Source organism: uncultured Roseovarius sp., from assembly GCF_947259555.1.
Taxonomy (GTDB): Bacteria; Pseudomonadota; Alphaproteobacteria; order Rhodobacterales; family Rhodobacteraceae; genus Roseovarius.
In genome coordinates, this window is sequence record NZ_CAMYMD010000012.1 from 1 (window position 1) to 95159 (window position 95159).

The 95159-nt window shown below is 62.6% G+C and carries 97 protein-coding genes and 2 tRNA genes; 57 read left to right on the plus strand and 42 right to left on the minus strand.

The genetic code is table 11. The features are described 5' to 3' along the window. Positions 1–1098: 1-acyl-sn-glycerol-3-phosphate acyltransferase (locus Q0X85_RS01610; protein WP_297768092.1), on the minus strand; the 1098-nt coding region annotated here is incomplete at its 3' end. A gap of 155 nt (positions 1099–1253) precedes the next feature. Here Q0X85_RS01610 and Q0X85_RS01615 point away from each other — a divergent pair. Continuing rightward, entirely contained in the window at positions 1254–3308 is a 2055-nt protein-coding gene (locus Q0X85_RS01615) for a protein meaA (RefSeq protein ID WP_297768094.1), read from the plus strand. Between the two features lie 51 nt (positions 3309–3359). Continuing rightward, positions 3360–3806: a GNAT family N-acetyltransferase gene (locus tag Q0X85_RS01620; protein ID WP_297768097.1), complete on the plus strand. Its 447-nt coding sequence runs from the start codon at positions 3360–3362 to the stop codon at positions 3804–3806. A gap of 55 nt (positions 3807–3861) precedes the next feature. Here Q0X85_RS01620 and Q0X85_RS01625 read toward each other — a convergent pair whose 3' ends face one another. Together Q0X85_RS01625 and Q0X85_RS01630 are read right to left on the minus strand one after the other, a co-directional pair. Then, positions 3862–5496, minus strand: coding sequence for a hypothetical protein (locus tag Q0X85_RS01625; RefSeq protein ID WP_297768100.1), 1635 nt, complete (start codon positions 5494–5496; stop codon positions 3862–3864). After that, positions 5487–6191: a thiamine diphosphokinase gene (locus tag Q0X85_RS01630; RefSeq protein WP_366129063.1), complete on the minus strand. Its 705-nt coding sequence runs from the start codon at positions 6189–6191 to the stop codon at positions 5487–5489. The genes Q0X85_RS01625 and Q0X85_RS01630 overlap by 10 nt, the downstream gene beginning before the upstream one ends. Before the next feature lie 229 nt (positions 6192–6420). Here Q0X85_RS01630 and Q0X85_RS01635 point away from each other — a divergent pair, with 229 nt between their 5' ends. From Q0X85_RS01635 to Q0X85_RS01670, 8 genes are all read left to right on the plus strand, one after another. Then, entirely contained in the window at positions 6421–8595 is a 2175-nt protein-coding gene (locus tag Q0X85_RS01635; protein ID WP_297768103.1) for a hypothetical protein, read from the plus strand. A 154-nt stretch (positions 8596–8749) separates the two neighbouring features. Then, on the plus strand, positions 8750–10117 hold the full coding sequence (locus Q0X85_RS01640; protein ID WP_297768105.1) for a hypothetical protein: 1368 nt from the start codon (positions 8750–8752) through the stop codon (positions 10115–10117). Positions 10118–10219: 102 nt separating this feature from the next. After that, the gene (locus tag Q0X85_RS01645) at positions 10220–11536 is read left to right on the plus strand and encodes an ABC transporter substrate-binding protein (RefSeq protein WP_297768106.1); all 1317 of its coding nucleotides are present in this window, start codon (positions 10220–10222) and stop codon (positions 11534–11536) included. A gap of 38 nt (positions 11537–11574) precedes the next feature. Then, positions 11575–12177 (plus strand): hypothetical protein, encoded by a 603-nt coding sequence (locus Q0X85_RS01650; RefSeq protein ID WP_297768108.1) that lies wholly within the window; start codon positions 11575–11577, stop codon positions 12175–12177. A 13-nt stretch (positions 12178–12190) separates the two neighbouring features. Next, positions 12191–13117 (plus strand): branched-chain amino acid ABC transporter permease, encoded by a 927-nt coding sequence (locus Q0X85_RS01655; protein ID WP_297768110.1) that lies wholly within the window; start codon positions 12191–12193, stop codon positions 13115–13117. Beyond that, entirely contained in the window at positions 13114–14046 is a 933-nt protein-coding gene (locus Q0X85_RS01660; protein ID WP_297768111.1) for a branched-chain amino acid ABC transporter permease, read from the plus strand. The genes Q0X85_RS01655 and Q0X85_RS01660 overlap by 4 nt, the downstream gene beginning before the upstream one ends. Then, the gene (locus Q0X85_RS01665) at positions 14046–14768 is read left to right on the plus strand and encodes an ABC transporter ATP-binding protein (RefSeq protein ID WP_297768114.1); all 723 of its coding nucleotides are present in this window, start codon (positions 14046–14048) and stop codon (positions 14766–14768) included. The genes Q0X85_RS01660 and Q0X85_RS01665 overlap by 1 nt, the downstream gene beginning before the upstream one ends. Continuing rightward, entirely contained in the window at positions 14752–15447 is a 696-nt protein-coding gene (locus tag Q0X85_RS01670) for an ABC transporter ATP-binding protein (RefSeq protein WP_297768117.1), read from the plus strand. The genes Q0X85_RS01665 and Q0X85_RS01670 overlap by 17 nt, the downstream gene beginning before the upstream one ends. 372 nt (positions 15448–15819) lie before the next feature. On the opposite strand, the gene mepA is transcribed toward Q0X85_RS01670, so the two are convergent. From mepA to Q0X85_RS01685, 3 genes are read right to left on the minus strand one after another with little or no spacing between them, the layout of a single operon-like run. Next, entirely contained in the window at positions 15820–16755 is a 936-nt protein-coding gene (mepA, locus tag Q0X85_RS01675) for a penicillin-insensitive murein endopeptidase (RefSeq protein ID WP_297768119.1), read from the minus strand. Further along, a complete protein-coding gene (locus tag Q0X85_RS01680) occupies positions 16737–18119 on the minus strand; it encodes an MFS transporter (protein ID WP_297768122.1) in 1383 nt (460 codons plus the stop codon). Before Q0X85_RS01680 ends, mepA begins: the two co-directional genes overlap by 19 nt. A gap of 54 nt (positions 18120–18173) precedes the next feature. Continuing rightward, a complete protein-coding gene (locus tag Q0X85_RS01685) occupies positions 18174–18719 on the minus strand; it encodes an acyl-CoA thioesterase (protein ID WP_297768125.1) in 546 nt (181 codons plus the stop codon). 129 nt (positions 18720–18848) lie between these two features. On the opposite strand from Q0X85_RS01685, the gene Q0X85_RS01690 reads away from it, so the two are divergent. The 3 genes from Q0X85_RS01690 (at position 18849) to yaaA (ending at position 22050) form a co-directional block, all read left to right on the plus strand. Next, positions 18849–19136, plus strand: coding sequence for a YggT family protein (locus Q0X85_RS01690; RefSeq protein WP_297768128.1), 288 nt, complete (start codon positions 18849–18851; stop codon positions 19134–19136). 79 nt (positions 19137–19215) lie between these two features. Next, on the plus strand, positions 19216–21252 hold the full coding sequence (gene recQ, locus Q0X85_RS01695) for a DNA helicase RecQ (RefSeq protein WP_297768130.1): 2037 nt from the start codon (positions 19216–19218) through the stop codon (positions 21250–21252). A 33-nt stretch (positions 21253–21285) separates the two neighbouring features. Further along, positions 21286–22050 carry a peroxide stress protein YaaA gene (yaaA, locus tag Q0X85_RS01700; protein ID WP_297768133.1) on the plus strand — a complete coding sequence of 255 codons (765 nt, stop codon included), beginning with the start codon at positions 21286–21288 and terminating at the stop codon, positions 22048–22050. On the opposite strand, the gene Q0X85_RS01705 is transcribed toward yaaA, so the two are convergent. From Q0X85_RS01705 to Q0X85_RS01730, 6 genes are all read right to left on the minus strand, one after another. Further along, positions 22035–24197, minus strand: a complete 2163-nt coding sequence (locus Q0X85_RS01705; RefSeq protein WP_297768136.1) for a response regulator — start codon at positions 24195–24197, stop codon at positions 22035–22037. The genes yaaA and Q0X85_RS01705 overlap by 16 nt on opposite strands. Positions 24198–24281: 84 nt before the next feature. Further along, the gene (locus Q0X85_RS01710; protein ID WP_297768139.1) at positions 24282–25457 is read right to left on the minus strand and encodes an acetyl-CoA C-acyltransferase family protein; all 1176 of its coding nucleotides are present in this window, start codon (positions 25455–25457) and stop codon (positions 24282–24284) included. 338 nt (positions 25458–25795) lie between these two features. Next, entirely contained in the window at positions 25796–26638 is an 843-nt protein-coding gene (gene kdsA, locus Q0X85_RS01715) for a 3-deoxy-8-phosphooctulonate synthase (RefSeq protein WP_297768142.1), read from the minus strand. Continuing rightward, the gene (locus Q0X85_RS01720; RefSeq protein WP_297768145.1) at positions 26638–27429 is read right to left on the minus strand and encodes a manno-octulosonate cytidylyltransferase; all 792 of its coding nucleotides are present in this window, start codon (positions 27427–27429) and stop codon (positions 26638–26640) included. Before Q0X85_RS01720 ends, kdsA begins: the two co-directional genes overlap by 1 nt. After that, entirely contained in the window at positions 27426–28400 is a 975-nt protein-coding gene (locus Q0X85_RS01725; protein ID WP_297768148.1) for a KpsF/GutQ family sugar-phosphate isomerase, read from the minus strand. The genes Q0X85_RS01720 and Q0X85_RS01725 overlap by 4 nt, the downstream gene beginning before the upstream one ends. 156 nt (positions 28401–28556) lie before the next feature. Next, positions 28557–28631: transfer RNA gene (locus tag Q0X85_RS01730), tRNA-Thr, on the minus strand. 114 nt (positions 28632–28745) lie between these two features. On the opposite strand from Q0X85_RS01730, the gene Q0X85_RS01735 reads away from it, so the two are divergent. From Q0X85_RS01735 to Q0X85_RS01785, 11 genes are all read left to right on the plus strand, one after another. Beyond that, the gene (locus Q0X85_RS01735) at positions 28746–28883 is read left to right on the plus strand and encodes a hypothetical protein (protein ID WP_297768351.1); all 138 of its coding nucleotides are present in this window, start codon (positions 28746–28748) and stop codon (positions 28881–28883) included. A 5-nt stretch (positions 28884–28888) separates the two neighbouring features. After that, positions 28889–30157, plus strand: a complete 1269-nt coding sequence (gene murA, locus Q0X85_RS01740; protein ID WP_297768150.1) for a UDP-N-acetylglucosamine 1-carboxyvinyltransferase — start codon at positions 28889–28891, stop codon at positions 30155–30157. Then, positions 30154–30624 (plus strand): DUF2948 family protein, encoded by a 471-nt coding sequence (locus tag Q0X85_RS01745; protein WP_297768153.1) that lies wholly within the window; start codon positions 30154–30156, stop codon positions 30622–30624. Before murA ends, Q0X85_RS01745 begins: the two co-directional genes overlap by 4 nt. Before the next feature lie 104 nt (positions 30625–30728). Continuing rightward, the gene (hisD, locus tag Q0X85_RS01750) at positions 30729–32030 is read left to right on the plus strand and encodes a histidinol dehydrogenase (protein WP_297768156.1); all 1302 of its coding nucleotides are present in this window, start codon (positions 30729–30731) and stop codon (positions 32028–32030) included. Between the two features lie 148 nt (positions 32031–32178). After that, positions 32179–32826, plus strand: a complete 648-nt coding sequence (locus tag Q0X85_RS01755) for a hypothetical protein (protein WP_297768159.1) — start codon at positions 32179–32181, stop codon at positions 32824–32826. 256 nt (positions 32827–33082) lie between these two features. Continuing rightward, a complete protein-coding gene (locus tag Q0X85_RS01760; RefSeq protein WP_297768164.1) occupies positions 33083–34129 on the plus strand; it encodes a rod shape-determining protein in 1047 nt (348 codons plus the stop codon). A gap of 33 nt (positions 34130–34162) precedes the next feature. Further along, on the plus strand, positions 34163–35086 hold the full coding sequence (mreC, locus tag Q0X85_RS01765) for a rod shape-determining protein MreC (protein WP_297768166.1): 924 nt from the start codon (positions 34163–34165) through the stop codon (positions 35084–35086). Continuing rightward, positions 35079–35618, plus strand: coding sequence for a rod shape-determining protein MreD (locus Q0X85_RS01770; protein ID WP_297768169.1), 540 nt, complete (start codon positions 35079–35081; stop codon positions 35616–35618). Before mreC ends, Q0X85_RS01770 begins: the two co-directional genes overlap by 8 nt. Then, positions 35615–37558, plus strand: a complete 1944-nt coding sequence (gene mrdA, locus Q0X85_RS01775) for a penicillin-binding protein 2 (protein ID WP_297768172.1) — start codon at positions 35615–35617, stop codon at positions 37556–37558. The genes Q0X85_RS01770 and mrdA overlap by 4 nt, the downstream gene beginning before the upstream one ends. After that, entirely contained in the window at positions 37555–38694 is a 1140-nt protein-coding gene (rodA, locus tag Q0X85_RS01780) for a rod shape-determining protein RodA (protein WP_297768175.1), read from the plus strand. Before mrdA ends, rodA begins: the two co-directional genes overlap by 4 nt. Before the next feature lie 5 nt (positions 38695–38699). Next, a complete protein-coding gene (locus Q0X85_RS01785) occupies positions 38700–39632 on the plus strand; it encodes a glyoxylate/hydroxypyruvate reductase A (RefSeq protein WP_297768178.1) in 933 nt (310 codons plus the stop codon). A 54-nt stretch (positions 39633–39686) separates the two neighbouring features. Here Q0X85_RS01785 and Q0X85_RS01790 read toward each other — a convergent pair whose 3' ends face one another. From Q0X85_RS01790 to pncA, 3 genes are read right to left on the minus strand one after another with little or no spacing between them, the layout of a single operon-like run. Then, complete coding sequence (locus Q0X85_RS01790; protein WP_297768181.1) at positions 39687–40472, minus strand: SseB family protein; 786 nt, start codon at positions 40470–40472, stop codon at positions 39687–39689. Further along, complete coding sequence (locus tag Q0X85_RS01795; RefSeq protein WP_297768184.1) at positions 40465–41052, minus strand: uracil-DNA glycosylase family protein; 588 nt, start codon at positions 41050–41052, stop codon at positions 40465–40467. The genes Q0X85_RS01790 and Q0X85_RS01795 overlap by 8 nt, the downstream gene beginning before the upstream one ends. Continuing rightward, positions 41049–41645: a bifunctional nicotinamidase/pyrazinamidase gene (pncA, locus tag Q0X85_RS01800; protein WP_297768187.1), complete on the minus strand. Its 597-nt coding sequence runs from the start codon at positions 41643–41645 to the stop codon at positions 41049–41051. The genes Q0X85_RS01795 and pncA overlap by 4 nt, the downstream gene beginning before the upstream one ends. A 159-nt stretch (positions 41646–41804) precedes the next feature. On the opposite strand from pncA, the gene Q0X85_RS01805 reads away from it, so the two are divergent. The 6 genes from Q0X85_RS01805 (at position 41805) to katG (ending at position 48687) form a co-directional block, all read left to right on the plus strand. Next, the gene (locus Q0X85_RS01805) at positions 41805–42194 is read left to right on the plus strand and encodes a hypothetical protein (RefSeq protein WP_297768190.1); all 390 of its coding nucleotides are present in this window, start codon (positions 41805–41807) and stop codon (positions 42192–42194) included. Between the two features lie 59 nt (positions 42195–42253). Then, positions 42254–43168 (plus strand): rhodanese-related sulfurtransferase, encoded by a 915-nt coding sequence (locus tag Q0X85_RS01810; RefSeq protein WP_297768193.1) that lies wholly within the window; start codon positions 42254–42256, stop codon positions 43166–43168. Positions 43169–43263: 95 nt separating this feature from the next. Next, entirely contained in the window at positions 43264–44907 is a 1644-nt protein-coding gene (locus Q0X85_RS01815) for a long-chain fatty acid--CoA ligase (protein ID WP_297768343.1), read from the plus strand. Beyond that, positions 44904–45923, plus strand: coding sequence for a phosphotransferase family protein (locus Q0X85_RS01820; protein ID WP_297768195.1), 1020 nt, complete (start codon positions 44904–44906; stop codon positions 45921–45923). The genes Q0X85_RS01815 and Q0X85_RS01820 overlap by 4 nt, the downstream gene beginning before the upstream one ends. A 2-nt stretch (positions 45924–45925) precedes the next feature. After that, positions 45926–46366, plus strand: coding sequence for a PaaI family thioesterase (locus Q0X85_RS01825; RefSeq protein ID WP_297768198.1), 441 nt, complete (start codon positions 45926–45928; stop codon positions 46364–46366). A 155-nt stretch (positions 46367–46521) separates the two neighbouring features. Next, positions 46522–48687, plus strand: coding sequence for a catalase/peroxidase HPI (katG, locus tag Q0X85_RS01830; RefSeq protein WP_297768201.1), 2166 nt, complete (start codon positions 46522–46524; stop codon positions 48685–48687). A 75-nt stretch (positions 48688–48762) separates the two neighbouring features. Here the strand turns inward: katG and Q0X85_RS01835 are convergent, their stop codons facing one another. From Q0X85_RS01835 to rnr, 6 genes are all read right to left on the minus strand, one after another. Beyond that, complete coding sequence (locus Q0X85_RS01835) at positions 48763–49329, minus strand: ABC-type transport auxiliary lipoprotein family protein (protein ID WP_297768204.1); 567 nt, start codon at positions 49327–49329, stop codon at positions 48763–48765. 5 nt (positions 49330–49334) lie between these two features. After that, complete coding sequence (locus Q0X85_RS01840) at positions 49335–51443, minus strand: MlaD family protein (protein ID WP_297768206.1); 2109 nt, start codon at positions 51441–51443, stop codon at positions 49335–49337. After that, positions 51440–52066, minus strand: coding sequence for a paraquat-inducible protein A (locus tag Q0X85_RS01845; RefSeq protein ID WP_297768209.1), 627 nt, complete (start codon positions 52064–52066; stop codon positions 51440–51442). Before Q0X85_RS01845 ends, Q0X85_RS01840 begins: the two co-directional genes overlap by 4 nt. Continuing rightward, entirely contained in the window at positions 52063–52692 is a 630-nt protein-coding gene (locus Q0X85_RS01850; protein ID WP_297768212.1) for a paraquat-inducible protein A, read from the minus strand. The genes Q0X85_RS01845 and Q0X85_RS01850 overlap by 4 nt, the downstream gene beginning before the upstream one ends. Before the next feature lie 17 nt (positions 52693–52709). After that, on the minus strand, positions 52710–54044 hold the full coding sequence (locus Q0X85_RS01855; protein WP_297768215.1) for a lytic murein transglycosylase: 1335 nt from the start codon (positions 54042–54044) through the stop codon (positions 52710–52712). Between the two features lie 199 nt (positions 54045–54243). After that, entirely contained in the window at positions 54244–56499 is a 2256-nt protein-coding gene (gene rnr, locus Q0X85_RS01860) for a ribonuclease R (protein WP_297768218.1), read from the minus strand. 124 nt (positions 56500–56623) lie between these two features. On the opposite strand from rnr, the gene Q0X85_RS01865 reads away from it, so the two are divergent. From Q0X85_RS01865 to Q0X85_RS01915, 11 genes are all read left to right on the plus strand, one after another. Next, on the plus strand, positions 56624–57703 hold the full coding sequence (locus Q0X85_RS01865) for a FliG C-terminal domain-containing protein (protein ID WP_297768221.1): 1080 nt from the start codon (positions 56624–56626) through the stop codon (positions 57701–57703). A gap of 39 nt (positions 57704–57742) precedes the next feature. Beyond that, a complete protein-coding gene (locus Q0X85_RS01870) occupies positions 57743–58081 on the plus strand; it encodes an SH3-like domain-containing protein (RefSeq protein WP_297768224.1) in 339 nt (112 codons plus the stop codon). Then, positions 58074–58352: an SH3-like domain-containing protein gene (locus Q0X85_RS01875; RefSeq protein WP_297768227.1), complete on the plus strand. Its 279-nt coding sequence runs from the start codon at positions 58074–58076 to the stop codon at positions 58350–58352. The genes Q0X85_RS01870 and Q0X85_RS01875 overlap by 8 nt, the downstream gene beginning before the upstream one ends. Further along, the gene (gene nthA / locus Q0X85_RS01880) at positions 58342–58998 is read left to right on the plus strand and encodes a nitrile hydratase subunit alpha (protein ID WP_297768230.1); all 657 of its coding nucleotides are present in this window, start codon (positions 58342–58344) and stop codon (positions 58996–58998) included. Before Q0X85_RS01875 ends, nthA begins: the two co-directional genes overlap by 11 nt. Positions 58999–59058: 60 nt before the next feature. After that, entirely contained in the window at positions 59059–60003 is a 945-nt protein-coding gene (locus tag Q0X85_RS01885) for a lysophospholipid acyltransferase family protein (RefSeq protein WP_297768232.1), read from the plus strand. An 8-nt stretch (positions 60004–60011) separates the two neighbouring features. Next, positions 60012–60689, plus strand: coding sequence for an SOS response-associated peptidase (locus Q0X85_RS01890; protein ID WP_297768235.1), 678 nt, complete (start codon positions 60012–60014; stop codon positions 60687–60689). 105 nt (positions 60690–60794) lie between these two features. Beyond that, on the plus strand, positions 60795–61133 hold the full coding sequence (clpS, locus tag Q0X85_RS01895) for an ATP-dependent Clp protease adapter ClpS (protein WP_297768237.1): 339 nt from the start codon (positions 60795–60797) through the stop codon (positions 61131–61133). Between the two features lies 1 nt (position 61134). Further along, entirely contained in the window at positions 61135–62142 is a 1008-nt protein-coding gene (locus Q0X85_RS01900; protein ID WP_297768240.1) for a class I SAM-dependent methyltransferase, read from the plus strand. Positions 62143–62172: 30 nt separating this feature from the next. Next, entirely contained in the window at positions 62173–62973 is an 801-nt protein-coding gene (locus tag Q0X85_RS01905) for an SDR family oxidoreductase (RefSeq protein WP_297768243.1), read from the plus strand. Positions 62974–63001: 28 nt separating this feature from the next. Next, positions 63002–63892 carry an oxygen-dependent coproporphyrinogen oxidase gene (gene hemF, locus Q0X85_RS01910; RefSeq protein ID WP_297768246.1) on the plus strand — a complete coding sequence of 297 codons (891 nt, stop codon included), beginning with the start codon at positions 63002–63004 and terminating at the stop codon, positions 63890–63892. Positions 63893–63960: 68 nt separating this feature from the next. Beyond that, positions 63961–64034: transfer RNA gene (locus Q0X85_RS01915), tRNA-Gly, on the plus strand. A 16-nt stretch (positions 64035–64050) separates the two neighbouring features. Here the strand turns inward: Q0X85_RS01915 and pyrF are convergent. Next, entirely contained in the window at positions 64051–64743 is a 693-nt protein-coding gene (gene pyrF / locus Q0X85_RS01920) for an orotidine-5'-phosphate decarboxylase (RefSeq protein ID WP_297768249.1), read from the minus strand. Positions 64744–65167: 424 nt separating this feature from the next. On the opposite strand from pyrF, the gene clpB reads away from it, so the two are divergent. Next, on the plus strand, positions 65168–67786 hold the full coding sequence (gene clpB, locus Q0X85_RS01925; RefSeq protein WP_297768251.1) for an ATP-dependent chaperone ClpB: 2619 nt from the start codon (positions 65168–65170) through the stop codon (positions 67784–67786). Between the two features lie 115 nt (positions 67787–67901). Here clpB and Q0X85_RS01930 read toward each other — a convergent pair whose 3' ends face one another. The 16 genes from Q0X85_RS01930 to Q0X85_RS02005 all read right to left on the minus strand — a co-directional run bounded on the left by Q0X85_RS01930 (position 67902) and on the right by Q0X85_RS02005 (position 77906). Next, complete coding sequence (locus Q0X85_RS01930) at positions 67902–68747, minus strand: DUF1989 domain-containing protein (RefSeq protein ID WP_297768253.1); 846 nt, start codon at positions 68745–68747, stop codon at positions 67902–67904. 4 nt (positions 68748–68751) lie between these two features. Next, a complete protein-coding gene (locus tag Q0X85_RS01935; protein ID WP_297768255.1) occupies positions 68752–68961 on the minus strand; it encodes a hypothetical protein in 210 nt (69 codons plus the stop codon). Positions 68962–68966: 5 nt separating this feature from the next. Continuing rightward, on the minus strand, positions 68967–69542 hold the full coding sequence (locus Q0X85_RS01940; RefSeq protein WP_297768257.1) for a peroxidase-related enzyme: 576 nt from the start codon (positions 69540–69542) through the stop codon (positions 68967–68969). Positions 69543–69653: 111 nt separating this feature from the next. Further along, positions 69654–69803 carry a hypothetical protein gene (locus Q0X85_RS01945; RefSeq protein WP_297768259.1) on the minus strand — a complete coding sequence of 50 codons (150 nt, stop codon included), beginning with the start codon at positions 69801–69803 and terminating at the stop codon, positions 69654–69656. A 97-nt stretch (positions 69804–69900) separates the two neighbouring features. Continuing rightward, positions 69901–70608, minus strand: coding sequence for a divalent cation transporter (locus tag Q0X85_RS01950; RefSeq protein WP_297768263.1), 708 nt, complete (start codon positions 70606–70608; stop codon positions 69901–69903). A gap of 19 nt (positions 70609–70627) precedes the next feature. Further along, a complete protein-coding gene (locus Q0X85_RS01955; RefSeq protein WP_297768265.1) occupies positions 70628–71407 on the minus strand; it encodes a succinate dehydrogenase iron-sulfur subunit in 780 nt (259 codons plus the stop codon). A gap of 12 nt (positions 71408–71419) precedes the next feature. Continuing rightward, complete coding sequence (locus tag Q0X85_RS01960; protein WP_297768268.1) at positions 71420–71740, minus strand: succinate dehydrogenase; 321 nt, start codon at positions 71738–71740, stop codon at positions 71420–71422. Next, a complete protein-coding gene (gene sdhA / locus Q0X85_RS01965) occupies positions 71740–73542 on the minus strand; it encodes a succinate dehydrogenase flavoprotein subunit (protein WP_297768271.1) in 1803 nt (600 codons plus the stop codon). Before sdhA ends, Q0X85_RS01960 begins: the two co-directional genes overlap by 1 nt. A 12-nt stretch (positions 73543–73554) precedes the next feature. Beyond that, the gene (gene sdhD / locus Q0X85_RS01970) at positions 73555–73926 is read right to left on the minus strand and encodes a succinate dehydrogenase, hydrophobic membrane anchor protein (protein ID WP_297768274.1); all 372 of its coding nucleotides are present in this window, start codon (positions 73924–73926) and stop codon (positions 73555–73557) included. 10 nt (positions 73927–73936) lie between these two features. Next, positions 73937–74335, minus strand: a complete 399-nt coding sequence (gene sdhC / locus Q0X85_RS01975) for a succinate dehydrogenase, cytochrome b556 subunit (protein ID WP_297768277.1) — start codon at positions 74333–74335, stop codon at positions 73937–73939. A 352-nt stretch (positions 74336–74687) separates the two neighbouring features. Continuing rightward, positions 74688–75248: a F0F1 ATP synthase subunit B gene (locus Q0X85_RS01980; protein ID WP_297768280.1), complete on the minus strand. Its 561-nt coding sequence runs from the start codon at positions 75246–75248 to the stop codon at positions 74688–74690. A 5-nt stretch (positions 75249–75253) separates the two neighbouring features. Continuing rightward, entirely contained in the window at positions 75254–75775 is a 522-nt protein-coding gene (locus Q0X85_RS01985; protein WP_297768282.1) for a F0F1 ATP synthase subunit B', read from the minus strand. Positions 75776–75861: 86 nt separating this feature from the next. Next, positions 75862–76098, minus strand: a complete 237-nt coding sequence (locus Q0X85_RS01990; protein WP_009816528.1) for a F0F1 ATP synthase subunit C — start codon at positions 76096–76098, stop codon at positions 75862–75864. 105 nt (positions 76099–76203) lie between these two features. Continuing rightward, a complete protein-coding gene (locus Q0X85_RS01995; RefSeq protein ID WP_297768287.1) occupies positions 76204–76962 on the minus strand; it encodes a F0F1 ATP synthase subunit A in 759 nt (252 codons plus the stop codon). Then, positions 76952–77293, minus strand: coding sequence for an AtpZ/AtpI family protein (locus Q0X85_RS02000; protein ID WP_297768290.1), 342 nt, complete (start codon positions 77291–77293; stop codon positions 76952–76954). Before Q0X85_RS02000 ends, Q0X85_RS01995 begins: the two co-directional genes overlap by 11 nt. 199 nt (positions 77294–77492) lie before the next feature. Then, positions 77493–77906, minus strand: coding sequence for a universal stress protein (locus Q0X85_RS02005; protein ID WP_297768292.1), 414 nt, complete (start codon positions 77904–77906; stop codon positions 77493–77495). 169 nt (positions 77907–78075) lie between these two features. Here Q0X85_RS02005 and Q0X85_RS02010 point away from each other — a divergent pair, with 169 nt between their 5' ends. After that, positions 78076–78411, plus strand: a complete 336-nt coding sequence (locus Q0X85_RS02010) for a metalloregulator ArsR/SmtB family transcription factor (protein ID WP_297768295.1) — start codon at positions 78076–78078, stop codon at positions 78409–78411. After that, positions 78401–79384, plus strand: a complete 984-nt coding sequence (locus tag Q0X85_RS02015; RefSeq protein ID WP_297768297.1) for a glycosyltransferase 61 family protein — start codon at positions 78401–78403, stop codon at positions 79382–79384. Before Q0X85_RS02010 ends, Q0X85_RS02015 begins: the two co-directional genes overlap by 11 nt. Here Q0X85_RS02015 and Q0X85_RS02020 read toward each other — a convergent pair. Both Q0X85_RS02020 and Q0X85_RS02025 read right to left on the minus strand, forming a co-directional pair. After that, positions 79377–80270: a DMT family transporter gene (locus Q0X85_RS02020; RefSeq protein ID WP_297768346.1), complete on the minus strand. Its 894-nt coding sequence runs from the start codon at positions 80268–80270 to the stop codon at positions 79377–79379. The genes Q0X85_RS02015 and Q0X85_RS02020 overlap by 8 nt on opposite strands. Further along, positions 80267–81148 carry a LysR family transcriptional regulator gene (locus Q0X85_RS02025; RefSeq protein ID WP_297768300.1) on the minus strand — a complete coding sequence of 294 codons (882 nt, stop codon included), beginning with the start codon at positions 81146–81148 and terminating at the stop codon, positions 80267–80269. The genes Q0X85_RS02020 and Q0X85_RS02025 overlap by 4 nt, the downstream gene beginning before the upstream one ends. Positions 81149–81265: 117 nt before the next feature. Here Q0X85_RS02025 and Q0X85_RS02030 point away from each other — a divergent pair, with 117 nt between their 5' ends. From Q0X85_RS02030 to rpmE, 11 genes are all read left to right on the plus strand, one after another. Beyond that, positions 81266–81796, plus strand: a complete 531-nt coding sequence (locus tag Q0X85_RS02030; RefSeq protein WP_297768302.1) for a hypothetical protein — start codon at positions 81266–81268, stop codon at positions 81794–81796. A gap of 179 nt (positions 81797–81975) precedes the next feature. Next, entirely contained in the window at positions 81976–83472 is a 1497-nt protein-coding gene (gene ffh / locus Q0X85_RS02035; RefSeq protein WP_297768305.1) for a signal recognition particle protein, read from the plus strand. A gap of 75 nt (positions 83473–83547) precedes the next feature. Then, the gene (locus Q0X85_RS02040; protein ID WP_297768309.1) at positions 83548–84114 is read left to right on the plus strand and encodes a GNAT family N-acetyltransferase; all 567 of its coding nucleotides are present in this window, start codon (positions 83548–83550) and stop codon (positions 84112–84114) included. Further along, positions 84111–84719, plus strand: a complete 609-nt coding sequence (locus Q0X85_RS02045; protein ID WP_297768313.1) for a GNAT family N-acetyltransferase — start codon at positions 84111–84113, stop codon at positions 84717–84719. Before Q0X85_RS02040 ends, Q0X85_RS02045 begins: the two co-directional genes overlap by 4 nt. 86 nt (positions 84720–84805) lie before the next feature. Beyond that, entirely contained in the window at positions 84806–85102 is a 297-nt protein-coding gene (locus Q0X85_RS02050; protein WP_297768315.1) for a chorismate mutase, read from the plus strand. Between the two features lie 48 nt (positions 85103–85150). Further along, positions 85151–85525, plus strand: coding sequence for a 30S ribosomal protein S16 (rpsP, locus tag Q0X85_RS02055; protein ID WP_297768318.1), 375 nt, complete (start codon positions 85151–85153; stop codon positions 85523–85525). Positions 85526–85543: 18 nt separating this feature from the next. Beyond that, on the plus strand, positions 85544–86173 hold the full coding sequence (gene bluB / locus Q0X85_RS02060) for a 5,6-dimethylbenzimidazole synthase (RefSeq protein ID WP_297768320.1): 630 nt from the start codon (positions 85544–85546) through the stop codon (positions 86171–86173). A 76-nt stretch (positions 86174–86249) separates the two neighbouring features. Beyond that, positions 86250–86759, plus strand: a complete 510-nt coding sequence (gene rimM, locus Q0X85_RS02065; RefSeq protein WP_297768322.1) for a ribosome maturation factor RimM — start codon at positions 86250–86252, stop codon at positions 86757–86759. After that, positions 86756–87559, plus strand: a complete 804-nt coding sequence (trmD, locus tag Q0X85_RS02070; RefSeq protein WP_297768325.1) for a tRNA (guanosine(37)-N1)-methyltransferase TrmD — start codon at positions 86756–86758, stop codon at positions 87557–87559. The genes rimM and trmD overlap by 4 nt, the downstream gene beginning before the upstream one ends. Before the next feature lie 249 nt (positions 87560–87808). Further along, on the plus strand, positions 87809–88192 hold the full coding sequence (gene rplS / locus Q0X85_RS02075; protein ID WP_297768327.1) for a 50S ribosomal protein L19: 384 nt from the start codon (positions 87809–87811) through the stop codon (positions 88190–88192). A gap of 11 nt (positions 88193–88203) precedes the next feature. After that, the gene (gene rpmE / locus Q0X85_RS02080) at positions 88204–88425 is read left to right on the plus strand and encodes a 50S ribosomal protein L31 (protein ID WP_297768330.1); all 222 of its coding nucleotides are present in this window, start codon (positions 88204–88206) and stop codon (positions 88423–88425) included. A 125-nt stretch (positions 88426–88550) separates the two neighbouring features. Here the strand turns inward: rpmE and gmd are convergent, their stop codons facing one another. After that, positions 88551–89672: a GDP-mannose 4,6-dehydratase gene (gene gmd, locus Q0X85_RS02085; protein ID WP_297768333.1), complete on the minus strand. Its 1122-nt coding sequence runs from the start codon at positions 89670–89672 to the stop codon at positions 88551–88553. Positions 89673–89808: 136 nt separating this feature from the next. Next, complete coding sequence (locus Q0X85_RS02090) at positions 89809–90759, minus strand: cytochrome-c peroxidase (RefSeq protein ID WP_297768348.1); 951 nt, start codon at positions 90757–90759, stop codon at positions 89809–89811. 400 nt (positions 90760–91159) lie between these two features. On the opposite strand from Q0X85_RS02090, the gene Q0X85_RS02095 reads away from it, so the two are divergent. Next, positions 91160–92938: a hypothetical protein gene (locus tag Q0X85_RS02095; RefSeq protein ID WP_297768336.1), complete on the plus strand. Its 1779-nt coding sequence runs from the start codon at positions 91160–91162 to the stop codon at positions 92936–92938. Between the two features lie 181 nt (positions 92939–93119). Continuing rightward, positions 93120–94826 carry a bifunctional sulfate adenylyltransferase/adenylylsulfate kinase gene (locus tag Q0X85_RS02100; protein ID WP_297768339.1) on the plus strand — a complete coding sequence of 569 codons (1707 nt, stop codon included), beginning with the start codon at positions 93120–93122 and terminating at the stop codon, positions 94824–94826. Positions 94827–95159: the final 333 nt, after the last annotated feature.

Here is a 95159-nt window from a genome sequence, read left to right on the forward strand (position 1 = left end):
CACCAGCGGCACCGGCAGCACCGGCACCTCGGCCCCGATTCGCGCCATCAGCGCCCGCGCCAGCCCCTCGACGCCGCCCGCCGGGTGCTCCGCCTGATAGGCGCGCAACGACATCGGCGCGCCGAAACTGACGGCGGCATAGCCGTGGCGGTGATAGCGCCCGCGCAGTTTGAGCCAGCCCTGCCGCAGGATGAACCGCGCCACCACGCTGATCCGCGCCGGAAACCGCCGCCCGCCCGACTGATCGGCGGCGACCAGCAGCCGGTCCTCGAACACCCGGTCATAGTTCAGCGCGACGGGCACAAAGACCACGTCGCGCCCGCCCGGTTCACGCTCCTCGACGAGGTATTTCAGCAGGCCAAGACGCGGCTCCTGCAAGCCGCCGTTCAGGCTCAGCCCGCCCTCGGGGAACATCGCCTGCGTGACACCGCCATCGGTGGCCATGCCCACGTAGCGCGCCAGCACCCGGCGATAGAGTGCCCCGCGCGACTTGCGGCGGATGAAATAGGCCCCCATCGCCTTGATCAACCGCGACAGCGGCCAGACCCGCGCCCACTCACCCACGGCATACGACAGCGCCGAGCGTTCGGCGGCCAGCCATGTGACCAGCACGTAATCCATGTTCGAGCGATGATTCATCACGAACACCACCGTCGCATCGCGGTCTATGCCGGTCAGCGTCTCGTCGAAATGCCCCAGCCGCACGCGGTAGAGCGAGCGGCTGAGCCATTTGGCGAGGCGGATCGCGATCCCGAAATACGCGGTGGCGGAAAAACTCGGCACGATCTCGCGCGCGTAGCCTTTGGCCTTCTCGAAGGCGACATTCTCGGGGATGCCTTGCTTGCGGGCATGTTCCGCGATGGCGCGGCTGACCTCGGGGTCGTAGATCAGCCGCTGGATCATGTCATAGCGCCGCGCCAGCTTGAACGGCTCGATGGGCCGCTCCAGCCTCTCGTTGAGCCGGGCAACCGCCCGCTCCATCCGGCGACGAAAGAACCAGCGCACCGACGGGAACAGGAAATGCGACGCAAAGGTCACGCCCGCGAAGGCGATCAACAAGAGCAGCGCCCAAAGGGGCATATCGACCGTTTGTGTCATTGCTCCAGATAAGCAGGGAACGCAGGCACGGTAAATGGGTGCCTCTCCGTCATCCTCTGGCTTGACCAGAGGATCTCCCGGCCAAGAGACCCTCGGATCAAGTCCGAGGGTGACAGGGGAGTGGGCGGAGACGCCGGAGCGGCGCATATGCCGCGATGCAGCGAATTGACAGCGCCAGTTTGTTGCCGTTACATTGCGCGGAACGTAAGAAAATTGCGCAACCTGATTCACGAGGCCCGTACATGACGCAGACGCAGAAAGATCGCCCCTGGCTCATCCGCACCTATGCGGGCCACTCGACGGCGCAGGCCTCGAACGCGCTCTATCGCTCGAACCTGGCGCGCGGGCAGACCGGGCTGTCGGTCGCCTTCGACCTGCCGACGCAGACGGGCTATGACAGCGATCACGTGCTGGCCAAGGGTGAGGTCGGCAAGGTCGGCGTGCCGGTCTGCCATCTGGGCGACATGCGCGCGCTCTTTGACCAGATTCCGCTGGATCAGATGAACACCTCGATGACGATCAACGCCACGGCGCCGTGGCTGTTGTCGCTCTATATCGCGGTGGCCGAGGAACAGGGCGCGGATACCACTGCCCTGCAAGGCACGGTGCAGAACGATCTGATCAAGGAATACCTGTCGCGCGGTACATACATTTGCCCGCCCAAGCCGAGCCTCAAGATGATCGGCGACGTCGCCGAATATTGCTACAAGCATGTGCCCAAGTGGAACCCGATGAATGTCTGTTCCTACCACCTGCAAGAGGCGGGGGCGACGCCCGAACAGGAGCTGGCCTTTGCGCTGGCCACCGCCGTGGCGGTGCTGGACGAGTTGCAGCCGCGCGTGCCGGAAGAGGATTTCCCGATCCTCGCCGGGCGGATTTCGTTCTTCGTCAACGCGGGCATCCGCTTTGTCACCGAGATGTGCAAGATGCGCGCCTTCGTCGATCTGTGGGACGAGATATTGCAGGAGCGTTATGGCGTCGAAGACCCCAAGTTCCGCCGCTTTCGCTATGGCGTGCAGGTCAACTCCCTCGGCCTGACCGAGCAGCAGCCCGAGAACAACGTCTACCGCATCCTGATCGAGATGCTGGCGGTGACGCTGTCGAAAAAGGCGCGCGCGCGGGCGGTGCAATTGCCCGCCTGGAACGAGGCACTTGGCCTGCCGCGCCCCTGGGATCAGCAATGGTCGATGCGGATGCAGCAGATCCTCGCCTATGAGACGGACCTGCTGGAATTCGACGATCTCTTCGAGGGCAACCCGGCGGTTGACGCCAAGGTCGAGGCGCTGAAAGACGGCGCGCGGCATGAGTTGGCGGGTCTCGACAGCATGGGCGGCGCGGTCTCGGCCATCGAGTACATGAAATCGCGGCTGGTCGACAGCAACGCCGAACGCCTCGGCCGGATCGAGCGCAACGAGACCGTGGTCGTCGGCGTCAACAAGTGGCAGGAGGGAGAGCCCTCGCCGCTGCAGACCGAGGATGGCGGCATCATGGTGGTCGATGCGGCCGTCGAGGCCGATCAGATCGGGCGGCTGGAAGAGTGGCGGCGCGCGCGCGATGCGGGCGCGGTCAAGGCGGCGCTTGCGGATCTGCGCGCGGCGGCGGAGGCCGGGGAGAACATCATGCCCGCCTCCATCGCGGCGGCCAAGGCGGGTGTCACCACCGGCGAATGGGCCGAGCAGATGCGCGCCATTCACGGCGAATATCGCGGCCCCACAGGTGTCTCGCGCAGCCCGTCGAACATGACCGAGGGGCTGGATGAGATCCGAGACGCCGTGGACGCGGTGAGCGACAGCCTCGGGCGGCGTCTGAAATTTCTCGTCGGCAAGCCGGGACTCGATGGTCATTCCAACGGGGCCGAACAGATCGCCTTCCGCGCCCGCGATTGCGGGATGGATATCGGCTATGAGGGCATCCGCCTGACGCCCGAAGAGATCGTCAGTGCCGCACAGGACGAGGCCGCGCATGTGGTGGGTCTGTCGATCCTGTCAGGATCGCACATGCCGCTGATGGAGGACCTGATGGAGCGAATGCGCAACGCGGGTCTCGGGCATGTGCCGGTGATCGTCGGCGGTATCATCCCCGAAGAGGACGCCCGACGGTTGCGCGAAATGGGCGTGGCGCGGGTCTATACGCCCAAGGATTTCGAGCTCAACACCATCATGATGGATATCGTGACGCTCGCCGATCCCAAGGCGGTTGCCGCCGAGTAGGATGAGTGACCACCTCTTGCCTTTGGCAACTTGGCATGGCCTTGATGCGTCATGACAGATGACTTGACACTTCGCCCCATCGAGGCACGCGACCGCCCGAATTGGGGTGAGCTCTGGCGAGCATACCTTGCTTTCTATGAGACCGTCCTGCCGGACGAGACCTACGACATCACCTTTGCCCGGTTGATCTCGCCGCAGCATCCGGACCAGAACGGCTTGTTGGCGGTACGGGAGGGAGAGCCGGTGGGGCTCGTGCACTACATCTATCACGCGCATAATTGGCGCACGGAACAGGTCTGCTATCTGCAAGACCTGTACGCTGCGCCGCAGGCGCGTGGCTGTGGTATTGGTCGCGCCCTGATCGAAGCGGTCTATGCGCGCGCCGACGCCGATGGCCGCCCCGCTGTCTATTGGCTGACGCAAGACTTCAACACGACCGCGCGCCATCTCTATGACCGGATCGGTACGCTCACGCCTTTCATAAAATACACTCGTTAAATGAGGTGCCACGCGCGCGTGCCGCCTACCTTAGGCGGCACTTGATGGTCCCTGTCTAGTCCCGGCTCCGCAGGGCGGTGCGTTGAACCACGAAAACGCTAACCAGAGGAAGGCCGACAGTGACAACTGCAACGGTAATCAGCAACAGCCCCAATTCACTGTAGTCGGCAGGCGTTGTGACCGCCCCCGTATCTGGGTCCGTCACCTCTCGGGTAATCACGAAGATCTCGTTCAGGTATTTCGTCAACAGAGAGCTGGCCGAAAGCGCAAGATTGGTGAAGGACGCCATCACGGCAAAGAACGTCGCCTTGAGATTGTCGGGCGCATTGCGCGCGATCCAGGCCAGCATCGGGATCATCGCGATCTGTCCCAGAGGCGATTCGATCGCAGTGTCGAGCACGGCGATAAACCGTGCGTCCACCACGCCTGCGGTCATCGCGGCCGTGATCTCGTGCACCCCGTAGACAAAGCCGATATTGGGCAGGGAAAGAATACCCGAGGCCAAGGTCAGCAAAACCACGATGTAGACAATGCTGCGATGCGCCATCAAGGGCCGCAAGATCACCATGCCCGCCAACGTCAGCAGCGATGTGATCAGCGACAGCACTGACAGGAACTGCTGATCGAACCCAAGTACATCAATGGAGAACCACGTATAGCCATCACCGGGCCGGGGCGTCGCACGAAAGATGAAGATAATGACGGCCGTACCAATCAGGGTGCGCGCCTGCGCCACCGGCAAAGCGGCCACAAGCTGCCGCATGAGCAAGAGCACGATGGCCATGGACCCCGCAAAGATGATTTCCTGACCATAGGGGATATTGCCCAAGCCGATGGTCAGCGAGAGCGCAACGAATCCGGCCCCGCCTATGAAATACCAAGGGTTGGCTTTGGTCTCTTCGCCCGGACGCTCAAAGAGCATATCGGCCTCGGCAGCCTCAAGGCCACGGTCCAGCAATCCCCGGCGCAGGCGGTATTTCTGCCAGGCCGCAAGCAACACGCCCGAGACCGAGACCAGCGGGATCGACAGCGCCGCGAGATAAATCATCGCATAGGTCGCACGTTTGCCCTCAGCGTCGAGAGCTTCGATGCCAGAGAACATGTAGATGTTGAGCGCGGCAACCGCGACCGTGCCCGATATGAGCGCAAAGCGTCCCAGGGTCTGCATCGTGGTATGCAGGGCACGCGCGGTATCTTGCGGTATGGGGGTCCCATCTGCATCGACGCGCGGCACCGCCTCGACAGACATCGCATCCGCGACCGCGTCCTGAATGACAAGTCCACAAGGTGCCAACAGGTACGAGGTGACATACCAGGCCGCCATTGGCATGATCGCGGTCATCGCCTCGGTCTGCGTGAGCAGCAGGAACATGATCAGGACAGACAGCGCGATCAACCCGGCCCCGAGGTAGACCAACAGCCACTTCCAGCGCCAGATGATATCAACCAGATGGCCCAACGGCATCTTGAGCGCCCATGGCAGCCCCGCCCAAAAGGCAAGACCCGCAAGGTAGGCGGCGGAAAGATCCAGATATTCCTTAACGAAAAAGGTTCCGACGATCATCGTCAGGCCGGAAAACCCCGCGGCGAAGTAAATCATCAGGGGCGGCAGAAAGGTCCAGCGCATTTGCCGGCCAAGATCGAACACAACGGCGTCGATCCATTGTCCGAGACGCTCTGTCAGAGACATTCGGAGGACTCCTTGTCACGGCGCGCGGGCCATCGGGCAGTGGCGTCGCGCAGGGCGCGCGCCGCGAGGGTCAGCATTTCGAGCGGGAGAATCACCAACATCTTCGGCGAGGTCACCGACAGATGCACCGGCCCGGTGGCCGCGTTTGAGGTGCCGACACGTCCGTCAGGCGAAAAATTGAGCCCTGAAATCGGCCAGCGCAACCCATCCGACACCCCCTCGACAGCCCCCAGCGGGAAAAGAGACACCCGACACCCATCGGGCAACGGCAGGTCGATCGTGGGCGGGCACAGGAACATCAGGTCGCCCTGCCCCAGAAGGATGCAACGGTGCCAGGCGCTGCGGGTCAATGCATTGCACGCCGAGAGTTGATGATCGAGCCGGTCCCCAAAAAATCCAAGCCCGATTATGAGCGGCGCCTCGATCGCCGCGAGGCATTTCTCGAAATCCGTGCTGTCCTGATCGGGGTCTGCATGTTGCACAGCCTCGGGGATGCGCGCGCGCGCAGCATCCGAGATACTGTCGAAATCACCGATCACGGCATGCGGGATGATCTCGTGATCCAGCGCGGTATCAGCCCCGCTATCTGCCGCGATCACCTTGGGGGCAAGGGCCATCGCCTTCTCCAACAGCCCTTCGGGTAGCTCCGCGCCCCCAACCAGGGTAATTGGATCAGATGTACGAACAATCATCATGTATACCCGTTATCGTTGCCTTAACGTTCCTGATGTCACATTCTGGCCACGAAATGATACGGTAAAGATCAAAGAATCGGGCCGCTTTGGTCTGTGGCTTCATGGTAAACCCTGTCTTTGCAGGCAAGCAAAGCGAGCGCATATTATGGTTGGTTCAAGTAAGATACTGACAGTCTCCTACGGCACGTTTTCGTGCACGCTGGAAGGCTTTGACGATTCATTTGATACAATGAAAGCGATTGCGGAATATTTCCGTGATCTGGCATCGGACGACCGGTATTTCGGGGCCGAGCCGCCCACCCCTGACGCAGAGATGCTGGCACGGATTGCAGAGCGGGAAATATCCCGTCGCGTCGATGCCCATGAGGAGCGAGGCAAGATCGTGTTGCGCGCCGGGGTCGGACAGGCCCTGACCAGCGCCACGGCACAGACCGAACCCCGGGACACCGAGCCAGAGGTTGCCAGCGCACCGGCCGAATCCCCTGAGACGCCACAGGCTTCAGCCGACGCGGCCCAAGACGCAGCCCCCGAGGCGGGCTCTGAGGCAATTGAATCCGCATCGCAAGACGCTGTTTCTCATGCAGAGGATGTCGCGGAACCCGAGGTGGCCACGGCCGATACCGCAACAGACCTTGCCGAGTCGGCAGAGGATCAGCCTCCCGCTTCGGAACCCGGGCTTGCGGATGACACGGCTCAGGTTGTCGTCACGACAGACGAGACCGAGGCGTGCGGCGCAGACGATCATGCCGAGGCAGACCCCGAAGACGCGCCTGCCGACGCCCCCGAAGCGACAGACGAAGCGGCAGCCCCTGAACCGATCGAAACACCGGATCCGAGCACGGATGCCGAAGTGACCGCCGAGCCTGCGGCCGACAGTTTCGCGGCAAAGCTCAGCCGTATCCGTTCGGTTGTCTCGGGCGCGGACTCTGATCCATATGGCCAGTATACAGAAGACGAGCACGCCCAGGATTTCCTTGATACCGTAGCGGAAGACCTCAATGCGGCCTTTGCCGAGGATGACCGCGCCGAAATCGGCCAAGCCGAAGAGACACTCGATGATCTTTTGGCGGACGCGGAGGACCAGGTGTCGGACGCGCCGAAGGCCGAGGCCGAAGATGACGGATTCGACGACACGCTTGCCGCCCTGATGGCCGATGCGACCCCCGCGCAGCCCGAAGCCCGGACAGCGCCCCACATCGAGGCGGCGGAGGCAGCTGCGCCAACGCTCGAGGCTGAGGCTGAGGCTGAGGCTGAGGCTGAGGCTGAGGCTGAGGCTGAGGCTGAGGCTGAGGCTGAGGCTGAGGCTGAGGCTGAGGCTGAGGCTGAGCAGCCCGATGCGCATGTTGTCAAGGTCAACCGCGCGAAATTTGAGGCGGCCATGGCCAGCGGTATTTTCGAAGAAGACGAGGATGCCAGCGATTACGACGATGAGGCAGAGAATTTCTTTGGTGGACAAAGCACATCTCTAAGCCCCGAGGAAGAGGCAGAGCTTCAGCGTGAGTTGGCCGAAGTCGAGGCTGAATTGGTCCTCGAGGACGAGGCGCCATCGCCGCAAACGGAAGCGATGGATACATCTGAGCCCGAGCAAGACATGGAACCCGTAGCTGAGGAGCAGCCGGAGCCCGAGGCGCCGTCGACACCTACAGCCGAGAGTCCCGACCAAGACCAAGACGACGATACCGTCTCAGTTGACGCCGAGACAGAAAATCAACCGGGCGCACGCAAATTGGAGCGAAGCGCGGCCCCGAATGACCTGACGCGGATTTTCGACGAGACCGACAGCCACCTTGAGGCCCCGGCCTCGAGCCAGCGGCGCAATGCGATCCAGCATTTGCGTGCCGCGGTCGCGGCCACACGGGCCGAACAGAATGCCGGATCGAGCCTGCGCAAAAATGTCGATGACAGCCCCTATCGCAACGATCTGGCCGATGTCGTGCGGCCCCGCCGCCCACAGGTTTCCGCGGACACCGAACGCTCGGTTCGCCCCGAAGAGAGCCGCCCGGCACCGCTCAAGCTGGTGGCGGAGCAGCGGATCGATACGCCGCGTTCGCCAGTGCGCCCACGCCGTATTTCCTCTGCGGCACTGCAAGGTGACGTCGTCACCGACGCAAAAGACGGCGGGTTTATCTCTTTTGCAGAGGAAGTGGGCGCAAATGGCCTGTCCGAACTGCTCGAGGCGGCGGCGGCGTATATGGCAGACATCGAAGGACGACCGCAATTCTCGCGCCCCATGCTGATGGGCAAGCTGAAAGAGGTCGAGCAGGATCGCTTCTCGCGAGAAGATGGGCTGCGCTCCTTCGGTCAGCTCCTGCGCGCCGGAAAATTGCAGAAACTTTCAGGGGGCCGCTTTGCCGTGACCGAAGAAACGGAGTTTCGGGCGGCAGGCCGCCGGCAGGCCGGCTGACACGGTTTGGTTTTCGTGCGGTAACCGGTATCGCCCCCCGGCCCACCTTGGGTGCGGGGGGGTGTCTTGGCGTGGTGATTTGTCTCTTTTCCGCAATCAGACGAACGGTCAGGATACCCCGACAAGACCGACTAGACCGACAAGAGGCAGGCGGATGCGGGTAATCGGGTTGAGCGGGGTGTTTCTGGCGCTGACAACGACTGTGCTCTGGGCGCATGCCTCGGAACAAGGCTTTGTCCTGCTGCTTCCCACCGATATCTATATCGTGGCGGGGGGCCTCACGGTGCTGATCACCGTCGCGCTGCTCGCCGTCTTGCCCGACCGGCTGACCGATGCCCTCTTCAGGCCAGCGCGGCTCACTGCGGTGAGACCACGCAGCTGGCACCGCCATATCATGAGCCTCGCCGTGGCCATTGTGCTGGGCTGGCTCGTCTGGCGCGGCGTGGTCGGGCCGCGCGATCCCGGGGTCAATCCGCTGCCACTCTCGGTCTGGGTGGTCTTCTGGATCGGGCTTGTATCGCTACAGGGGCTGCTTGGCGATGTCTGGCGCTGGCTCAATCCATGGACCGGCGTCGGCGCGCTCCTGCACCGCGTGACCGGCAGCCGCGCGCCACTGCGCTACCCGCGCCGCCTTGGATATTGGCCGGCTGTGCTTGGTTTCTTGGGGTTCTCCGGGTTTCTGCTCGCCGATCCCGCCCCCTCCGATCCGGGGCGGCTGGCACTGATCATTGGGCTTTACTGGTACGCAATGTTGGCCGGGCTCGCTCTTTTCGGGCCCGCATGGATGGCCCGGGCTGAGGCGATCACGGTCCTGATGCGGGCGTATCGACATGTGGCTCTTGTGGGCCGGATGCGCGGGCGGCTTGCGATCGGGGTGCCCGGCTGGCAAATCCTGAGCGGACCGGCAACAGGCACCGGGCTCGCGGTGTTCTGCCTGCTGATGCTGGGCAGCGGTAGCTTTGACGGGGTGAACGAGACCTTCCTGTGGCTGGACCTGCTCGGGATCAATCCCTTGGAATTTCCCGGGCGCTCTGCGGTGATCCTGCCCAATCTGCTCGGTCTGCTGGCGGCCAACGCAGCGCTCATCGCAGTTTTTTCTGGGGCGCTCGCACTGGGCGAACGGCTGGCAGGGGGCACGACGCGCCTGCCAGCCCTCTTTTGCCTTTACGCCCCCACCATTCTGCCCATCGCGCTGGCCTATCACGTGGCGCATTATCTCACGTCCTTTCTGGTGGATGGCCAATACGTCCTGAGAGCACTGGCGCGCGCTCTCAACCTCGCAGAGGTCCACGTGACGGCGGGATTCCTCAATTCTCCCGGCCCGGTCAAGGTGATCTGGCTGGCGCAGGCGGGAACGGTCGTGGCTGGCCACGTGATCGCCATCCTCCTCGCGCATGCCCTCGCGATGCGCAGCGGCCACGGGCGCGGCCGCGCTGTGCTGGGACAGGCACCGCTGGCCGCTTTCATGGTCGGCTATACCGTATTCGGGCTATGGCTTTTGGCCACGCCACGCGGGGCGTAAGAGCTTGAACCGCAAAAGGGTGGACAACCCCAAGGGGGTTGCGCAGAGTGTGCAGGTGCGGCATTTGCCCTGTGAATGTGATTGATCTTTGGAGGATGCGCGATGACGACCCCAAAAACTGACCCGGCAAATGGGCTCAAAGCCCGCGTCACCGGCACAACGCGTCGTGGCGCTTTGTCCACTCTGGCAGGCGGGGTTGCGGCGGCGAGCCTGCCGATGTGGGCGCGCTACACACATGCGCAAACAGCAGAGCCAATCAAGATCGGGTTTCAGGTGCATCGCACCGGCATCGGCGCGGCCTATGGCCGCTGGTATGACCGCACCACCCAAGCCGCGGTCAAGCTGATCAACGACGGTGGCGGCATCAATGGCCGCATGGTCGAGATCGTGGCCGAGGATGACGGCACCGACCCAAAGCGCGGCGCCGAAGTTGTCGAGAAATTTGCCAATCAGCACGGCTGCGACATCGGCTTTGGCACTTTGTTCAGCCATGTCGTGATCGGCTCGGCCCCCCGCGCGGGCGAGTTGAAGCTGCCGTATTTCGTGGTCTCCGAGGGCACGCATGTGTCGTCCGGCATGCTCAACCGTTACACGCTGCAACCGGGCATCACCGATGTGCGCAGTCAGGTGATCGCCATGGCACCCTTCATCACCGAGACCCTCGGAAAGAAGGTCACCATGATCTTTCCCGATTACGGGTTCGGCTACGATCACCGCGACAATCTTGCTCCCGCTATCGAGGCGCAGGGTGGCGAGGTGATCGCCAAGATCGCCATTCCCCCGTCGGAAACATCGTTCACCAAGTATTTCCCGCGCATCCCGCGCGACACCGAGGTTCTCTATCACGTCATGGTCGGCCCGGCCGTGCTGACCTTCGTCAAGGAGCTGGGAGAGTTCTTTGGCGGGCGGGGGCCTGCGCTGTTCGGCTTCATCGACAGCCTTGAGGCGGTCACGATCAACAGCCCCGGCCTGGAATTCCTCGAGAATACCTATTTTTGGGAAGGTATGTGCCGCCACCAGCAATCCGATGAGAGCCCCCATGAGACCGCCTACCGCGCAGCCGTGGGTGTCGACGGGCGCGGCGCGGCGCTCAATGACGGACGGGACGTGTCAACCTACGCACACATGTTCGGTTGCTGGGAAACCCTGCACGTGATCAAGGCCGGGATGGAAGCGGCAGGCTATCGCGGCCCCAAGGACCGCGCCGCGCTGATCGAAGCCGTAGAGGCAATGACAGACATGCCCGAAAGCCTTGCGCATCCGCAGGGCGACAAGGTTTTCAATGGCAAGACGCATCAGGTCTTTGGCCACCAGAACATCAGCCGGGTCGAGGGCGGCAAACTGGTGCGGGTGCATCGCACCTCGATCGAGGATTCAGTCTATCCCGATGCGGTGGATTACACGACGCGGCCGTTTTGAGGCCGCGATTGGGGCGCGCGGTGAAGCATCTTAACGTCATGCATGCGATTTGGGCTGGTGTCCTGCTCTTGCTGGCCGCCTGCGGGGCACCGCCGCCGCCACCCGACGCGCAGGATGTGACACGGCTTGCCGCGGCAATCCGTGCGCTAGGGCCCGAGGTGGACCCCGAAGAAGCGGGTCGCGCGGCGCGCATTGCCTACCGGCACACGCATGAGCTAGCACTGCAGTATCAGATCACCGATCCACCGCTTATTCACAATACCAAGGTCAACATGGGTCTGAAACCGCGCGGCCTGTGCTGGCACTGGGCGCGGGACATGGAGGACAGGCTCAGGCAGGAAGAGTTCGAGACGCTCGATCTGCACCGTGCGATCGCCAATGCCGACAACCGGTTCCGGCTGGAGCACAGCACCGCGATCGTCAGCGCCAAGGACGCCCCCTATGATGAGGGCATCGTTCTCGACCCGTGGCGCAAGGGTGGGCGTCTGACATGGGCGCCGGTGACGAATGATGAAACCTATCATTGGGAGATGCGCAACGAGGTGGTTGCCCGCAAGCTGGAGCGTCAGCACGGGCAGATCGTTACCTTGACCGAAGATCAGCGCATCTTGATGGGCGGACAGGAGTTCGCCGCACAATGACCCGGCAAAGACAATGGAGCTAGGCCCCTATCTGGTGCTGGCGACGCTTGAGGGCGCAATAACGGCTGCAGTGCTGGCGCTGACGGCGGTGGGGCTCAGCCTTGTCTTTGGCGTCATGCGGGTGGTCAATATCGCGCATGGCGAGTTCTTCATGCTCGGTGCCGTGCTGGCATGGTGGATCGCCCAGAGCGTGGCGGGGCATCCCGCTATAGGCTTTGCGCTGGCGCTGATATTCGCGCCGCTGCTTGTCGGCGCATTGGCGGTGGCCGCCGACATGACCATCCTAAAACGGCTGAACTACGACCCCGAGCGCACCATCGTCGCCACGATCGGGCTGCTCTATATCATTCAGCAACTGACATTGATGGGCTATGGCCCCGATGCCCGCCCGGTCGAAGCCCCGTTCAATACAAGGCTCGCGATCCCCTGGTTCGAGAGGGGCGCGGAGGGCTGGCAGATGATCTGGCCGTGGGGTCTGGGCACGACGACGTACAAGCTGGCCGTGATCGGGGCCGCGGCGATGATCCTCTGCGCGGTATGGGCCCTCATGACACGCTCGCGCATCGGGCTCGTGATGCGCGCCACGCAGGCTGACCGCGAGATGGCACTGGCCTTCGGAATACCCGTGGAGCGGGTCTATGCGCTGGTCTTCGGGTTTGGCGCGGCGCTCGCGGCACTCGCGGCGGTCCTGATCGTACCGATTCAACAAGCGCATTACCTGATGGGGGGCGACCCGCTTCTACTGTCCTTTATCGTCGTGATCATCGGCGGGCTCGGCAGTCTGCCGGGCACCGTTCTGGCTGCTGTCCTGATCGGCCTGAGTGACGGTATCATCTCCGTGTTCTTCTCGCCGACACTGGCCAAGATCATCGCAACATTGCTCGTTGCTCTTGTCTTGGTGTTCCGCCCACAGGGCCTGTTCGGAGGACGCAGGACGTGAGAGCGTATGCAATTCATGCCGGATTACTGGCCATCCTGCTGGCGCTGCATTTCACCCTGCCAGCCTATCATCACGGTAATCTGGCAAGGGTCATGGTCCTCGCAAGCTATGCGATGGGCTACAATCTGCTCTTTGGGTACACCGGCCTGCTGAGCCTGGGGCATGCACTGTTCTTTGCGGCGGGCATGTATGGCATGGGGCTGGGCATTCAGCATCTGGGGCTGTCACCGGCACCGGCGCTTCTGCTCGGTCTGGCGTCCGGGGCGGTTGTATCCGGCCTTTTGGCGGCGCTGGCGCTGCGCACCTCCGGCGTGGCCTTCATGATCGTGACCCTGATGTTCGCGCAGGCGGGCTATCTGACCGTGCTCTACTTTGGCGAGGTCACACGAGGTGACGAGGGGTTTGTAATCCAACAGGCGCAGCGCGTGCTTTGGGGGGTCGACCTGAGCGCGGAGGGCAACCGCTATATCGCGGCACTCCTCCTCTTTGGGACATGCCTCATGGTCAGCCTCTGGCTGGTGCGCTCTGCCTTTGGCCGGGTGCTTGTCGCGATCCGCGAGAACGAAGATCGCGTCCGCATGCTCGGATACGATGTGTTCGCACATAAATTGGCGGCCATGATGATTTCGGGCGGCATGGCGGCGCTGGCGGGCGCGGCCTATGGCCTATTGTTCGGCTATGTCGGCGCGACATTCGCGAGCGTCCAATATTCGATATTTCCGCTACTATGGGTCCTGCTCGGCGGTGCGGGCACGGTGCTCGGCCCCTTCATCGGCACGCTTTTCATGTTCTACCTGATCGACCTCGGCTCTGATCTGACAACAGCATACATGCTCATTGCAGGCGTCGCATTGGTGCTGCTGACGCTTTTCGCGCCGCAAGGCGTGATGGGCGAAGTGCGCCGGCGGTTCTGGCGAGAGTTGCCGTGATGCTGTTGAGCACGCGGGGCCTGTCCAAGACGTTCGCGGGGCTGCACGCCGTCGAGGCGGTTGATCTTAACATCCCCGAAGGCGAGATACGCGCCCTCATCGGCCCCAACGGCGCGGGCAAGACCACGCTCGTCGGCATGATATCCGGCCGGATTGCACCGTCTTCGGGTCGTGTCTTCTTTGACGGCGAGGATATCACCCGCCTGCCTGCGCATCGGCGCATTCGACTGGGGATGGCCTACACATTCCAGATCACCTCTGTCTTTGCCGGGCTCAGCGTCGCCGAAAATGTCTCGCTCGCGGCCCGGCGGCGGCTGCGTGGCAAGGCCCTTCAGGCCGAGGTCGACGCAGCCTTGACCCGGGTCGGGCTGCAAGACCGCCGCACCCAAGACGCGCGTGATCTGGCATATGGCCACCAGAGATTGCTGGAGATTGCCATGGGGATCGTGCAACGCCCAAGGCTCCTGATCCTCGATGAGCCGACACAGGGCTTGGCCGAGGGCGAGATCGCCGAATTCGTGAACCTCGTCCGGGACGTGTCGGACAGGACCACAATTCTACTGATAGAGCACAACATGCGCGTGGTCATGGACCTCGCACAGCGGATTACGGTCCTGAGCGCAGGCGCGGTTCTGGCCGAAGGCACACCCGCAGAAATTCACGCGAATGCCGACGTGCAGGCCGCCTATCTTGGGAGAGGTTCGGATGCTGAGGCTGGATAAGGTCAGTGCCGGATATGGCCGGGCACAGGTGTTGCACGACCTGAGCCTTGAGGTCACGGCGGGCGAGATCATTTGCCTTCTGGGCCGAAATGGCGCGGGCAAGAGCACGACAATGCGGGCGATCATGGGGCATTTGCCCCTCATGTCCGGCAAGATTTGGCTGGATGACACGGAATTGAGCGCGCTGCCGCCGCATAACGTGCCGCGTGCGGGCGTGGGATACGTGCCGCAGGGGCGCAGGCTCTTTGCCGAGTTGAGCGTCGCGCAGAACCTTGAAATAGGGCTACGGGCCCGCGGCAATGGCCCTGAAGTCCGTGAAGACGTCCTGACGCTCTTTCCACGTTTGCGGGAACGGTTGGGGCAAAAGGCGCAGACGCTCTCGGGCGGTGAGCAACAGATGCTCGCGATGGCCCGCGCGCTGTGCCTGCGGCCAGACGTGCTGCTTCTGGACGAGCCGACCGAAGGATTGCAGCCCTCGATGATCGCCGCGATCCGCGAGGTGATCACCGGCCTGCGTGACACGGGGGTGGCGGTGCTTTTGGTTGAACAGCGGATTGATGCGGTGCTGGACATCGCAAACCGGGTGGCATTCATCGAAAACGGCAAAGGCGGCCCGATCATGAGCGCCGAGGCGCTGCGCGCCGACCGCTCCGCCGTAGAGCGCTACGTCGGGGTTTAAGCAGGCAAGAGTCCGGCTTGGAGACGCCCGGACAGGCCAACCCGGCAGCAGTAGCCCCTTGCGCTTGGCTCATCATGCTTGACCGCGCTTGCGGTTTTTCAGGAGACAATATCAAAAGGGCCGCTTCCGATGGAAACGGCCCTCCAGAAGTCACGGAGGTGGGCCGGTTAGGCGCACCAATCCGGGTGGCTTTCGCCTCGGGGCTGCCCTAGACGGCGGCCTCCCGAACTGTTCCGACACCTCGCTCCAATACCTCTTTAGACACTGGACCACCTCCTTTCGTTTGTTGAACCTGTCTTGAGCCTGCCACAAATTTCGTGCTTGTCAAAACAAAATCATGTGGTCCTCAAGAAAAATTCCGCAGCATGCTGTTTACTTCGCCTGCAAAACCGCCACGCATTGGCGCGGCAGGTCCTGCATGGTCAGCTCGCGCCGCGGCTTGGGCGCGGGCGCGTCCGGATCAGGCGGAGGCGGGTTCAGGATGTTGCGCACCCACTCCTCGGCTTCGGCACAGCCATCGCCCGGCGGTGGTGCCGCTTGGGGCACGCAGCCTTGCGCGCCTTTCTGACAATTCAGACGCACATGGAAATGGTAGTGATGCCCATACCATGGCCGCACCTTGCGCAGCCACGCCCTGTCACTGCCTTGCTCTTCCTTGCACATCCGCACCTTGGCACCGGGAAAGATAAAGATCCTCGCAGTGCGCGGATCTTTCGCAGCGGCTTTGACGATCTCGTGGTGGGCGCGGGTCCAGTTGTCATTGGTATAGGCTCCCTTGGCGCGTCGCATCGAGATCGAAGAGATATTCTCTCGATCCACCCGGCTCAGCGCGAGATTATCGGCCGGTCTGAGCCAGATATCCGCATCGAGCCCCATCTGATGGCTCCGGTGTCCCGACAGCATCGGCCCGCCCCTGGGCTGGCTGATATCGCCCACATAGAGCCCATTCCAGCCCGGCTGCTGCGCGGCGGCACGTGAAAGCGTCTGAACGAAGTCGATCGTCTCGGGGTGCCCCCAATTGCGATTGCGGCTGAGGCGCATCGCCTGCCATGTCGGCCCGGTCTCGGCCAAGGTCACGCCACCGGCCATGCAGCCCTTGGCATAGCTTCCATATGCGGCAGCGGGCTGCACCGATGCGCGCTGATGGGCACCAAAAAGTTGCTTGGCATAAACACCTTGCATGTCCGCTGGAATGCTCTGGCTCGACAGGGTGCCGGTTGGCTGCGCCGTCGCTTTCGGCTCGGGAGTGGACTGCACGCATCCTGCAAGCCCGATCGTCAACGCGGTGATTAATGCGATCCGGCCCATGTGCCTGTATCCCCTTCCGCCTTCACCCATCGTAGCAGAACAAGGCCAATCACGAAAAGCAAAATAACCGGAGAAACCCCGATCCGGGCCGAGCCACTCAACGTTGTCACAAGTCCGATAAGCGCGGGGGCCATAAAGGCCGTCGCCCTGCCTGAAAGGCCATAGAGCCCGAAATTCTCGGTCGGGAGCTCCGGATCGGTGTGCCGGACCATCAAGGAACGGCTGGCGGCCTGCAACACGCCACCAAACCCGCCGATCAGAACGCCGCAGCCAAAGAAGATCATGTCAGGCAGGTTTGATCCGGGTGCCAGTGGTATTCCAAAGATTTGGCTACGGTCCATACCAACCACGATGATACAGACCGCGATCAAGGCCCAGATCGCCACGACGATCACGGGTTTCGGGCCAAACCGCTTGTCAGCCTTGCCACCGATCCAACTAAAGACCGCCCCGGCAATCGCCCCGATGATCCCGAACACACCGACCGAGGTGATCGACCAGTTGAGAACAAGAATGGCATAGGTGCCACCAAACCCATACAGACCGTTAAGCGCATCGCGGTAGAACATCGACGACCCAAGATAGGTGCTCAGGCTCAGCCTGTGCCGCAGCCCCTTGATCGTGTTGAGCAATGTGCAAAGCGCATCCGCCACCCCACGACCATGCCCCGCCGGTCCGGTATCGCGCACCCACAGAAAATAGGGCACCATGAAAACAACGAACCACAGCGCCGTGAACGGCCCGACAGCCCGCGTTCCTTCGCGCGCCACCGCATCCAGCCCGAGCGCCGGGTCAAGCCCCAGCAGCGTCTTGCCGCTCGACTGCTCGACAAAGAGCGCCAACACGATCAACAGAGACACGACACCCCCAAGATAGCCAAAGGCGAACCCCGAGCCCGACAGATCGCCCACCTCTTCAGCCGTCCCGAGCGAGGGCAGCTGCGAGTTGATAAAGATCAGCGCATATTCCGCCCCGATGAAACCAAAGCCAAAGGCCATAAGCCCCCACAACAGGTTCGATCCGTCCGGCATGGTGCCCCAGACCGCCGTGGCACCGATCACATACATCAGCGAAAACACGATGATCCATGGCAAGCGTCGGCCCGTGGTATCGGCAATGGCCCCCATGATCGGCGCCCCGAGGCCGATGATCAGCCCTGTCACCGTCAGACACCAGGACCACATCGCCTGTGCCTGGGCATCTGCCACCTCTTCGGTCAGCCCGGTCCCGATGAAATACTCAGAGGCAACCGAGGCGAAATAGGGACCAAAGACAAAGGTCACGAGCAGCGTGTGATAGGGCTGGCTGGCCCAGTCAAAGAAATACCAGCCCCAGATCCGCTTGCGCTGCGATATTGCCGTCATGCCATGCCCCCGTTTCACTCGGGGATATGACAATCCTTGCTGCCTATGCGCAAGCTATTCCTGCGTCTCCTGCATCGGCGGCCAGGGGCGTGTCTCATCCGCCTCGATCCAGGCGGCGACCCAATCGGGAAATTCCGGTGCGGGCATGTCTTGGTCCAGTTCGGCCACGATGCGGTCGGGCGGGACGATCCCCTCGCGCCCGGTGACGGCAGCGCGGTACAGAATATGGTTGGCGCACTCGCCATTGGCCTTCCACATGGATTGCTCCAAGTAGACGAACCGCGCATCCCATGTCACGAGACGCGAGCGCATCTCGATACGCTCGAACATACGGATGCGGCGACGATAGCGCACGCTTGCACCGGCAATGGCCAGCCCCCAACGATGGCGTCTCAGCACGCCGATCATCCCCACGCGCCCCGCGAGCGGGATACGCCCCAGATCGAAAATCGTGAGGGTTCGACCATTGTTCAATTCACGCCACAGATCTATGTCCCACGGCATGCAGATATGCCGCGAGACATGCGTGCCGGTGACGGGCAGACGCGGCGACTTGCGGTGCAGGAACAGTTGCCATAACAGGCGCATGACGGGGTACATAGGCAAACTCCTTCGCCGCCCGAGTGGCACCCGTTGCAGACAGGGTCAACCACGACGGCGCGTCAGGCTTGCGCTTTGGCGCTGGCTTGCTTAGGTCATAGACGTTTCAGAACCAGAGGACACCCGCCCATGCAATCGCTTTTCCAGATCCTGATGCTCCTGCTCGATATCCTGTGGTTCTTCATTCTCGCGCATGTGATCATGTCCTGGCTGATCAATTTCCAGGTCCTGAACCTCCAGCAGCAGTTCGTCGCGCAGATCTGGTACGGGCTCAACAGGCTGCTTGAACCGATCTATTCGCGGGTACGGCAATTTCTGCCGCCAATGTCGGGCATCGACCTCGCGCCTTTGGTGGTGCTGGTGGCGGTCTATGCGCTGCGTATCGTCCTGATAAACAACGCAGCCGCGTTTTACTGATCCGGGGTCTTGTTCACCGAATCTTAGTGTGAAACACTTCCCGTAAGAGCAGACAGATAAAATCTTACGGGAAATCCTCATGCCGAGCGCTGCCACGCTTTTGCGCGATGTCTTTGGATTCGATGCCTTTCGGCCCGGTCAGGAAGAGATCATTCATACCGTCGCCACGGGTTGCAATACGCTGGCGATCATGCCCACCGGGGGCGGCAAATCCTTGTGTTTCCAACTCCCTGCGCTGATGCGTGACGGGGTGACCGTGGTCATATCACCGTTGATCGCGCTGATGCGCGATCAGGTGCGCGCGCTCAAGGCCGCAGGGGTCGAGGCCGGGGCCCTCACCTCCGGCAATACCGAGGAAGAAACCGCAGAGGTCTGGCAAGCGATAGAGGCTGGCCGCCTGCGTCTGCTCTACATCGCGCCGGAGCGGCTTGCGGCCGGATCATCGCTTGGCATGTTGCACCGTATCGGTGTCAGCCTCATCGCTGTCGATGAGGCCCATTGCGTGAGCCAATGGGGCCATGATTTCCGGCCGGATTATCTGCGTATCGGAGAATTGCGTCGCGCCTTGAGTGTCCCTTTGGCCGCGTTCACGGCGACCGCAGACCCCGAGACCCAGGCCGAGATCGTGGACAAGCTGTTTGATGGGCAGCCGCCACAGATATTCCTGCAAGGGTTCGACCGGCCCAACATTCACATGGCCTTTGCCGCCAAGGACAACCCGCGCCGCCAGATCATGACCTTCGCCGCCGCGCGCAAGGGGCAATCCGGCATCATCTATTGCGGCACCCGCGCCAAGACTGAAACCCTCGCGCAGGCACTCGTCACCGAGGGGCACAACGCCTGCGCCTATCATGGCGGAATGGAGCCCGACCGCCGCCGACAGGTCGAGCACCGGTTCAGTTCCGAGGACGGTCTGATCGTCGTGGCAACCGTTGCCTTCGGGATGGGCGTGGACAAGCCCGATATCAGGTGGGTGGCGCATGCCGATCTGCCAAAATCCATCGAGGGCTATTACCAGGAAATCGGCCGTGCGGGCCGCGATGGCGCACCGGCCGAGACATTGACGCTCTTTGGACCCGATGACATTCGCCTGCGCCGCAGCCAGATTGACGAGGGTCTGGCCCCGCCAGAGCGGCGCATGGCCGACCATGGCCGTCTCAATGCGCTGCTTGGTCTGGCCGACGCGCTCACATGCCGCCGCGCCACCCTCCTGACCTATTTCGGGGAAACGGCAGGGCACTGCGGCAATTGCGACCTGTGCGATACGCCGCCCGAAACCTTTGACGGGACCGAGGCCGTGCGCAAGGCGCTCTCGGCCATCCTGCGCACCGGCGAGAGCTTTGGCGCGGGCCACCTGATCGACATCCTGACCGGCAATGCCACCGACAAGGTACGCCAGCGTGGACATGATGCACTGCCGACCTTCGGCGTGGGGCGCGACATGGACAAGCGTGGCTGGCAGGGTGTGTTCCGTCAGATGATGGGCCGCGATCTCGTTCGTCCGGACCGAGAGCGTCACGGGGCGTTGGTGATGACCCAAAGCGCGCGCCCCATCCTGCGCGGCGAGGACAGCATTACCTTGCGCCGCGATACGGTCGACCGCACCCCCCGCCCCGCCGTGCGCGCATTGGTCTCGGAAGAGGATGCGCCGCTCCTGTCGGCGCTCAAGGCGAAACGGCGCGCTCTGGCCGAGGCGGCCGGGGTGCCCGCCTATATCGTGTTCAACGACCGCACCCTGATCGAGATGGCCGAGACCCGCCCCGAAACGCTCGATGCAATGGCTGGCATCAGTGGCGTCGGCGGCAAAAAGCTGGAGCGCTACGGCACCGAGTTTCTCGAGGTCATCACCGGGGCGACAGAGCAGGTACACCCCACCCGGCGCAAGCTGGCGGGCAGCGGAGCGGGCGATGTCTATGACCGGCTCATGGCGGCGCAGAGCGATCTGGCCCGCGGCGAGGACGGTATAGACCGCCCAATGAGATGCTCGGCCTCGCTCTTGGCCAAGGTGGCCAGTCAGAGACCCCGCACCGAACAGGACATGGAACGCTTGCTCGGCGAGAAATACGCCGACCGTTTCGGCGCGGCTTTTCTGGACGTTCTGCGCGCGGCATCCTAGATCAGCTTCCAGGAATATCAAAAGGATCGCCGCATGTTGGTTGTCGTCTCACCCGCCAAGAAACTGGACATGACCCCCGTCGAAGGGGTGTCTGCGACGCCGCCGTCCTTTTCGGCCGAGGCGGAGGAGCTGGCGAATGTGGCGCGCGGCCTCGATGTGGGCGATTTGCAAAAGCTCATGAAGATCAGCGAGCCGCTGGCCAGGCTCAACGCAGACCGCTTTGCCGATTTCGGGCAGATGGATGAAAAACCTGCGGCGCTCGCGTTCGCGGGCGACACCTATCAGGGACTGGAGGCCAACAGCCTCGATCCCGAAGAGCTTGATTGGGCTCAGGATCACCTGCGCATCCTGTCCGGGCTTTATGGCGTTTTGCGACCGCTCGATGCGATCCAGCCATACCGGCTCGAAATGGGCAGCCGCCTCAAGACCGCGCGCGGCAACTCGCTCTACGACTATTGGGGCACTCGGATCTCGGAGGCCCTTAATCAGCAGGCCGAGGCGCTTGGTGCCCGAACGCTCGTGAACTGCGCCAGCCAGGAATACTTCGGCGCAGTCGACCGTGGCGCACTGCGCCTGCGGATCGTGACCCCGGTCTTCATGGAAGAAAAGGCAGGCACGCCCAAGATCGTGAGCTTTTACGCCAAGAAGGCGCGCGGGGCGATGGCGAGGTTTATCATCCAGCATCGTCTGGACGACGCCGATGCCCTCCGGGATTTCGACACTGGCGGCTATCGCTACGAGGCGACCCTGTCAGAGCCTGACAAACCGGTCTTCCTGCGCGCTCATCCCGCAGCCTGAACCGTGTCCACCACGGCTAAAGGCGCGCGCGCGGTCTTAGGGCACGCCTGCCGAATATGCTGAATGATGGTCTCCTTGCGGAGCGGTTTGGCCAGGTAATGGTCCAGCCCGGCGGCCAGTATCTCGGTATCGTCGCCGTTCATGGCATGGGCGGTCATCGCGACGATCGGCACATGCTGCCCGGATTTGGCCTCGATCTGCCGAATGGCCCGCGACGCATCCTTGCCATCCATCTCGGGCATTGAAATATCCATGAAGATCAGGTCCGGTGCAAAGGACTGGTAGAGCGCCACCGCCTCCTTGCCGTTTTCGGCAAAGGTCAGGTCTATGTCGAGCGACTGAACCATCTTGGAAAAAACCAGACGGTTGGTCTTGTTGTCCTCGGCCGCCAGCACGCGCATCGCACGACGGGGCCCTTTGCTGGACGGCTCCAGCGTGGCAAGCGCCTGATAGAGCGCGCGACGCGCGACCGGTTTTTGCAGGACCGCCTGCAAACAGTCGCGCGCCGGGTCCTGCTCGGCAAGGCCGGTATTGTGGCTCAACAGCACGAACGGCATGTCGTGGCCCGCCTCCCTCAGGGCCTCGGCCAGCTCTAGCCCGTCCATATCGGGCATGGCATGATCGCTGATCACGAGATCAATATTCTCGCCGGCCAGCGCAAGCGCCTCGGCGCCACTGCGGCAGCCGCTCACGTCCAGCCCCAATTGTCCCAATTGCCGCTCCAGAATACCACGGCCCGTTTCCTGAGGCTCCACGATCAGGACCCGATGCAATCCGGTGACAGAGACCGGATGATCGGCTTCTTTCGGGTTGCTCAAGGGCAACGTGATCGCGAACCCGAAGGTCGAGCCTTGGCTCGGCTCTGACTCGACCCAGATCTTGCCACCCATCAGGCGGATCAGCTTTTGCGAGATGGCCAGCCCCAGCCCGGTTCCCTCGAACTTGCGGTTGCGTTCGTCTTCAACCTGATTGAACTCACCGAAAATATGCTCGATCTTGCCGACGGGAATTCCGATCCCCGTATCCTCGACCGTGACATGAATGCTGGCAGTGCCGTCTTCGTTGCACGGGATCCCGGTCACACGCACCAGAACATGCCCGCTTTCGGTGAATTTCACGGCATTCCCAAGCAGATTGGTCATGATCTGGCGGATACGCCCCGGATCACCCACGAACCGCGTGGGCAGGAAAACATCGTAATCCACCAGCACATCCAGCCCTTTGTCACGGGCATTGGCCTGAATCAACGTGACCAGCTCGTGAATGCACCGTTCCAGATCGAACGGCTCTTCATGCAAAACGAGTTTTTCGGCCTCGATCTTGGAGTAATCCAACACATCGTTGATGATGACCAAGAGCGCCTCACCGGAATTCTTGATCGTAGATGTGAAGAGCCGCTGTTCCTCGTTCAGGGCGGTATCCATCAACAACTCGGCCATCCCGACCACGCCATTCATCGGCGTGCGGATCTCATGGCTCATGTTCGCAAGGAAGGACGATTTTGCCCGGTTGGCCGCCTCCGCCCTGCGACGAGCCTCCTTGAGCTCCTTCTCATAGCGGATCGTATCAGTGATGTTCAGCGCGAGGCTGACCACGTCGCCGCCATGGCCCCGCTGGTCAATAAGCTTGATGTACTGGCCATTCCAGAGGCGGATCACCTCGGGCTCGGGTGCCGGGCTCTGCCAGCGATCCAGCATCCTTTCGCGCCATTCATGCGGTCGCGCGCCACCGATATTGACGATGCCCTCTTCGGTTATGAATTGCAGGATCTCGATATAGCTCACGCCGGGTTTCACCGCCTCGAGCCCGTCGAACACGGCGAGGTAAGCGTTGTTCGCGGCGATCATGCGACTGTCGGCGTCAAAAAACGCAAACCCGTCCTGAATGGTCTCGATCGAATGCCACAGGCGGCGCTCCGCGATCTCGATCTTCTGATAGGCGACGTCGAGATCGGATTTCACCCGTAGATTTTCGTCGCGTATGTTCTGGACCTCGGCGCGCGTCTCGTCGATCTCGCTCGACAGGGCGCGCGCATGCTTGCCCAGCTTGCGGTTCGCGGCGTGCAATTCCGCCTGTTTCTGCTCCAGCAGACGTTCGGCGGCCAGCCGGGCACGCCGCTCGTCCGCCAGCTTGTTGGCAAGGCTCATGCCCATCCTCCGCCGTGCCGGACTGTGATCGGGTCACAATCCGGCATCGTCGTGAACAAGCGGTTAAAGCCTGCGAATAAAGCCTCAGAGCGCCTCGATCGCCAATGCGATGCCCTGACCGCCGCCGATGCACATGGTGATGAGCGCGCGCTTGCCCCCCGTCCGCTCCAACTCGTAAAGCGCCTTGACTGTCAGGATCGCGCCGGTCGCCCCGACCGGATGCCCGAGGGCGATGGCCCCGCCATTGGGATTGACGCGCCCTGCGTCGAGGCCGAGCCCCTTGTTGACCGCCAATGCCTGCGCGGCAAACGCCTCGTTCGATTCCACCACGTCGAAATCAGCGGCGCTGAGCCCGGTCTTGGCGAGAAGGGCCTCCACAGCCGGAACAGGCCCGATCCCCATCACCTCGGGGCGCACCCCGGCATGGGCATAGCCTAGGACACGCGCACGGGGCTTGAGGCCCGCGGCCTCTGCCGCCTCGGCGCGGGCCAGCACGAGGGCGGCGGCCCCGTCGTTGATGCCGCTGGCATTGCCCGCGGTGACGGTGCCATCCTTCTGGAACACCGTGCGCAGACCGGCGAGGGCCTCGGCGGTGGTGGGTTTGGGGTGCTCATCGGTGTCAAACGCCACCATGTCACGCTTGACACGCACCTCGACCGGCACGATCTGCGATTTGAACCGGCCCTCGGAAATAGCGAGCGCGGCGCGGCGCTGGCTTTCCAGCGCAAAGGCATCCTGATCGGTGCGGCTCACGTCATGCTCGGCCGCGACATTCTCAGCCGTTACGCCCATATGGCCGGTGCCGAACGGACAGTTGAGCGCGCCCAGCATCATGTCGAGCGTTTTGACGTCGCCCATCTTGGCCCCCCAACGCTGATCCGGGATGATAAAGGGCGAGCGGCTCATGTTCTCGACGCCCCCGGCGAGGCCGAAATCGGCGTCGCTCAGCATCAGCGATTGTATGACGGACACAATGGCCTGCGCGCCAGAGCCGCAGAGGCGGTTGACGTTCATCGCCGGGGCCGTGTCGGGGATGCCCGCGTCGATGGCGGCGACGCGGCTCACATACATGTCGCGCGGTTCGGTGTTGATGACGTGACCATAGACAACAGTCCCGATCTGCCCGCCGTCAACGCCCGAGCGCGCAAGCGCCTCGCGCGCCACGGTTGCGCCAAGGGCTGTGGGCGGTGTGCCGGCAAGCGCGCCGCCAAAAGTGCCGATGGCAGTACGGCAGCCGTCCAGAATCACGATGTCAGTCATGGATATCCTCCCCGGTTTCGATCCGCTTGAACCCTAGCGGCAACGCAGGCGATCTGGCAACGACGACCTTCCGTAAAGGCGGAGATAGACGGGCAGCCAAGGCACGCATGAGCAAAAGCCGGCATCCGGGATGGCCTTGCGCCCGATATGTGCTCTTTCCGCGGCACAGATGAGGTGCGATTTAACGATATCAGGTTAATGGACATCACCGAAACGGATGTTCTAATTCAGGCGGCTCGGGGCCAAACACGGTCTTGCCGCGAGCGCCCTGAGCCAAAGAGTGGCAGCCTCCTCGGTCGCGCCGGGTGGCAGCGCATGGTGAATAAGGAGTGCTCGCTCTACGACCACGCCGATTTGCGCAAATCGTCAAACGCGCGCAATTCGGCGATGAGCCCCGCCATCTGATCGACCGGGATCATGTTGGGCCCGTCCGAGGGCGCATTGTCCGGGTCCTGATGGGTCTCGATAAAGAGCGCCGAGACACCGACAGAGACAGCCGCCCGCGCCAGAACCGGCGCAAACTTGCGCTGCCCGCCCGAGGTCGCCCCGAGGCCACCGGGCTGCTGAACCGAATGGGTCGCATCGAACACGACGGGATAGCCGGTCTCTTCCATTGTCGGCAGGCCCCGAAAGTCGCTGACCAGCGTGTTGTAGCCGAACGATGTCCCGCGATCGCACAACATGATCCGCTCATTGCCGGTAGAGGCCACTTTGCGCGCCACATTGCCCATGTCCCAAGGGGCCAGAAACTGGCCCTTCTTGATGTTGATGGCCGCACCGGTCTCACCGGCGGCGAGCAACAGATCGGTCTGACGGCACAGGAATGCCGGGATCTGGATCACGTCGCACACTTCGGCGGCGGCGGCACATTGACCAGCATCATGCACATCGGTCAGAACAGGACATCCAAACTCGGCCTTGATCTGATCAAGAATTTTAAGTCCTGCGTCCACCCCGAGGCCGCGCTCGGTGTCGATGGAAGATCGGTTCGCCTTGTCATAACTCGCCTTGAAAACAAACTTCGTGCCCGTCGGGGCGCAGGCTTCGGCGATTTTCGAGGCCATCATGCGGGCATGGTCCAGACTCTCGAGCTGGCATGGGCCGGTGATGAGTGCAAACGGATGACTGCCGCCGATCTCGATATCCTTAACGGTCACGATCCTGGTGTCGATTCGGTCCATCACATGTCCTTCAATACAGTTTCGATCCGCGCCACATCGGCCGGATTGTTGAGCTCCCAAAAGACCCGCCCACGCCCCTCAACGATGACACAGGCCACGATGCGTCCGTTTTCCAGAAAGCGCAGCTGCTCCAGCCCTTCGCGCTTTTCCAGCGATCCTTCGGGCCAAGAGGTATATTGCGTCAGCGCGTCCGGCCGATAGGCATAAACGCCAACGTGGTGATAAACTGGAATATCGGCCTCGGGCACCTTTGCCGGGTCTATATAAGGCAGCACCTCTTTCGAGAAATAGAGCCCGTGACCGGCGCGATTGAAGACAGCGGTGGTGCCGCCGACGCGGCCCGCTTTGCGGTCCTCGATGAACATGTCATAGGTCAGCCGGTCACATTGCAACACAGGCGTCGCGATCTCGGCCTCCGGGTCCGCCTTCATCGCGGCGATCAGATCCTCGACGAACCAAGGCGGCGTCAGCGGCGCATCGCCCTGAAAGTTAACGATCAGATCGGCCTCGATACCGCCCTTGCCGAGCGCATCGGCACAGCGCGCCGTGCCGTTCTCGCACGCCTCCGACGTCATGATAACGCTGGCCCCAAAGGCCTCGGCGGCCTCGCGGATACGGCTGTCATCGGTCACGACATGGACCTCATCCACGCCCGACACACGCAGCGCCGCCTCCCAGCTCATGCGGATCAGGCTTTTCTTCGTTCCATCACCCTGCGTCAATTCCACCAGTGGCTTACCCGGGTATCTGGTCGAGGCATAGCGGGCGGGGATCAGGATGACGGTCTTCATGCAATACCTGCGCGAAGGCAATCGTGGATATGCAACACGCCTTGGGGACGGCCCTCATCGTCCACTGCGATCAACGCGCCGATCTTGCGCTCGTTCAGAATGGCAAGCGCCTGCGCGGCAAACGAGGCGGGTGAGATCGTGACCGGGTCGGGGCTCGCCACGTCGCCCGCCATGTGCGACATGAGCCCCTCCATCTTGCGCCGGAGGTCGCCATCGGAAATCACGCCAATGAGCTTGCCGGCCTCATCGGTGACACCCGCGATACCAAAGCCCTTGGACGTCATCTCCAGGATGGTTTCGGGCATCGGCGTGTCGGCTTTCACCAGCGGGATCTCCGCACCGCCGTGCATGAGCTGCGCCACTGTCGCCATCTGCGCGCCAAGCTTGCCACCGGGGTGGAAAATGCGAAAGTCTTCCGGCATGAAGTTGCGCTGGTTCATCAGCGCCACCGACAGCGCATCGCCCAATGCCAACGTGAGCGTGGTCGATGTCGTGGGGGCCATCCCGATACTGCACGCTTCCGGAGCAGGCGGAAGGAGCAGCGTGTAGTCGGCGGCGTTCATCAGCGTGCTGTCGGGCTTGGACGATATCGCAACCATCGGTATGGAAAAGCGCCGGGTATGCGCGACAATATCGCGAAGTTCGGGGGTTTCGCCGGAATTCGAGATCAGGATGCAAATGTCATCGCGCGAGATCATGCCAAGATCGCCGTGGCTCGCCTCTGCGGCATGCACGAAATGCGATGGCGTTCCGGTCGATGCCAGCGTTGCGGAAATCTTGCGCCCGATATGCCCGGATTTGCCGATCCCCGAGACGATCACCCGCCCCCGCGCCGCGAGAATGAGCCGCACGACATCCACAAAATCTTGGGGCAATTGCTCGGCAAGCAGTGTGATCGCCGCCGCCTCTGCCTCAAGAACGCGCCGTCCTGCATCGATGATCGGATTGGGCTCTGGGGTCAATTCATTCACTTCAGCAACCACTTCCTATGCCGAACGACCCTGAACATGGTATTCAGAGTTTCAGTAAACGGGCCTTCAAACCGCGCCTGTCGACACAGCCTGAAACGGACGTTCGCTTAACGCTTTTCATAGGGCAGCGCAAGATATGGAAGTGAATAGGTGCTATGGTGCTGCTGGGGAGGATTGAACTCCCGACCTCACCCTTACCAAGGGTGCGCTCTACCACTGAGCTACAGCAGCACGTGGCGCGCTGATTAGACGCTAATGCCCCATCGCGCAAGGGGTAACTGGACGGTTTTTGATGGCTCCTGTAAGAGGGGCGGCATGAACAGGAAAACCACACCAAAGCAACCCGTGAAAAACGCGCAGAGCCGCGAAGACAGGCTCAAATCGGCGTTGAAGGCCAATCTCGCGCGGCGTAAGGCGCAGATACGCGGGCGCGGTGCGGACGAGGCAGGTAAACCGGAAACCGGTGACAAGGACAAAGGGTAGAGCAGATGGATTCGATCGTCGTCACGGGCAATGGCCCTCTCAAGGGGCAGATCCCGATCGCGGGGGCCAAGAACGCCTGCCTCACGCTGATGCCCGCCACCCTGCTCAGCGAAGAGCCGCTGACCCTGACCAACGCGCCGCGCCTGTCGGATATCAAGACGATGAGCACACTCCTGCAATCGCTCGGGGCGGAGGTCACGCAGATGCAGGGCGGCAAGGTGCTGGCGCTGTCGTCGCATGCGCTCGACAATCACGTCGCTGACTATGACATCGTGCGCAAGATGCGCGCCTCGATCCTCGTGCTCGGGCCCATGCTGGCGCGCGACGGGCATGCGGTCGTGTCACTGCCCGGCGGCTGTGCCATCGGCGCGCGCCCCGTCGATCTGCATCTCAAGGCGCTGGAGGCCATGGGCGCCGAACTCGACCTGCGCGAGGGGTATGTCCATGCCAAGGCCCCCGGCGGGCTCAAGGGCGGCCCCTTCGAGTTTCCCATCGTCTCGGTCGGGGCCACGGAAAACGCACTGATGGCGGCGACGCTGGCCAAGGGGACGACCGTGCTCAAGAACGCCGCGCGCGAGCCCGAGGTCGTGGATCTGGCGCAGTGCCTGCGCCGCATGGGCGCGCAGATCGAGGGCGAGGGCACCTCGACGATCACCATTCAGGGGGTCGACCGTCTGGGAGGGGCGACGCATCCCGTGGTGCCCGACCGGATCGAACTGGGCACCTATATGCTGGCCCCGGCAGTCTGCGGCGGCGAGGTGGAATGCCTCGGCGGGCGGATCGACCTTGTGCAGGCGTTCTGCGAGCGGCTCGATGCCGCCGGTGTCTCGGTCGAGGAAACCGAACACGGTCTCAAAGTCAGCCGCAAGAACGGTCGTGTCCGGGCCGTTGACGTGATCACCGAGCCCTTCCCCGGCTTTCCCACCGACTTGCAGGCGCAGATGATGGCGCTGATGTGCACCGCCGACGGCACCTCGGTGCTGGAGGAACGTATTTTCGAGAACCGCTTCATGCATGCACCGGAACTGATGCGCATGGGGGCGAGTATAGACGTGCAGGGCGGCACCGCGACCGTCGCCGGCGTCGAGCATCTCAAGGGCGCGCCGGTGATGGCCACGGATCTGCGCGCCAGCGTTTCGCTCATCCTCGCCGGATTGGCGGCAGAGGGCGACACGGTGGTCAACCGGGTCTATCATCTGGATCGCGGCTATGAGAGCGTCGAGGAGAAACTCGGCAATGTCGGGGCGAAGATCGAAAGGATCAGCGGCCAATGACCGAAGACGCCAAATTCGAAGACGGGCGCGAGACGCCGCTCAATCTGGGTGCGTTTGATGTCGACGATCTGCAGGTGATCTCCAGCCTCGCGCAGGATGCGGTCTTTCCGATCACCGAAATGACATGGCGCGCGGGCGAGCGGCGCTTTGGCCTGCTGCTCAACCGCTTCCGCTGGGAAGATCAGGGCCGCGAGCGCCACGCCCCCGAGCGGGTGCAATCGGTGCTGGTGGTCGAGAACGTGCTGCGCGTCGCGAGCCAGGGCATCGACCGCAATGACGCGGACACGATCCTGTCGCTGATGTCGGTCAGTTTCGAGCCGACCGGCGACGGCGCGGGCCATCTGCTGCTGACGCTTGCCGGTGACGGCGCGATCCGGCTCGAAATCGAGGCGCTCGAGGTCACGCTCAAGGACGTCACGCGGCCCTATCGCGCGCCCTCGGGCAAGGTGCCCCGCCACGACGCCTGATAGCCTGTGGCAGGCGACGGGATTTGAGTATTTTTGCCATAAAGAAACCCGGGGCTTGAGACACATTCGCCCGCCCGTTATCTGCCTCGCCGAAAGGACATGCCATGCCGATCACGCTCGATGCCACCACTGCTGATTTCGAGGCGCAATTCACCGCCCTTCTGAGCATGAAGCGCGAGGACAGCCCGGACGTGGACGACACGGTCGCCGCGATCATCAAGGACGTGCGCGCGCGGGGCGATGCGGCGGTGATCGACCTGACCGCGAGGTTCGACCGGCTGGAGCTGACGCCGGAGACCTTGCGCTTTTCGCCCGAAGAACTGTCGGCTCTGGTCGCTCAGGTGCCTGACGCCGAACGCGAGGCACTGGAACTCGCCGCCGCCCGCATCCGGGATTACCACGAACGCCAACTGCCCGAGGATGCCAGCTGGACCGAAGAAAGCGGCGCGACCCTCGGCTGGCGCTGGACGCCGGTGGGCGCGGCGGGGCTTTATGTGCCCGGCGGCCTCGCCTCTTACCCGTCCTCGGTGCTGATGAACGCGATCCCGGCCAAGGTGGCGGGGGTGGAGCGGCTGGCCATCGTGGTGCCGACACCGGACGGCAAGGCCAATCCGCTGGTCCTGCTCGCGGCACAGATCGCAGGCGTGGACGAAATCTACCGCATCGGCGGCGCGCAGGCGGTGGCGGCGCTGGCCTACGGCACCGAGAGCATCGCGCCGGTGGACAAGATCACCGGGCCGGGCAATGCCTTTGTCGCCGCCGCCAAGCGGCGGGTGTTCGGCAAGGTGGGCATCGACATGATCGCGGGCCCGTCGGAGATCCTGGTGATCGCCGACAAGGGCCAGAACCCCGACTGGATCGCGCTCGACATGCTGAGCCAGGCCGAACATGACGAAAGCGCGCAGGCCATCCTGATCACCGATGATGCGGGCCTCGCGCGCGAGGTGGAGGCGACCATCGACCGCCACCTGCAAACGCTGGAGCGGCGCGCCATCGCGGGCGCAAGCTGGCGCGATTTCGGCGCGATCATCACCGTGCCCGACCTCGCCACCGCCGCCACCCTGAGCAACCGCATCGCGCCCGAGCATCTGGAGCTTTGCGTAAGCGACCCGGACGCGCTGAGCCGACGCATCACCCATGCCGGCGCGATCTTTCTCGGGGCCTGGACGCCCGAGGCCATTGGCGACTACGTGGGCGGGCCCAATCACGTGCTGCCCACGGCGCGCTCGGCGCGGTTCTCGTCGGGCCTGTCGGTGATGGATTTCCTCAAACGCACCACGCTGGCCAAGATGACACCCGAGGCCCTGCGCACCATCGGCCCCGCCGCCGAGACGCTGGCCAAATCCGAGAGCCTCGAGGCACACGGATTGTCGGTGCGCGCGCGGCTGGATCATCTCAACGGGTGAGGCGGGGCATGTCGAGGCATTAAAATACCTCACCTCTGTCTGGCCATCGCATTGTGATCGCCGCCACACTTGCCAAGCGTGTTGAAAGAGTAGCTACTCAGGCTGATGAAATTGGCCTCGAGGCCAAATGGGGCATGGCGCGTTCTTAATGAGCAAGATCACAATTGACATCCGCACTGACACCGAGCTCACCGAAATCCTAGCCTCAGACGAACGCCTGTTATGGACAGGACATCCATCCTATGGCCATGGATTCTTTCAGCCAATCGGGGCGGAGCGGACCTATCTCTTCGCCATGTGCGTCGGTGCCTTGGTGATGTGGGGCAGTGTTCCGTATATCGCGCGTACGGCTACAACCGAGCTCTTGAATGTCTATGTGGTGTATGGTGTCGCGTCACTCGCGCTTGCTCTGACAGCATTCGTATTGGCATCCAACCGGCAATACGTCTTGTGGAACGTGGTCTATCTGGTCACGGACAAGCGCGCCATCGTTTGCCGTCGTGGGCGAAACTGGCGCTTTGGGGTCAGGCTCTACGTGGTGTCCAACCCGCATTCTTCCGCGTATCCCTATGAAATCGCGCCGACCCGCCCCTATCCGTCACTGAAAGTCGGCGCGTTACACGACGAACAGGAGATTCAACCGTTCGGGCTCGGATTGTCCCATCCGGGGCAGCCGCCCATGTGGGGCAAAGTGACTGTACCAGTCGCCTTCGAGCAGATACCCGACGCCTGTGAGGTGCTCGAATTGATCAGGTCGACGATCCGGGCGCAGACGCCTTTTGATACCGAACTGTGAGACGTTGCGCGACGGCGGCATCAAGACTTTTGGATGATTGTGGCCACAGGCGCATTGGCCCGCATGCCGAACACCCCAGCAGAAGCATGGCCTCGGGCCATTTGGCGCATGATCCCGCATCTTGCGGCGGTTTGGTGCTTACAGGCTTCAAACAGCCCCTTTCGCCCGTGCAACCCGCCAACTATAAGGGCATTTGCCCCTCGACCCCCCGAGTCGCGGGGTAAATCTTCATTGGGGCGACAGGACACAGACGTAAATGGCGATGTTTGACAGAATTCCAAGTCTTTTTTCATCAGACATGGCGATTGATTTGGGCACCGCGAATACGCTGGTTTACGTCAAGGGCCGCGGTATCATCCTGAGCGAGCCGTCCGTTGTGGCCTATCACGTCAAGGACGGCGTCAAGAAGGTGCTCGCGGTGGGCGAGGATGCCAAGCTCATGCTGGGCCGCACGCCGGGCAGCATCGAGGCGATCCGCCCGATGCGCGAGGGCGTGATTGCCGATTTCGACACCGCCGAAGCGATGATCAAGCATTTTATCCGCAAGGTGCACAAGCGCTCGACCTTCTCCAAACCCAAGATCATTGTCTGCGTGCCGCATGGTGCGACCCCTGTCGAGAAACGCGCCATTCGCCAGTCGGTGCTGTCGGCCGGTGCCCGCCGTGCGGGCCTGATTGCCGAGCCGATTGCGGCGGCCATCGGTGCAGGCATGCCGATCACCGATCCCACCGGCAACATGGTCGTGGATATCGGCGGCGGCACCACCGAGGTCGCGGTGCTCAGCCTTGGCGATATCGTCTATGCCCGTTCGGTACGCGTGGGTGGCGACCGGATGGACGAGGCGATCATCAACTACCTGCGACGTCAGCAAAACCTGCTGGTCGGCGAATCCACCGCCGAGCGGATCAAGACCAGCATTGGTACGGCGCGCATGCCCGATGACGGGCGCGGCAGCTCCATACAGGTACGCGGGCGCGATCTGCTCAATGGGGTGCCCAAGGAGATCGAGGTCAGTCAGGCGCAAGTGGCTGAGGCTCTCGCCGAACCAGTGCAGCAAATTTGCGAGGCGGTGATGACCGCGCTCGAGGCCACGCCGCCCGATCTGGCAGCGGATATCGTGGACAGGGGCGTGATGCTGACGGGTGGTGGTGCGCTGCTCGGCGATCTGGATCTGGCCCTGCGCGAACAGACCGGGCTTGCGGTTTCCATTGCCGATGACAGCCTGAATTGCGTGGCTCTCGGAACCGGCAAGGCGCTGGAATTCGAAAAGCAACTGCGCCACGCAATTGACTACGACAGCTGACGCGCCCACCTTTTAGCTCAAAAGGGGGATCCCGTGGCCAAGGACCGGGGACAAAGCGAAGACTACAGCGGGCCGCTGAAGCGTTTGTTTCTGGGCGTTTTGATCGTGTGCCTGCTTGGTCTTTTCCTGCTGTGGCGCATCGACAGTCCCCGCGTCGAGCGGTTTCGGGCGCAGGTGGTCGACCGGGTCGTACCCTCATTTGATTGGGCCATGGCCCCGGTCACAGGCGCCGTGAACGTGCTGCGCGACTTTCAGAGCTACCAGCGCATGTATCAGCAAAATCAGGACCTGCGCCGCGAACTCCAGCAAATGAAAGCCTGGAAAGAGGCCGCCCTTCAACTTGAACAGGAAAATGCGCGCCTGCTCGATCTCAACAATGTCCAGCTCGACCCTCGGCTCACCTACGTGACCGGTGTTGTCATGGCCGATAGCGGCTCTCCGTTTCGCCAATCCGTGCTGATCAACGTCGGCGAACGCGATGGCATCATGGATGGATGGGCCGCGATGGACGGTCTGGGCCTCGTGGGTCGTATTTCGGGCGTGGGGCGCAATACCGCGCGGGTGATCCTGCTCACCGACACATCAAGCCGCATTCCCGTGACCGTTCAGCCCTCCGGTCAACGCGCCCTGATCATCGGTGACAACAGTATCGCACCGGTGGTTGATTTCATCGAGAACCCCGATCAGGTGCGACCGGGCGACCGGGTGCTGACCTCCGGCGATGGCGGCGTCTTTCCGGCCGGCCTCCTAGTGGGGCAGTTGGCCGAGGACCCGGGCGGTCGCATGCGGGTGCGGATCTCCGCCGATTACGAGCGGCTCGAATTCCTGCGGGTTCTGCGCAGCTACGAAAATGAGCGGCTGACCGATCCCGGCCAGTTGATTGCCCCGGCGATCCTGCCCGGCAAAGACGGGCCCGACACAGACCGCGCGCAAACCGTGGAGGCCGGCGATGGCTGAAACACTCGTTCCACGTCACTGGGTCATGCGCGCGCTTTATGCCGCGCTTTGCGTGTTACTGGTGTTTGCCTATCTCCTTCCATTGGGCCACCTGCCGCCAAAACTGGCCGGGCCCGATCTGGTCATGGCCCTGACCTTTGCTTGGGCCGTGCGCAGGCCGGAGTACGTACCCGCCCTTCTGGTCGCCCTCATTGTGCTGGCCATGGATTTGCTGTTGCAACGCCCGCCGGGCCTGTGGGCAGCGTTGATGGTGATCGGTACAGAGGCCCTGCGCCGCCGTGCTGCGGGTCTGCGTGACCTGACCTTCGCCGCAGAGTGGGCCTCGGTCGCGAGCACGATGGTGGCCATAACGGTGGCCTACAGGATCGTTCTCATGCTGCTCATGGTCGATCAGGCCCCTCTCGGTCTCAGCCTGATGCAGCTTCTGGCGTCCTTGCTCGCCTACCCTCTGGTCGCGCTCGTGTCCCATGGGCTGTTCGGCGTGCGCAAGCGCATCCCCGGCGATCTCGACAATCGGGGGCAGCGCGCATGAGACGTCCGCCGCGCGACAACGCCGCGAGTCAACGCCGGGTCACGCGCCGTGGGCTTGTGATCGGCGGTCTTCAGGTCGGCATCATGGGGGCGCTTGCCTTGCGCATGCGCCACATGCAGCTGGATCAGGCGGACCAGTTCCGGCTGCTGGCGGATGAAAACCGGATCAATATCCAGCTTATCCCGCCAACCCGCGGTCGGATCTTTGACCGCGAGGGCCGGGTGGTCGCGGAGAACGTCCCGAGTTACCGCATCACCATGGTCCGTGAGCAGGCCGGCGATGTGGATGACATCATCTCTCGCCTCGCCAGACTGGTTGAGCTGGACGCAGGCGAGCTTGAAAAGGCGCGGCGCGAATTGCAGGAGTTGCGGGGCGACACCCCTGTAACCGTTGCAGACCGCGTCACATGGGACGCGATCAGCCGCGTCGCGGCCAATGCCCCCGCCCTTCCCGGCGTCCACCCCGAGGTCGGGCTGTCACGCCGCTATCCGCTGCACGAGGATTACGCGCATGTGGTGGGATATGTCGGCCCGGTCAGCGACCGTGATCTGGAGCGGATCGATGCGCCGGAACAGCTCTTGCGCCTGCCCCGGTTCCAGATCGGCAAAATCGGCCTTGAAGCGCGGCGCGAAAATCTGTTGCGCGGTTCGGCGGGCACGCGGCGGGTCGAGGTGAATGCAGCAGGCCGCGTGATGCGCGAGCTCAACCGCCAAGAGGGCGAACCCGGAGCCGACCTCCAGATCACGCTCGACAACGAGCTGCAATCCTACGTAAACGCACGCCTCGCAGGCGAGAGCGCGGCCGTGGTCGTGCTGGATTGCGACAGCGGCGATGTCCTCGCCTGCGCCTCGTCACCAAGCTATGATCCCAACCTGTTTGTCCGCGGCATTTCCGTGGCCGATTATCGCGCCCTGCTCGACAATCCCTACCGCCCCCTCCCCAACAAGGCCGTGCAGGGGATCTATCCCCCCGGCTCGACCTTCAAGATGGTGACGGCCCTCGCGGCGCTCGAAGCGGGCGCTGTGACCCTTGACGAGACCGTCTATTGTCCGGGTCACATGGAGATCAGCGGACGCCGGTTCCATTGCTGGAAACGCGCGGGGCATGGCAACATGAACTTGCACCTGTCCCTGCGCGAGAGCTGCGATGTCTACTATTACGATCTCGCCATGCGCACCGGCATCGAGAACATAAGCGCCATGGCCAAGCGGCTGGGTCTCGGCGTCCAGTTCGACCTGCCGATGACCAGCGTCGCGCAGGGCCTCGCCCCGACACGCGACTGGAAGCTGGCCAATCGCGGAGAGCCTTGGGTGATCGGCGATAGCGCCAACACGGCGATCGGTCAGGGCTTCGTGCTGGCCTCACCGCTGCAACTGGCGGTGATGACGGCGCGGCTGGCCACCAGCCGCAGCGTGACACCGCGCCTGATCAAATCCGTGAACGGGGTCGAGCAACCCACCGGCCATGGCGAAGATCTCGGGCTGAACGAGAACCTGCTCCGCGAAATACGCCGTGCCATGTTCGCCGTCAGCAATAGCAATCGCGGCACAGCCTATCGCAGCCGGATTGTCGAGGATGCGTTTCGGATGGCCGGCAAAACCGGGACCAGCCAGGTGCGAAACATCTCTTCGGGCGAGCGCGCCACAGGCGTGGTGAGAAACGAAGCCCTGCCTCGCGAGCAGCGCGATCACGCGCTTTTTGTGGATTTCGCCCCGTTCGATGCGCCAAAATACGCGGTCGCGGTCGTGGTGGAGCATGGCGGCGGCGGCTCTACCGCCGCAGCGCCGATTGCACGGGATGTCACCCTTCAGGCGCTCTATGGCGAAGATCCCCCGCTTGCCGCCTATCCCTCTGTCGACCGGCCGCGCATCAAGACCCAGCAAGAGCAACTTCGCAAAGCACGCCCGCGCCCCGGACGCGGGGAAAGCGACCGCGCATGAGCTATCTTGAGCATACGGTCAAAACCACGCCGAACGGGGTGCGCAAGATCCTGTTTCTCAACTGGCCCCTGATCGTTCTGCTTGTCGCCGTGGCCTGTATCGGCTTTCTGATGCTCTACTCTGTGGCGGGCGGCAACCTGTCGACTTGGGCAGAGCCCCAGATGAAACGATTTGCACTCGGTCTGGGTGTCATGTTGTTCGTTGCGATGGTGCCCATCTGGTTCTGGCGCAATGTCTCGCTTCTGGGCTACCTGATTTCGCTCGCGCTTCTGGTCGCCGTGGCGCTGATTGGGATCGAGGGCAAAGGCGCGCAGCGCTGGCTCGATATCGGTTTTATGCGGCTGCAACCGTCCGAACTCGTCAAGATCACCCTGGTCATGATCCTGGCGGCCTATTACGACTGGCTGCCGCTGTCGCGGGTGTCACGGCCGGTCTGGGTTGTCATACCGGTGGCGATCATCCTCGTTCCGGTCGCGATGGTCTTGCGCCAGCCTGATCTTGGCACATCAATCCTGCTCTTGGCGGCCGGCGGAGTGATGATGTTCGTGGCCGGCGTGCACTGGGCCTATTTCGTCTCGGTCATCCTCGCGCTGTCCGCGCTGATCTTTGCCGTATTCGAGAGTCGCGGGACGGATTGGCAGTTGCTCGAGAACTATCAATATCGTCGCATCGACACGTTCCTCGATCCCGAGATCGACCCGCTCGGCGCGGGATATCACATCACCCAATCCAAGATCGCGCTCGGCTCTGGCGGCTGGACCGGCCGCGGCTTCATGCAGGGCACACAGTCACGGCTCAACTTTCTGCCGGAGAAACATACCGATTTCATCTTCGTGACCCTCGCCGAAGAGTTCGGCTTTATCGGAGCGATCTCCATCCTCGGGCTTTACGCGCTGATCCTTGTATTCTGCATTTCTGCGGCTCTGGCCAACCGTGATCGGTATTCGTCGCTGCTGATCCTCGGTGTGGCGATGACATTCTTTCTGTTCTTCGCCGTCAACATGGCAATGGTGATGGGCCTGATGCCGGTCGTCGGCGTCCCGCTGCCGCTGGTCAGTTATGGCGGGTCGGCAATGCTCGTGCTCATGGTGGCCTTTGGCCTGGTGCAGAGCGCGCATATCCATAAACCAAGGTAGGAAACATGTCTGTGAACGTCCTTTTCGCCGCCCGCGCCGAGCAGTGGCAGGCCTACGAAGCCCCCCTGAAATCCGCACTGCGAGACGCCGGATTAGATGTGACCCTCGCGACCGATTTGCCACCGGAGGAGGTCGATTACATCGTCTACGCCCCCAACAGCCCGGTGCAGGATTTTACCCCCTACACAAGGCTCAAGGCGGTTCTCAATCTCTGGGCAGGGGTCGAGAATATCGTGGGCAACCAGACCCTCGATGTGCCTCTGGCGCGCATGGTCGATCACGGCCTGACCCAGGGCATGATCGAGTGGGTGACAGGCCACGTGCTGCGCCACCATCTTGGTATGGACGCGCATATTCATGGCCAGGATGGGGTCTGGCGCAAAGCGATCCCACCACTTGCAGAGGATCGCAACGTCACGATTCTGGGGCTCGGGGCGCTCGGACAGGCCTGCGCCGAGGCGCTGCGCGGTCTGGGCTTTGACGTCACCGGCTGGAGCCGTGGGCCCAAGGACATCTCAGGGATCACCTGCCTTTCAGGCGATGAGGGCCTGCAAGCGGCCTTGCATCATGCCGAAATTCTCGTGCTTTTGCTGCCGCTTACCCCAGAAACGGAAAATCTGCTCGACGCAGATACGCTGGCGATGCTGCCAGAGGGCGCGATCGTGGTGAACCCCGGGCGCGGGCCGCTCATCGACGATGACGCCCTGATCAAAGCCCTTGACGCGGGCCATGTCGGACATGCCACGCTGGATGTGTTTCGCGTGGAGCCGCTGCCGGAAGATCACCCCTTCTGGGCGCATCCAAAGATCACGGTCACACCGCATATCGCCTCCGAGACCCGGCCCTCCACAGCAGCGCAAGTGATTGCCGAGAATGTCCGCCGGGGCGAGAGCGGCGAGCCATTCCTGCATCTCGTGGACCGCGAAAACGGCTACTGACGCACGGCCTCTCTCCCCCGTCATCCTCGGGCGTGACCCGAGGATCTATACCGACTATCGCAATCGCGGTGGCCGCTCGGGGTCCGATCCCGGCGCGGCGCGGGGCGCGGCCTCTGGCGCCTCCGGCAAATCAAACCGCAATCCGCAGCGCGCCAGCCGCGCCGCGACCGGGTCGGAGGCGTCAAAGAAGGCCACGTCGAGCGCAGCTGCCTCCAGACCCGAGAAAACCAGAACCTCCGACACCGCCCGCGCCAATGCGCCTTGCGCCTCGGGCACGGCCCCGACAAAGCCCAGCATATGCCCACGCGCACCGCTCTCATAGGTCACGCCCACCAGATAGGCCATGCGCGCCCGCCCCGTCATGGCGGCGAGCCGCGCGTCGAGCGCAGTCAGCATCGCCTCGGGCAACCCCTTGGGCGCACTGAATTCTTGCGCCCGCGCCTCGACCTCGGACGGCCCCTCCGACAGTGTCTCGGCCAGCCAGTCCACCGCCTCGGGCGGCAGCAGGATCGCCGAGGGGGCGACGTCAAGATTGACACCCAGCCCGACCCCCTGCCCCATCAGCATGCCGGCTATGCTTCGCCCGGTCACTGCAGCATAGGGTACGGCGCGCCCCGAAAATTGCGCCAAACGGTCCTCGCGATCAAAGACCAGAACAAAAGAATGATCCGATAATTCAAAGACTTCCGGATCGAGCACCTCGCCCTCCGGCTCGGATTTGAGCATCAGATACAGCTCGCTCGCCGCCAGCACCTCGTAGAACCGCAGCCGCGCGCCCGCATCCTCGGGCGCGGCTTCCATCGCGGCGTGAACTTGATCGAGCCGAGTCGCGTCAGTCATGGATAACTTTCTGAACGTGCGCACGTAATTCGGGCAGCACGTCGGCCTCGAACCACGGGTTTTTCCTCAGCCAAGCGGTATTGCGCCACGACGGATGCGGCAAGGCGAAAAGCCGTGGTGCATGGTCGCGCCACGCCCGCACCGTCTCGGTCACGCCGGTTTTCACCCCCAGATGGTACTTCTGCGCATAGCCCCCCACCAGCACGGTCAATTTCACGTTTTCAAGGGCTTGCATCACCCGGTCATGCCAGGTGCGGCCACAGATGCGCGGCGGCGGCAGGTCCGACCCCTTGGCGTCATAGCCCGGAAAGCAGAACGCCATCGGCACAATGGCGACGCGCGACGTGTCGTAGAACTCATCCGCGCTCAGCCCCAGCCACTCGCGCAGTCGGTCGCCCGAGGGATCATCGAACGGCTTGCCCGAACGGTGCACCCGCATCCCCGGTGCCTGCCCGGCGATCAGCATCCGCGCGGAGGGTTGAAACCACACCACCGGGCGCGGTTCGTGGGCGGTATGGGTGGCGGCGAAACGCTCGGCACAAAGCCGACAGGCGCGGATATCGGCGGCAAGATCGCTCACGCAAAGACCACCCCCGCCTCCCGCATGCCCGCGAGCGCCGCGTCGAGCGAGCCATCAAGGTCGATGCCGCGCACCAGATCCTGCCGCACCGTCACGCGATATCCCAGTCGCGCCGCATCCACCGCCGAGAAGTTGACGCAGAAATCGGTGGCCAGCCCCACCATGGTCAGATCGTCAATGCCGCGCGTCTGCAAATAGCCGTGCAGCCCGGTGGGGGTGGCGTGGTCATTCTCGAAAAACGCCGAATAGCTGTCGATTGCCGGGTTATAGCCCTTGCGGATGATCAGATCGGCCCGGTCGGTATCCAGCCCCTCGTGAAACGCGGCCCCTTGGCTGCCCTGAACGCAATGATCCGGCCACAGCACCTGCGGCCCGTAGAGCATGTCCACCATGTCGAACGGCGCCTTGCCCTCATGCGACGAGGCAAAAGACGAATGCCCCGCCGGGTGCCAATCCTGCGTCAGGATCACCGCCGGAAACTGCGCCATCAGCGCGTTGATGCCGGGTACGATACTGTCACCTTCGGGCACGGCAAGCGCACCCCCGGGGCAGAAATCGTATTGCATGTCGATCACGATCAGGGCGGATGTCATGAGCGGGCCTCCTTTGCCCAATAGGGGTAGGTGCGCAGATGCGGCCCGTCAATGGCAGGCCCTTCTCAAGAGCGATGCCGTTGTTGCCTGATCCGCCGCCCCATGGCACTCTGCCAAAACGCCGATTTTCAAGAGATACCTTAATGAGGGAGAAATTTGATGATGAGGATCGTAACGCTCTGCCTGACGGCCTGCATGTTGGCGGTGCCCGCCACCGCGCAGCAGTTCATGGGCGAATATTTCACCAGCATCCAAGCCGAGGACATGCGCAATTCGCGCGGCCAGCCGCTACGCGATTTCTGCGCCATCGTGCAGCAGGATCGGGCGAATTATCACCGCTTCGGTATCCGTCACGACGGCGATCAGGGCGATCCGTTCTTTACCACGCCCGAGATGCGGGCGCGCATTGCCAGATCCTGCTATCTTGTATCCGGGTCGGAATACGTCGCGGAGCGGGTGCTCTCCGGCAGGCCCAAATATATCTGGGTGCGGATTTTTGGAGTGAACGGGGTGCCGACAGCCTTGTGGGTCTCCGAAGGCGCAGGATAGGCGCGATCAGGGGGCCTGCCCTCTTGCGGGACGGGCGCAGTGGGCGTAAATCGCGCGCCATGTACAGGATTGCCGCACTCTACCACTTCACCCGGTTTGACGACCCATCCGCCCTTCAAGGCCCGCTTCAGGCGCTCTGCGAGGCCGAGCGCATCAGCGGCTCGCTGCTTCTGGCACGCGAGGGGATCAATGGCACGATTGCCGGGCCGCAGGCGGGTATCGAAAGGGTTCTCGCGCATATCCGCGCCCTGCCCGGATGCGCCGATCTGGAGTGGAAGGACAGCCAGAGCGCCGAGCAGCCGTTTCGCAGGATGAAGGTGCGGCTCAAGAAAGAGATCGTCACTATGGGCCAGCCCGATGTCGATCCGCGCGCCAGTGTGGGGCATTATGTCGAGCCCTCTGAGTGGAACGCCCTGATCCAGAGCCCCGATGTCGCGGTGATCGACACCCGCAACGATTACGAAGTGGCGATCGGCACGTTCGAGGGCGCGGTCGACCCCGAGACGCCAACCTTTCGCGATTTCCCGGCGTGGTGGGAGGCCAACAAGCACCGGTTTCACAACAAGCGGATCGCGATGTTCTGCACCGGCGGCATCCGCTGCGAGAAATCCACCAATTACCTGCTGGGCCAAGGGGTGGAGGAGGTCTATCACCTCAAGGGCGGCATCCTGAAATACCTCGAAGAGGTGCCCGAGGATCAGAGCACCTGGCAGGGCGACTGCTTTGTCTTCGATGGTCGCGTCTCGGTGGGTCACGGGCTGCGGACAGGGCCGCACCGTCTGTGCCACGCCTGCCGCCGCCCGATCCTGCCCGAGGATACGGGCCACCCCGACTATGAAGAGGGGGTCGCCTGTCACCTCTGCGCGCAGGAAACATCGGACGCGGACAAGGCGCGGTTTCGCGAGCGCCAGAAACAGATGGCATTGGCCGAGGCGCGCGGCGAACGGCATATCAAGATCGTCCATGAGATTTAGGGCCCGCGCCGGCGCGCAAACGGATATGGCATGTGATTGCCTCGCACGATTTTCCGTGTAACCGTCCCGCATCAGGGATGAGGGAGGACACCACCATGCAGGGCCAGATGATGCACCGGCCGCTCCGGATCATCGACATCCTGACCCACGCCGCCGAGGCGCATGACAATGAGGGACTGGTTTCGGCGCGTGTCGAGGGGGACATTCATAGCCAAAGCTATCCCGAAACGCTGGCGCGCGTGGGGCAGCTTGCCCATGGTCTAGCGGCCTTGGGCGTGACGCCCGGCGACCGCATCGGCACGCTCGCCTGGAACGGCTATCGGCATTTCGAGCTTTACTATGGCGTGGCCGGCCTCGGGGCGGTGTGCCATACGATCAACCCGCGCCTTTCGCATGAGCAACTGGTTTACATCATCCGCCATGCCGGGGACCGGCTGCTTTTCGTGGATCTGACCTTTGTGCCTCTGGTCGAGAGCCTGCTGACCGATTTGCCTGATGACCTGCGGATCGTCATCCTGACGGATCGGGCGCATATGCCCGATAGCGCGCTGAATGCGCTGTGCTATGAAGATATTCTGGCAGACCAGCCCACGGCATTTGAGTGGCCCGAGTTTCCTGAAGAGACCGCCTCCAGCCTGTGCTACACTTCCGGCACAACCGGCCATCCGAAAGGCGCGCTTTATTCGCATCGCTCGACCCTCCTGCACGCCTTGCAGGTGCCGCTCTGTCAGACCACCAGCTTTCACGCCGGGCGACGCATCATGCCGGTGGTGCCCCTTTTTCACGTCAACGCATGGGGCCTGCCCTATACCGCACCACTCACTGGCATGACGTTGGTCATGCCGGGCGCAGCGTTGGACGGGCCAAGCCTGTTTCGCCTCATGGACACCCAGCGCGTTTGGTCCGCATGGGGCGTGCCCACAGTCTGGGCAGGGTTGATGGACGAAATCAAGGAACAGGGCCGCATCCCGGACGGCTTTGGCGATCTGGTCGTGGGCGGCTCTGCGGCGCCGCGCGTGATGATCGAGGACTATGAGGCCCGCGGCGTGAACGTGGCACAGGCCTGGGGCATGACCGAGATGAGCCCGATCGGCACCCATGGCGTGCTGCCTGCGGCACTGCATGACGCCCCCGAGCCAGAGCGTATCGCCGCCAAGTGCTGCGCCGGACAGCGGCTGTTTGGGGTGGAGTTCAAGATCGTGGACGACGACGGCACCCGCATGCCGCATGACGGGCAGGCGAGCGGAGAGCTATACGTGCGCGGTAATACCGTGATCAGCGGCTATTTCGAGAACGAGGCGGCGACGCGGGATGCCATGGACTCCAAGGGCTGGTTCGGGACCGGCGATGTGGCCTCGATCAGCCCCGATGGTCGGCTGTTGGTCCGCGACCGCGCCAAGGATCTCGTGAAATCGGGGGGCGAATGGATCAGCTCGATTGATCTTGAGAACGCCGCACTTGCCCATCCCGACATCGCGGCCTGTGCCGTCGTGGCCATTCCCCACCCCAAATGGGAGGAACGGCCCGTGCTGGTCGCGGTGGCAGCCGGACACGCGCGGCCGGATCTGGATGCGGTCCACAACGTGATGGCGCCACATTTCGCCACGTGGCAACTGCCGGACGACCTTATATGGGTCGACGCGTTGCCGCTCACCGCAACCGGCAAGGTGTCCAAGCTGACGCTGCGCCACCAGTTGGCCAACTATGTGCTGCCCGAGTTGCGCGAGGACAAGGCATGAGCACAGATCTGGACACAGCTGCCGTTGCGGACTGGCTCGATGGCCGTCTTCCCGGCTTCGAGCGGCAGGTCGAGGCCGTGAAGTTTAGCGGCGGGCAATCCAACCCGACCTACCTGCTCCGGACAGCCGCGCAAAATTACGTGCTGCGCCGCAAACCACCGGGCGTGTTGCTGAAATCCGCCCATGCGGTTGAGCGCGAATTTCGCGTACAGCGCGCCCTTGAGCCAACCCGCGTTCCGGTCGCGCATATGCACTACCTGTGCGAGGACGAGGCGGTCATCGGCTCACCCTTCTACATCATGGATGAAGTGTCCGGGCGCAGCTTCGATGCGCCGACCCTGCCCGAGCTGGAAAAGGACCAACGCCACAGCGTTCTTGACGAAATGAACCGGGTTCTGGCCACGATCCACGATGTCGACCTCACAACCGCGGGGCTGCTGGATTACGGCCCCTCGGGCAACTACTACCGCCGACAGATCGACCGCTGGATCGCACAATACCATGCAACCCGGACCGAGGACCTGGCGGACATGGATGCGCTCATGGATTGGCTGGATGCACATATCCCGCCCGATGACGGACAACGCTGCCTCGTCCATGGTGACTATCGGCTCGACAACTTGTTGTTTGCGCAGGACGGAACGGCATGCGTCGCAGTGCTTGACTGGGAACTGTCCACCATCGGCCATCCCTATGCAGACCTCGCCGCCGTCATCATGCAATGGTCCATGCCCGCCACCCGCGAGGGGCGCGGCCTAGACGGAGTGGATCGCGCCGCGCTTGGCCTTTGGTCAGATGCCGACTTCATCGCCGCCTATTGCAACCGGCGCCGGCTCGCACCTATCAAAGGGTTCAATTTCTACCTCGCCTTCACCTATTTCCGCATGGCCGCCATATTGCAGGGCGTCAAGAAACGCGCGATGGACGGCAACGCCTCCGATCCCGCACGCGGTCTGCGGCTTGGTCGCTATGTACCGGAATTCGCCCGCGTCGGCCTGATCGCAACCCAGGAGTAACCATGACCCACGATATAGACCCTGCCCTGATCGAGGCCCCGTCCGCCCTGCAAACCCACCTTGGCTATCGGCTGACGGGCTGGGGCACAGATTTTGCGCGGGTCGAGTTACCGCTGGCCCCCTTTTTGACCAACCGGCAGGGCCTGCCGCATGGCGGCATCCATGCAACGCTGCTGGATACCGCAATGGGCTTTGCCGGGTGCTACACCGGCGATCCGGAACGCTCTCAGATGGCACTCACCCTGTCGCTCACCGTCAATTATCTGGGTCAGGCACAAGGCGCGACCCTGATCGCCGAGGCACGGCGTACCGGCGGCGGCAAATCGACCTATTTCGCCGAGGCCACGGTGCGGGACGATACAGGAACCTTGATTGCGACAGGCACAGGCGTGTTTCGCTACAGGCGGGGCACACCAGCCTCAGACCACAAAAGCCATAGTTAAAAACTATCTTTATGGTTAGTAAATCCAATTATTAATTATCATATATCTCTGCTATGTGATGCGAGGAAAACGCGCATGGCAAGTGGAATCACTCTGACAGCAGTCATGACACCGGTGCCAGATCACAGACGACACACATCAATCAGGAGACGAAAATGGACGGAAACGACATAGGCAAATGCCCCGTCATGCATGGCGGGCTGACCGAGAGCGGCACGAGCGTCACCAGCTGGTGGCCCAATGCGCTCAACCTCGACATTCTGCACCAGCATGACAGCAAGACCAACCCGATGGGGCCGGACTTCGATTATGCCGAAGAGGTCAAGAAGCTCGACTTCGACGCCGTCAAGGCCGATGTCACCGCGCTGATGACCGACAGCCAGGATTGGTGGCCCGCCGATTGGGGGCACTATGGCGGCCTGATGATCCGCATGTCCTGGCACGCGGCGGGCACCTATCGCCTCGCCGACGGGCGTGGCGGCGGCGGCACCGGCAATCACCGTTTCGCGCCGCTCAACAGCTGGCCCGACAACACCAATCTCGACAAGGCCCGCCGCCTGCTGTGGCCGGTCAAGAAGAAATACGGCAACCGCCTGAGCTGGGCCGACCTGATGATCCTCGCGGGCACCGTGGCCTACGAGTCGATGGGCCTCAAGACCTACGGCTTTGCCTTTGGCCGCGCCGATATCTGGCACCCCGAGAAAGACACCTACTGGGGCGCCGAAAAGGAATGGCTCGCCCCGTCGGACAGCCGTTATGACAGCGTCGAGAACCCCGCGACGATGGAAAACCCGCTCGCCGCCGTGCAGATGGGCCTCATCTACGTCAATCCCGAAGGCGTCAACGGTCAGCCCGACCCGCTCAAGACCGCCGAGCAGGTGCGCGAGACCTTTGCCCGCATGGCGATGAACGACGAGGAAACCGTCGCGCTGACCGCAGGCGGCCACACCGTCGGCAAATGCCACGGCAATGGCGACGCCGAACTGCTCGGGCCGGAGCCCGAGGCGGCGGATGTCGAAGAGCAGGGCCTTGGCTGGAACAACCACACCAAGCGCGGCGTCGGCCGTGACGCCGTGACCTCCGGCATCGAAGGCGCGTGGACCACGCACCCAACGCAGTGGGACAACGGCTATTTCCACCTGCTGCTGAATCACGAGTGGGAGCTCAAGAAGAGCCCCGCAGGCGCATGGCAGTGGGAGCCGGTGGACATCAAGGAAGAGGACATGCCGGTCGATGTGGAAGATCCCTCGATCCGCCTCAAGCCGATCATGACCGATGCCGACATGGCCATGAAGATGGACCCGGTCTATCGCGAGATTTCCGAGAAGTTCTACAAGAATCCCGAACTGCTCGACGAGGCCTTCGCCAAGGCGTGGTTCAAGCTGACCCATCGCGACATGGGCCCCAAGGCGCGTTACATCGGGCCCGAAGTACCGCAGGAAGATCTGATCTGGCAGGATCCGATCCCGGCAGGCGCAACCGATTACGACGTCGCCGCCGTCAAGGCCAAGATCGCCGAGAGCGGGCTGAGCCTGTCGGACATGGTCAACACCGCATGGGACAGCGCCCGCACCTATCGCGGCTCTGACATGCGCGGTGGTGCCAATGGTGCGCGCATCCGCCTGGCCCCGCAAAAGGACTGGGAGGGCAACGAGCCCGAGCGTCTGGCCCGTGTTCTGGGTGTGCTGGAGCCGATTGCAAAGGACAGCGGCGCAAGTCTCGCTGACGTGATCGTGCTGGCCGGGAATGTCGGTGTCGAGCAGGCCGCCAAGGCCGCCGGCTTCGACGTCGAGGTGCCGTTCCATCCAGGTCGTGGCGACGCCACGGACGAGATGACCGATGCCGCATCCTTCGACGTGCTCGAGCCGCTGGCCGATGGCTATCGCAACTGGGTCAAGAAAGACTATGTCGTCAGCCCCGAAGAAATGCTGCTCGACCGCACGCAACTGATGGGCCTCACGGCGCATGAGATGACCGCGCTGATCGGTGGCATGCGGGTCATGGGCACCAACTATGGCGGCACGTCACATGGCGTCTTCACCGACAAGGTTGGTGCGCTGACGCCCGATTTCTTCACCACGCTGACCGACATGGGCAACAAGTGGGAACCCGCCGGAAATGGCACCTACACCATCGTTGACCGCAAGTCGGGCGAGACGAAGTTCACCGCGACCCGCGTCGATCTGGTGTTCGGCTCCAACTCGATCCTGCGCGCCTATGCCGAGGTCTATGCCCAGGACGACAATGCCGGGAAATTCGTGCAGGATTTCGTCGCCGCATGGACCAAGGTGATGGAGGCGGACCGCTTCGATCTGGCCTGAGCCGGGATAGGTACTTTGACTGAAGGGCGCGGCGAGCCATCGCCGCGCCCTTTTTCAATCACGACAAACGCTGTTCTATCGCAGCCCGCCGCGCGCAATCTCCAGCGCGAGGTCGCCCACCGCCTGGGCCCGCGCAGCGGCGAGCGCGGGCGCACCGCCTTCAATGTCCACAGGAACGCTGAGATCAAACAACCGCGCGCGCGCACGTCCGCTCTCGGATGTCACGAAATATTGCCCCGCAAGGCGAAATACACCGGCATCCCGCGCCAGCATCTCCTCGATCCGAACCTCGACCTGCGCCTCGGCGAATTCCTCGAAGGGCCACGGCTCCGACGCGGCACGAACGCCGGTGATCTGGGAGAGATGCCTTGACAGCTCAAGGGTGATCGCGCGCGACGGGTCATCGGCCCATAAAAGGCCCGGCTGGGTATTCAGCAGCCCCGCCGCGTCCCCCACAAAAATCTCCTCGCCCGCCGCATAGTTCGGCAGCGACACCTCGCGCAACAACACCGAGCCGAACGCGATCCGCTGCTTCGCCTCGACAGGTGCGCGCGGCACCGTCACTCTTTGATCCGGAACTCCGGTACAGGCCGCAACCATCGCAACTGCGGCCAATGCCACGGGCAGGGAAAATCTGTTCATGTCACTCAACGTCCTAACAGCAATGAATTCGGATTACGCTCTATGGCCCTCGCCAATGATGACACAGCCTTGGCCGCACGTTCAACCTCGCGCAGGGCCGTCTTGGCATCGCGGCCAACCCCACTCTCGGCGCCATAGCCCGCAAGCGTGTTGCGCGCCTGGGTCAAAACCGCCTCGGCCTCCGAGATGAGCCCCGGCAGATCTCGGCCGGCAGCGGCAAACGTATCCGCCGCATCCCGGGCCGAGCCAAGCGCAGCCGTGGCATTCTCGACAACACCACCATCGCGCAACTGCGCAAGCACGGCGCTCAGTTCTTCGAGCGCGCTGTTGAGCGTTCCGGGCAGCGCCTGCGTCTCGTCTGCGGCCAGGATCGTTTCCGCCGTGCCGATCAACTCCGTCAGTTTCGCAGCCATCGCGTCAATCTCGACAGCCTCGGCCTTTTTCGCCACCGCATCCAGTTGTGCGACCAGATCCGGGACACCGGCCACCGCGTCGCTTACGCCTTGCGCGGCGTCAGAGGCATCGCTCAGCGTGGCCCCCAACCGCGCCGCAAGCGCCTCTTGCGCGATTTGCGCAACCAGCGCCTGAATGTCCGACAGAACCCCATCCAGGCGCCCCGGAAGGGCTTGTATCTCAGGCGCACCAACGACACCGCGCGCATCACCAAGCAAGTCGTTGACATTTCCGGGCAAGGCGCGGGTCTCGTCACTGGCAATCAGCCTGTTGGTGTTTTGCATCAGGGAAATAGCCTCTGCCATCACCTCTTCGACAGGCAGGGCGTTGATCCGTTCAAAGACGCCCTCGGCGGTGGCAGACACATCGGCGATCTCGCTATCGGTTGTGGGCAAGAGAAGCCCGTCTTCGCCAAAGGGCTCGATCTGGGCCGGCTCAGCCCCCGCCTGTTCAACCAGTTCAATCTTGAGCCCGCCAGTGAGTAGAGAGGCCGAGGCAAGCCGCGCGCGCAGCCCTTGGCCAACCCGGTCGCGGAGCAATGCGAGCGCCGCGTCCCGCCCGGCTCCGTCTATACCCTGCTCTGCATCAAGCCCGAGGCGTCCGGGCCGGATCGCGAGATTGGTCAACAGCCGCACGCGGCTATCCCCGAACCGCTCTTCGTCAACCAGCCCGTTCAGCGCGGTTACGCGACCGATCCGAAGACCGTTCAGTTCGACCGGCGCATCGACCGCCAGACCGGCGATGTTGTCCTCGAACACGGCAGACAGCATCAATGTCTCGCTGTCATCCCCGGCAAACAGGCTCTCGCGCGCGGCCGCTTCCTCCGGAAATACGGTATATGTCGCGCCGGTCTCTGCCGGTGCGCCGCCTGAAATCATTGTGTCGAATGTCACCCCGCCAGAGACCAGCGATGCGACCGAGGAGAAATCCAGATTCGCCCCGCTCGGCCCAAGGGAAAAGGAAAACCCGGACGCATCCCAAAACCGGGTCGCGGTGTTGATCAAGCGGTCATGCGGCGCAAAGATCAGCGCCTCGGCCTGCGCGGTAGACCCGTCGGCAGTGATCGACGGGGCACCGATACGGCCCACCTCGATCCCACGATAGAGGATCGGCGCCCCCTCGACGAGGGACGATTTGCCCGACGCCCGCAGAACGAGATGCAGCCCGCTTTGCCCCACCCGCTCCAGCGGAGCATCGGCCAACCCGTCGAACCGCTCGACCATCGCGCCGGGTTCATCGTCCCACAGCCCCTCGATATAGACCCCCGACAGCACGGTGCCCAAACCGCTGACGCCACGCGCTGTTACCTGTGGGCGCACCACCCAGAACCGTGCCTCGCTATCCACATAAGGAGCGACCTCCTGGTCGACACGCACCTTGACCAGAACGTGCCCAAGACCGGGGGCAAAACTCACCTCTTCGACAAGACCGACGGTCACATCCCGGTAGCGCAACTCGGTCGTGCCCGGCTTGACACCCGATGCGTTCTCAAAGCCGATCTCGATCAGCGGGCCGCGTTCGGCATAGCTCTGCCACGCCACGCCCAGCACAGCCAGAAGCGCCGCCAGCGGCAAGAGCCAGATCACCGAAACCCGCTCCAGCAGGCCGGGCCCGGCCGTCTTGACCGGGGGTTCCGGCGGTGACGTGTCATCCGAAGTCATTGAGCAAGATCCTCTTTCCCGTCGCCACCGCCGAGGCTATCCCAGATCAACCGGCTATCAAAACTCTGCGCAGAGAGCATCGTGAAAATCACCGAAAGCGCGAAAAACAGGCTCGCGCGGCCCGGCGTAATCGTGGCAAGCGCCTGTAATTGCACCAATGACGACAGGATCGCCACCACAAAGACGTCGATCATCGACCAGCGTCCGATATATTCGACGATCTCGTAGAGCAGGTGCCGCCGGGTCTGTGATCGGCGTGACCCGCGCCACACCCCGATCGCCAACCCGGCCAGAGCAAGGAACTTGGCCACCGGGATCAGCACACTCGCGACAAGGATGATGATCGCCACACCCCAATTTCCATGATGCGCCAATTCCACCGCGCCCCCTACGATGGTATCGCTCTGGCTGCTCACCAGCGTGCGGGTTTCGAGCATCGGGTAGAGATTAGCCGGGATGTAACACCCAAGCCCGAGAAACCACCACGCCCATACCTTTTGCAGCGCCAGAGGATCGCGCGAATGAAGCGGGCTGCCGCATCGCGGGCAAACCCGCGTGCCCATCGGAGCAACGCGCATACACCGCGTGCATCCTACCAATCCCATGTCGCGCGCGGTTCTCATTCGTCCAGCGACGTCCATATCGAGTAGCGGCACATCAGGCTGTCGGTCGCCACCACCAACACGACGAGCACCGCGAACATCCACGCCGCCGGACCAAAGACCACATCCGCCAGATCGCTCAGCTTGACCAGCGCCACGGCACAGCCAAGGGCAAAGATCTCGGCCATGGACCACGGCACAAGAGCCTCGGACAATCGAAACGCGGCCCGCGCCAGAGGCGCGGGTGGACGGTCCCGGATGATCGGGGTCAGGACATAGATCAAGAGCATCAGCCGCGTTGCCGGAATGATGACAATGAAAAACAGCACCGCAACGGACAGGATCGAAAGCCCGCCATCAAACGCAAAGGCAGCCTCGATGATCGAGGCATCATGGTGCAACCCGCCTGCGCCGATCGACAAGAAGGGAAAGAGCGTGGCCGCGACGATCAGGATCAACACTGTCATCGCAAGCGCGATGAGCTGCTTGCCCGCCTTGCGCCTTGGCGCAATGAGCACGGTATGACATCTTGCGCATTCCGCCTTCTGTCGCACAGCCACGGGCGGCGCGCTATACACCAGATCGCATTCCGGGCAGGCAATGAGCCGCCCGAGGTCATCCTCGTCCTGCGTCAATTCATGGTTCAAAGAGGCTCACCACACGCTCAGGACCGCTTGAGCAGCGCCAGCAGCTCTTGTGACGGCAGGCCATCCGCCCGGACCCCGACCGATTGCTGAAACGCCCGAATGGCGTTGATCGTGTTCGGCCCGATGATCCCGTCGATCTTCTCAACGCCAAAGCCCTTGCGCCGGAGCCGCCTCTGCATCTCCATTTTCTCGTCAAAGGACAGCGGGTTGTAGCCGCGCGGCCAGCTGGCCTGTATGTCGCGCCCTCCGCCAATCCGATCCGCCAGATGGCCCACTCCCATCGCGTAGGCATCGGAATTGTTATAGCGTTTGATCACACCGAAATTGTCAAAGACCATGAAGGCCGGCCCCTGCAAGCCAGCGGGCAAATAGACCGACGCGCGGCCATGATTTGGCACCGCACGCCCGTTCAGGCCGACCACGCCTTGCGCGGCCCACTGCGACGGCATCCGGGTCGCCTTGGCCGCCCTCGTGCTAAAGCCGCGCGGCAGCCGCACCTCGACGCCCCAAGGCTGGCCCTTGGTCCAACCGAACCGCTTGAGATAGGCCGCCGTCGATGCAAGCGCATCGGTCGGGTTATCGGACCAGATGTCGCGCTTGCCATCGCCGGTAAAATCCACCGCATAGGCCTCGTAGGAGGTCGGAATGAACTGTGTATGTCCCATTGCGCCGGCCCACGAGCCTTTCATGTTCTCCGGTGTCACGTCACCCGATTGAAGAATCCTGAGCGCGGAAACCAATTGCTTCTCAAAGAACGCGCCACGCCGCCCATCATAGGCCAATGTCGCCAGCGATTGAATGAGCGGCAGGTCGCCCAAACGCTCCCCATAGGTGCTCTCCATACCCCAAACGGCGGTGACCACCTCTTTTTCGACACCATAATGCGCCTCGATCCGTTGCAATGCGCGCCGGTGGCGGCGCAGCGCCTTTTGCCCGTTCTCGACCCGAACCGGCGACACGGCACTGTCCAGATAATCCCAGATTTCACGTTTGAATTCAGATTGATTGCGATCCTTGTTCACGATTTCAGGATCAAATCGGACACCACGGAACGCCCGGTCAAACACCCGGCCATTAATGCCCTGAGCCACGGCCCTGCCCTTGAACCCCGCCACCCAACGGTCAAAGCCCGGATCGGTCGAGGCCAGAACAACGGTCTCGTCACCCAGACCATCGGGGCGCACCTGCGGGCGGAGGCTTCGTACCGGCAGGTCAGCCGAGACGACAGCCGCCGTCGTAATCAGCCCCGATCCGGGGCGCATCTGTGGGCGCGGGGATTGCTCCACGGCGCTTGCCAATGACGTCCCCAATCCCAACAAGACACTCGTAAGTCCCAGAATTACTGCTCGCATCTCACGGCCCCCTTGTGATGTGGCTCTTACCTGAGAATAGCCCGATTGTTTCCGAATCAAAAGCAATCTCGCAGCGCGCTCACATGATCTTGCCGATTGCAGGACATGCGCCCGACAATTCGTGATCCACGAGCTTTATAGGCCTGTCGCACATGGCCAACGCGGCACATCAACCCTCAGCAGAGCAAGTCCTGAGCCGTCAACGTCGCTTGCGCTCTACCTTGCGCTTGGCCTTGGCGGCCTTGTGCTTGGCGGCGGCCTGCTTGCGCCGGGGCGGCTTGCCGCGCCCGCCGCGCCCGCCCTTGGGCATCTGTTCGCCCTCGATGCTCACTAGATCGAGCGCGATACCGCCCGACACCGGCGCCGCCTCGGCCAGCCGCACCGTCACACGCTGTCCCAGCCCGATGGTCAGCCCGGTATCCGAGCCCATCAGCGTGCCCGCCTCGCGGTCGAAATGAAAGAACTCGCGCCCGAGGCTGCGCACCGGAATAAGGCCATCCGCGCCCGTTTCATCCAGCCGCACGAAAACGCCGAACTTGGCGACACCGCTGATCCGCCCGGTGAATTCCTCGCCCAGCCGTTCCGACAGGAAGGCCGCCAGATAGCGGTCATTGGTGTCGCGCTCGGCCATCATCGAGCGGCGCTCGGTCTCGGAAATATGCTGTGCCGTCGCCTCCAGCCGCTCGATCTCGGGGCCCTTCAGCCCGTCCTCGCCCCAGCCATGCGCGGCGATCAAGGCACGATGCACGATCAGATCGGCATAACGCCGAATGGGCGAGGTGAAATGCGCATAGGCCTGCAAGGCAAGGCCGAAATGCCCGAAATTCTGCGGCGCGTAATAGGCCTGTGTCATAGCGCGCAGGGTCGACATGTTCACGACTTCGGAATGATCGGTGTCGCGCGCGGCATGCAACAGCGCGTTGAGATGCGCGGTGCGCAACACCTGCCCCTTGGCCAGCACCAGCCCCGCCGCCTCGGCCACGTCGCGCAGCGTCTCCAGTTTTTCGGGGGCGGGTTCCTCATGCACCCGGAACAAGAGCGGCGACTTGCGCGCCACCAGCGTCTCGGCGGCCGCCACATTGGCCAGCACCATGCATTCCTCGATCAGTTTATGCGCGTCCAGCCGGTCGGCAAAATTGACCGAGAGCACCTTGCCCTCGTCGCTCAGCACCACCTTGCGCTCGGGCAGGTCCAGATCGAGCGGCTGCCGTTTGTGACGCGCCTTTTGCAGTGCATCATGCGCGGCATAAAGCGGGCGGATCACCTCGTCCATCAGCGGCCCGCACTTGTCATCCGGCGCGCCATCTATCGCGGACTGCACCTGCTGATAAGTCAGCGAGGCGGCAGAGCGCATCAGCCCCCGCACAAAGCGATGCCCGACCTTCTCGCCTGCGGCGTCGATCTGCATCCGCACCGCAAGGCAGGCGCGCGGCACGCCCTCGTGCAACGAGCACAGATCTCCCGACAGCCGGTCTGGCAGCATCGGCACCACGCGATCCGGAAAATAGCTGGAATTGCCGCGTCTGCGCGCCTCGGCATCGAGCGCCGAGCCGGGGCGCACATATTGCGCCACATCGGCAATCGCCACCCAGATGACATGCCCGCCCTCATTCTTGGGGTCGTCATCGGCATGCGCCCAGACGGCATCGTCATGGTCGCGCGCGTCCGACGGGTCGATGGTGATCAGCGGCAGGTCGCGCAGATCGTCGCGGCCAGACAAACCAGCCGGTTTCATGGCGTCCGCCTCGGCGATCACCTCGTCGGGGAATTCGTCCGGGATACCGTGCTGATGAATGGCGATAAGAGACACCGCCTTGGGGGCCGAGGGGTCGCCCAACCGTTCCAGCACCCGCGCGCGGGGCAGGCCAAGGCGGCTCTTGGGTCCGGCCTGTTCGGCCTCGACCAACTCGCCATCCTGCGCGCCGCCTGTGGCATCGCGGGCGACCAGCCACTCCTTGCCATCGCCCTTGTCGATGGGCACGATCCGGCCGCCTTCCTCGCCATGGCGAAACACCCCCAGCACCTTGCGCGGATTGACCCCGATACGGCGGATGAGCCGCGCCTCGTAATGATGCGCCTCGGCCTTGACCTCTTGCAGGCGCGCAAGGATGCGGTCGCCCTCGCCCAGCGCGGGATCAGAGGCGCGCGGGATGAACAGCACCACCGGCTCGACCCCCTCGCCCTGCCATTCCAGCGGCTTGGCCAGCAATTCGCCATCCGGCGTTAGCCCCGAGATCTGTAACACACTCACCGGCGGCAGGCGGTCGGGATCGCGGTAGGTCTTCTTGCGCTTCTCAAGATGGCCCTCTTCCTCCAGCTCCTTCAAAAGGCGCTTGAGGTCGATTCGCGCAGCCCCCTTTATTCCAAAGGCCTTGGCGATATCGCGTTTCGCGGTGAGGGTCGGGTTGTCCGAAATCCATTGCAGAATGTCGGCCTTGCTGGGCATCTGACTCATGGCATGGCCCTAGCACGTAGCCGTCCTGCCGTCATCCGCGAAACCGCGGCCCATCAGGCGAACCTTAGAGATTTCTTCACCGTTTCGCCGCTATCTTCGTTTGAGGTCGGGACAAGGGTACGCAATGAACAGCTCCACTCCATTGGCGCGGATAGGCGGCACGGCACCGCACGGCGCCGCCCCGCATCTGACCCGCACACAAAAGGCCGCGATCATTGTCCGCTTCCTGCTCAACGAGGGGGCGGAGATTTCGCTGTCGGACCTGCCCGACGGGTTGCAGGAGCGGTTGACCACACAGATGGGCACGATGCGCTACGTGGATCGCGGCACTCTGGCAGACGTGGTCGCCGAGTTCGCACAAGAGCTTGAGGGCATGGGCCTGACCTTTCCACGCGGCGTGGCCGGCGCGCTCTCCGCGCTCGATGGGCGCATCAGCCCGCAAACCGCCGCGCGCCTGCGCAAAGAGGCCGGCGTGCGCCAGTACGGCGACCCTTGGGAGCAGGTGAAACAGGCCAAGATCGATGCGCTCATCCCGATCATCGAACGCGAAAGCACCGAGGTCGCTGCCGTCATGCTGTCCAAGCTGGATGTCTCGAACGCCGCGGAGTTGCTCGGGAAATTACCGGGCGATCTTGCCAGACGGATCACCTATGCGGTCTCGCAAACCGGATCGGTCAGCCCCGCAGCGGTGGACCGCATCGGTCTGGCCCTCGCGGCGGAATTGCACGATATCCCCGACTCCGCCTTTGCCGAAGGCGCGGTGGAGCGCGTGGGCGCGATCCTCAATTTCTCTCCAGCCGCCACGCGCGATGACGTGCTGACAGGGCTGGACGAGACCGACCAGGATTTTGCCACGCTCGTGCGGCGCGCGATCTTTACCTTCGTGCACATTCCGGAACGCGTCGAACCAGGCGATATTCCACGCATCACCCGCGAAATGGATCAGACCGTGCTCGTCACCGCGCTCGCCAGGGCGGCATCGAGTGATCTTGCACCGGTAGCGGAGTTCATTCTCGGAAATCTGGGCAAGCGCATGTCCGAGGCGCTTCGCGAGCAGATGCAGGAGCGCGGGCGCGTTCGGCTGCGCGACGGCGAAGATGCCATGACAGACATGGTCAATGCGATACGCACACTTGAGGCGGCAGGCGAGATCGCCTTTGTCAGCCCCGAAGACGACGACGAGGAGGAGGACGCACCCGCCTGACCACTGGACAAGCAGAAATGGCCCGCCTAGGCTGAGACCATGAGCGATTGGAATGGACGCCGCTGGCACGACATGGGCGGACAGGCTGCCGGGCCTGTGCCGATGGATGGCCATGATTTTGCCCTCTGGGAAAAGCGCGTCGATGCGCTGATGGTGCTCTGCGGTCAAAAGGGTCTGTTCACTGTCGACGGGTTGCGCCGCGCGCTCGAGGACATGGGCGAAGACGCCTTTGACACCATGAGCTATTACGAGCGTTGGGTCGCCGCCGTGAACCAGAACCTGCTAGAGACGGGCGCCTACAGTATCGAAGAGCTTGGCACCCGCATGGACGAGATTGCCACACGCGGCCCGACCTATGCCGAGGCTCAAAATGGCTGAACGCGTTCGCGTCAAGACGCTGATGCCTCCGGGGCATGTTCGTGCGCCGTGGTATCTGCGTGGCAAGGTCGGCGTGATAGAGCGGCGCTTGGGCGCGTTTCACAACCCCGAACAATTGGCCTATGGCCTCCCCGCCGCCAAGAAACCACTGTATCGCGTGCGGTTCACCATGGCGGACATCTGGGGCAACGAGGCCGAAAACCCGTCTGACACGCTCGACGCCGAGATTTACGCGCATTGGCTGGAAGAGGCGGACACCCATGCCACATGATCATCACGACCACGATCATTTTCACCACGAGGGCATGAGCCCCTCGGGCCATCCCTATCGCGCCGACAATGACGGCCCGCTCACATACTGGCAGCGTATGGAGATCGCCATACGCGAATTGTTGATCGAAAAGGGCCAGCTGACCCCGGCAGAAATATCCGGGCAGATCGACGCGATGGATGCGCGCAGCCCGGCCAACGGCGCGGCTGTCGTGGCACGCGCTTGGGTCGATCCGGCATTCAAGGCGCGGCTTCTGAGCGATGCCGCGAGTGCAAGCCGCGAGATGGGCTTTGACATAGGCCCGCTCAATCTGATCGCGGTCGAGAACACGCCGCAGACGCATAACCTGATCGTCTGCACGCTCTGCTCGTGCTACCCGCGCAATCTTCTCGGCCTGCCCCCCGACTGGTACAAGACCCGCGAATACCGGAGCCGCGCCGTCCGCGAACCGCGCGCCGTCCTGCAAGAGTTCGGCCTCGACCTGCCAGACACGGTCACCGTGCGCGTGCATGACAGCACCGCCGACATGCGGTACATCGTGCTGCCTGCGCAGCCCGAGGGCAGCGAGGATATGACCGAGGCCGAATTGGCCGATCTGGTCACGCGCGATTCGATGATCGGCACAGGCCTGCCACGCCAGCCCTGACAGGGTTGTGATCGCGTCCGGGCGCGCGTATCTGTCCCGGCAGCAGTACAAGGCAACCTGATGAGCGACGATCGTCCCGCTTTCCCATCGCGTCTGACCGACACGGCGATCGGGATGGCACTGTATGCGCCCATCGCCGTGACCAGGCTGTTGCCTTACCGCTGGCGCATTCCCGTGATCGGCTGGCTCTCGGCGAGGGTCGTGGCCCCGATTGCAGGCTATGACAAACGCGTGCGTGACAATCTCGCGCATGTGCTGCCCGACCTGCCCGAAACCGAAGTCCGCAAGCTGATGCGCGCCGTGCCGGACAATGCCGGGCGAAACATGGCAGAGCTCTACTCCACCAATGATTTCATCGCACGTGCGCGGCAGTCCCGCGTCAGCGGCCCCGGCCTGGAGGCAATCCGGCAGGCGCGCGCCGACGGCCGCCCGATCATCTTTGTCACAGGCCATTTCGGCAGCTTCAACGCCGCGCGCATCGCAATGATCGACCAGGGCTTTTCCATGGGCATCTTTTATCGCCGCATGCACAACCGCTGGTTCAACCGTCGCTACACCGCCGCAATGGCGGCCCTGAGCCAGCCGATGTTCGAGCAGGGCCGGCGCGGCATGATGCAGATGGTCAAGCATCTGCGCGGTGGCGGTGTGCTGGCGATCCTGACCGATCTCAACGCGCATGATGGCGTCCCGCTCGATTTCTTCGGCAAACCGGCCCTGTCGCCGCTGGCAACCGCCGAGCTGGCACTCAAGTTCAACGCACCCTTGGTCCCAACTTGGGGCATCCGGTCCGACAACGGCCTTGATTTCGAAATCCTGGTGGAAGAGCCGATCGAGCCGACCGACCCGGTCACCATGACCCAGGCGGTCAATGACCGGCTCGAGGCCCAGGTGCGCAAGCGCATGGATCAATGGTTCTGGATTCACCGCCGCTGGAAAGACGGGACCGGGCCACTGGCCGATCGCGGTGCGGCGCAACTTGCGGCGCATCAAGATATCAACACCTGAGTTTTCCAATGTGCGGGCGTTTCGTCATCACCCTGCCCCAAGACGCCATGGCGCGTCTTTTTGGGGCCGCCCCCGACAATGACCTGCCCGGCGCACCCGATTACAACGTGTGCCCCACAACGCGCATCGCGGTCGTGCGGCAGGGTCCAAACGGCCAGAGGCGGCTCTCGGCGCTCCGCTGGGGCTTCTTGCCAAGCTGGTATGACACGCCCACCGATGGGCCGCTCCTGATCAACGCCCGAGCCGAGACCATCGCCGACAAACCGGCCTTTCGCGAGGCCGCACGCAGCCGGCGCTGCCTGATCCCCGCCACAGGCTTTTACGAATGGACCCGTGACGCGGACACCCGCCTGCCGTGGTTCATCCAGAGGCGGGACGGTGCGCCTCTGGCACTGGCCGGGATATGGCAGAGCTGGACGCGCGGGCCCGACACCCTTGAGACATGCGCAATCGTCACCTGCGCCGCAAACGAGACCATGAGCCGCCTGCACCACCGCATGCCGGTCATTCTCGACAGCGATGACTGGCCGCTATGGCTCGGAGAAGCCGGGCACGGCGCGGCGCGGCTGATGCGGCCCGCCTCCGAGGACATGCTTGAGATGTGGCGCGTCACGCCGCGCGTAAACTCCAACCGCGCCACCGGAGCCGACCTGATTGACCCCATCGACGGCGAGACAGGGGCCTGAGGGGCTTCTTTGATGCCGCCCCCCTTTTCTAACCCCATGCAAAGGATATATAGAGCCGTTGAACAGAGCCCAGCCCCGTGACACACATTCGACAGCGCGAGACAGATGATCAAGCATCCGATTCACATGACCGGGCATGACGAGGACGCGGACGACCCGTCGGTCGTGGTCGCCACCAAGCCCAAGACCAAGCGCCCGCCGCTCTACAAGGTCCTTCTGCTCAATGACGATTATACCCCGATGGAGTTCGTGGTGGCCGTTCTTGAACGGTTTTTCGGGATGTCCCATGCGCAGGCGTTTGAAATCATGTTGACCGTGCACAAGAAAGGTGTCGCCGTCGTGGGTGTATTCAGCCACGAAATCGCCGAGACCAAGGTCGCGCAGGTGATGGATTTTGCTCGCCGTCATCAACACCCGCTGCAATGCACCATGGAAAAAGAATAATTTGGCCACCGCAGCGCGCCTGACCCATGCCATTGCCGAACGCGCCGTGACGCTGCCCGGGACAGGCCGCATTGCCGTGTTCGCGCCACGCGCCGAAACCGATCTTTCAGCCCTGCCAAAAGAGCGCGTTCAGGTCTTGACCACGTTCAAGCCGGATCACGATCATTTCGCGTCACTGGGGTATGACTGTGCCGTTGCCCCCGAAGGCCGCTATGCGGCCGCTATCGTGTGTTTGCCCCGCGCCAAGGCCCTGACACGCGCCACGCTCGCCTTGGCGGCGTCAGTGACGGACGGGCCTGTGATTGTCGACGGCGCCAAGACCGACGGGATCGAATCGATCCTGCGCGATTGCCGCCGTCGCATGACGGTCGGCACACCGATGTCCAAGGCGCATGGCAAGGTCTTTGCCATAGAGGCCGGCACGGACCTGACCGATTGGGCCACCTCAGAGCCGCGGACCATCGAAGGCGGCTACATGACGGCACCCGGCGTCTTTTCCGCCGATGCAATTGATCCGGCCTCGGACATGCTCGCCCGCAATCTGCCACCCAAGCTGGGCGCGCATGTCGTAGATCTGGGCGCAGGCTGGGGCTATCTCTCCGCCAATGCCCTGACACGCGCAAGCATCGAGCAGATTGATCTGGTCGAGGCCGATCATGCCGCGCTCGCCTGCGCGCGGACCAATGTCACCGACCCGCGCGCCCGGTTTCACTGGGCGGATGCCACCCGCTGGCAGGGCGAGGCCCGCGCCGACAGCATCATAATGAACCCGCCATTTCACGAGAGCCGCAGCGCCGACCCCGATCTTGGCCGTGGCTTCATCCGGGCCGCGGCAGGCATGCTCAAACCTTCGGGGGCGCTCTGGATGGTGGCCAATCGCCACCTGCCCTACGAGACAACGCTCGCGGAGTGCTTTGCCTCGGTCTCGGAGGTCGCGGGCGACACGAAGTTCAAGATTCTTCACGCAACGCGCCCGGCTCGTCAGCTTCGGCAGAATCGCCTAGACTGAGCGACGCAGATACAACCTGAAAGGCCAATCATGTCATTCTCGATCTCTGGCAAGACCGCCATCGTCACCGGCGGTGCCAATGGTGTCGGCCTCGCCATCGGGCGCCATTTTGTCGACAAGGGCGCGAATGTCGTCTTTGCGGATATGGACGAGGCGCGACTGATCAAGGAATTGGGCGAGAATGACGACAACAGCAACATCCGTTACTTCGCCGGCGATTTGCGCGAAAAGCTGACCCAAGCCAATCTGCTCTCGGCCACGATCGACGCCTTCGAGCAGGTCGATATCCTCGTCAATGCGTGCCGTCAGGTGGTGCCCTCTGACCCTTTGAATCCGGATGACGACGCTGTTGAAATGCTCTTGCAGCAAAATCTTCTGACGTCGCTTCGGATGAGCCAGCAGGTCGCCAAGCGCATGATCAAGCAATCCGGCGATCAGACCGAAGGTGTGGCCGGCACCATCGTAAACCTGTCGTCCATCGCCGCGCGCCGCACCCATCCCGACCTCATGGCCTATTCGATCTCCTCCGCCGCGCTCGACCAGATGACCCGTAGCCTCGCCGTGGCCCTCGCGCCGCATCGCATCCGGGTCAATGCCGTGGCCTTCGGATCGGTCATGAGCGCCTCACTCAAGGAAACACTGCGCGAGCACAAGGATTACCGCGAGGATATCGAATGCCACACGCCGCTTGGGCGGATCGCCTCGGCAACAGAGCTGGCAGAGGCGGTGCAATATCTCTCCTGTGACGGCTCCAGCTTCATGACCGGGCAGATCATGACCATGGATGGCGGTCGCACCCTGCTTGATCCCGTGGCCGCGCCCGCGCATTAATAGCCAAGCCGCTGCACAGGAATGACCGATGAGTGAAGACTTTACCGAAAAGAAAGCCCGCGCCGCGGCGTGGTTCCGCCACTTGCGTGACGAGATCGTCGCCGCGTTCGAGGCGCTGGAAGACAACCACGCCAACGGCCCCATGTCAGATGCCGAACCGGGCCGGTTCGAGGTCACCAAGACCAGCCGCACCAGTGACGATGGTTCGGACGCAGGCGGCGGCCTGATGAGCGTGATGCGCGGCGGACGCGTGTTCGAAAAGGTCGGCGTCAACGTCTCCGAGGTCTACGGCACGCTTGGCGAGGCCGCGCAAAAGGCGATGGCGGCGCGCGGCGTACCGGGTATGGACGACGACCCGCGCTTCTGGGCCTCCGGCATCAGCCTTGTGGCGCATATGCAAAACCCGCATTGCCCCGCCGTACACATGAACACCCGGATGTTCTGGACACCCGGCGCGTGGTGGTTCGGCGGCGGCTCCGATCTCAACCCGTGCATTGAATATGCCGAGGACACCGCGCATTTTCACGCTCAGCAAGAGGCGCATCTCGCCCCGCATGGCGAGGATCTTTACGCGCGCCTCAAGGACTGGGCGGACGAATATTTCTATATCCCGCACCGCCACCGGGCGCGCGGCGTGGGCGGCATATTCATGGATGACCGCAACACTGGCGATTGGGAGGCGGATTTCGCGCTGACCCAGGACATCGGGCGCGCATTCCTGCCGGCCTATGTCCCCCTCATTGAAAAGCGCCGCTCACAGGAATGGTCAGAGGCCGACAAGGACGCGCAGCTTGTGCATCGCGGTCTCTACGCCGAATACAATCTGGTTTATGATCGGGGCACCAAGTTTGGCCTTGCCACCGGGCATGATGCCAATGCCGTCCTGATGAGCCTGCCGCCCATGGCAAAATGGGTGTGAACAACGGCCAACGGCGCGAAGATTTCGCTTGATGCGCATCAAGCGGCAGTGCTATCCAGAGCGCCGCGGCGGGTATGGTGAAAAGGTATCACGAAAGCTTCCCAAGCTTCAGTTACGGGTTCGATTCCCGTTACCCGCTCCAGGGCTTTTTCGCGAAATCAGGTGCGCAGCTCCGCAAGGATCGCGTCCGCTGCGGCGCGCGGAGCATCCGCCGCCCAGATCGGCCGCCCGACGACAATGTGATCCGCCCCGTCGGCAATGGCCTGAGCCGGGGTCGCCACCCGCTTTTGATCACCCAATGCGCTGCCCGCAGGCCGCACGCCGGGCGTGACAATCAACCGGCCCGTGGCCTCGGGCAAGGCCCGGATCATTGCGGCCTCCTGAGGGCTGGCAATCACGCCATCGGCCCCGGCCTCAAAGGCGCGCCCCGCGCGCTCGGCCACCAGATCGGGCAGATCTCCCGGCTTGATGAGACCGGCATCCAGATCGGCACGGTCGAGCGAAGTGAGGATCGTCACGGCAAGAATCTTGAGCGGCTTGCCCGCCGCCCCCTCCTTGGCGGCACGCACCACATGCGGGTCGCCATGCACGGTCAGGAAATCGAGATCGAATTGCGCCAGCCCGCGCACTGCGTTCTCGATGGTCGCCCCGATATCAAACAGCTTCATATCGAGGAAAATGCGCTTGCCATGCTCTGATTTCAGCTCGTTGGCCAGCGCCAGACCGCCCCCCGTGAGCATCCCGAGACCAATCTTGTAAAAGCCTACAGCATCCCCCAGTTGCTCTGCCAGCGAGAGCCCTTCGAGCGCGTTCGGCACATCGAGCGCCACGATCAAGCGGTCATCGGTCATAGCGGCGCTCTCCTTGTGTCAGGTCTCGCGCCCTTGTTGCGGCAGCACTGCCGCACGTCAAGCCTACCTGTGCAATTCGTCAAACGCCGTGTCCGCCGCAGCGTCGCGGCGCAGGTCTTCCACTCTGATTCTCAAGATATGCATCACTGTTACCCCATTCGATCATTACACTGTCAACGGATAGCGCCATCGACATTTTACATGCGTATGCCTAAGCCACCTGCGCGGCGAAATAAGGGGGGAAGATCCTGCGCCCCTTCCCTGCAAGCGCCGGGAGCTTTGGACCATGCCGCACAGCGTTTCCTGCCGCCTCCGTCTTGAACCTCACGTCGGCGTTACCCATTTATCACTCAAGGTTCCCGACCGCCGCATGCCTATCTCAGGGTGCGCGACCGGGGTAACGCTTGTAAAAAGGAGAACGCCCATGGACTTCAACAAGTTCACGGAACGGTCGCGCGGGTTCATTCAGGCCGCACAGACCATCGCGATGCGCGAAAGCCATCAGAAACTCGCCCCCGAACATCTGCTCAAGGCGCTCTTGGATGACCCCGAGGGGCTGGCCAGTAACCTGATCAAACGCGGCGGCGGCGATCCCGCGCGCGTGACGCAGGCCAATGATCTGGCCCTGGCCAAGATCCCGCAGGTCTCGGGCGATGCGGGCCAGACCTACATGGACCAGCAGACCGGCAAGGTGCTGGCCGAGGCCGAGAAACTGGCGCAAAAGGCCGGTGACAGCTTCGTTCCCGTGGAACGTATCCTGACCGCGCTTGCCGTCGTGAAAAGCCCCGCCAAAGAGGCGCTCGATGCCGGTGGCGTCAGCGCGCAACAGATCAACGAGGCGATCAACGACATTCGCAAGGGCCGCACCGCCGACACCGCGAGCGCCGAGGACACCTATGAGGCGCTTGAAAAATACGCGCACGATCTGACAAAGGCCGCCGAAGAGGGCAAGATCGACCCGATCATCGGGCGTGACGACGAGATCCGCCGCGCCATGCAGGTGCTCAGCCGCCGCACCAAGAACAACCCGGTGCTGATCGGCGAGCCGGGCGTGGGTAAAACCGCCATCGCCGAGGGTCTCGCCCTGCGCATCATCAATGGCGACGTGCCCGAGAGCCTGCGCAACAAGCGCCTGCTGTCCCTCGACATGGGCGCGCTCATCGCCGGGGCCAAGTATCGTGGTGACTTCGAGGAACGCCTCAAAGGCGTGCTGAACGAGGTAACCTCTGCGGCAGGCGAGATCATCCTCTTCATCGACGAGATGCACACGCTCGTGGGCGCGGGCAAGACCGATGGCGCGATGGATGCGGCGAACCTGATCAAGCCTGCCCTCGCACGCGGTGAGTTGCACTGTATCGGTGCGACCACGCTCAACGAATACCGCAAGCATGTGGAAAAGGACGCGGCCCTTGCCCGCCGGTTCCAGCCGCTTGTGGTCGAAGAGCCGACGGTCGAGGACACGATCAGCATCCTGCGCGGCATCAAGGAGAAATACGAGCTGCACCACGGCGTGCGCATCTCCGACTCGGCGCTGGTGACGGCGGCGACGCTCTCGCACCGCTACATCACCGACCGCTTCCTGCCCGACAAGGCCATCGACCTGATGGACGAGGCGGCCAGCCGCCTGCGCATGGAAGTGGACAGCAAGCCCGAGGAATTGGACGCGCTCGACCGCGACATCCTGCAAAAGCAGATCGAATGCGAGGCGCTGCGCAAAGAGGACGACGCCGCCTCCAAGGACCGGCTGGCCAAGCTGGAACGCGAACTGGCCGAGTTGCAGGAGCATTCCTCCGAGATGACCGCGCAATGGCAGGCCGAGCGCGACAAGCTGGCCTCCGCCCGCGATCTCAAGGAGCAGCTTGACCGCGCCCGCGCCGAGCTCGACATCGCCAAGCGCGAGGGCAATCTCGGCAAGGCGGGCGAGCTCAGCTACGGCGTGATCCCGCAGCTTGAGAAAAGGCTGGCCGAAGCCGAGAACCAGGGCGATGACGATGTCATGGTCGAAGAGGCCGTGCGCCCCGAGCAGATCGCGCAGGTCGTGGAACGCTGGACCGGCATCCCGACCGCCAAGATGCTCGAAGGCGAGCGCGAGAAGCTTCTGGGCATGGAGAGCAACCTGCATCGCCGGGTGATCGGTCAGGACACCGCGGTCAAGGCCGTGGCCAATGCGGTGCGCCGCGCCCGCGCGGGCCTCAACGACGAAAACCGGCCCCTGGGCAGCTTCCTCTTTCTCGGGCCAACCGGCGTCGGCAAGACCGAACTGACCAAGGCGGTGGCGGAATTCCTCTTTGACGACGACAGCGCGATGGTCCGCATCGACATGTCGGAATTCATGGAGAAACACTCCGTCGCCCGCCTGATCGGCGCGCCTCCGGGCTATGTCGGCTATGACGAGGGCGGTGTGCTGACCGAGGCCGTGCGCCGCCGTCCCTATCAGGTGGTGCTCTTCGACGAGGTCGAAAAGGCGCATCCCGAGGTGTTCAACGTCCTGTTGCAGGTTCTCGACGATGGCGTTCTGACCGATGGACAGGGCCGCACCGTTGACTTCAAGCAGACGACCATCATCCTGACCTCGAACCTCGGGTCGCAGGCGCTCAGCCAAATGCCTGAAGGCGCGGACGCCGCGGCGGCCAAGCGCGATGTGATGGATGCCGTTCGGTCGCATTTCCGGCCCGAATTCCTCAACCGTCTGGATGAGATCGTGGTCTTCGACCGGCTCACGCGCGACCAGATGGACGGGATCGTCGATATACAGATGGCCCGCCTGCTCAAACGGCTCGCCACCCGCAAGATCCAGTTGGATCTTGACGATGGCGCCCGCAAATGGCTCGCGGACGAGGGGTATGACCCGGTCTATGGGGCACGGCCCTTGAAACGCGTGATCCAGAAGGCCCTGCAAGATCCGCTGGCAGAGGCGATCCTGGCAGGCGATATTCTCGACGGGGCTGTCGTGCCGGTGACCGCCGGGGCCGAAGGGCTCATCATCGGCGAGCGGGTTGGCACCACCAACCAGGAACCGCCGCAGGACGCGGTTGTGCATTAAATATCAAAGCGCCCCCTGACATGCTCAGGGGGCGCTTTTGGTCCGGGCCGAAAATTGGGGGCCTCGCTAGGGCACTTGCGCACCATCGCCAATGACCGCGTCAGGCCACCCCCCATTACCGCCCATGACTGCGATCATAGCCGTTGCGCGCCGGGCTTTGCCAGCCGCGCAACGCCCCCTCCACAGGCCGAAACACCTCGACCATCAGCGGATAGCAGGCGGCGGAATCGCTGGTATGTTCCGCCGAACAATCCCCACCCGGGCACGCACTCAACGCCCCCAGCAGGTCGATCTCGGCAAGGAACTCCAGATAATCGCCGGGCCGCACCGGGCTCGCCTTCATGAAATACTGCCCGGTGTCGCGGGTGAACCCGGTGCACATGAAGACGTTGAGCACGTCATGCACATGCCCCTCCGCCTCGGGCAGCGACAGGCCCAACTCATCCGCCACCGCGCGCGTCAGGTTGGAATGGCAGCAATGGTGATACTGCACCCCCGACAAGAGGTTGCCGGTATAGGGATCGCAGCGCGTGCCGATCACGTCATGCACCGAGCCGCCGAACGCGTCGATCCCGTACCATTCCAGCGTATCCTCCACGATCGTCGCCATCGGGCGCAGATGCGGAAACGACGACCACAGCCGCTCGCCCCGCGTCACATGGGTGCCATGCAGCGCCCGCGTCTTGCCGGAATAGAACCGCTCCGACAGGTCATGCGCATTCCACAGGTTAAGGTCGCCGACCTGCGGCCCCTCGATGCTGCTGATCCGGAAAAACTCGCCCGCGCCCACGCGAAAACAGGCCGCCTCGCGCGGCGGCACCACTACCTCGGCCACCTTCTCCGCCCCCTCGCGCGCCGCCGCATAAAGCGCCAGATCGGGCACCGGCAGCGTCTCGTTGGGATAACAGATCACAGGGGCCACGGCGCGGCGGTCGGCGGCATCGGCGGGGGCTTGGCTCATGGCATCACGTCCTCTTGCGGCGGGGGTCGTGGCAGACCTTCGGCGCGGTCCCGTCGGATGTAAAGACCTCAGCGCCACAGGCCACGCAATGCCAGCGCCGCCGCAGATCGCAGCCGCTCACCCGGTATTCGCGCCACCTGCAATGCCGCGTCGCGCGGTTGGAAAAGATCAGCACGAGGACAAAGGCAACGATCAGCCCGACGACAACGATCACGCGCCCTACCCCCTGGCCAGCGCGTCTATCATGTCACCGAACTGGCTGTAGCTGCGTGCCTGTTCCTCCGGCGAGGATCCCGCCGCCGGATGCCCCTCGGGCGCATCGGCATAATCGAAATTCACCCCGGTCCCCTCGATGATCCGGTTCATCATGTTAAACAGCGCACAGACCTGCACCGCCTCGTAGAGCGCGCCCTCCGACCAGCCCGCATCATAAACCGCCTGCGCGTCCCGCTCCACCAGCTTGCTCGGCAGGGTGTTGAGCTTGGCCACATAGGCCAGCACCGGGCGCAGCCTGTCGTCCACCGGCGCGCTCTCCACATCGTCGATCAGCGCATCTATCAGCGCGCCATCGATCCCGAACACCTCGGCATAGGCGCGATGCGCCCCCGCGCAGAACGTGCAGGCATTGAGCGCCGAGACATAGGTCGCGATCAACTCCCGCTCGCCCACGCTCAGCTCGCCCTCGCTTCGCAAGATGCCATCGGTATATTCCAGCAACGGGCGCACATTGTCGGGGTAGCGCGCAAAGAGGTCCATCAGATGCGCGGGGTCGGGCAGGCTCGGCAATAGCGGCATATCGGTGTCTCCTGTGTTGCGCGCGATCCTCCCGCAGCCCGGCCCAAAAGAAAACCCCCCGCCCCAACGGGCAGAGGGAACATTGCTGTGAGCGCAGGATACAGGCGTGTCTCAGCCGTCGTAATAGGCGTACATCTGCTCCAGCACGCTCAGGCTCGGCGCCTCGGGCCGGTTCGCCGGGGCCTCGGGGGTGTAATAGACCTCAACCCAATCAGGCAGCGCGGGGAACGGGATCACAGGTTTCTCGACCGGATAAGCCATTGCTTTTCTCCATTTTTCGGACAGGACAAAGGTAGTCCTCTGCGCTGCGGCGAAAAACCGACAAACCTGCATGCTGGCCATGCAGGATTTGCACATCTCACCCGATCATGAGATCACCGGACAGGCCGAGCGTGAACCCCAGAACAGCCCCCAGGGCAGGTGACCATTTGCCCCCGTCATAAGAGCCGGGCGCGATATCCTGAAAGATCAGGTATAGAATACCACCCGCCGCGAACATCATGACGAACCCAAGCACAGCCGGCATGTCCGACAAAAAGACAAATCCGATCCCGGCACATGCCGGACCAAGCAGCGCAAGGCTGGCAAATAGCGCGACGATCCTTATGCCCCTGACCGCGCCATCCCGCACGATGTCGCGGAACGCGGCAAATCCCTCCGGCACATTCTGCAAGAAGATCAGCCCGGCAAGAAGGATCGCGCGCTCGGTCTCTGCCGCAAGGATCGCTCCGATTGCCAGCGCCTCTGGCAAATAGTCAAGCAGCATGGCCAAGAGCTGCGCACCCCGACCACCGCCTGACTCGAGCCGCCGATCAATAACATAAAACGTGGCTCCCCCGCCTGCAAAGGCGGCCAAGGCGACCGGCCCGGACAGGGCCTCACGGCCATGCGGCACAAGAACCAGGGCAATCGCGGCAAGAAGAGCACCGCCGCCAAATGCCATGATACCGTGTGTGACAGCACTCGGGAGTTGTCGGCACGTCGCGGATAACGCCAAGGCGGCACCGAGCGGCATGGCCGCGCCCGCCACAAGGGTCAGGAGCAGCGCGGACCAAATGTCACCCATTGCAATGCTCTACTCCATATCACACGTGCCGCTCGACCATCATCTTCTTGATCTCTGCAATCGCCTTGGCGGGGTTCAGGCCCTTGGGGCAGGTCTTTGTGCAGTTCATGATCGTGTGACACCGATAGAGCTTGAACGGGTCTTCCAGATCATCCAGCCGCTCGCCCGTCGCCTCGTCACGGCTGTCGATGATCCAGCGATAGGCATGCAGCAAGGCCGCCGGCCCGAGATACTTGTCGCCGTTCCACCAATAGGACGGGCAAGACGTAGAACAGCAGGCACACATCACGCATTCATAAAGCCCGTCGAGCTTTTCACGATCGTCGATCGACTGCTTCCACTCTTTCGCGGGCCGGTTGGTCTTGGTCTCCAGCCACGGCATGATGCTCTCATGCTGCGCGTAGAAATGCGTGAGGTCGGGAATGAGATCCTTGACCACCGGCATATGCGGCAGCGGGTAGATCTTCACGTCGCCCTTTACCTCGTCCATCCCGTAGATGCAGGCAAGCGTGTTGATCCCGTCGATATTCATCGCACAAGACCCGCAAATCCCCTCGCGGCATGACCGGCGAAAGGTCAGCGTCGGGTCGATCTTGTTCTTGATGTAAATGAGCGCATCCAGAACCATCGGCCCACAATCGTCGAGATCGACGAAATAGGTATCCACCCGCGGGTTCTGCCCATCTTCAGGAGACCAGCGATAGATCTGGAATTTGCGAATCGTACCACTGGTTTCAGGCTTGGGCCATGTCTTGCCCGTCGTCATCCGAGAGTTCTTGGGGAGTGTGAGTTGAACCATTTTCTACTCCTTTCAGCCGCCCAGCAGGGTCAGGCTATTAGCGGCGATGCATTGCACGGCCTCGGGGCGCTGTGCGATGCCGACAATCTCTTGTGCCACCTCGGGGGTCACCCCGGTGACACTCGCTCCGGCGATCCGGACAATCTCGCGGGCCGAGGCCGCGTCGATGATGCAATCCGTGACAGGCGCGGCATTCACAGCGGGAAACCGCTCGGCCACCACCGTGTTGACCACGCTCTTGGCCCGCTCTCGCGCGATAGTATCCGCCACCTGATTGGTCGCCTCGCAGGCCCCGAGGGCCAGCAGCGCGACAGTCGCCAGCAGCATCCGCATCAGAACGTCCGTTCCTTCGGGGCAATCTTCTTCAGGCTGATACCGCCCGCGTCCTCGGGCGTGATCGGGTCCTCGATGATCGGGCGATAGCTGAGGTCGACATCGGTCTCGCCGATCCGGGCGATGGTATGCACGCGCCACTTCTTGTCGTCGCGCTTGCTGAAATCCTCATGCGCATGCGCGCCCCGGCTCTCCTTGCGCGCCTCGGCACAAAAGATCGTAGCGAGCGCATTGGGCATGAGATTGGTCAGCTCCAGCGTTTCCATCAGATCACTGTTCCAGACGAGTGTGCGGTCGGTCACCTTGATGTCAGCCATCTTGGCCGCCACGCCCTTCATCTTTTCCACGCCCTCTGCCAGCGTCTTGGAGGTGCGGAACACAGCGGCATCGGCCTGCATGGTCCGCTGCATCTCTAGCCGCAGATCAGCAGTCGACACCGCACCATCGGCATGACGCAATCCATCGAAGCGGTCGAGAGCCTTGTCGACCTCCGGGACATTCGTGCCGGGCACGGCGGTCTCGGGGTCAACCACCTTGCCGGCCTTGATCGCCGCAGCACGGCCGAACACCACAAGGTCAATGAGCGAGTTCGAGCCCAGTCGGTTGGCACCATGCACCGAGGCACAGGCGGCCTCGCCCACGGCCATCAGCCCCGGCACCACGGCATGCGGGTCGTCCTTGGTGGGGTTGATCACCTCGCCCCAATAGTTGGTCGGCACGCCGCCCATGTTGTAATGCACCGTGGGCAGCACCGGAATCGGCTCTTTGGTGACATCCACCCCGGCAAAAATCTTGGCACTCTCGGAGATCCCCGGCAGGCGCAGGTTCAGCGCTTCGGGCGGCAGGTGCGACAGGTTGAGGTGGATGTGATCGCCCCCCGATCCCACACCGCGCCCTTCGCGGATTTCCATCGTCATGCAGCGGCTGACATAGTCGCGCGGGGCCAGATCCTTGTAGTTGGGCGCATAACGCTCCATAAACCGCTCGCCCTCGGAATTGGTGAGATACCCGCCCTCGCCGCGCGCACCCTCGGTAATGAGACAGCCCGCGCCGAAAATGCCCGTGGGGTGAAACTGCACGAATTCCATATCCTGAAGCGGCAGACCCGCACGCGCGACCATGCCACCACCATCGCCGGTGCAGGTATGCGCACTCGTGGCGCTGAAATACGCCCGGCCATAACCACCCGTCGCCAGCACTACCATCTTGGCGTTGAAGACATGCATCGTGCCATCGTCCAGCTTCCAGCAGACAACACCGGTGCAGGCGCCATCGGTCATGATCAGGTCAATGGCGAAATACTCGATGTAGAACTCGGCCTTTTCCTTGAGACTCTGACCATAGAGCGTGTGCAGGATCGCGTGGCCGGTGCGGTCAGCGGCGGCACAGGTGCGCTGCACCGGCGGGCCTTCGCCATATTCCGTCGTGTGCCCACCGAACGGGCGCTGATAGATCCGGCCCTCTTCGGTCCGCGAAAACGGCACGCCGTAATGCTCCAGCTCATAGACCGCCTTGGGGGCCTCACGCGCCAGATACTCCATCGCATCCGTGTCGCCCAGCCAGTCCGACCCCTTGACCGTGTCATACATATGCCACTGCCAGCTGTCGGGCCCCATGTTGCCAAGGCTCGCCGCGATGCCGCCCTGCGCCGCCACGGTATGCGAGCGGGTCGGGAACACCTTGGTCACGCAGGCGGTACGCAGCCCCTGTTCGGCCATGCCAAGCGTCGCGCGCAGCCCGGCCCCACCGGCCCCCACGACCACGACGTCGTAATCATGCGTCTCGTATTCATATGCAGCCATTTAATCAGTTCCTCACAGCGCGATCTTGGCGAGGGCGAAAAGCCCGGTGGCGATCATCCCGTAACTTAGAACGGTCACGCCGATAATCAGGGCCCGGCGCGTCATGCCATGGGCATAATCCTCAATCATCGTCTGCGCGCCGCCTGCATAATGTCGCAAGCCGAAAAAGATCACGAGGCCGGTGAGGATCGCCATGGCGGGATGCGAAAAGGCGTCGAGCACCTCGGCGCGGTCGCCACCTAGCGCGCGCCCGAAGGCCACCAGAAAGACGGGGGTGATGATCGCAAGGCCAACGCCCGACATCTTCATGTACCAGAAATGCTCGGTGCCGGTGCCAGCAGCGCCTTTGCCCTCGGCCCGTTTACGTGCAGTCAGATAACGCATCTTTCCCTCCTCAGACCAGAAACAGCGTGATGACGGTCAGAACGACCGAGCCGATGATGCAGCCCCAGCCCAGCTTTTCCGCCGTTGGAATGTCGAGGCCCTTGCCCGCATCGAAATAGAAATGCCGCAGCCCTGCGAGGTAGTGATACCAGATCGCCCAGAGCGACAGCGTCATCACCAGATCGCCGAACCACGATGTCAGCACGGCATTTGCCATCGCGAAATATGCGTCCGAGGTCGAGGCCGCGAGCAGCCACCACACGATCAGCAGCGCCGCCACAATCAGCGCGTTCCCGGTGATCCGCGTCAGGATCGACGTGATCGAGGTCAGCTGCGGGCGATAGATTTGCAGATGCGGCGATAGCGGGCGTTCTACCTGTTCGGTACGGGCCAGATCGGTTTCGGCCATGGTGAACCTCCTGTTGCAAATGGCGGCGGCGCAGGGGCCGGCTCAAGCTGACCCTGTTTTGAAACTTTTTCTCGGCGCTGTCACCTGTTGGAGGCCAGTTTTCCCTCAATCAGGGCAATTCGCCGCAAAAACTTTGTCTTTGTGATCACATCAATAATCGTGTGATCACAAAGAACGGCTGCGCGGAGCATTCCATTTGTGAACTCCGGGGCGAGTCTCTACTCAACGCGCAGGCAAGCCCGGCAACCGGGCACGATCTCGATGCAAATTTTGTGATCACAATATTGTGCGCTCAAAATAAAAGGGCCCGAACCGTCACCGGACCGGGCCCTTCAAACTTCAGCGGAACCGCTCAGTGCAGCTTTGCTTCAACCTCGGCAATACCGTTGTCGATCAGCGTATTGCCCTCGGCGGCGGTCATCTGCTTGGCGATCACGTCACGCGCGGCGGCCACGGCGACGTTCACGGCCTGATCGCGCACGTCACGGATGGCCCGCGCCTCGGCGCTCTTGATCTGGTCTTCTGCGGCTTGCAAACGGCGCGCGATCGAGGCCTTGATGTCATCCTTGGCCTCGGCGGCAGCCTGATTGGCCTCGTCCTTGGCCTGTGCGATGATCCGATCGGCCTGATCCTGCACGTCCTTCTGCTTGCGCTCATAGCTCGCCAGCAGGGTCTGTGCCTCCTCACGCAGCGCGCGCGCCTCGTCGAGTTCAGACTTGATGCCGTCTGCCCGCTCGTCCAGCTTCTTTCCGATCAGGCCCGGCACCTTCATGTAGGTCAGGAAGCCGACGAACAGCAAAAATGCCAGCAGCACCACGAAATCGGTGTTGCTCAACGAAAAGAACGGGCCAGAGGCTGCCAGCGCCGGGCTGGCAATCACGGATGCGGCGACGGTCAGGGTCAGCTTGCGCATGGCACTCATCCTTTCATCCGGGCGTTGATCGCAGCGGTGACACTGCGGCCATCGGCCTTGCCACCCATGGCCGAGACGATCTCGGCAGCCGTGTCCTTGGCCACCTCGCGCACGCTCTCCATGGCACTCTCCCGGATCTCCGCGAGCTTCTTTTCGCCCTCGGCGGTCCGTTCCGCGATCTCGGCATCGGCCTCTTCATTGGCGCGGTCGAGATCGGCTTTGATCTCGGCCTTGGTCTCGGCGATGATCTTCTGCGCCTCGGCACGGGCATCGGCCAGCGCCTTGTTATACGCCTCCTCGGCCTCGACCGCCTTGGCCTTGAGGTCCTCGGCGGCGGCAAGATCGTTGGTGATCGTCCCCTGACGCTCGGCCAGCACAGCCGCGATGCGCGGCAGCGCCACGCGCGACAGGATGAAGTAGATCACGACCAGTGACACCAACAGCCAGAAGATCTGGTTGGAGAATGTCGTGATATCGAGCTGAGGCAAGCCCGTTGCGGCCTCGGCCCCTTGCGTTTCGCTCGCCATGTCGTCCTCCCTCGGGAATGTTCCGGTTACACCGGAAAGCGGCGCATCGCCGCCCTCCGGCCGTAAGGATCAGATACCCGTAAGGCTCAGACGGCGAACATCAGCAGAAGCGCGATGAGGAACGAAAAGATCCCCAGGGCTTCGGCGAATGCGATGCCGATGAACAGCGTCGCGGTCTGACCGGCGGCAGCCGACGGATTGCGCAGCGCGCCCGCGAGGAAGTTGCCGGCCACGTGGCCCACACCGATCGCGGCAGCACCCGAACCGATGCCTGCGAGGCCTGCACCGATGAATTGACCCAGTTGTGCGATATCGCCTTCCATGAGATGTCTCCTTACGTTGGAATTGGCATTGCTAGGTTGGTCGTCAGGCGGGCGAACCCGCCGTCGTTTGGTTGTTCATAGGGTGGGGGATGCCCACCGCCACCCTCAGTGATGCGGATGCAGCGCGTCCTTGAGATACACACAGGTGAGGATGGTAAAGACATAGGCCTGGATGAAGGACACCAGCACTTCGAGCCCGTACATCGCCGAGACCGCGAGGATCGACAGCGGGGCGATCATCGCCACCTGGCTGAAGCCCGCGAACACCTTGATCACCGCGTGACCGGCCATCATGTTGCCCGCCAGACGAATGGAGTGGCTGACCGGGCGCACGAAATATGAAATCAGCTCGATGACCGCCAGAATGGGCCGCAACGCCAGCGGCGCGGAGCTGACCCAGAAAAGGCTCAGGAAGGCCGGGCCGTTTTTGACGAAACCGAGGATCGTCACCGTCAGGAACACCATCATCGCCATCACCGCCGTCACGGCGATATGGCTGGTGGTGGTGAACGCCATCGGCAAGAGCCCGAGGAAATTGGCGAAGACGATGAACATGAACAGTGTCATGATATAGGGAAAGAAGACCAGCGCTTCCTTGCCCGCCACATCCTCGACCATCTTGCGCACGAAATCATAGGCCAGTTCGGCCACCGACTGCATGCGCGACGGGATCGTGGCGCGCCCCGAGGTGCCCATGACCAACAGCGCAAAGATCGCCAGAATGGTCAGCGCCATCCAGAACGTCGCGTTGGTCAGGGTGAACATGCCCACTTCGCCGTCACCAAAGAGCGGCTTGACCAGAAACTGATCCATCGGGTGAAAAGCAAGCCCGCCTTCACCGGCCCCATGCGCTTCAGTCGCCATCCTTTTCCCTCTCTTCCGCGCCCGCCTTGGGCGTCATCGCGTCCTTTTGGATCTCCTCGGCGCTGCGCATCATCGTCTTGACGCCCGCCGCGAGGCCCAGAAATGTGAATATGACAAGGAATATCGGAATGGTGCCGAAAAGCTGATCCAACCCGTATCCCATGCCAAAGCCGATCAAGAGACCAGCCACCAGTTCAATCACCATCCGCCAGGCCAGCTGTGCCTGAGAATAATGCTCTTCCTGATGGGGCTTTGGCGCGCTCTTGCCCTTGAGCTTGGCGATCCTCGCGTCCAGCTCTGCCAGTCGCTCGCTCTGCTCGGGATCGGTCACGCAAGGCCCCCTTGGAATGTTGCGCCTTTGCTATGTCCAGAGCGCCAATGAGTCAAGCGCGTGTGGCGTCGCGATGAAATCAAGTTAAACACTTGTAATTAAAGAAAATTAAATCGTGAAACAGCAAAGCTGCCAATCTGCCCAACCGTCCCCGGGGCGCCCGGGGACGGTTGGGCATATTCAACCGCTTGGTTGAGCTTTAGCGGACAACAAAAACCGAGACCTTGGCATGCTGCGCGATATAGCCACCGTGCGAGCTGAAAATATGCTCCAGAATGCCCGGCACATGGCTCGCCATGATAACCAGATCGGTGCCGGTTTCATCAATCGCCTTCATCAGCGCAGACGTGGTTTCAACCTCGGGGTCATGGCTGATGATCGTCTCGGCCTCGACATTGACACCGTATTTATCCCGCAGTCTGTCGGCGAACTTTTTGACCGTCTCTGTGAACTCTCCCGCGTTATGACCCAGCTCATTGGGCAACTCGCCGCCCACACTGACAACCTTGATGGTCGCACCATGCCGCTTGGCAATGTCTCCGGCCACGTCGAGCGCCTTGTCGAGGGTGTCCTTGTGCACAAGGTCGACAGGAACCATGATTGTAGAGAACATGTTCTTTCCTTTCGCGTTTCCGTTTTTTGTCAGACGACCCTAAAGGGCCGGGACCGTCAACACCTTGTCACAGATCAAACCGGCTTGCCGACCCCTTTTCTTGAAAATCGAACGCGGTCGGCGCGCATATCCCGTTGACGCCGGGGCTCTGCTTGGGCTTATGAAAAGCATGAAAGCCGCCCCAACGCTCGATACCGTGTTCGCCGCCCTCGCCGATCCCACCCGGCGCCGGATCCTGTCGATGCTGCTCGAGGACGACATGGCAGTGACCGACGTCGCCGCCCCCTTCGAGATGAGCCTTGCCGCGATCTCCAAACATCTGGGCATCCTCACCCGCGCCGGCCTGATCAGCCAGGAACGCCGGGGCCGGGTGACATGGTGCAAACTTGAGCCGGATGCGCTGCGCGACGCCTCGATCTGGATGCAGGGCTTTGGCCAATTCGAGGCCGTCAATCTCGACGCGTTCGAACGCTTCCTGCACAGTGAGATCCCGGATGACACCTGACGCGCGGCACCTGCCCGCATCCGGCATAGACATGGTGCCGGGCGCGGTCCTTATGCCGATGACCCCGGACACCGGCATGGCGTGCGGTGCGCTTGGCCCGGATGGGGCGCCCTTGCCAGCCGCACGCACCCTCCTTTCGGGCAACCGGTTCACCCCCGACCCCGAGATGCCAAAAGACGCTCCGGCGCACCTGCCCGGTCGCTGGCTCTTTGCCGGGGTCGGGCGGCATCATTTCGGGCATTTCCTGCTCGAAGCCATCCCGCGCCTCTGGGCCCTCGATCACATTGCGCAGCCGGTGGACGGCATCGCGCTCATCCCGATGTACGGCCGCGATATCGCCGCCGTGCTGCGCCGTCGTCTCGGACCGCTGCTGGCGCTATTGGGCCAGAACCTGCCGGTACACTTGATCGACAGACCCACCCGTGTGGATATGCTTGTCCTGCCAAGCCAGGGCTTTGGCCATCTGCATTGGAGCCATGGCACCCCCGAGGCGCGGGCCTATATGCGCCGTCTGCTTTGCACCGACGCGCCGCCCGGCGGACCCGACAAGATCTACATCTCGCGCCGCCGCCTCAAAAGCCCCGCGCAACAGGTCCCGCATGAAAAGCAGATAGAGCGATGGATGTCGCAGGCGGGCTATGCTGTCCTGCACCCTGAGCGTCTGACCATAGCCGACCAGATTGACCACTACCGCGCCGCAACCACGATCGTCGGTCCCGACGGGTCTGCCTTTCATTTTGCACCATTCGTGATGCCAAGAGGCGCACGTGTCGGCCTGATCCAGCGCCGCACCCGGCAGGCGACCTTTGACGCCATCGCGCGCCAGATCGAAGGCTTTGCAGACGCGGATTTGATCACCACGTCAGCGATCGCCAGACTGGATAACGCGCCACAGGATCTCGACAGCGACAGCGCAATACCTCCTGAGCTGCGCCAATTGCGCGCCGATCTGAAGGCGGCTGGTTTCATCTGACAGGCGCGCTCTCGTCCTTGAGCAGCAAAAGCAGCGCAACAACCGTAAGTCCGACGCCCATCAATACCATGACCGGCGGCAATGGATGCCCGAGCGCTGCCTGCCAGATCGCAACCCATGTGGGTGTCAGATAGGTATACGCCATCACTTTGGCGCTCGGCAGATTGAGGCTGGCGAATTGCATCAACACGAATGTCATCGCCGTCGCAAAGACGGCGGTGTACAGGATCGTGACCCAGACGATTGGCGGCAGGCCCGCCCAGTCGGTCGCGCGGATATCGCCCCAACCCGCCACCGTCACCAGCAATGCCGCCCCGAGCATGGTGCCGAACGAGAAAACCACCGGCCGTTCACCACGATTGAGCATGCGAACCAACGGGATGTAGACCGCATGTGCTGCGCAGCCCCAAAGGTAGATCATCTCGCCGCGTCCGACCTCGAACGCCGTCAGAGCGCCCCAATCGGCGCGAAAGATCACCCAGAGCGCCCCCAGCGCACCGACCGCCAGCGCCAGCGCCATGCGCGACGTCGTGCGTTGACGCAAGAGAGCATAGCCCGCCAGTCCGGCCATGATTGGCGTAAGAGTGAAGACCGCCGCCGCAGAAACCGGCGGCGCCGTCTTGAGGCCCTCGAACATCAACAGGAAATATAGCCCCATTGCCCCGCCCAGCAGCAGGTAGCGCCAGGGCGCATGCCAGGTCTCACGTGGAATCCCCGTGCTCGTCATCGCGCCAACGCCCAATATGACCGCAGCCAGCACAAAGCGCGGCGCGTTCAGCGCCGCCGGCTCGACATGCTGCGCCGCCATCGAGCCAAGTGCAAAAGATCCGGCCACAAGCCCCGAAAAGCACAGCATCGCCAGATGTCCCTTGAGATCCGGCGTCATTGCGTCGGCCACATCTTGGACCGCTCCTTGAGAAAGCTGAGAAACGCCTGCACCTTGGTCGTGCGGTGCAGATCCATGTGAGTGACCAGCCACAGCGGCGCAGCCCATTCCGGCTTGGACTCCATCACCCGCACCAGCCCCGGCACCTCCGCCGCCTGCAACACCGAGGTAAACCCGATCCCCGCCCCCGCAAGGATCGCGTTGCGCTGCGCATGCACGTCGCCCGACCGAAAGACGATATTCTCACCCGGCACATTGTCCTGCAACCAGCGGTGAAACGGCGCGCGGGTCTTGGGGTCATCGGCCCCGATAAAGCGATGCTTCGGAAAATCTTCACAACCATTCGGGATACCGTAGCGGTCAACGTAGACGTCACTGGCATAAAGCGTGAATTGCTGCTCGAAAAACGGCTGTACCACGTTGTCGGGCTGATCGGGCACCGCGCCTGCCCGGATCGCCACATGCGCCTCGCCATATTCCAGCCGAAACAGACGGTCCCCGGTCAGGTAGCGCACCACCAGATCGGGATACCCCTGCTGAAACTCCGCCAGCACCGGGGCAAGCAGATGGCTCAAGCCCCCGATCGAGGTCACCACCAGCTCGCCCGACACGTCATTGCCGCGCCCCTTGATCCGGCCTGCCAGTTGATTGAATTGATCGTCGGTCGCCTGCGCCACGCGCAACAGGTCATCCCCGGCCTCGGTCGGCGTATAGCCCCGCGCATGCCGCTGAAACAGCTTCACCCCCAGCCGCTCCTCCAGCGCGTCGATATGGCGGATGACGGTGGCATGATGCACGCCCAGCACCTCCGCCGCCCCGCTCACCGTACCGACCCGCGCCACGTTATAGGCGGTCCGCACCTCGTCCCAATTGTCCATCACACCGATCACCCTGTCCGCTTGTTCTCTGGCCGCGCAACTATGCGGCGGCCTCACGACAGTTGCAATCATCCGAGCGGCGCGTATCCTCCGGCATCGCTGCTCCGGGACGCCCCCATGAAGATCACCCGCACCACCCCCGATCTGCTGATCGCCCAAGAGATACCGTGGTTCATCGCGGTGATGCTCTCGCTCGGGCTGCTCCTCTTCGTGGGTGTGGGCCTGCTGGTCAGTTCGCAAACCCTCATCGGTGCCTTCGTGATGGGCGGCATCGGCGGCGGCATGTGCTTTGCCGCGATCTGCATCTTCGTCGAACGGCTGCAAATCATCCTCGACGCACGGGCGGGCACCGCCACCCTGCGCGCCCGCACCATCCTGCGTAGCCGGGAAACGGTGTTTGCGCTGCAAGACCTCCTCGGTGCCACGGGCGAATCAACGCTGTCGGGCGGCACCACAAGCGATGATCCCGCCCGCGTCCGCCGCAAACTGCACCGCCCCTCGCTGGTCCTGTCCGACGGCGCGGGCGGCGAGGTGCTACACCCGATCACCGAGATCTACGACAGCAGTTCCACCTCGGGCACGGTCGTGCGCGCGATCAACGACTGGCTGACGCAACTGCGCTGCACCGATGCCGCCCCGCCCGCTTGACTCGCCCGCCCCGCGCGCGTAAACGCCACCCCAACACCCCGGAAGCCGCATGCTTCCGGTCCCGGGCGCGGTCCGGGATCGCCCCCCGTCAGCGCGTTGCGCCCACGGGGGCGTTTATCGTTTGAACCGTCGCCCCTATATCGGGTGACAGATGAGCAACCGGCGAAGGAGCCCGAGTGATGTTTGAAAATCTGTCCGAACGCCTCTCCGGCGTCCTCGACCGGCTGACCAAGCAGGGCGCGCTCTCCGAAGAGGATGTCAAGACCGCCCTGCGCGAGGTGCGTGTGGCGCTGCTGGAGGCCGACGTCTCGCTGCCCGTCGCCCGCGACTTCATCAAGAAGGTGGAAAAAGAGGCCACCGGTCAGGCGGTCACCAAATCGGTGACGCCGGGCCAGCAGGTCGTCAAGATCGTCCATGACGCCCTGATCGAGACGCTGCGCGGGACCGAAGACCCCGGCGCCCTCAAGATCGACAACCCGCCCGCGCCGATCCTGATGGTCGGCCTGCAGGGCTCGGGCAAGACCACCACCACCGCCAAGCTTGCCAAGCGCCTGAAAGAGCGTGACGGCAAGAAGGTGCTGATGGCGTCGCTCGACGTCAACCGCCCGGCGGCGATGGAACAGCTCGCGATCCTGGGCAACCAGATCGGCGTCGACACCCTGCCCATCGTCAAGGGCGAAGACCCGGTTGCCATCGCCAAACGCGCCAAGACGCAGGCCTCGCTTGGTGGCTATGACGTCTACATGCTCGATACCGCCGGTCGCCTGCACATCGACACCGACCTGATCGCGCAGGCCGCAGCGGTGCGCGATGTCGCCAACCCGCGCGAGACGCTGCTGGTCGTCGATGGCCTGACCGGCCAGGACGCCGTCAACGTTGCGACAGAGTTTGACGACAAGATCGGCGTCACCGGCGTCGTCCTCACCCGGATGGACGGCGACGGACGCGGCGGCGCGGCCCTCTCGATGCGCGCCGTTACCGGCAAGCCGATCCGCTTCGTCGGCTTGGGCGAAAAGATGGACGCCATCGAGACCTTCGAGCCCGAGCGCATAGCCGGCCGCATCCTCGGCATGGGCGACATCGTGGCGCTGGTAGAAAAGGCGCAGGAAACCATCGAGGCCGAACAGGCCGAACGCATGATGCGCCGCATGGCCAAAGGTCAGTTCAACATGAACGACCTGCGCAGTCAGCTTGAACAGATGCAAAAGATGGGCGGCATGGAGGGCGTCATGGGGATGATGCCCGGCATGGGCAAGATGGCCAAGCAGGTGCAGGAGTCAGGCTTTGACGACAAGATGATCCTGCGCCAGATCGCCCTCATCCAGTCGATGACCAAGAAAGAACGCGCCAACCCCGCCCTGTTGCAGGCCAGCCGCAAGAAGCGCATCGCCAAGGGCGCCGGGCAAGAGGTGTCCGACCTCAACAAGCTGCTGAAGATGCACCGCCAGATGGCCGACATGATGAAGAAGATGGGCAAGGGCAAAGGCGGCATGATGAAACAGGCCATGAAGGGCATGTTCGGCAAGGGCGGCGGCATGCCCGACATGAACGACCCCAAGGCAATGGAAGAGGCCGCCAAGGCCATGGGCGGCAAGCTGCCCGGTGGCTTGGGCGGCATGGGCGGCGGCGGCATGGGCCTGCCCCCCGGCCTCTCCGGCTTCGGCAAGAAGAAATAACGTCATGCTTTCAGCGTTCCCCAAATACTCAAATCCGACCACGCAACCGGCATGCCGCCGGGGAAAGGCGAGGCCATGACCCTCACCCAGGCCCCAGAACTCGAAACACCGCGCCTGATCCTGCGCGGACCGGAGCCGCAAGATATCGAGCCTATGATTGAATTTCTGCTCGATAAGGACCGCGCGGGCGGTTTCGGCGCGGCGGCCAATCGCGGCGAGGCATGGCGCTGGTTTGTGCTCAACGTCGGCCATTGGCATATCCATGGCTACGGGTACTTCACGATCGAAATGAAGGACACAGGCAAGACCGCCGGGATCACTGGCATCTGGAACCCCGAAGGCTGGCCCGAGCCCGAGCTGGGCTGGGTGGTCTTCGATGGCTTCGAGGGCAAGGGCATCGCCTACGAGGCGGCGGCCCGGGCCCGGCGCTATGCCTATGAAGACCTGAGTTTTGACACGCTGACGTCGAACATCGTACCGGGCAACAGCCGCTCCATCGCCCTGGCCGAACGCTTGGGAGCCTCGTTCGAGCGCGAATACGAAAACATCCATATGGGCCACGACCTGCTCTATCGTCATCCCGGGCCCGACACGACCCCGGACGGCGACGATGACGACGGCTCGGTCGAGGCTTACGCATGACCACCTACCCCGACATCCCGGTGATCGAGACCCGGCGCCTCGTGCTGCGCGGCCCCGAGGTGGGCGATTACCCGGATTTCAAGGCGACCTTCGCCTCCTACCGCTCACGTTTCATGGGCGGGCCGCTCAATGGCTACGAGGCGTGGATGCTCTACGCCGCCGAGATCGGCCATTGGGCGGTGCGCGGCTTCGGCATGTGGATGATCCACGACAAAGAGACGGACGAGACCTACGGCATGGCCGGCGGCTGGTTCCCCGCCAAATGGCCCGAGCGCGAGATCGCCTGGATCATCTGGCCCGACAAGGCGGGCAAGGGCTATGCGCTCGAAGCCACCCACGCCGTGCGCCGCCATTTCTACGAGCGCCAGGGCTGGGAGGCGGCGGTCAGCTATATCGACCCCAAGAACCTCGACAGCATCCGGCTGGCCGAGCGTCTCGGCTGCACCAAGGATCATGACGCCGCCACCATCGACGGCTCGGACGCAGTCTATCGCCACCCGGCGCCGTCGGCCGCCGCCTCGGGGCAGCTGCGCGACGGGATCGAGCTTGAGATTGATCATTATTGCGACCCGATGTTCAAGCCAAAGGGGATGCCCATTGACTGACATGAGCCTGACCCGCGCACCGACGCGATACCGACGGAATACCGACGTGATACAGCCCCGCATGTTCGCCGCCCGGGAGAACCGCCATGACCAGTGACGCCACCCGTGCCGCAGCCTTTCTGGCCGAGCACCGCGAGAGCATCGACCGCCTCGACGCGATCCTCGTCTTCACCCTGGCCGAGCGGTTCAAGCACACCCAGGCGGTGGGCAAGCTCAAGGCCGAACACGACCTTCCCCCGTCCGATCCGGCGCGCGAAGCCGCGCAGATCGAGCGGCTCGAAGACCTGGCGACCTCCGCCGACCTTGACCCGGAATTCGCCCGTGAATTCCTCAACTTCATCATCGCCGAGGTGATCAGGCATCACCAGAAGCATCAATCGTAGGGTGGGGCTCGACCCCACCAAACCCCCGCCATTAAAGGAGAATATCAAATGGCCATGAAAATCCGTCTCGCCCGTGCTGGCTCGAAAAAGCGCCCCTTCTATCGCATCGTGGCGACTGACAGCCGCATGCCGCGCGATGGCCGCTTCATCGAGAAGCTGGGCACCTACAACCCGCTCCTGCCCAAGGACAGCGAAGACCGCGTGAAGATGGACGTGGAGCGCATCCAGCACTGGCTGGCGCAGGGCGCACAGCCCACCGACCGCATCAGCCGCATGCTCGAGGCCGCAGGCGTGATCGCCAAGAAAGAGCGCGCCAACCTGAAAAAGGCCGTGCCGGGCAAAAAGGCGCAAGACCGCGCCGAAGAGAAAGCCTCCAAGGCCGCCGCCGCCGCCGAAGCAGCGAACGCGCCTGCCGAAGAGTAAGACAGGCAAGGCACTGGAATGTCAGAGTTTTCCCAAGACTTCCAGACCAAATTGCGCGATCTCATGCGGTGGCGGCGCGACGTGCGCCGCTTCCGCAGGGACGCCGTGGACGAGGCTGTGCTGCGGGACTGCCTCGACACGTTCCTGCTCTCTCCCTCCGTGGGGCTAAGCGAGCCATGGCGCGTGATCAGGGTGCAATCCCCCGGGGCGCGCGCCGCGGCACTCGCCAATTTCTCTACTGCCAACGCCCGCGCCCTGTCAGGCTACAGTGGCGACAAGGCACGTCTCTACAGCGGCTTGAAACTCTCTGGCATGCAAGAGGCACCGGTGCAGTTGGCGATCTACAGTGACGAGGGCACCGACAAGGGCGCGGGCCTTGGCGCCGGTACGATGCCTGAGATGCGGCGCTATTCCGTTGTAGGGGCGATCACCCATTTCTGGCTCGCCGCGCGTGCGCAGGGTCTCGGTGTGGGCTGGGTCTCGATTTTGGACGCGGATCAATTGTCGCGTGACTTGGATGTGCCAGATGACTGGGCTCTGGTCGCGTATCTCTGCGTTGGCTGGCCCGAGGACGACAGCGACACGCCGGAACTGGAGCAAGCGGGATGGGAAACCCGCCGCGCCAGCCTGCCGACAGAGGTGCGCTGAGCATGCCAAGCAAGAGATTGCAAAACTATGACCGTCAGCCGATCATGAGGCACCGCAATAACCCGGAGATCATCGCATGAGCGACAGCGATCGTATTTGCGTCGGTGCAATTGGCGGTGCCTTTGGCGTGAAGGGCGAAGTGCGGCTCAAGAGCTTTACCGCCACGCCCGAGGACATCGCAAGCTATAGCCCGCTCGCCTCCGAGGATGGCACACGCCGGTTCGACATCACCCTCACCGGGCAGACAAAGAACGGCTTTACCGCCCGGCTTTCGGGTGTGACCAGCAAAGAAGCCGCCGACGCGCTACGGGGCACTCGCCTCCATGCGGAGCGGTCGCAACTGCCCAACCTGCCGGACGATGAGTTTTACCATGCCGATCTCATCGGACTCTCGGTCTTTGACACCGGCGGTACGTTCTTGGGACAGGTGCGGGCGGTGCTCAATCATGGTGCGACAGACCTGCTGGAAATCCATGGGCCCGACCTCAAGTCAACCGTCCTTTTGCCGTTCACCCTTGAGGCCGTTCCGACGGTAGATCTCACCGCAGGCCGCATCATCGCCGATCCGCCAGAGGGGCTGATATGAACAGCACTCCCCGCTCGCACGGGCGCAAGTCGATCCGCGCCACACATGAGCCCCGCGAGTTACTAACACCGACGCCAGAGCTGGCAGGCGTGTGGACCGCCCGCGTGATCACCCTTCTGCCACAAGCCTTCCCCGGCATCCTTGGCGAGAGCCTGACCGGGCGCGCGCTGCAAAATGGTCTTTGGGCGCTAGAACAAGTCGATCTGCGGGGATTTGGCGAAGGCCGCCATCGCAATGTCGATGACACCCCCGCAGGCGGCGGTGCCGGAATGGTCCTGCGTGCCGATGTGATGGGCCGGGCGATCGACGAGGCCATGACAGGCACGCCCCCCGGTTGGCCCCTGATCTATCTCAGCCCGCGCGGACGGCGCTTTGATCAGGCAATGGCGCGGCGTTTGTCAGAGGGGCCGGGCGTCACGCTCATTTGCGGCCGCTTTGAAGGGTTGGACGAACGGGTGATCGAACATTACGGGATCGAAGAGGTCTCGTTGGGCGACTTTGTCATGACCGGGGGCGAAATTGCCGCGCAGGCCATGATAGACGCGACTGTTCGGCTGCTCCCCGGTGTTCTGGGCAATGCCGAAAGCGTCGAGGACGAGAGCCATTCGAATGGCCTTTTGGAGCATCCCCAATACACCCGGCCTGCCGAGTGGAAAGGTCGTCCAATCCCCGAGATATTGACCTCTGGCGACCATGCACGGGTGGCGACATGGCGCCGCCAGATGTCCGAGCACCTGACCAAGGAACGCCGCCCGGACTTGTGGAGCCGGCACCTTCACGCCCAGCCTGACAAGGCTTGATCCGCCTTTCGTTTGCTTCTATAGACCGTCAGGTCTGGATTCGCTTGCGTGGGTCCGGACCTGTTCGATATTGGCAGCACATTTCCGTCTGACTTTCTTCGGTCATCCGCGGCGGTGCCATCAAACAGATCAAATAGAATGACGACCTGACCTCTGGCGGGCGCAAGGCGAACCCGGAAGAAGACCGAGAGCTCTGAGGACGCGAGACATCTTTGCGGAACAAACCGCAAGTAAATCAGGAGTGAAGCGATGGATATTATCGCTCAGTTGGAGGCCGAACAGATCGCCTCGCTCGGGAAGGAAATTCCCGATTTCAAGGCCGGCGACACGATCCGCGTTGGCTATAAAGTGACCGAAGGCACCCGCACCCGCGTGCAGAACTTTGAAGGCGTCTGCATCAGCCGCAAGAATGGTCATGGCATTGCCGGATCGTTCACGGTGCGCAAGATCTCGTTTGGCGAAGGCGTCGAACGTATGTTCCCGCTCTATTCGACAAATATCGAAAAGATCGAGGTCGTGCGCCGTGGCCGTGTGCGCCGCGCCAAGCTCTACTATCTGCGCTCGCGCCGTGGCAAATCGGCCCGCATCGCGGAGGACACCCATTACAAGCCCCTCAAGGGCAAGTCTGCGTAAGGACTGGCACGATGAAAAAAGACATCCACCCCGATTATCACCTCATCGACGTCAAACTGACCGACGGAACCGTCGTGCAGATGCGCTCCACCTATGGGGCGGAGGGCGACACGCTCTCGCTCGATATCGATCCTTCGGTTCACCCGGCCTGGACCGGCGGTAACTCGCGCCTGATGGACGCGGGCGGCCGTGTGTCGAAGTTCAAGAACAAGTATGCCGGTCTCGGCTTCTAAAGCCGCTTGCCGCACAGCTAAAGAAAACGCCGCCTCTCGGGGCGGCGTTTTTCGTTGCCAAGCGTTTTAGACGGTTTCAGCTTTGGACAGCGACGCTCAGACCCGTTTGGATCTCCGCCGCTCCATCATCCGTCCTCGAAGCTTACGGGCATGTCCATGCCGTGCGCCTTGAGCAACGCGTAGCGGCGGGCCGTCTTGAGGTCCTCGGCCACCATCTCGGCACACATCTCCTGCGCTGTGATTTGCGGCACCCAGCCCAGTTTGGCCTTGGCCTTGGACGAATCGCCCAACAGCGCCGCGACCTCGGCAGGGCGGAAATAGCGCGGGTCGATCCGCAGAATGACATCGCCGGGCCTGATCGCCGGGGCCTTGTCACCGCTGACGGCCTCGACCACCGCGATTTCATTCATCCCCTCGCCGGAAAAGCTCAACTCGATCCCCAATTCCTGCGCGCTCCACAGGATGAACTCACGCACACTGTACTGCCTGCCGCTGGCGATCACGAAATCTTCGGGCGTGTCCTGTTGCAGCATCATCCACTGCATGCGCACGTAATCCTTGGCATGTCCCCAATCGCGAAGACTGTCGATATTGCCCATATAGAGACAATTTTCCTGACCCTGCGCGATATTGGCAAGGCCGCGGGTGATCTTGCGCGTCACAAAGGTCTCGCCGCGTCGCGGGCTTTCATGATTGAAGAGAATGCCGTTGCAGGCGTAGAGGCCATAGGCCTCACGGTAATTGACCGTTATCCAATACGCATACATCTTGGCCACCGCATAGGGTGAGCGCGGGTGAAACGGTGTTGTCTCGCTTTGCGGCGTTTCCTGAACAAGCCCGAACAGCTCTGATGTGGAGGCCTGATAGAACCGCGTCTTTTCTTCAAGCCTGAGAAAGCGGATCGCCTCGAGCAGACGCAAAGCGCCCATGGCATCCACCTCAGCGGTGTATTCCGGGGCCTCGAAGCTCACTGCGACATGGCTCTGCGCGCCAAGATTGTAGACCTCATCGGGCTGCACCTCGCTCAGAACGCGCGTGAGATTTGAGCTGTCGCTCAGATCACCGTAATGCAGTTTGAAGTTCTGGTTGGTGACATGCGGATCTTGATAGATATGGTCGACACGTTGGGTATTGAACAGCGAAGCCCGGCGCTTGATCCCATGCACCTCGTAGCCTTTTTCAAGCAGGAACTCCGCCAGATAAGACCCGTCCTGGCCCGTAACACCGGTGATGAGGGCTTTCTTCATGAATTGCTCCCGATGTAGCCTCGCCCGAATATGCATCTACGCTCGCATGTCGTAGTCGAGTAGTGGATTTTCTGCAAGCGAGCCAAGGGATCAGGAGAGCACGAGGGGCCGCACGTCCGGCCCCCCGCGCGGGTGTTTACTGCACCTCACCCGTCGGGCGGGGTGTCTTCAGCGTCTCAGCCGGCAGCACCGGGTAAACAACTTCGGGCATCTTGCCGGTCAGCGCACCGAGGAAGGCGACGATCTGATCGGTCTCCTGATCGTTGATCTCGGTGCCGAGTTGCGAGGTGCCCATGATCTGCACCGCGACCTTGAGATCCCAGACCTTGCCGGAGTGGAAATAGGGCGCGGTCTGGTCGATATTGCGCAAAGGCGCGGCGCGGAACACGTAGGAATCATCCGCCGTCTCGGTCACCGCAAAGCGGCCCCGGTCATCGGGTGGCAGCACGTCGGCCCCCGGTTTCTCGATCAGGCCGAAGGGATAATAGCCGTTGCCGCCGAGGTTGACGCCGTTGTGGCAAGCCGAACAGCCCTTTTCCATGAACAGTTCCAGCCCGGCCACCTGCTCGTCCGAGAGCGCGCCATCGTCGCCGTTGAGCCATGCATCGAACGGCGCAGGGGTGATCAGCGTGGCCTCATAGGCCTCGATCGCCTTGGCGAAGTTGTCGAAGCTGACCGGGGCCGCCTCTTGGGGGAAGGACGCCTCGAACCACTCCACGTATTGCGGCATGGAATTGAGCGTGTTGACCACGTTATCAGGCGTGTTGGCCATCTCGACACCGGCCTGTACCGGGCCCTTTGCCTGTTCGGCAAGGTCGGCGGCGCGGCCATCCCAGAACTGCGCATCGTTGAACACGGCATTGAGCACGGTGGGCGAGTTGCGCGGGCCTTTTTGCCAGGCATGGCCGATCGAGGTTTCCATGTTGTCGTCACCGCCGGTGGCGAGGTTGTGGCACGAGTTGCAGGAAAACACGCCCGATGCGGACATGCGCGGATCAAAGAACAGCGCCTTGCCGAGATCAATCTTTTCGTCGGTGATGACATTGTCATTGAGCGCCGGGATGGTCGAGGGCAGCGGCGCAAACATGTCTTGCGCACGCTCGCGCAGGTCTGATGCGGCGGCCCCCTGAGCGAACGCCAGTGCGGAAACTGTGCCGAGAATGAATTTGCGGGGAAGTGTCACGGAGTTGCTCCTTGCAAGATGAACAGTCGCGCGTTCAGAATTATTCTAAAATTGCGGAGCGACAGGCACCTTGATCAGGATCAACGGATGTCGAAAACTCGAAGTTCGATGGATGAACCTTGTCCAAACATAATGCGTTTCAAAACGTCATTTGAAAGACATGTTCTCGAAGGCATCGGGACAAAAGTGTAAAATTCGCGCGGTAATTAAAGTAATGGCTATCGCCCCCACATCACTGGACCTCCAAAGCACAAACGATTACTCCTTTTCTTGCAGACGTTGATGACGCAAGGAACACGAGAGAATGTCCACTATATATTTGCATATGGGATCTCAAAAAGCTGGCTCTACTACTTTGCAAGCTTCTTTCTTTGCCGGGCGTCAGGCGCTTTTTGAACGCGGCATCCATTACATCGGTCGCGATAATTATTACGAGGGCTTATACCCCGCATTCCAAGAACGTCCCGAGACATACTCTGGTTACGTCAAACGCAATCTGTCTCTCGAAGAAATAAGGAAGGAAAATCAGTACACCAAGATGGTTCTGACCAAATCTCTCAAAGCTGCTGTTTCACAAGGCGCAGAGTCCATCATTCTATCGACTGAAAACCTGAACAAAATGCAGCCAACGGAGATGGAACGGCTCCGCGCCTATCTCAATCAGTTCGGTGACGTTAAAGCCGTCTACATCTACCGGAATCTTACTTCTTGGTGGGCGTCTTTTTCAGGGCACGGAGCCCGGGTTGGGCGGCATGGACCGATTTCATATCGTGAAGCTCTCGGGACGGTTTACGACAGCCCTCAGAACATTATTGACGTTTTCGGACGTGAGAACACGATTTTCCTCAAGTTCGAAAACGCCGTGAAAGAGGGTATCTGCAACGCGTTTCTCAAGAGCATCGGAGCGCCAAGCGCAGACGACATCGGGATCGACGAAATCTATGCAAACGAAGGCCTAACAGAAACGGCCGTTGAGGCAATGTTTCTCTACAACTCGTTTAATCCGGTGGGTTCAGGCACGCGCACCAGCCACGCGATTAAAACGCTCACCTCACTTCCGGGCCCTAAATATCGCCTGCCAGGAATGACACCCACGGAGCTGGAAGATTATCGCGAACGGTTCAAGGAAATCGAAGGGACGATCGGCTTGAAAGTCGAATCGCCAGATGAGGTTCCCACCTATGAGACGCCGCCTCCCCGATCCGTGCGCCTTGATGCCTTGTCGGCTCTTGTCGAGGATTATGGTGAAACTTCCTTTGCTTTGACGAAAGCTAAAAAGCAAAGACTTGAGTTGAAAGAAGAGATCGAGACGCAAGCTTCGGAAATCGCTGAGTTACGGAGCAGGTCAAAAGCGCTCGAGGCGCAGATGAAGAAAATTCAGCTCAACAACTCGAAGCTTGAGACCGCTCTCAGTGCCGCCGCGAGCAAGGCAGAAATGCTGTCTGTCAGCCTAAAGGATGCCAAAGCAAAGGCTTCCGCAATATCTCGTGCGAAATTGGCTTCCGAGAAAAAGCTTCGTGATGCGATCGAAGCCCGTAAGAAATTCAAGGCAATGTCTGTCGCGCTGTCCAAAGCGAAAGAATCAAGTGAGGTTGAACTGAGCCGCGCAGTCAAGAATTCGTTCGAGACCAAGGAGCAGATAGACAATGCAGTTTCAAATCTTGAGTTCCTGATTGATCAATCGCGCTCATTATCAGAAGCCGCGCTCTCTTTCTCTGATCAGCTTAGCCAAGCCGAAACTCTGAACACCGCTGGCGTGGCGAGTGGTGAGCAATGCACCCAAATTCTTAGCGAAGCCAACGAGAAATCTTCTGATCTTTACAAGTCCGCATGTACGCTGGAGCGGCAACTTCTCGTGTTGCGCGACACCTTGAGTGGGGGCCACATCACGATTTCTCAAATGCGCGAGCAGCTTGAGGCGCTTAAAGTAAGTAATGAAGAACTTTCGATGGAGCGGCTCGAAACCGAGGCCAAACGCAAAGCTGAGCGCCACATACAGAAAATAGCGATGAGAAAGAAAGAGAGCGCTGCTGATACAGAAGTAGACGAAACCTCATCTCCACCCGAAGATGAAGATAAGTGATACGCTTGGGTCTCAGTTGGAGTATTTTTGCCTTCAACTGAATTTAAGTTTTGGTAGTCTTGACCTTTTGGTCCAGACGCGGCAAGGGCAAGCAACGAAGGGTGGCTTGCGCCCCCGTTATCACATTTCGTGTGTGCAAAAGACGGTAACTCCAACAAAGCTTTGAGATAAACACTCTGACATGAAAAATCTTGCCCCCATCCCCGAACTCTACGTCTCTTACGAGAGCGCTCAGAAACTCAAGGTCGAGGCTGGCAATCTCACCAGCTGGGATCTGAGCCCGCGTCAGATCTGCGATCTGGAACTGTTGATGAACGGTGGCTTCAACCCGCTCAAAGGGTTCATGAGCGAGGCGGATTACGATGGCGTGGTCGAGACCATGCGCCTCGCAGATGGCACGCTCTGGCCGATGCCGGTCACGCTGGACGTCAGCGAAAAATTTGCCGAAGGTATCGAGATCGGGCAGGATATCGCGCTGCGTGATCAGGAGGGCGTGATCCTCGGGACGATGACCGTGACCGACCGCTGGACACCGGACAAGGCGCGCGAGGCGGCGCATGTGTTCGGGGCCGATGACAGCGCGCATCCGGCGGTGAACTATTTGCACCATACGGCCGGCAAGGTCTATCTGGGCGGGCCGGTGACCGGCATTCAGCAGCCGGTGCACTACGATTTTCGCGGCCGCCGCGATACGCCCAACGAGCTGCGCGCCCTCTTTCGCAAACTGGGCTGGCGGCGTGTCGTGGCGTTCCAGACCCGCAACCCGCTGCACCGCGCGCATCAGGAACTGACCTTTCGCGCCGCCAAGGAGGCGCAGGCCAACCTGCTGATTCATCCCGTCGTCGGCATGACCAAGCCGGGCGATGTCGATCACTTCACCCGCGTGCGGTGTTACGAGGCGGTTCTGGACAAGTACCCCGGCTCGACCACCACGATGAGCCTGCTCAATCTGGCGATGCGCATGGCGGGCCCGCGCGAGGCGGTCTGGCATGGTCTGATTCGCAAGAACCACGGCTGCACGCATTTCATCGTCGGGCGCGATCACGCGGGCCCTGGCAAGAACTCGGCGGGCGAGGATTTCTACGGGCCGTATGAGGCGCAGGATCTGTTCCGCGAGTATCAGGACGAGATCGGCATCGAGATGGTCGATTTCAAACACATGGTCTATGTTCAGGAGCGTGCACAATACGAGGCGATCGACGAAATCGAGGACAAGGATGATGTGACCATCCTCAACATCTCGGGCACCGAATTGCGCCGCCGCTTGCAGGAAGGGCTGGAGATCCCCGACTGGTTCTCGTTCAACGAGGTGGTGACGGAGTTGCGCCGGACCAAACCGCCGCGCTCGCAGCAGGGCTTTACCGTGTTCTTCACCGGGTTCTCGGGGTCGGGTAAATCCACGATTGCCAACGCGCTGATGGTCAAGCTGATGGAAATGGGCGGGCGTCCCGTGACCTTGCTCGACGGGGATATCGTGCGCAAGAACCTCAGCTCTGAATTGGGGTTCTCCAAGGAGCACCGCGACCTCAACATTCGCCGGATCGGCTATGTGGCGAGCGAGATCACCAAGAATGGCGGCATCGCCATCTGTGCACCGATTGCGCCTTATTCCGCCACGCGACGCGCGGTGCGCGAGGATATCGAGGAGTTCGGGGCCTTCATCGAAGTGCATGTGGCGACCAGCATCGAGGAATGCGAACGCCGCGACCGCAAGGGTCTCTATAAGCTGGCGCGCGAGGGCAAGATCAAGGAATTCACCGGGATTTCAGACCCCTATGATGTGCCCGCCGATCCCGAGCTGCGCGTCGAGACCGAGAATGTCGATGTCGACAACTGCGCCCATCAGGTCATTCTGAAGCTGGAGTCGATGGGCCTGATCGCGGGCTGATCGCAGGGGGCTCGACTGGCCACACCAGATTTTGAGGGCTGCTCCTTTGGGGGCGGCCCTTTTACGTCAGAGGCTTTCTCGTACTGCCTCGGCCGCGCGACGATACAAGTCCGCATAACCGGCCGCGACCGGGCGCACCGCCTTGAGTGCAGGCTGTCGCGCAATGAAATCCGCCTCGGACATATTTGCCAGCGCGTGTTGCATATCTGTAACCGGTGCGCCGCGCCCACACTTACGTCATAGCGCCTGATCTGCGATCCAGAGGCTTCTTTGATTTGTGGGGAGTTTCTCGATGGGAGCTACAAGGGAGTTTCTGGCAGAGTTGCCGCGGCG

What these genes read in the sequence shown, in the direction of transcription:
- Q0X85_RS01650 (WP_297768108.1), top strand. Translation starts at nt 11,575, where the DNA reads ATGCATGCGATTTGGGCTGGTGTCCTGCTCTTGCTGGCCGCCTGCGGG.
- Q0X85_RS02050 (WP_297768315.1), top strand. Translation starts at nt 84,806, where the DNA reads ATGACCAGTGACGCCACCCGTGCCGCAGCCTTTCTGGCCGAGCACCGC.
- Q0X85_RS01615 (WP_297768094.1), top strand. Translation starts at nt 1,254, where the DNA reads ATGCAGCGAATTGACAGCGCCAGTTTGTTGCCGTTACATTGCGCGGAA.
- Q0X85_RS01930 (WP_297768253.1), bottom strand. Translation starts at nt 68,747, where the DNA reads ATGAGCCAAGCCCCCGCCGATGCCGCCGACCGCCGCGCCGTGGCCCCT.
- rpsP (WP_297768318.1), top strand. Translation starts at nt 85,151, where the DNA reads ATGGCCATGAAAATCCGTCTCGCCCGTGCTGGCTCGAAAAAGCGCCCC.
- Q0X85_RS01630 (WP_366129063.1), bottom strand. Translation starts at nt 6,191, where the DNA reads ATGATGATTGTTCGTACATCTGATCCAATTACCCTGGTTGGGGGCGCG.
- bluB (WP_297768320.1), top strand. Translation starts at nt 85,544, where the DNA reads ATGTCAGAGTTTTCCCAAGACTTCCAGACCAAATTGCGCGATCTCATG.
- Q0X85_RS02025 (WP_297768300.1), bottom strand. Translation starts at nt 81,148, where the DNA reads ATGGACAATTGGGACGAGGTGCGGACCGCCTATAACGTGGCGCGGGTC.
- rplS (WP_297768327.1), top strand. Translation starts at nt 87,809, where the DNA reads ATGGATATTATCGCTCAGTTGGAGGCCGAACAGATCGCCTCGCTCGGG.
- Q0X85_RS01995 (WP_297768287.1), bottom strand. Translation starts at nt 76,962, where the DNA reads ATGGCGACTGAAGCGCATGGGGCCGGTGAAGGCGGGCTTGCTTTTCAC.
- Q0X85_RS01950 (WP_297768263.1), bottom strand. Translation starts at nt 70,608, where the DNA reads ATGGGTGACATTTGGTCCGCGCTGCTCCTGACCCTTGTGGCGGGCGCG.
- Q0X85_RS01625 (WP_297768100.1), bottom strand. Translation starts at nt 5,496, where the DNA reads ATGTCTCTGACAGAGCGTCTCGGACAATGGATCGACGCCGTTGTGTTC.
- Q0X85_RS02015 (WP_297768297.1), top strand. Translation starts at nt 78,401, where the DNA reads ATGACACCTGACGCGCGGCACCTGCCCGCATCCGGCATAGACATGGTG.
- Q0X85_RS02100 (WP_297768339.1), top strand. Translation starts at nt 93,120, where the DNA reads ATGAAAAATCTTGCCCCCATCCCCGAACTCTACGTCTCTTACGAGAGC.
- Q0X85_RS02090 (WP_297768348.1), bottom strand. Translation starts at nt 90,759, where the DNA reads ATGTTTGCGCCGCTGCCCTCGACCATCCCGGCGCTCAATGACAATGTC.
- trmD (WP_297768325.1), top strand. Translation starts at nt 86,756, where the DNA reads ATGAACAGCACTCCCCGCTCGCACGGGCGCAAGTCGATCCGCGCCACA.
- ffh (WP_297768305.1), top strand. Translation starts at nt 81,976, where the DNA reads ATGTTTGAAAATCTGTCCGAACGCCTCTCCGGCGTCCTCGACCGGCTG.
- Q0X85_RS02095 (WP_297768336.1), top strand. Translation starts at nt 91,160, where the DNA reads ATGTCCACTATATATTTGCATATGGGATCTCAAAAAGCTGGCTCTACT.
- Q0X85_RS01645 (WP_297768106.1), top strand. Translation starts at nt 10,220, where the DNA reads ATGACGACCCCAAAAACTGACCCGGCAAATGGGCTCAAAGCCCGCGTC.
- rpmE (WP_297768330.1), top strand. Translation starts at nt 88,204, where the DNA reads ATGAAAAAAGACATCCACCCCGATTATCACCTCATCGACGTCAAACTG.
- Q0X85_RS01770 (WP_297768169.1), top strand. Translation starts at nt 35,079, where the DNA reads ATGGCTGAAACACTCGTTCCACGTCACTGGGTCATGCGCGCGCTTTAT.
- Q0X85_RS01805 (WP_297768190.1), top strand. Translation starts at nt 41,805, where the DNA reads ATGATGAGGATCGTAACGCTCTGCCTGACGGCCTGCATGTTGGCGGTG.
- Q0X85_RS01635 (WP_297768103.1), top strand. Translation starts at nt 6,421, where the DNA reads ATGAAAGCGATTGCGGAATATTTCCGTGATCTGGCATCGGACGACCGG.
- sdhC (WP_297768277.1), bottom strand. Translation starts at nt 74,335, where the DNA reads ATGGCCGAAACCGATCTGGCCCGTACCGAACAGGTAGAACGCCCGCTA.
- sdhA (WP_297768271.1), bottom strand. Translation starts at nt 73,542, where the DNA reads ATGGCTGCATATGAATACGAGACGCATGATTACGACGTCGTGGTCGTG.
- Q0X85_RS01940 (WP_297768257.1), bottom strand. Translation starts at nt 69,542, where the DNA reads ATGCCGCTATTGCCGAGCCTGCCCGACCCCGCGCATCTGATGGACCTC.
- rnr (WP_297768218.1), bottom strand. Translation starts at nt 56,499, where the DNA reads ATGAGTCAGATGCCCAGCAAGGCCGACATTCTGCAATGGATTTCGGAC.
- Q0X85_RS01890 (WP_297768235.1), top strand. Translation starts at nt 60,012, where the DNA reads ATGTGCGGGCGTTTCGTCATCACCCTGCCCCAAGACGCCATGGCGCGT.
- rodA (WP_297768175.1), top strand. Translation starts at nt 37,555, where the DNA reads ATGAGCTATCTTGAGCATACGGTCAAAACCACGCCGAACGGGGTGCGC.
- Q0X85_RS01985 (WP_297768282.1), bottom strand. Translation starts at nt 75,775, where the DNA reads ATGGCGAGCGAAACGCAAGGGGCCGAGGCCGCAACGGGCTTGCCTCAG.
- Q0X85_RS01670 (WP_297768117.1), top strand. Translation starts at nt 14,752, where the DNA reads ATGCTGAGGCTGGATAAGGTCAGTGCCGGATATGGCCGGGCACAGGTG.
- Q0X85_RS01815 (WP_297768343.1), top strand. Translation starts at nt 43,264, where the DNA reads ATGCAGGGCCAGATGATGCACCGGCCGCTCCGGATCATCGACATCCTG.
- Q0X85_RS01685 (WP_297768125.1), bottom strand. Translation starts at nt 18,719, where the DNA reads ATGTACCCCGTCATGCGCCTGTTATGGCAACTGTTCCTGCACCGCAAG.
- hemF (WP_297768246.1), top strand. Translation starts at nt 63,002, where the DNA reads ATGAGTGAAGACTTTACCGAAAAGAAAGCCCGCGCCGCGGCGTGGTTC.
- Q0X85_RS01875 (WP_297768227.1), top strand. Translation starts at nt 58,074, where the DNA reads ATGGCTGAACGCGTTCGCGTCAAGACGCTGATGCCTCCGGGGCATGTT.
- clpS (WP_297768237.1), top strand. Translation starts at nt 60,795, where the DNA reads ATGATCAAGCATCCGATTCACATGACCGGGCATGACGAGGACGCGGAC.
- Q0X85_RS01885 (WP_297768232.1), top strand. Translation starts at nt 59,059, where the DNA reads ATGAGCGACGATCGTCCCGCTTTCCCATCGCGTCTGACCGACACGGCG.
- Q0X85_RS01990 (WP_009816528.1), bottom strand. Translation starts at nt 76,098, where the DNA reads ATGGAAGGCGATATCGCACAACTGGGTCAATTCATCGGTGCAGGCCTC.
- Q0X85_RS01655 (WP_297768110.1), top strand. Translation starts at nt 12,191, where the DNA reads ATGGAGCTAGGCCCCTATCTGGTGCTGGCGACGCTTGAGGGCGCAATA.
- mepA (WP_297768119.1), bottom strand. Translation starts at nt 16,755, where the DNA reads ATGGGCCGGATCGCATTAATCACCGCGTTGACGATCGGGCTTGCAGGA.
- Q0X85_RS02010 (WP_297768295.1), top strand. Translation starts at nt 78,076, where the DNA reads ATGAAAGCCGCCCCAACGCTCGATACCGTGTTCGCCGCCCTCGCCGAT.
- Q0X85_RS01810 (WP_297768193.1), top strand. Translation starts at nt 42,254, where the DNA reads ATGTACAGGATTGCCGCACTCTACCACTTCACCCGGTTTGACGACCCA.
- sdhD (WP_297768274.1), bottom strand. Translation starts at nt 73,926, where the DNA reads ATGCGTTATCTGACTGCACGTAAACGGGCCGAGGGCAAAGGCGCTGCT.
- pyrF (WP_297768249.1), bottom strand. Translation starts at nt 64,743, where the DNA reads ATGACCGATGACCGCTTGATCGTGGCGCTCGATGTGCCGAACGCGCTC.
- gmd (WP_297768333.1), bottom strand. Translation starts at nt 89,672, where the DNA reads ATGAAGAAAGCCCTCATCACCGGTGTTACGGGCCAGGACGGGTCTTAT.
- Q0X85_RS01870 (WP_297768224.1), top strand. Translation starts at nt 57,743, where the DNA reads ATGAGCGATTGGAATGGACGCCGCTGGCACGACATGGGCGGACAGGCT.
- Q0X85_RS01690 (WP_297768128.1), top strand. Translation starts at nt 18,849, where the DNA reads ATGCAATCGCTTTTCCAGATCCTGATGCTCCTGCTCGATATCCTGTGG.
- Q0X85_RS02020 (WP_297768346.1), bottom strand. Translation starts at nt 80,270, where the DNA reads ATGACGCCGGATCTCAAGGGACATCTGGCGATGCTGTGCTTTTCGGGG.
- Q0X85_RS01755 (WP_297768159.1), top strand. Translation starts at nt 32,179, where the DNA reads ATGAGCAAGATCACAATTGACATCCGCACTGACACCGAGCTCACCGAA.
- rimM (WP_297768322.1), top strand. Translation starts at nt 86,250, where the DNA reads ATGAGCGACAGCGATCGTATTTGCGTCGGTGCAATTGGCGGTGCCTTT.
- Q0X85_RS01640 (WP_297768105.1), top strand. Translation starts at nt 8,750, where the DNA reads ATGCGGGTAATCGGGTTGAGCGGGGTGTTTCTGGCGCTGACAACGACT.
- Q0X85_RS01620 (WP_297768097.1), top strand. Translation starts at nt 3,360, where the DNA reads ATGACAGATGACTTGACACTTCGCCCCATCGAGGCACGCGACCGCCCG.
- kdsA (WP_297768142.1), bottom strand. Translation starts at nt 26,638, where the DNA reads ATGGACCGAATCGACACCAGGATCGTGACCGTTAAGGATATCGAGATC.
- nthA (WP_297768230.1), top strand. Translation starts at nt 58,342, where the DNA reads ATGCCACATGATCATCACGACCACGATCATTTTCACCACGAGGGCATG.
- Q0X85_RS01710 (WP_297768139.1), bottom strand. Translation starts at nt 25,457, where the DNA reads ATGACTGACATCGTGATTCTGGACGGCTGCCGTACTGCCATCGGCACT.
- recQ (WP_297768130.1), top strand. Translation starts at nt 19,216, where the DNA reads ATGCCGAGCGCTGCCACGCTTTTGCGCGATGTCTTTGGATTCGATGCC.
- Q0X85_RS01680 (WP_297768122.1), bottom strand. Translation starts at nt 18,119, where the DNA reads ATGACGGCAATATCGCAGCGCAAGCGGATCTGGGGCTGGTATTTCTTT.
- Q0X85_RS01955 (WP_297768265.1), bottom strand. Translation starts at nt 71,407, where the DNA reads ATGGTTCAACTCACACTCCCCAAGAACTCTCGGATGACGACGGGCAAG.
- Q0X85_RS01960 (WP_297768268.1), bottom strand. Translation starts at nt 71,740, where the DNA reads ATGCGGATGCTGCTGGCGACTGTCGCGCTGCTGGCCCTCGGGGCCTGC.
- Q0X85_RS01825 (WP_297768198.1), top strand. Translation starts at nt 45,926, where the DNA reads ATGACCCACGATATAGACCCTGCCCTGATCGAGGCCCCGTCCGCCCTG.
- hisD (WP_297768156.1), top strand. Translation starts at nt 30,729, where the DNA reads ATGCCGATCACGCTCGATGCCACCACTGCTGATTTCGAGGCGCAATTC.
- Q0X85_RS02040 (WP_297768309.1), top strand. Translation starts at nt 83,548, where the DNA reads ATGACCCTCACCCAGGCCCCAGAACTCGAAACACCGCGCCTGATCCTG.
- Q0X85_RS02045 (WP_297768313.1), top strand. Translation starts at nt 84,111, where the DNA reads ATGACCACCTACCCCGACATCCCGGTGATCGAGACCCGGCGCCTCGTG.
- Q0X85_RS01820 (WP_297768195.1), top strand. Translation starts at nt 44,904, where the DNA reads ATGAGCACAGATCTGGACACAGCTGCCGTTGCGGACTGGCTCGATGGC.
- Q0X85_RS01835 (WP_297768204.1), bottom strand. Translation starts at nt 49,329, where the DNA reads ATGAACAGATTTTCCCTGCCCGTGGCATTGGCCGCAGTTGCGATGGTT.
- Q0X85_RS01760 (WP_297768164.1), top strand. Translation starts at nt 33,083, where the DNA reads ATGGCGATGTTTGACAGAATTCCAAGTCTTTTTTCATCAGACATGGCG.
- murA (WP_297768150.1), top strand. Translation starts at nt 28,889, where the DNA reads ATGGATTCGATCGTCGTCACGGGCAATGGCCCTCTCAAGGGGCAGATC.
- Q0X85_RS01845 (WP_297768209.1), bottom strand. Translation starts at nt 52,066, where the DNA reads ATGAGAACCGCGCGCGACATGGGATTGGTAGGATGCACGCGGTGTATG.
- Q0X85_RS01745 (WP_297768153.1), top strand. Translation starts at nt 30,154, where the DNA reads ATGACCGAAGACGCCAAATTCGAAGACGGGCGCGAGACGCCGCTCAAT.
- Q0X85_RS02030 (WP_297768302.1), top strand. Translation starts at nt 81,266, where the DNA reads ATGAAGATCACCCGCACCACCCCCGATCTGCTGATCGCCCAAGAGATA.
- Q0X85_RS01855 (WP_297768215.1), bottom strand. Translation starts at nt 54,044, where the DNA reads ATGCGAGCAGTAATTCTGGGACTTACGAGTGTCTTGTTGGGATTGGGG.
- mrdA (WP_297768172.1), top strand. Translation starts at nt 35,615, where the DNA reads ATGAGACGTCCGCCGCGCGACAACGCCGCGAGTCAACGCCGGGTCACG.
- Q0X85_RS01785 (WP_297768178.1), top strand. Translation starts at nt 38,700, where the DNA reads ATGTCTGTGAACGTCCTTTTCGCCGCCCGCGCCGAGCAGTGGCAGGCC.
- yaaA (WP_297768133.1), top strand. Translation starts at nt 21,286, where the DNA reads ATGTTGGTTGTCGTCTCACCCGCCAAGAAACTGGACATGACCCCCGTC.
- Q0X85_RS01865 (WP_297768221.1), top strand. Translation starts at nt 56,624, where the DNA reads ATGAACAGCTCCACTCCATTGGCGCGGATAGGCGGCACGGCACCGCAC.
- katG (WP_297768201.1), top strand. Translation starts at nt 46,522, where the DNA reads ATGGACGGAAACGACATAGGCAAATGCCCCGTCATGCATGGCGGGCTG.
- Q0X85_RS01665 (WP_297768114.1), top strand. Translation starts at nt 14,046, where the DNA reads ATGCTGTTGAGCACGCGGGGCCTGTCCAAGACGTTCGCGGGGCTGCAC.
- pncA (WP_297768187.1), bottom strand. Translation starts at nt 41,645, where the DNA reads ATGACATCCGCCCTGATCGTGATCGACATGCAATACGATTTCTGCCCC.
- Q0X85_RS01840 (WP_297768206.1), bottom strand. Translation starts at nt 51,443, where the DNA reads ATGACTTCGGATGACACGTCACCGCCGGAACCCCCGGTCAAGACGGCC.
- Q0X85_RS01945 (WP_297768259.1), bottom strand. Translation starts at nt 69,803, where the DNA reads ATGGCTTATCCGGTCGAGAAACCTGTGATCCCGTTCCCCGCGCTGCCT.
- Q0X85_RS01905 (WP_297768243.1), top strand. Translation starts at nt 62,173, where the DNA reads ATGTCATTCTCGATCTCTGGCAAGACCGCCATCGTCACCGGCGGTGCC.
- Q0X85_RS02005 (WP_297768292.1), bottom strand. Translation starts at nt 77,906, where the DNA reads ATGTTCTCTACAATCATGGTTCCTGTCGACCTTGTGCACAAGGACACC.
- Q0X85_RS01720 (WP_297768145.1), bottom strand. Translation starts at nt 27,429, where the DNA reads ATGAAGACCGTCATCCTGATCCCCGCCCGCTATGCCTCGACCAGATAC.
- Q0X85_RS01980 (WP_297768280.1), bottom strand. Translation starts at nt 75,248, where the DNA reads ATGCGCAAGCTGACCCTGACCGTCGCCGCATCCGTGATTGCCAGCCCG.
- Q0X85_RS01705 (WP_297768136.1), bottom strand. Translation starts at nt 24,197, where the DNA reads ATGAGCCTTGCCAACAAGCTGGCGGACGAGCGGCGTGCCCGGCTGGCC.
- clpB (WP_297768251.1), top strand. Translation starts at nt 65,168, where the DNA reads ATGGACTTCAACAAGTTCACGGAACGGTCGCGCGGGTTCATTCAGGCC.
- Q0X85_RS01790 (WP_297768181.1), bottom strand. Translation starts at nt 40,472, where the DNA reads ATGACTGACGCGACTCGGCTCGATCAAGTTCACGCCGCGATGGAAGCC.